This is a genomic window from Ruegeria atlantica, assembly GCF_013033965.1.
GTDB lineage: Bacteria > Pseudomonadota > Alphaproteobacteria > Rhodobacterales > Rhodobacteraceae > Ruegeria > Ruegeria atlantica_D.
The window spans coordinates 55,971-160,901 of sequence record NZ_WQFE01000012.1; the positions used below are offsets into that span (position 1 = coordinate 55,971).

At 57.0% G+C, this 104,931-nt stretch carries 98 protein-coding genes (1 of these 98 cut by a window edge); 39 read left to right on the plus strand and 59 right to left on the minus strand.

Annotation, left to right across the window (positions count from 1 at the left end):
• The 5 genes in view from lptB to GOW16_RS18855 are tightly spaced (at most 15 nt apart) and all read right to left on the minus strand, a layout consistent with a single transcriptional unit that may run on beyond the window.
• Positions 1-744 carry the 5' portion of an LPS export ABC transporter ATP-binding protein gene (gene lptB / locus GOW16_RS18835; protein WP_170418255.1) on the minus strand. It extends 15 nt beyond the left edge of the window, so only the first 744 of its 759 coding nucleotides appear in the window; the start codon lies at positions 742-744; the stop codon falls past the left edge of the window.
• Positions 744-1,235 (minus strand): LptA/OstA family protein, encoded by a 492-nt coding sequence (locus tag GOW16_RS18840; protein WP_170418258.1) that lies wholly within the window; start codon positions 1,233-1,235, stop codon positions 744-746. The genes lptB and GOW16_RS18840 overlap by 1 nt, the downstream gene beginning before the upstream one ends.
• Before the next feature lie 3 nt (positions 1,236-1,238).
• Complete coding sequence (gene lptC, locus GOW16_RS18845; protein ID WP_170418262.1) at positions 1,239-1,838, minus strand: LPS export ABC transporter periplasmic protein LptC; 600 nt, start codon at positions 1,836-1,838, stop codon at positions 1,239-1,241.
• A gap of 15 nt (positions 1,839-1,853) precedes the next feature.
• Complete coding sequence (locus GOW16_RS18850) at positions 1,854-2,816, minus strand: KpsF/GutQ family sugar-phosphate isomerase (RefSeq protein ID WP_170418265.1); 963 nt, start codon at positions 2,814-2,816, stop codon at positions 1,854-1,856.
• A complete protein-coding gene (locus GOW16_RS18855; RefSeq protein WP_170418268.1) occupies positions 2,813-3,427 on the minus strand; it encodes a ribonuclease D in 615 nt (204 codons plus the stop codon). The genes GOW16_RS18850 and GOW16_RS18855 overlap by 4 nt, the downstream gene beginning before the upstream one ends.
• Positions 3,428-3,561: 134 nt before the next feature.
• On the opposite strand from GOW16_RS18855, the gene GOW16_RS18860 reads away from it, so the two are divergent.
• The 8 genes from GOW16_RS18860 to GOW16_RS18895 all read left to right on the plus strand — a co-directional run bounded on the left by GOW16_RS18860 (position 3,562) and on the right by GOW16_RS18895 (position 10,574).
• Entirely contained in the window at positions 3,562-3,819 is a 258-nt protein-coding gene (locus GOW16_RS18860) for a metal-sensing transcriptional repressor (protein ID WP_170418281.1), read from the plus strand.
• Between the two features lie 3 nt (positions 3,820-3,822).
• Positions 3,823-5,055 (plus strand): MFS transporter, encoded by a 1,233-nt coding sequence (locus GOW16_RS18865; RefSeq protein ID WP_170418284.1) that lies wholly within the window; start codon positions 3,823-3,825, stop codon positions 5,053-5,055.
• Between the two features lie 34 nt (positions 5,056-5,089).
• Positions 5,090-5,518, plus strand: a complete 429-nt coding sequence (locus tag GOW16_RS18870) for an Lrp/AsnC family transcriptional regulator (protein ID WP_170418287.1) — start codon at positions 5,090-5,092, stop codon at positions 5,516-5,518.
• A 73-nt stretch (positions 5,519-5,591) separates the two neighbouring features.
• Complete coding sequence (locus GOW16_RS18875) at positions 5,592-6,281, plus strand: transglycosylase SLT domain-containing protein (protein WP_170418290.1); 690 nt, start codon at positions 5,592-5,594, stop codon at positions 6,279-6,281.
• A 69-nt stretch (positions 6,282-6,350) separates the two neighbouring features.
• Complete coding sequence (gene flhA / locus GOW16_RS18880; RefSeq protein WP_217354683.1) at positions 6,351-8,378, plus strand: flagellar biosynthesis protein FlhA; 2,028 nt, start codon at positions 6,351-6,353, stop codon at positions 8,376-8,378.
• The gene (locus GOW16_RS18885; protein ID WP_170418296.1) at positions 8,375-9,148 is read left to right on the plus strand and encodes a flagellar biosynthetic protein FliR; all 774 of its coding nucleotides are present in this window, start codon (positions 8,375-8,377) and stop codon (positions 9,146-9,148) included. Before flhA ends, GOW16_RS18885 begins: the two co-directional genes overlap by 4 nt.
• The gene (locus tag GOW16_RS18890; RefSeq protein ID WP_170418300.1) at positions 9,145-10,230 is read left to right on the plus strand and encodes an EscU/YscU/HrcU family type III secretion system export apparatus switch protein; all 1,086 of its coding nucleotides are present in this window, start codon (positions 9,145-9,147) and stop codon (positions 10,228-10,230) included. Before GOW16_RS18885 ends, GOW16_RS18890 begins: the two co-directional genes overlap by 4 nt.
• The gene (locus tag GOW16_RS18895; protein WP_254429847.1) at positions 10,230-10,574 is read left to right on the plus strand and encodes a hypothetical protein; all 345 of its coding nucleotides are present in this window, start codon (positions 10,230-10,232) and stop codon (positions 10,572-10,574) included. Before GOW16_RS18890 ends, GOW16_RS18895 begins: the two co-directional genes overlap by 1 nt.
• Before the next feature lie 36 nt (positions 10,575-10,610).
• Here the strand turns inward: GOW16_RS18895 and GOW16_RS18900 are convergent, their stop codons facing one another.
• From GOW16_RS18900 to GOW16_RS18940, 9 genes are read right to left on the minus strand one after another with little or no spacing between them, the layout of a single operon-like run.
• Positions 10,611-11,141 carry a flagellar basal body-associated FliL family protein gene (locus tag GOW16_RS18900; protein WP_170418303.1) on the minus strand — a complete coding sequence of 177 codons (531 nt, stop codon included), beginning with the start codon at positions 11,139-11,141 and terminating at the stop codon, positions 10,611-10,613.
• A gap of 9 nt (positions 11,142-11,150) precedes the next feature.
• Complete coding sequence (gene flgH / locus GOW16_RS18905; RefSeq protein ID WP_170418306.1) at positions 11,151-11,882, minus strand: flagellar basal body L-ring protein FlgH; 732 nt, start codon at positions 11,880-11,882, stop codon at positions 11,151-11,153.
• The gene (gene flgA / locus GOW16_RS18910) at positions 11,882-12,298 is read right to left on the minus strand and encodes a flagellar basal body P-ring formation chaperone FlgA (RefSeq protein ID WP_170418309.1); all 417 of its coding nucleotides are present in this window, start codon (positions 12,296-12,298) and stop codon (positions 11,882-11,884) included. The genes flgH and flgA overlap by 1 nt, the downstream gene beginning before the upstream one ends.
• A complete protein-coding gene (gene flgG, locus GOW16_RS18915; protein ID WP_170418312.1) occupies positions 12,298-13,083 on the minus strand; it encodes a flagellar basal-body rod protein FlgG in 786 nt (261 codons plus the stop codon). The genes flgA and flgG overlap by 1 nt, the downstream gene beginning before the upstream one ends.
• A 21-nt stretch (positions 13,084-13,104) precedes the next feature.
• The gene (locus tag GOW16_RS18920; protein ID WP_170418316.1) at positions 13,105-13,815 is read right to left on the minus strand and encodes a flagellar hook-basal body complex protein; all 711 of its coding nucleotides are present in this window, start codon (positions 13,813-13,815) and stop codon (positions 13,105-13,107) included.
• The gene (locus tag GOW16_RS18925) at positions 13,815-14,087 is read right to left on the minus strand and encodes a flagellar biosynthetic protein FliQ (RefSeq protein WP_170418319.1); all 273 of its coding nucleotides are present in this window, start codon (positions 14,085-14,087) and stop codon (positions 13,815-13,817) included. Before GOW16_RS18925 ends, GOW16_RS18920 begins: the two co-directional genes overlap by 1 nt.
• A 4-nt stretch (positions 14,088-14,091) precedes the next feature.
• On the minus strand, positions 14,092-14,382 hold the full coding sequence (gene fliE, locus GOW16_RS18930) for a flagellar hook-basal body complex protein FliE (protein ID WP_170418323.1): 291 nt from the start codon (positions 14,380-14,382) through the stop codon (positions 14,092-14,094).
• Between the two features lie 11 nt (positions 14,383-14,393).
• On the minus strand, positions 14,394-14,780 hold the full coding sequence (flgC, locus tag GOW16_RS18935; protein WP_170418326.1) for a flagellar basal body rod protein FlgC: 387 nt from the start codon (positions 14,778-14,780) through the stop codon (positions 14,394-14,396).
• 12 nt (positions 14,781-14,792) lie between these two features.
• A complete protein-coding gene (locus GOW16_RS18940) occupies positions 14,793-15,179 on the minus strand; it encodes a FlgB family protein (RefSeq protein WP_170418329.1) in 387 nt (128 codons plus the stop codon).
• An 86-nt stretch (positions 15,180-15,265) separates the two neighbouring features.
• On the opposite strand from GOW16_RS18940, the gene GOW16_RS18945 reads away from it, so the two are divergent.
• The 6 genes from GOW16_RS18945 to GOW16_RS18970 all read left to right on the plus strand — a co-directional run bounded on the left by GOW16_RS18945 (position 15,266) and on the right by GOW16_RS18970 (position 22,504).
• Positions 15,266-16,603 carry a FliI/YscN family ATPase gene (locus tag GOW16_RS18945; protein WP_170418332.1) on the plus strand — a complete coding sequence of 446 codons (1,338 nt, stop codon included), beginning with the start codon at positions 15,266-15,268 and terminating at the stop codon, positions 16,601-16,603.
• An 84-nt stretch (positions 16,604-16,687) separates the two neighbouring features.
• Positions 16,688-17,524 (plus strand): flagellar motor protein MotB, encoded by an 837-nt coding sequence (locus tag GOW16_RS18950; RefSeq protein WP_170418335.1) that lies wholly within the window; start codon positions 16,688-16,690, stop codon positions 17,522-17,524.
• A gap of 98 nt (positions 17,525-17,622) precedes the next feature.
• Positions 17,623-18,918 (plus strand): flagellar hook protein FlgE, encoded by a 1,296-nt coding sequence (locus GOW16_RS18955; RefSeq protein WP_170418338.1) that lies wholly within the window; start codon positions 17,623-17,625, stop codon positions 18,916-18,918.
• A gap of 33 nt (positions 18,919-18,951) precedes the next feature.
• Positions 18,952-20,403 carry a flagellar hook-associated protein FlgK gene (gene flgK / locus GOW16_RS18960; protein WP_170418341.1) on the plus strand — a complete coding sequence of 484 codons (1,452 nt, stop codon included), beginning with the start codon at positions 18,952-18,954 and terminating at the stop codon, positions 20,401-20,403.
• 2 nt (positions 20,404-20,405) lie between these two features.
• Positions 20,406-21,413: a flagellin gene (locus GOW16_RS18965; RefSeq protein ID WP_170418344.1), complete on the plus strand. Its 1,008-nt coding sequence runs from the start codon at positions 20,406-20,408 to the stop codon at positions 21,411-21,413.
• Entirely contained in the window at positions 21,410-22,504 is a 1,095-nt protein-coding gene (locus tag GOW16_RS18970; RefSeq protein ID WP_170418347.1) for a flagellar basal body P-ring protein FlgI, read from the plus strand. The genes GOW16_RS18965 and GOW16_RS18970 overlap by 4 nt, the downstream gene beginning before the upstream one ends.
• Positions 22,505-22,566: 62 nt before the next feature.
• Here GOW16_RS18970 and GOW16_RS18975 read toward each other — a convergent pair whose 3' ends face one another.
• The 7 genes from GOW16_RS18975 to GOW16_RS19005 form a co-directional block, all read right to left on the minus strand.
• Positions 22,567-23,211, minus strand: coding sequence for a DUF1523 family protein (locus GOW16_RS18975; RefSeq protein WP_170418350.1), 645 nt, complete (start codon positions 23,209-23,211; stop codon positions 22,567-22,569).
• An 11-nt stretch (positions 23,212-23,222) separates the two neighbouring features.
• Positions 23,223-23,489, minus strand: coding sequence for a hypothetical protein (locus GOW16_RS18980; protein ID WP_170418353.1), 267 nt, complete (start codon positions 23,487-23,489; stop codon positions 23,223-23,225).
• Positions 23,490-24,827, minus strand: coding sequence for a DUF6638 family protein (locus GOW16_RS18985; protein ID WP_170418357.1), 1,338 nt, complete (start codon positions 24,825-24,827; stop codon positions 23,490-23,492). It lies immediately after the preceding gene.
• Positions 24,824-25,666, minus strand: coding sequence for a hypothetical protein (locus GOW16_RS18990; RefSeq protein ID WP_170418360.1), 843 nt, complete (start codon positions 25,664-25,666; stop codon positions 24,824-24,826). Before GOW16_RS18990 ends, GOW16_RS18985 begins: the two co-directional genes overlap by 4 nt.
• A 27-nt stretch (positions 25,667-25,693) precedes the next feature.
• Entirely contained in the window at positions 25,694-27,625 is a 1,932-nt protein-coding gene (locus tag GOW16_RS18995; protein ID WP_170418364.1) for an AAA family ATPase, read from the minus strand.
• Positions 27,626-27,647: 22 nt separating this feature from the next.
• Complete coding sequence (locus tag GOW16_RS19000) at positions 27,648-28,766, minus strand: hypothetical protein (protein WP_170418367.1); 1,119 nt, start codon at positions 28,764-28,766, stop codon at positions 27,648-27,650.
• A 251-nt stretch (positions 28,767-29,017) separates the two neighbouring features.
• The gene (locus tag GOW16_RS19005) at positions 29,018-30,097 is read right to left on the minus strand and encodes a hypothetical protein (RefSeq protein ID WP_170418370.1); all 1,080 of its coding nucleotides are present in this window, start codon (positions 30,095-30,097) and stop codon (positions 29,018-29,020) included.
• A gap of 282 nt (positions 30,098-30,379) precedes the next feature.
• On the opposite strand from GOW16_RS19005, the gene GOW16_RS19010 reads away from it, so the two are divergent.
• Both GOW16_RS19010 and GOW16_RS19015 read left to right on the plus strand, forming a co-directional pair.
• Positions 30,380-31,855 (plus strand): NAD-dependent succinate-semialdehyde dehydrogenase, encoded by a 1,476-nt coding sequence (locus GOW16_RS19010; RefSeq protein WP_170418373.1) that lies wholly within the window; start codon positions 30,380-30,382, stop codon positions 31,853-31,855.
• A 135-nt stretch (positions 31,856-31,990) separates the two neighbouring features.
• Positions 31,991-34,174: an esterase-like activity of phytase family protein gene (locus GOW16_RS19015; protein WP_170418375.1), complete on the plus strand. Its 2,184-nt coding sequence runs from the start codon at positions 31,991-31,993 to the stop codon at positions 34,172-34,174.
• An 89-nt stretch (positions 34,175-34,263) separates the two neighbouring features.
• Here the strand turns inward: GOW16_RS19015 and GOW16_RS19020 are convergent, their stop codons facing one another.
• From GOW16_RS19020 to GOW16_RS19050, 7 genes are all read right to left on the minus strand, one after another.
• Entirely contained in the window at positions 34,264-35,043 is a 780-nt protein-coding gene (locus GOW16_RS19020; RefSeq protein ID WP_170418378.1) for a hypothetical protein, read from the minus strand.
• Between the two features lie 187 nt (positions 35,044-35,230).
• A complete protein-coding gene (locus tag GOW16_RS19025; RefSeq protein WP_170418381.1) occupies positions 35,231-35,698 on the minus strand; it encodes an Hsp20 family protein in 468 nt (155 codons plus the stop codon).
• A 122-nt stretch (positions 35,699-35,820) separates the two neighbouring features.
• Positions 35,821-36,636 (minus strand): trypsin-like serine peptidase, encoded by an 816-nt coding sequence (locus GOW16_RS19030; protein ID WP_170418384.1) that lies wholly within the window; start codon positions 36,634-36,636, stop codon positions 35,821-35,823.
• Complete coding sequence (locus GOW16_RS19035; RefSeq protein WP_170418389.1) at positions 36,633-37,427, minus strand: trypsin-like serine peptidase; 795 nt, start codon at positions 37,425-37,427, stop codon at positions 36,633-36,635. The genes GOW16_RS19030 and GOW16_RS19035 overlap by 4 nt, the downstream gene beginning before the upstream one ends.
• 118 nt (positions 37,428-37,545) lie before the next feature.
• Complete coding sequence (gene glcF / locus GOW16_RS19040; protein ID WP_170418392.1) at positions 37,546-38,862, minus strand: glycolate oxidase subunit GlcF; 1,317 nt, start codon at positions 38,860-38,862, stop codon at positions 37,546-37,548.
• 3 nt (positions 38,863-38,865) lie between these two features.
• Complete coding sequence (locus GOW16_RS19045) at positions 38,866-39,966, minus strand: FAD-binding protein (protein ID WP_170418395.1); 1,101 nt, start codon at positions 39,964-39,966, stop codon at positions 38,866-38,868.
• 25 nt (positions 39,967-39,991) lie between these two features.
• A complete protein-coding gene (locus tag GOW16_RS19050) occupies positions 39,992-41,440 on the minus strand; it encodes an FAD-linked oxidase C-terminal domain-containing protein (RefSeq protein ID WP_170418399.1) in 1,449 nt (482 codons plus the stop codon).
• Between the two features lie 81 nt (positions 41,441-41,521).
• Between GOW16_RS19050 and GOW16_RS19055 the strand changes: the two genes are divergently transcribed.
• Both GOW16_RS19055 and GOW16_RS19060 read left to right on the plus strand, forming a co-directional pair.
• A complete protein-coding gene (locus GOW16_RS19055; RefSeq protein ID WP_170418403.1) occupies positions 41,522-42,232 on the plus strand; it encodes a DUF599 domain-containing protein in 711 nt (236 codons plus the stop codon).
• 35 nt (positions 42,233-42,267) lie between these two features.
• Complete coding sequence (locus GOW16_RS19060; RefSeq protein ID WP_170418406.1) at positions 42,268-42,615, plus strand: hypothetical protein; 348 nt, start codon at positions 42,268-42,270, stop codon at positions 42,613-42,615.
• Here the strand turns inward: GOW16_RS19060 and GOW16_RS19065 are convergent, their stop codons facing one another.
• The 4 genes from GOW16_RS19065 to GOW16_RS19080 all read right to left on the minus strand — a co-directional run bounded on the left by GOW16_RS19065 (position 42,616) and on the right by GOW16_RS19080 (position 45,494).
• Positions 42,616-43,101 carry a flavodoxin family protein gene (locus GOW16_RS19065; protein WP_170418409.1) on the minus strand — a complete coding sequence of 162 codons (486 nt, stop codon included), beginning with the start codon at positions 43,099-43,101 and terminating at the stop codon, positions 42,616-42,618.
• A 1-nt stretch (position 43,102) separates the two neighbouring features.
• Positions 43,103-43,573 (minus strand): 23S rRNA (pseudouridine(1915)-N(3))-methyltransferase RlmH, encoded by a 471-nt coding sequence (rlmH, locus tag GOW16_RS19070; protein ID WP_170418412.1) that lies wholly within the window; start codon positions 43,571-43,573, stop codon positions 43,103-43,105.
• 44 nt (positions 43,574-43,617) lie between these two features.
• A complete protein-coding gene (gene rsfS, locus GOW16_RS19075) occupies positions 43,618-43,977 on the minus strand; it encodes a ribosome silencing factor (protein ID WP_058276550.1) in 360 nt (119 codons plus the stop codon).
• A 164-nt stretch (positions 43,978-44,141) separates the two neighbouring features.
• Positions 44,142-45,494, minus strand: coding sequence for a mechanosensitive ion channel domain-containing protein (locus GOW16_RS19080; RefSeq protein ID WP_170418415.1), 1,353 nt, complete (start codon positions 45,492-45,494; stop codon positions 44,142-44,144).
• A gap of 111 nt (positions 45,495-45,605) precedes the next feature.
• Between GOW16_RS19080 and GOW16_RS19085 the strand changes: the two genes are divergently transcribed.
• The 9 genes from GOW16_RS19085 to GOW16_RS19125 all read left to right on the plus strand — a co-directional run bounded on the left by GOW16_RS19085 (position 45,606) and on the right by GOW16_RS19125 (position 53,361).
• A complete protein-coding gene (locus GOW16_RS19085) occupies positions 45,606-45,704 on the plus strand; it encodes an isopropylmalate isomerase (protein WP_108861670.1) in 99 nt (32 codons plus the stop codon).
• A 53-nt stretch (positions 45,705-45,757) separates the two neighbouring features.
• Complete coding sequence (leuC, locus tag GOW16_RS19090; RefSeq protein ID WP_170418418.1) at positions 45,758-47,161, plus strand: 3-isopropylmalate dehydratase large subunit; 1,404 nt, start codon at positions 45,758-45,760, stop codon at positions 47,159-47,161.
• 37 nt (positions 47,162-47,198) lie between these two features.
• Complete coding sequence (locus GOW16_RS19095; RefSeq protein ID WP_170418421.1) at positions 47,199-47,753, plus strand: HdeD family acid-resistance protein; 555 nt, start codon at positions 47,199-47,201, stop codon at positions 47,751-47,753.
• Positions 47,754-47,795: 42 nt separating this feature from the next.
• Positions 47,796-48,401 (plus strand): 3-isopropylmalate dehydratase small subunit, encoded by a 606-nt coding sequence (gene leuD / locus GOW16_RS19100; RefSeq protein WP_170418424.1) that lies wholly within the window; start codon positions 47,796-47,798, stop codon positions 48,399-48,401.
• Positions 48,402-48,730: 329 nt separating this feature from the next.
• Entirely contained in the window at positions 48,731-49,561 is an 831-nt protein-coding gene (locus tag GOW16_RS19105; RefSeq protein ID WP_170418427.1) for a hypothetical protein, read from the plus strand.
• Complete coding sequence (locus GOW16_RS19110) at positions 49,558-50,589, plus strand: endonuclease/exonuclease/phosphatase family protein (protein ID WP_170418430.1); 1,032 nt, start codon at positions 49,558-49,560, stop codon at positions 50,587-50,589. The genes GOW16_RS19105 and GOW16_RS19110 overlap by 4 nt, the downstream gene beginning before the upstream one ends.
• A gap of 176 nt (positions 50,590-50,765) precedes the next feature.
• Positions 50,766-51,869, plus strand: coding sequence for a 3-isopropylmalate dehydrogenase (leuB, locus tag GOW16_RS19115; RefSeq protein ID WP_170418434.1), 1,104 nt, complete (start codon positions 50,766-50,768; stop codon positions 51,867-51,869).
• 415 nt (positions 51,870-52,284) lie between these two features.
• Complete coding sequence (locus GOW16_RS23105; protein ID WP_217354679.1) at positions 52,285-52,521, plus strand: adenylate/guanylate cyclase domain-containing protein; 237 nt, start codon at positions 52,285-52,287, stop codon at positions 52,519-52,521.
• A 381-nt stretch (positions 52,522-52,902) separates the two neighbouring features.
• The gene (locus tag GOW16_RS19125) at positions 52,903-53,361 is read left to right on the plus strand and encodes a hypothetical protein (RefSeq protein ID WP_170418438.1); all 459 of its coding nucleotides are present in this window, start codon (positions 52,903-52,905) and stop codon (positions 53,359-53,361) included.
• An 84-nt stretch (positions 53,362-53,445) separates the two neighbouring features.
• On the opposite strand, the gene GOW16_RS19130 is transcribed toward GOW16_RS19125, so the two are convergent.
• The gene (locus GOW16_RS19130) at positions 53,446-54,093 is read right to left on the minus strand and encodes a shikimate kinase (RefSeq protein WP_368039939.1); all 648 of its coding nucleotides are present in this window, start codon (positions 54,091-54,093) and stop codon (positions 53,446-53,448) included.
• A 160-nt stretch (positions 54,094-54,253) separates the two neighbouring features.
• The gene (locus GOW16_RS19135; RefSeq protein WP_170418444.1) at positions 54,254-56,443 is read right to left on the minus strand and encodes a transglycosylase domain-containing protein; all 2,190 of its coding nucleotides are present in this window, start codon (positions 56,441-56,443) and stop codon (positions 54,254-54,256) included.
• Positions 56,444-56,702: 259 nt separating this feature from the next.
• Here GOW16_RS19135 and GOW16_RS19140 point away from each other — a divergent pair, with 259 nt between their 5' ends.
• The 3 genes from GOW16_RS19140 to GOW16_RS19150 all read left to right on the plus strand — a co-directional run bounded on the left by GOW16_RS19140 (position 56,703) and on the right by GOW16_RS19150 (position 58,857).
• On the plus strand, positions 56,703-57,041 hold the full coding sequence (locus GOW16_RS19140; protein ID WP_058273036.1) for a P-II family nitrogen regulator: 339 nt from the start codon (positions 56,703-56,705) through the stop codon (positions 57,039-57,041).
• Between the two features lie 32 nt (positions 57,042-57,073).
• Positions 57,074-58,396, plus strand: a complete 1,323-nt coding sequence (locus tag GOW16_RS19145; protein WP_170418447.1) for an ammonium transporter — start codon at positions 57,074-57,076, stop codon at positions 58,394-58,396.
• A gap of 137 nt (positions 58,397-58,533) precedes the next feature.
• Positions 58,534-58,857, plus strand: coding sequence for a hypothetical protein (locus tag GOW16_RS19150; RefSeq protein ID WP_170418450.1), 324 nt, complete (start codon positions 58,534-58,536; stop codon positions 58,855-58,857).
• 87 nt (positions 58,858-58,944) lie between these two features.
• On the opposite strand, the gene GOW16_RS19155 is transcribed toward GOW16_RS19150, so the two are convergent.
• From GOW16_RS19155 to GOW16_RS19170, 4 genes are all read right to left on the minus strand, one after another.
• Positions 58,945-60,129, minus strand: coding sequence for an aromatic amino acid transaminase (locus tag GOW16_RS19155; protein ID WP_170418454.1), 1,185 nt, complete (start codon positions 60,127-60,129; stop codon positions 58,945-58,947).
• Positions 60,129-60,983, minus strand: a complete 855-nt coding sequence (gene sseA / locus GOW16_RS19160) for a 3-mercaptopyruvate sulfurtransferase (protein WP_170418457.1) — start codon at positions 60,981-60,983, stop codon at positions 60,129-60,131. Before sseA ends, GOW16_RS19155 begins: the two co-directional genes overlap by 1 nt.
• A 93-nt stretch (positions 60,984-61,076) precedes the next feature.
• Entirely contained in the window at positions 61,077-61,346 is a 270-nt protein-coding gene (locus tag GOW16_RS19165; RefSeq protein ID WP_170418460.1) for a CBU_0592 family membrane protein, read from the minus strand.
• Between the two features lie 26 nt (positions 61,347-61,372).
• Positions 61,373-61,936 (minus strand): helix-turn-helix domain-containing protein, encoded by a 564-nt coding sequence (locus GOW16_RS19170; protein WP_170418465.1) that lies wholly within the window; start codon positions 61,934-61,936, stop codon positions 61,373-61,375.
• Positions 61,937-62,043: 107 nt separating this feature from the next.
• On the opposite strand from GOW16_RS19170, the gene ilvD reads away from it, so the two are divergent.
• Complete coding sequence (ilvD, locus tag GOW16_RS19175) at positions 62,044-63,876, plus strand: dihydroxy-acid dehydratase (RefSeq protein ID WP_170418468.1); 1,833 nt, start codon at positions 62,044-62,046, stop codon at positions 63,874-63,876.
• A 414-nt stretch (positions 63,877-64,290) separates the two neighbouring features.
• Here the strand turns inward: ilvD and GOW16_RS19180 are convergent, their stop codons facing one another.
• Positions 64,291-65,109, minus strand: coding sequence for a sulfotransferase family protein (locus tag GOW16_RS19180; protein WP_170418470.1), 819 nt, complete (start codon positions 65,107-65,109; stop codon positions 64,291-64,293).
• Positions 65,110-65,253: 144 nt separating this feature from the next.
• On the opposite strand from GOW16_RS19180, the gene GOW16_RS19185 reads away from it, so the two are divergent.
• Entirely contained in the window at positions 65,254-66,831 is a 1,578-nt protein-coding gene (locus GOW16_RS19185; protein ID WP_170418473.1) for a DUF5928 domain-containing protein, read from the plus strand.
• Between the two features lie 45 nt (positions 66,832-66,876).
• Here the strand turns inward: GOW16_RS19185 and amaB are convergent, their stop codons facing one another.
• Positions 66,877-68,388, minus strand: a complete 1,512-nt coding sequence (gene amaB / locus GOW16_RS19190; protein ID WP_170418477.1) for an L-piperidine-6-carboxylate dehydrogenase — start codon at positions 68,386-68,388, stop codon at positions 66,877-66,879.
• A 3-nt stretch (positions 68,389-68,391) separates the two neighbouring features.
• Positions 68,392-69,498 (minus strand): saccharopine dehydrogenase family protein, encoded by a 1,107-nt coding sequence (locus tag GOW16_RS19195; protein ID WP_170418480.1) that lies wholly within the window; start codon positions 69,496-69,498, stop codon positions 68,392-68,394.
• A gap of 414 nt (positions 69,499-69,912) precedes the next feature.
• On the opposite strand from GOW16_RS19195, the gene GOW16_RS19200 reads away from it, so the two are divergent.
• Complete coding sequence (locus GOW16_RS19200; RefSeq protein ID WP_170418483.1) at positions 69,913-73,551, plus strand: flavoprotein; 3,639 nt, start codon at positions 69,913-69,915, stop codon at positions 73,549-73,551.
• Here GOW16_RS19200 and GOW16_RS19205 read toward each other — a convergent pair.
• From GOW16_RS19205 to GOW16_RS19240, 8 genes are all read right to left on the minus strand, one after another.
• Entirely contained in the window at positions 73,548-74,711 is a 1,164-nt protein-coding gene (locus tag GOW16_RS19205) for a hypothetical protein (protein WP_170418486.1), read from the minus strand. The two genes, GOW16_RS19200 and GOW16_RS19205, sit on opposite strands and share 4 nt — an antisense overlap.
• A 16-nt stretch (positions 74,712-74,727) precedes the next feature.
• Positions 74,728-77,991, minus strand: a complete 3,264-nt coding sequence (locus GOW16_RS19210; protein ID WP_170418490.1) for an adenylate/guanylate cyclase domain-containing protein — start codon at positions 77,989-77,991, stop codon at positions 74,728-74,730.
• Between the two features lie 132 nt (positions 77,992-78,123).
• The gene (locus GOW16_RS19215) at positions 78,124-79,833 is read right to left on the minus strand and encodes an ABC transporter ATP-binding protein (protein ID WP_170418493.1); all 1,710 of its coding nucleotides are present in this window, start codon (positions 79,831-79,833) and stop codon (positions 78,124-78,126) included.
• A 4-nt stretch (positions 79,834-79,837) separates the two neighbouring features.
• On the minus strand, positions 79,838-80,788 hold the full coding sequence (locus tag GOW16_RS19220; protein ID WP_170418496.1) for an ABC transporter permease: 951 nt from the start codon (positions 80,786-80,788) through the stop codon (positions 79,838-79,840).
• Complete coding sequence (locus GOW16_RS19225) at positions 80,785-81,762, minus strand: ABC transporter permease (protein WP_170418499.1); 978 nt, start codon at positions 81,760-81,762, stop codon at positions 80,785-80,787. The genes GOW16_RS19220 and GOW16_RS19225 overlap by 4 nt, the downstream gene beginning before the upstream one ends.
• A 174-nt stretch (positions 81,763-81,936) precedes the next feature.
• On the minus strand, positions 81,937-83,502 hold the full coding sequence (locus tag GOW16_RS19230) for an ABC transporter substrate-binding protein (RefSeq protein ID WP_170418502.1): 1,566 nt from the start codon (positions 83,500-83,502) through the stop codon (positions 81,937-81,939).
• Between the two features lie 126 nt (positions 83,503-83,628).
• Positions 83,629-85,209 (minus strand): ABC transporter substrate-binding protein, encoded by a 1,581-nt coding sequence (locus GOW16_RS19235; RefSeq protein ID WP_170418506.1) that lies wholly within the window; start codon positions 85,207-85,209, stop codon positions 83,629-83,631.
• 159 nt (positions 85,210-85,368) lie between these two features.
• A complete protein-coding gene (locus tag GOW16_RS19240) occupies positions 85,369-86,340 on the minus strand; it encodes an alpha/beta hydrolase (protein ID WP_170418509.1) in 972 nt (323 codons plus the stop codon).
• Between the two features lie 150 nt (positions 86,341-86,490).
• Between GOW16_RS19240 and GOW16_RS19245 the strand changes: the two genes are divergently transcribed.
• From GOW16_RS19245 to GOW16_RS19270, 6 genes are all read left to right on the plus strand, one after another.
• Positions 86,491-87,483, plus strand: a complete 993-nt coding sequence (locus GOW16_RS19245; protein ID WP_170418513.1) for an alpha/beta fold hydrolase — start codon at positions 86,491-86,493, stop codon at positions 87,481-87,483.
• Complete coding sequence (locus tag GOW16_RS19250; RefSeq protein WP_170418516.1) at positions 87,480-88,967, plus strand: FAD-binding oxidoreductase; 1,488 nt, start codon at positions 87,480-87,482, stop codon at positions 88,965-88,967. Before GOW16_RS19245 ends, GOW16_RS19250 begins: the two co-directional genes overlap by 4 nt.
• Positions 88,964-89,374 (plus strand): hypothetical protein, encoded by a 411-nt coding sequence (locus GOW16_RS19255; protein WP_170418519.1) that lies wholly within the window; start codon positions 88,964-88,966, stop codon positions 89,372-89,374. Before GOW16_RS19250 ends, GOW16_RS19255 begins: the two co-directional genes overlap by 4 nt.
• Complete coding sequence (locus GOW16_RS19260) at positions 89,371-90,423, plus strand: hypothetical protein (RefSeq protein ID WP_170418522.1); 1,053 nt, start codon at positions 89,371-89,373, stop codon at positions 90,421-90,423. Before GOW16_RS19255 ends, GOW16_RS19260 begins: the two co-directional genes overlap by 4 nt.
• A complete protein-coding gene (locus tag GOW16_RS19265) occupies positions 90,413-90,697 on the plus strand; it encodes a hypothetical protein (protein ID WP_170418525.1) in 285 nt (94 codons plus the stop codon). The genes GOW16_RS19260 and GOW16_RS19265 overlap by 11 nt, the downstream gene beginning before the upstream one ends.
• A 437-nt stretch (positions 90,698-91,134) precedes the next feature.
• Entirely contained in the window at positions 91,135-92,295 is a 1,161-nt protein-coding gene (locus tag GOW16_RS19270; protein WP_170418528.1) for a nucleotide sugar dehydrogenase, read from the plus strand.
• A 183-nt stretch (positions 92,296-92,478) separates the two neighbouring features.
• Here the strand turns inward: GOW16_RS19270 and tviB are convergent, their stop codons facing one another.
• From tviB to GOW16_RS19320, 10 genes are all read right to left on the minus strand, one after another.
• Entirely contained in the window at positions 92,479-93,777 is a 1,299-nt protein-coding gene (gene tviB / locus GOW16_RS19275) for a Vi polysaccharide biosynthesis UDP-N-acetylglucosamine C-6 dehydrogenase TviB (protein ID WP_170418531.1), read from the minus strand.
• Positions 93,770-94,786: an NAD-dependent epimerase/dehydratase family protein gene (locus tag GOW16_RS19280; protein WP_368039940.1), complete on the minus strand. Its 1,017-nt coding sequence runs from the start codon at positions 94,784-94,786 to the stop codon at positions 93,770-93,772. Before GOW16_RS19280 ends, tviB begins: the two co-directional genes overlap by 8 nt.
• A gap of 680 nt (positions 94,787-95,466) precedes the next feature.
• On the minus strand, positions 95,467-96,882 hold the full coding sequence (locus tag GOW16_RS19285; RefSeq protein WP_170418538.1) for a polysaccharide biosynthesis/export family protein: 1,416 nt from the start codon (positions 96,880-96,882) through the stop codon (positions 95,467-95,469).
• Positions 96,872-97,513, minus strand: coding sequence for a YjbF family lipoprotein (locus tag GOW16_RS19290; RefSeq protein ID WP_170418541.1), 642 nt, complete (start codon positions 97,511-97,513; stop codon positions 96,872-96,874). The genes GOW16_RS19285 and GOW16_RS19290 overlap by 11 nt, the downstream gene beginning before the upstream one ends.
• Complete coding sequence (locus tag GOW16_RS19295) at positions 97,510-99,561, minus strand: YjbH domain-containing protein (RefSeq protein WP_368039941.1); 2,052 nt, start codon at positions 99,559-99,561, stop codon at positions 97,510-97,512. The genes GOW16_RS19290 and GOW16_RS19295 overlap by 4 nt, the downstream gene beginning before the upstream one ends.
• A 310-nt stretch (positions 99,562-99,871) precedes the next feature.
• Positions 99,872-100,537, minus strand: coding sequence for a sugar transferase (locus tag GOW16_RS19300; RefSeq protein ID WP_170418545.1), 666 nt, complete (start codon positions 100,535-100,537; stop codon positions 99,872-99,874).
• Positions 100,538-101,054: 517 nt separating this feature from the next.
• Positions 101,055-101,324, minus strand: coding sequence for a spike base protein, RCAP_Rcc01079 family (locus GOW16_RS19305; protein WP_170418548.1), 270 nt, complete (start codon positions 101,322-101,324; stop codon positions 101,055-101,057).
• A gap of 95 nt (positions 101,325-101,419) precedes the next feature.
• Positions 101,420-102,868, minus strand: coding sequence for a mannose-1-phosphate guanylyltransferase/mannose-6-phosphate isomerase (locus GOW16_RS19310; RefSeq protein WP_170418552.1), 1,449 nt, complete (start codon positions 102,866-102,868; stop codon positions 101,420-101,422).
• A 253-nt stretch (positions 102,869-103,121) separates the two neighbouring features.
• Positions 103,122-103,853: a metallophosphoesterase family protein gene (locus GOW16_RS19315; protein WP_170418555.1), complete on the minus strand. Its 732-nt coding sequence runs from the start codon at positions 103,851-103,853 to the stop codon at positions 103,122-103,124.
• 113 nt (positions 103,854-103,966) lie between these two features.
• Positions 103,967-104,371: a hypothetical protein gene (locus GOW16_RS19320; RefSeq protein WP_254429848.1), complete on the minus strand. Its 405-nt coding sequence runs from the start codon at positions 104,369-104,371 to the stop codon at positions 103,967-103,969.
• Positions 104,372-104,931: the final 560 nt, after the last annotated feature.

Below are 104,931 nucleotides of genomic sequence, written 5' to 3' on the forward strand. Positions count from 1 at the left end.
ATTTTCGCCTAGATAGACCCGGCGCACGTTTTCATTTTCGACCACTTCATCAGGCGTGCCGGACATCAGGACCTGACCGTCGTGCAGGATGTACGCACGATCCACAATTTCCAGTGTTTCGCGTACGTTGTGGTCGGTGATCAGAACGCCAATTCCGCGCTTTTTCAGATCGGCGACCAGATGGCGGATATCACCGACGCTGATCGGATCGACGCCCGCAAAGGGTTCATCCAAAAGCAGATATTTGGGATCTGCGGCCAAACAACGTGCAATCTCGACCCGGCGGCGTTCACCGCCCGACAGGGCCAACGCGGGCGCGCGGCGCAGATGTTCGATCGAGAAATCGGACAGCAGCTCTTCCAGTCGTTCTTTGCGGCGATGGGCATGCTTGACGGTGATGTCCAGAACGGCGGCGATGTTGTCTTCAACACTCATGCCACGGAAAATTGACATCTCCTGCGGCAGGTATCCGATGCCAAGACGTGCCCGGCGGTACATCGGCAGAGTGGTGACGATCTGACCATCGATCGTAACCGTACCCGCTTCGGGGAACACAAGGCCGGCGACTGAATAGAATGTGGTGGTCTTGCCTGATCCGTTCGGGCCCAACAACGCCACGACTTCGGATCGGTCCAAGGTCATGGAGACGTCGCGGATCACCGTCTTTTTGCGATAAGACTTACGGAGTTTTTCGATTTTCAGGCCGGACGCGCCTTCGGCTACCGTCAGATTTGGCTGAGCCATCAGTTGGCCCCTTGCTGCAGGATTGTCTTGACGTTGCCCGTCATCGTCGCCTTACCGGTGGTCAGGTTCGCATTCATTTGGTCGCCGCTGATCGTGCTAGGCCCCTGCAACAGCAGAACGTTGCCCTTCATAACGATCTCGCCTGAATCGATGGTGTATTCCGCCCAATCACCTTCCGCCGCGTCCGGTGGGCTGACCAGAACCACATCCTCGGTCGCTTCCATCCGTTCGATGCCCGAACGGGCTTCGTTATAGATGACAAGCACGCGCTCCGCGGTCAGGCGCATTTCACCCTGAATGACAATAACGTTGCCCAAAAACTCGGCCGAGCCGTCTTCCTGATTTACGTTCAGCTTTTCCGAAGTCACCTCGACCGGCAGGCTTGGGTCGGCATTGGCCGAACCGAAAGCAACCTGAGTTTCCTGGGCTGTCGCAGAGATTGCACCAGTTACCAGAGCACAGCTTACAAGGGCTAAACGAAAATAGAACACAGGTTATCTTTCTGCTTTTTGAGGCTCATACACCAACTTCACGCCATCTGTAAAAATAATATGGACCGGTCCATCTTTTTTTTCAGTCCCGAATGTCATTCTGCCCGCCGTGAAATCACCGATGATACCGGTTCCGTTGACCTGACCGGGCGTATCGCCCTGAATTTCGTCCAGCGCGGTGTTCAAAAGATCGGTCGTGACGACGATACCATCCGTTGTTGTTATAACCACATCGCCAACAAAGGTAGCCGTATTCTTGTCCGGACGGATCATGCCAGAGTTGGAATCCAGTGTGATCACGCCGCCGTTCAACAGGCCCAGACGGCCCCGAAACTCGGCCGCTGTAGGTGCATCGCCCTCGGTCCCCTGTGTTGCGCGGCTTGCTTCGATCTGTACATCCTCGCCTTTGCTGGTGGTGCCTTGATAGTTGGGTTGCGTTACCACCTGATCCGCCAGGCGTTCGTCAATATCCTTCTGAGTGAACGGAACGCTGACGTTGGTTTCGATGCTGCGCGACAACAGGAACACGGTGGACAGCATCGCGATCGCCACCAAAGGCAGCAACACCTTGAGGAATTGTACCCTGCGTGAGTGTCTGTCCACCGCGCAATCCTCCGCCTAGCCCAGTCCGACGCGCAGGCAGTCGTGGATATGCAACAACCCCTCGGCGGGGCCTTGCGTCTCGGGGTCGACGACGAACAGCGAGGTGATTTTGCGATCGTTCATGATCGCCACCGCCTCTTCCGCCATTGCGTTCGGGGCAATGGTCATAGGGTTGGTGGTCATGACCTCTTCGGTGGTTTTGTCCAGTAGGCCATCCATGTTCCGGCGCAAGTCGCCATCTGTGACGATGCCAACCAGATGACCCGCCTCATCCGTTACGCCGACAACGCCAAAGCTTTTCTGGCTCATGACCAGCAATGCCTCACTCATGGGGGTTCCCACGGTCACAACGGGAAGATCGGCATGCATCAGATCCCGCACGGTGGAAAGCTGCGCGCCCAGCTTGCCGCCGGGGTGGTAGGCGCGGAAATCCTCGGGCTTGAAATCGCGGTATTTCATCAGCGCGATGGCCAGTGCGTCGCCCATCGCCAGCGTCAAAGTGGTCGAGATTGAGGGCACCATGCCAAAGCCGCAAGCCTCGCCCAGTGACGGGATCAGCAGATGCACATCCGCCTGCTTCATCAGCGTGCTTTCCGGTTTGCTGGACAAGCCGATCAACGGAATGCCAAAGCGGCGGGTAAAGGCCAGCAGATTGACCAGTTCCGGCGCTTCGCCCGAATTGGAAATCGCCAGAACCACATCGCCCTTGGACACCATACCCAGATCGCCGTGACTGGCCTCGGCCGGGTGCACGAAATAGGCGGGTGTGCCGGTGCTGGCGAGTGTCGCGGCGATCTTGTGACCGATATGGCCCGACTTTCCGATACCGCTGATGATAATGCGGCCCGTGGCCTGCAGGATCATCTGCACGGCTTCTGCAAATTGATCATCCAGGCTTTCGGCCAACACGTCCAGCGCGCGGGCTTCGTCGGTGACGACCTGTCGGGCGGTTCTCAGGAATGCTTCGGTATCGGTCATGAGTGCGCAAAGATATCCGTTTCGGGCCAACCGGCGAGGTCAAGTTTCGCACGCATCGGCAGGAAGTCAAAACAGGCCTGCGCCATTTCGGTGCGGCCTTCGCGGGCCAGACGTCCGTCCAACGCCTCGCGCAACTGGTGCAGGTAAAGAACGTCCGAGGCCGCATATTCCAACTGCGCGTTCGTCAGAGTTTCGGCGCCCCAGTCGCTCATCTGCTGCTGTTTCGAGATGTCGACGCCGATCAATTCCTGGCACAGGTTCTTTAGCCCGTGGCGATCCGTATAGGTGCGCACCAGCCTGCTGGCGATCTTGGTGCAGTAGACCGGCGCAGCCAACGCGCCAAACGCGTGGTACATCGCGGCGATGTCAAAACGACCAAAGTGGAACAATTTCAGAACGTCCGGGTTTTCCAGCATCGCACACAGGTTCGGAGCCTCGGTCTGGCCTTTTTCGACCTGAACGATGTGGCTGTTTCCGTCGCCACCTGACATCTGGATCACACACAGACGATCGCGATGCGGGTTCAGACCCATGGTCTCGCAGTCGATGGCCACAACAGGGCCCATATCCAACCCGTCCGGCAGGTCGTTTTTATAAAGATGGTTCGCCACGGGGCTTGTCCTTTGTCCGGTATCGCCCCCGAGATAGGAGGTTTGGCCCCTAAACTCAACGCCATCCAAACGTTTGCGGCAGGGACCCGCAAGTTACGTTGCTCATATCCTTATGCGGAGGATAGGGTTAGTGTATGGTACGGCACAAACACACATCGCTCGCGCAGTTCCACACAAGTCTGAAACGGGCGCACCGGCACCAGCCCCGGATGATATCCATGCCTGATCAGCACGCACCCTGCGCCGGCTTCGCGCAACAGCTTATTGCGGTGGAAAAGGCAGTTGTCGACGCCAAACAAACCTTGATCTGCGACCATGTCGATCACTGCCTGTCATCCCCGGCCAAAGACCCGGACACGGATGACTTAATCGCCATCAAAAAGTACCTGTGAACGATGCTGAGCGTCCTGAAGAACCGCGTCTACCGTCATTTGCTGGCAGCACAGGTGGTCGCGCTGGTGGGAACGGGATTGGCAACCGTTGCCCTGGGATTGCTTGCCTTTGATCTGGCCGGTGACGCGGCAGGTATGGTTCTGGGAACCGCCCTGACCATCAAGATGGTGGCCTATGTGGTGATCGCCCCACTGGCTGCCGCGATTGCGGAACGGTTGGACCGACGCAAAATGCTGGTGACGCTGGATCTTGTGCGGGCCGCTGTTGCGGTGTGCCTGCCGTTCGTGACCGAGATCTGGCAGATCTACGTGTTGATCTTCCTGCTGCAATCGGCCTCTGCCGGGTTCACTCCCGCCTTTCAGGCCACGATCCCGGATGTCCTGACGGATGAGCAGGACTATACCAAGGCCCTGTCGCTGTCCCGGCTGGCTTATGACCTCGAAAGCCTGCTCAGCCCCGTTCTGGCCGCTGCGCTGTTGTTGCTCATTAGCTTTGACAACCTGTTCTGGGGCACAAGCCTTGGGTTCGTTGCCTCTGCCATTCTTGTTGTGTCAGTCGCCCTGCCCTCACCAAAACCGACGATACGAAGCGGAATTTACGACCGGACAACACGCGGCATTCGCATATACCTTGGCACGAGACGTTTACGCGGTTTGCTGGCACTGACCTGGACGGCCGCGTCAATCAGCGCGATGGTCATCGTCAATACTGTCGTCGTCGTACGCGCCGAACTTGGGCTGTCGGAAAGTGCCGTGGCCGTCGCTCTGGCCGGGTACGGGGGTGGCTCGATGCTGGCGGCCTTCGCCCTGCCCTCACTTCTGAACAGGTTCAAGGACCGCAGCGTCATGCTGGTGGGCGCATCATTTGGGACATTTTCGATGGCAGTTGCGGCGGGGCTTTTTGCCTCGACTCAGATGACCCTGTGGGGACTTGTGGCATTGTGGGCCGGTGCCGGCTTTGGCTATTCGGCTACATTGACCCCCTCTGGCCGCCTGCTAACTCGCACGGCCCGCCCAGAAGACCGCCCGGCCATTTTTGCGGCGCAGTTCACGTTATCGCACGCCTGCTGGCTGATGCTGTATCCGCTGGCGGGGTGGCTCATGACATCGAAAGGCACCGAGCAGGCCTTGATCTGGATGACCGTCGCAGCCCTTATGGGGATTATCGTTGCGCCTTTGATCTGGCCGCGCTCCACACAAAAAACCGCGCCGGGCGAACACGCTAACAAGCCTTGAGCATCGCAAGGCCTTTGCACTACACCTTAGCCCTATGGATCAACTTGACCGCCGCATCATCTCGGCCCTGCAGCACAACGCCCGCGAATCCACGACCAAGATCGCCGCGAAACTGGGCGTTGCACGGACCACCGTACACGAACGCATCCAAAGGATGGAAGAACGTGGCGTGATTGCCGGGTATTCGGTTATTCTAAGCGCCCCGGAAGACGCCCCCCGCGTTCAGGTCGTTGTCTTGTTGGAGGTCCAGCAAAAAGAGACCAGACGCATCATCAAGCGGCTGGAAACCTACCCCGAGGTCAAACTTTGCCTGTCCATCAACGGTGAGTTTGACCTGCTGCTGTCCGCCGAAGCCCCCAGAATCGAGGATCTGGACATTCTGGTCGACGATCTGGCCAAAATACCCGGAGTTTTGCGCACCAACACCAGCGTGGTGTTCGGCCGCCGGATCGACCGAAACTGAGCGGCCGATAACCCTCTGTAAACCCTGACACGGCTAGTTTGGCCCGGACTGATCAGAATCCCGGACCGGCAGAATGCCCTATCGAACGATCTTAGGACTGACCTTGGCGGCGCTGTTGGGTGCCCAGCCGGGTTTTGCTATGTCCGACACCGGAATTGCCCGTGTTTGCGACCACGCAGCCCAGCGCGCCGCGCTGTCCGAAGGCGTACCACTGGATGTCATGCGCGCCATTGCCCGTGTTGAAACAGGTCGCGCGTTGGACGGGGCGCTGCATCCCTGGCCCTGGACCATCAATGTCGAAGGGAAAGGCATTTGGTTCACCTCGGAATTCGAGGCCAAATCCTACGTGTTCAACATCTTCAAAGCAGGCAAGCGCAGCTTTGATGTTGGGTGCTTCCAGATCAATTACCGCTGGCATGGCAAAGCGTTCCGCTCGATCGACGCCATGTTCGACCCCGATGAAAACGCCACATATGCAGCTCAATTTCTGAAAGAGCTGTATGCCGAGCTGGGTTCGTGGAATGCCGCCGCTGGCGCCTATCACTCGCGCACGCCTGCTTTGGCAAACGCCTATATGGCGCGTTTTCAGACGGTTCTGGCTCAGTTGGATCACCAAACTCCAAACGCCTTTGCGACGCGTGACCCCTTTACCGGGGCAGCGCATCCATTGATTCCACCTCGGGCAAAGCCTGTCGGCAATGGCGCTATGGGATCTCTGGTGCCGGTTGCCGGCGGTGCGGCCGCCTTTATCCAGTTCAATTAGGAGTTCTGCGTGACCAAGATCGACGCCCGTTCCCTGTTCTCTCCGACCATACTGCTGGCGCTGGCGTTGATGACGGTCATCGTAATGATGATCCTGCCCATGCCCGCCTGGGTTCTGGACGTCGGCCTGTCCGCCTCATTCGCGCTAGCTATCCTGATCTTTACCCTGACGCTGTTCATCGAACGCCCGCTGGATTTCTCGTCTTTTCCAACGATCCTGCTAGCGTCGCTAATGCTGCGGCTGTCGCTGAACGTATCCTCGACCAAACTAATCATCGGTCAGGGGCATACCGGTCCGAATGCTGCCGGAGACGTGATCGAAGGCTTTGCAAACTTTGTTATGGGCGGCAGCATTTTTTTGGGGCTGGTGGTGTTTGGCGTGCTGCTGATCGTGAACTTCATGGTCATCACCAAGGGTGCCGCGCGAATGGCCGAGGTTGGCGCACGTTTTGCACTGGACGGGATGCCCGGCAAACAGCTGGCCATCGACAGCGATATGTCCGCCGGGGCCATTGACCATCAGCAAGCCAAAGAGCGCCGTGAGCATGAACAACAGGAAACCACGTTCTTCGGTTCGCTCGACGGCGCCTCGAAATTCGTCAAGGGGGATGCGGTTGCAGGCCTGTTGATCACGTTGCTGAACCTTGTGATGGGATTGATCATGGGCGTGATCGTGCATGGTATGCCGGTATCATCGGCGTTTGAGACCTACGCCATCCTGACCGTCGGTGACGGGCTGGTTTCGCAAATCCCCGCCGTTATCATCTCGATCGCTTCGGCGCTATTGCTGGCACGGGGCGGTACTCAGGGCGCAACGGACAATGCGATCTTCTCGCAGTTGGGTCGGCATCCGGCGGCTTTGGGCACAGTGGCCATGCTAATGGTCCTGTTCGCTCTGGTGCCCGGCCTGCCCTTTTTACCCTTCATCCTTGGCGCGGGTGTTCTGGGGTACGCGGCTTATTCGGTCCACCGCAAACAGAAGGTCGAAGCTGACGCGGAACAGACGCCCTCGCCCGTGGACGAAACCCCTGTTTCGCAAGCAATCGGGGACATTTTGGATCTGGATGATGTCCATCTGGAGTTCGCCCCTGATCTTGTCAGTATGGTCCTCAACCCCGGCACCGGACTGGACGCCCGGATTGCCAATATGCGCACTTATGTCGCCTCAAGCTTTGGGCTGATCCTGCCCGATATCCGCCTGACCGACCGCGCCGAACTGCCTCAGGGAACTTACGTGATCAAGGTACAGGGGGTCGAACAGGCCCGTGGCGTTCTCAACCCTGATCTGGTTCTGGCATTGGTGCAGGACGGCCATGACATGCTGCCTGACGGAAATGATGTCACCGAACCCGTCTATGGCGCCCCCGCCCGCTGGATTTTGCCCAAGGATCAAGAGGCCGCCGCGCTGAGCGGCGCAACCATCGTCTCACCGCCCGAAATACTGGCGACCCATCTGCTTGAGATCATCAAACAGAACTTCGCGCGGCTGCTTACGCTGAAATCCCTGCGCCGCCTGCTGTCCGAGATGACACGGCTCAGCGATCCGGTTCGAGCCGAGGCGAACCGCAAGCTGCTGGACGAGCTGATCCCCGACAAGGTGCCCATCGACACGCTGCATGCGGTTTTACGTCTGCTGCTGGAAGAGAAGGTTTCCATCCGCAATATGGCCCTCATTCTGGAAAGCGTGGCCGAGGCACGCCTGACCACAACCCAGCCTGAGGGGATTTGCGAGCTGGTCCGGCAGCGGTTGGGATTCCAATTGGTTGCCGACATGAAACGGGGCGACGGGTCCATTCCGCTGATCCAGCTTGCGCCGGAATGGGAGGATACGTTTGCCTCATACCAGATCGACGCGCCAAACGCCGGGTTGGATGTGGCGCTGCCGCCGAACCTCTTCAACAAGCTGGCAGACGGCGTCGTCGAAACCGTCACCCAATCCACCGATCACGGGCTGTTCCCGGCGGTTGTGACCTCGACCCGCCGGCGTCGTTTGCTGCGAACGATCATGCAAGCGCGGGGCGTGTCGAATCCAGTCTTGTCCTTCGAGGAAATCGGGCTTGAGGCCAGACCTGCGTTGGTCGGAACAGTTCCCGCATGATCGCCTTGCCACCAGCCTTGCTGCCGGAATTGGCCGATGGCTTGTGGCACCTATCTGCCGTTTTTCTGCGCGTGTCGGCCTTGGTATCGCTGCTGCCTGCGTTCGGAGAACGTAGCATTCCAACCCGCGTCAAACTGGGGGTTGCAGCAGCCTTCACTCTGATTGTCACACCCGCCGTTCCCCAACCCAATCAAGCGCATGAGTTTGTGCCCCTGGTGACAATGGTTTTCACCGAAATACTTGTCGGAGTGGCGCTGGGCATTGGACTGCGTCTGTTCGTGCTGGCCCTGCAAACGGCCGGATCCATCGCGGCCCAGTCGACATCGCTGTCACAAATTCTCGGCGGTGCCGCTGTCGATCCTGTTCCGGCGATGGGGTATCTTTTGACGCTGGCAGGGCTGGTGTTGGCTGTCTTGCTGGGCCTTCACATCCGTGTCGCGCAGTTTCTGATCCACAGCTACACCCTGTTTCCAATGGGCATTGCCCCGCTTGCACCGGACCTGTCGCAATGGAGCGTGCAGCAGATCGCGCGCAGTTTTAACCTGGCCTTCAGCCTGGCCATGCCGTTCGTCATCGCATCGCTGATCTATAACCTTGCCCTTGGGGTCATCAACCGGGCGATGCCTCAATTGATGGTGGCCTTTGTCGGCGCCCCCGCGATCACCTTTGCAGGGTTGTTTCTTCTGTTTGCTGGCACCCCTTTGATCTTGTCGGTCTGGTCCGATGCCCTGATCGCATTCATGACGAACCCGCTTGAGGTCATAAGATGAGCAATCAGGACGATGACAGCGACAAGTCATTTGAGGCAACGCCGCAAAAGCTGCAGAAGGCGCGAGAAAAAGGGGAAATCGCCAAGTCAAATGATCTGTCTGTCGTAGCGGCCTATGTCGGTTTGTTGATTGCCATCCTCGCCGCAGGGCAATTCGCGGTGCACCGCATGGGCACTTTGTTTGTTGTTCTGATCGATCAGGCCGATGAGTTTGGCCAGCTATTGACCGCCGGTCCCGCCGCCAGCCCCGTTGGGGGGATGCTCCGGACGGCGGCTTTGTCTGCTTCGATCCTGTTTGGTCTGCCTGCGGCCGCTGTTTTGCTTAGCCTGATATCGCAGCGGGCGCTGGTTTTCGCACCCAGCAAGCTGAAACCCAAGCTGTCGCGTATTTCAATACCCTCCAATGCCAAGAACAAGTTCGGGCGCAGCGGGTTGTTTGAATTTGCAAAAAGCTTTGCAAAGCTGGTGATCTATTGCACATGCCTGGCGCTTTTCCTGCGCGCCAACCTCAGTGAGATTCTGTCCGCAAGCGCATCCCAAGCCCGGTCTTCGGTGATGCTTATGATGAACCTGCTGACCCGGTTCATGTTCATCGTCATTGCTGTGGCTCTGGCCATCGGTGTGGTCGACTACATCTGGCAATACGCCGAACACATGCGCAAGAACCGGATGTCGCGAAAGGAAATCCAGGACGAGACCAAAGATGCCGAAGGCGACCCGCATGTAAAACAACAACGCCGCCAGCGCGCCCAGGAAATCGCAACCAACCAGATGATGGCCGATGTTCCCAAAGCCGATGTCGTGATCGTCAACCCGACCCATTTTGCGGTCGCGTTAAAATGGTCCCGAACCGCCGGGTCGGCACCTGTCTGCGTAGCTAAGGGCGTGGATTCCGTGGCCGCCGCCATCCGCGAGGCTGCAGGGCAAGCAGGCGTCCCGATTCACCCCGATCCGCCAACGGCACGTGCGCTGCACGCCACCGTCGAGATCGGGCAGGAAATCTCGGAAGAACATTACCGCCCTGTCGCTGCCGCGATCCGGTTCGCCGAGGCCATGCGCAAGCGGATAAAGGGGCAAATCTGATGAAACGTACACAGCTGCAGGATCTGACAACGGTGACCGAGGCTGCGTTTCAGCGGGAATATCAATCATTGCGCCCGGTGCTGGAGGCCGAAGCAAAGGTGCAGCAACAATTGGCCAGGCTAAATGCGCAAGTCCAACAATCCCGGCAAGAGATTGCATCTGCAGAAGGCTATCGTGTGACCGGCACCGATGTGCTTTGGAACGGATGGGAATCTGCGACGCGCAGGGAGCTCAACTTGCAGCTTGCGCGCATACGTTCGCAGAAGCTAGCAGCCCTAGCCGACCTGCGCATCGCGTTCGGCCGCAAGCAGGCGGTTTCCAATCTGTGCAAAAACCACCGATAGACGCCTGCCCTTATCCGACCATTTTCGGGCGGTCCGTCAGGTGTCCTGACGATTTACACTCATGATCAACACCTTGGAGACATCGTCCCCCAAATCCTTGCGCGCCTCATCCAGCAGTGCCTCGCGCAAGACGGCCAGATTGTCAGAGTGGGTAAAGTTCCCGTCAAAACCACCGGTGTTGGCGTGATCGAATAGCACCTGCAAAAAGCGATCCCGCAACTTGGGTTCCACGGCATAGAACGGCTCGGCCATGCCTGGTGTGACCTCAAGGCTCAGCGACATGGTGACCAACGCCGCAATCCGATCCGATTCTACCACTGGAACGACGAATTGCTTGGTCAGCTTCAGATACTCATAAGTACTCATGCCTTCTTTTTTGGCGCCTTTGACGGCTTTTTCTACCTTGGCCTTCGTGTCTTTTTCCTTGGATTTTTCTTTCTTGGAAATGGCGCTCGTCTCGCTGGCCGCGTCCGCCACTTTGCCCGAGGGGCCCACAAAGACGCCGGCTGCGATGCCACCGCCTAAACCCACGAAAAGAAATACGACCGGAATCAGTTTCTTAATCACTGCAACACCTCAGAACGGCAGAATTGAGTCCAGAATTTGCTGCCCGTAGCGAGGCTGCTGAACGTCCGTTATCTGACCGCGGCCACCATAGGAGACACGGGCTGACGCAATCTTGTCATAGGTAATCTCATTTTGGCGCGAGATATCCTGCGGGCGCACATACCCGGCGACCAAAAGCTCCCGCAGTTCAAAATTGACGCGCAATTCCTGCGAGCCCGAGATCGAAAGCACCCCATTTGGCAATACATCGATCACGGTTGCTGCCACCCGAAGTGTCAGCTTTTCCTTGCGCTTCACCGAACCCTTACCCTTGCTGGTCGACGCGGAATCGATCGACACAGCTTCGTCCAAGGATGCGCCGTTTGGCAGTTGTTCGGCCGCACGTTGAGGCAAACCAAACAACCCCGGCACCTCGAGGCTTTCCGAACCACTGCGGGATCGGTTCGTGTCGTTCGATATCTCGGCCTTTTCATCCAGCTCAATCACGACCGTCAGGATATCCCCCTTCTTGATCGCGCGCTGATCCCCCAGCAAAGATTGCTGCCCCCCACTCCAAAGCGACGATTTATCAACGTTGCGCTGCGGCTGCGTATGCAAGGGTAATCCCGGCCAAAGCATCGCCACATGTTCCGGCGACTCATCGTTGGGTGTAAAACTTGGTGGTTTGCCAAGGTGATCCACGCGGCCACAAGCGGTCACAGCCAGTGCAGCAACCAACAGAGTTTTCGAAACTGAAGACATTATTTTACCTCGATCTGGCCGTCAGACCGGATGTGTCCGGTGACGGTTGAGCGTGACGACAGATTCATGACACGAATGCGGTCCCCGACCGCACCGCGACCCAATGCGCGACCCTCGGCTGTTATGGACAGCGGGCGGCGATCAAAAACAAGAACGACAAGATCATTGCGATCCACAATGGCTGGCGGACCAAAATCCCCCTCGCGGATCGGGCGGCCGGGATACAGAGTGACGCGCGCTTCTTGCCCGATCACGAACTCCGGGCGGGTCACCGCGTTGGGGACAAACTGGTCCTTGGTTTCCAGATCGGCGGCTGAGATGATCTCTTTGGCGCGAATGGTGCGTTTCGACACCACGATTTCTGCCAGTGCCGGGATCGGAGCCGTCAGGGCCAGAAAGAAGCTCAAAACCCGCATCACCGCACCTGCGTCGTTGCGCCCATCATCTGATCGACGGCTGATATGACCTTGGCGTTCATTTCATAGCCCCGCTGCGCCTCAATCAGTTCCGTGACCTCACGCACCGCGTCAACCGAGCTGTCCTCGAGATGGCCCTGCCGCAGCGTGCCCATCCCATCCTCTCCGGGTGCGCCAACCACAGGTGCGCCCGAGGCTTCGGTTTCCTTGAAAAGGTTGCTGCCGATCGCCTCGAGCCCTTTGGCGTTGGAGAAACTGGCCAGAGTGAACTCTCCCAGTAGCTGCCCCTCTGGTGCGTCGTCGAAATAGGCAAAAACTTCGCCCGCAGGGTTGATCGAAATCGACCGCGCGTCGTCGGGAATGGTGATTTCGGGTGCCACAGCAAATCCGTCAGAGGTTACGATCAGCCCCTCCGCGGATCGTTTCAGACTCCCGTCGCGGGTATAGCCAGGTTGGCCATTGGGCAGGGTTACTTCCAGGTATCCGCGTCCTTCGATTGCGACATCCAGATCGCTTCCGGTGGCCGATAGGGCACCCTGAGACAGCTGCACGGTCACAGCGGCCGGGCGAACCCCAAGGCCTAGTTGGATACCGGTTGGCAATACCGTACCATCGTTGGCGTTAACCGTACCGGCCCGCGCCACTTGCTGATAGTGCAGGTCGGCGAACTCGGCCCGCCGAGCGTTGTAACCCGTGGTGTTCATGTTCGCGAGGTTGTTCGAGATCGTCTCGACCCGCATTTGCTGCGCCGTCATGCCCGTCGCTGCGATTTTCAATGCCCGCATGTCAAATCCTCCTTGTTCAGGTCAGCGCATCAGCGTCTTGAGCGCTCCGCGCACACGTTCGTCTTCAGAATCCAGAAAGCTCTGACCCAGTTCATAGGCGCGCTGGATTTCGACCATGCGCGAGACTTGCGCGATGGCATTCACATTCGATCCTTCGAGAAAACGGTGGACAACCACAGGGTCTTCCACCGGCTCAATGTCGCCCTCAGCCCGGAACTGCGTACTGCCTTCGCGCACAAGCGTTTTGGGATCGGCAACGCGGTAAACCCCGATCTGACCCAGCAACTGCCCATCCACACTCAGGGTGCCATCGCCGCCGATATCGATCGACGCCGCGTCCGGCGGGATAAAGACGGGTGCACCATTGGTGTCCAGCACACGGTGTCCATCCATGGATACCAGATCCCCATCCGCGCTGGATGAGAAAGCGCCAGCTCGGGTCAGTCGATTACCCGCCGGAGTTTCAACCATGAAGAACCCGTCTCCTTCGATGGCAAAGTCGAACTGCCCTCCGGTTTCCGTCAGTACACCTTGCTGCAGCGACGTGTTGCGCACCTCGGCGCGGCTCATGGACAGTGATGGGTTGCCTGGCATGTCGCGGACGAATTCCGAGAACACCAACCCTTGTGCGCGATAACCGGTGGTATTGGCATTGGCGATGTTGTTCGCAACCAGCCGCATTTCATTCATCAGACCCGACTGTCGGGACAAAGTGACATAGGCGGTATCCATCAGCGACCTCCTGCGATCAATGGGATGAGTGTTCCTGTAAAAAACGTGACCAGCGTTTGGGTCATGAAGCCCATCGAGATCCAGAACACGATGACGATGGCGATCAATTTGGGCACGAAGGTAAGGGTCATCTCCTGCACCGAGGTCAGCGCCTGGAACAGGCCCACGATCAGGCCCGAAACCAGCGCCACGGCGAGGATCGGGACCGAGGTGATAACCGCGACCCACAACGCCTGACGCACGATGTCATAGAAGAGACCCTCGCTGAGCATCAGATCAGACCGGCATCCGCAGGATTTCCTGATAGGCCTCGACCACCTTGTTGCGTACGATCACCGCCGTTTCCACGGCCAGCTCGGTCTGTGCCAGCGCCTGAACAAGCGCGTGCGGATCGGCTTGTCCGGTCATCGCGGCCTGCGACATCTGCTCGGACTGTTTCAGCGTCGCGGCAAAGTCCTGAAACCCTGACCGCAATCCTTGCGTCATTCCGGCATGGTCTGGATTAGCTTGCGTTGCGGGGCGTGCACCCGCGTAACTCTGGGCGGCATTGAGTGCTCGGATATCCATTCTGGTGTCCTCTATTTTCTGAGAAGGTCCATCAGGCTCGACGACATCTGACGTGTCTGGTCGAACATCTTGAGATTGGCTTCGTAACTGCGCTGCGCCTCGCGGGCGTCAGCGATCTCGATCATCAGATCGACGTTCGAGCCGCGATAGTGACCTGTGTCATCGGCCATCGGATGACTTGGGTCGTAGATGCGCGACAAAGCACGACGGTCCAGCTTAACCCTCCCCGCCTGCACCAATTCATTTCCATCCTTGTTTACGGCCTCAAACGGCACCGTCTTGCGCCGATAACCCGGTGTGTCGGCGTTCGAGATGTTTTCGGACACATGGCGCAACCGTGTTGCCTGTGCGCGCAAGGCGCTGGCCGAGGCTGTCAGGGAATGGGAAAAATCGCTCATCCTGAAGCCCCCTTATGCCCGGCCCAGACTGCTGCGCAGAATAGTGATGGAGGATTTGTAGATCGCCAGGGCGCGGTCATGCTGACGTTTGACCTCGACGCCCTTTAGCATCTCCTCTTCCACGGAAACGCCGTTGCCGTTTGGGTCACCCGAAGGCGCAGCCTCAATCTCCGCCCAGGGCTTTGGACCTCCAACGCCGTGCAGATGACCGGCCCGCGTGGCGGTCATTGCGACGTCACGACCTGAGATTTCGAATGCTTTCTTAAAGGGCTCGATATCGCGTGGCTGGTAGCCGGGCGTATCCGCGTTGGCCATGTTTCGCGCAATGACGGATTGCCGTTGTCCGGCATGGGTTGCCATTGCGTACGCGGTCTTAAAGACGTTCAGGTCATAGAACATCGGGGCTTCTCCCTCGATCAATTTCAATCAAGGCTTAACCCCGATTCCTTTAGAAACCGTTTTCAGAAACCATTGGAGAACCCACGATGTCCGATCTCGACCCGATGCTTTTGAAATGTGAATTCGACCGACTGTCTGCCGCACGCTATATGGGACGCGTAGCCAGCGTCGCGCGCGGGGTTATAGAGGTTGAAGGCCTCGCAGTGCATGCGCGGATCGGGGATCATGTGACCTTACACCGACGCAATGGGCCGGATCTGGCAGGTGAGATATTGCATGTCGATTCGGACCTGATTCACATGCTGCCCGCTACGGCATCGGACGGAGTCTGTCTTGGCGACAGGGTGATTCTGAATCAAACACCAGCCTTTGCGCCGGGAATGCACTGGTTGGGAAGGGTGGTCGACCCGTTTGGCAATCCGTTGGACGGAAAACCGCTGCTGTCGGGAGTTCAGGAGCAGGACATAATGCAAGCCCCTCCACCAGCCGTCGATCGCAAACCTTTGGGTCAAAGAATGGAAACGGGCCTTGCCATGCTGAACACTATGCTGCCCATCGTTCAGGGTCAGCGCATTGGATTGTTCGCCGGTTCTGGCGTGGGAAAGTCCACGCTGCTTGCAACCCTGGCGCGGTCGATGCAGGCAGATGTGGTCGTCGTTGCGCTGGTGGGCGAGCGTGGACGCGAAGTGAACGAGTTTGTCACGCGTGCGCTGGGTGCTGAAGGAATGAAGCGGTCAGTTGTGGTGGCCGCGACCTCGGATCAGTCCGCGCTTGCACGACGGCGCTGTGTCTGGTCGGCGATGTCGGTGGCGGAATACCTGCGTGATCAGGGGCTGAACGTTCTGTTTCTGGCCGATTCGGTGACGCGCTTTGCCGAGGCGCATCGCGAAATCGCTGTCGCAATGGGTGAGCAACCCTCGCTGAGGGGGTTTCCACCCTCGGTCACGCCCTTGATCGCCGGCCTGTGCGAGCGAGCCGGGCCGGGAACAGAGGAACAAGGCGATATCACGGCCGTGTTCAGCGTGCTGGTCGCCGGTTCGGACATGGACGAACCCATCGCCGACATTCTACGCGGTGTATTGGACGGCCACATCATACTGAGCCGCGAGATCGCCGAACGCGGCCGGTTTCCCGCCATCGACCTCAGCCGGTCCGTGTCACGAAGTCTTCCCGGTGCCGCATCGCCTGAGGAAAACCAGATGATCCTGGAAACCCGGCGGCTGGTTGGCAGTTATGAGCAATCCGAAGTCATGATAAAGGCCGGGCTGTATTCAGAAGGCGCTGACCCTCTGCTGGATCAGGCCGTGCGTGTGCATGATGAATTGGACGCGTTCTTCGCCAAACCCGAAACCGAGGGCCTCAGGAACAGCTTTGACCGCCTTCAGCTAATCCTGCGCCGTGCGGGCACCGCATTGACGCACTAGCGAAGTCCCGACAGTTTTAAGTGTTAAGTCCGCCTTAAGACCTGCCCTGCTACCCCAGTAACGGGTGATAAAAAGGTGGTGGAGATGGGTGCGCAAACCAATGCGGCGCCAATCATCATCAAGAAGAAACGTGTGTCAGGTGGCGATGGTCACCACGGTGGAGCGTGGAAAGTCGCGTATGCCGACTTTGTCACGGCCATGATGGCGTTCTTCATGTTGATGTGGCTGTTGAATGCAACGACGGAAAAACAACGCAAAGGGCTGGCGGATTACTTCTCGCCGACAATTCCCGTGAATCCGGTGTCAGGCGGCGGTGACGGCGCCTTTGGCGGCAACAATATGTTCTCGGAAAAAACCATGGTGATGGATGGTTCGGGTGCCAGCCAGAAAAGTCCGACGGTTGCCCGGCAGGCACGCGGTTCGGTCGGCGTGAACGCAGAAGGCGGTAAAGAGACTGTCGAGGATTTCTCGTCACTAGAAGCCGAGCTTCTGGGGCGCACCGGCGAAAGCCTTGTTTCGGACAAGGTGCGGAAACATATCGTCACGCGCGTCACCGACGAAGGATTGGTTGTCGAACTGTTCGATACAGACGATCAGCCGCTGTTCGAATCGGGAACCGACAAACCCACCGCGATGATGCGCGCGCTGGCGCTTCTGGTGGCGCGGTCTTCGGACCTGGTGCAGAACGCCGTCGCCGTTGAAGGACACGTACACGCTTCACCGGTTGTCCTGGCAAAAAACCCGGCCTGGGACCTGTCGACGGCCCGCGCTCAATCCGTGCGCCAAATGTTGCAGGGCAAGGGTTTGGCGGCCGAAAGGCTGGATCGGGTCACGGGCCATGCGGACCGCGAACTGACGGTCAAAAACCCGATGGCAGTTCGCAACAACAGGATCGAAATCATATTTCTACGCACACCCTAAACCCAAAAGGATAGGACGCATTTTACCTGTTAGCGTGCTGTTAAGGGCCAGCACGTTAGCTGTTGCATCACGTTTTGACGCAACAGAAGGGCGTGCCAATGACAATTTCCTCTTCGCTGAACGCCGGTGTGGCCGCTTTGAAGGCCAACGCGAACCGGCTGGCGACCATCTCTGACAATATCGCCAACTCGTCCACCTTTGGCTACAAGCGGGTTGAGACCGACTTTCACTCGATGGTCACGTCCGGTCAGGGTGGCAGCTATTCGGCAGGCGGTGTCAGAACCACAAGTCAGCGGATGATCGACCAGCGCGGGTCGCTGGTGACCACAAACAATTCAACCGATTTGGCAGTGCGCGGTCGCGGCCTTCTGCCGGTGCGGCCCAGCTCTCAGGTTGGATCAAATTCGAATGAGATGTTGCTAACCACGACCGGTTCGTTCCGCACAAACGAACAAGGTCATCTTGTCACCCAATCTGGGCTCGTCCTATTGGGTTGGCCCGCCGATCCGGATGGATCGATCCCCAATGTGCCAAGGGATACACCGGCTGCGCTTGAACCGGTCAAACTCAGTGTCAATCAACTGTCCGGCTCTCCGACCACAAGCATGAACCTGCGCATGAACCTTCCGGCCACTGCAACGGATGCAGGTGCGCCCGGCGACGCACAGCCTTTGTCGGTCGAGTACTTTGACAATCTCGGAAAATCTGAATCCGTGAACATAGAACTGGTCCCGACTGTGCCTGGAACCGGGTCCAGCAACGAATGGACCATGACACTGCGCGATACCGCATCGGGCGGCGCAGTGATCGGAGAATACCGCATGACCTTCACCGACAGCCGGACAGCAGGCGGTACGCTGGCCAGCGTGACCGCAATTTCAGGCGGTGCTTACGATCCGGCAAATGGCAGTTTTGTGGTGAATGTTGATGGCGGGCCGATGGAGATCAATATCGGTCAGATCGGTGACAAGAACGGGATTACGCAACTTTCGGACACCTTTGCCCCCGTGTCGATTAACCGCGACGGTGCCCCTGTTGCAACGATGACCGGCGTGAAGGTGGATGAAAACGGATATGTCTACGCACAATACGACAGCGGCCTCAGCCGGCGCGTGTATCAGATACCGCTTGTCGACGTTCCCAACCCAAACGGGCTAAAGGCGCTGGATAATCAGACCTATGCCCCATCCCGCGATAGTGGAACGTTCTTCCTTTGGAACGCAGGCGATGGACCGACCGGAGATCTGGTGTCCTTTGCACGCGAAGAATCCACGACCGATGTAGCAACCGAACTGACCTCGATGATCCAGACGCAGCGGGCGTTTTCCTCAAGCGCCAAGGTGATCCAGACCGTCGACGAGATGCTGCAGGAAACGACAAACATCAAACGTTGATTTAGGGCGCTGAGCTAAGAAAGGACCCGTCCGATGAACATGACGACAGCATTGAACAATGCCTTGGGCGGCCTGACCGCCGCCAGTCGCGGGGCCGCAGTTGTCTCGGGCAATATCGCAAACGCCCTGACACCGGGTTACGCGCGTCGTTCGCTGGAACTGGCGACAAGTCCGATCTCAGGCAATGGCGTGCGCACCGTCGGTGTGACGCGCCATCAGGACCCGGTCCTGATCGCCAACCGGCGCGATACCGATGCAAATCTTGCTGGCGCAAGCGCAATCTCGGATTTCTACACGCGTTTTGAAAAGGCCGTCGGCTCGGTCGATGAGCCGAAATCCTTCGCCTCTCGGCTGAACGAGTTTGAAAACAGCCTGACAACGGCCGCCAGCCTGCCGGATTCCAAAGTGCGGCTGGATCAGGCGGCCCGCGCGGCACGAGGTCTGGCAGACAGTCTGAATGCGGCGTCCGAAGGGCTGCGTCAGGCACGGTCGGATGCGGACAGGACCATCGGTAAACAGGTCAACCGCTTGAATCAGTCTTTGCAGGGCATCGAAGACCTGAACAACAAAATCCCCAGCGTTAGAAACGCTGGCGGTGACATCAACGCCCTTCTGGACCAGCGCCAGGTGTTGATTGATCAGGTGAACGAGCTGATCCCGATCAACGTTGTGGCCCGGGATAACGACCGGGTGTCGCTGTATTCAGATGGCGGTTTGATCCTATTGGAAGGACAAGCCGCTGAATTCAGCTTTACGACAACGGGCGAAACCAAACCGCATATGACAATCGCCAATGGCCTGCTATCAGGGCTTGAGATGAACGGGCAACCCGTGCGTACCAGCGGCGTCAATGCGCAGCTTCGCGGCGGTGCCCTGGCTGCTCAGTTCGAGATTCGCGATGATCTTTCTATCGAAGCGCAAGTTCATTTGGACACCTCAGCCCAAGACTTGATCGAACGGTTCGAGACCGCTGGCCTGGATCCGACCGTCACGGCAACCGATCCCGGCTTGTTCACTGATGAGGGAAATCGCTTCAACGCGGCTGCGGTCACCGGTTTGGCTTCGCGCATAAGCCTGAACGCGGCCGTGGACCCTGATACTGGCGGCGACAGCTGGAAATTGCGCGCGGGCCTCGGCGCTACCACTTCTGGGGATCCGGGAGACGCAACTCAATTGCGAGCCTTTGGGTCGGTCCTGAATGATGCCCGCCCTGTTGCCGGAGGACTATATGGAACCGGAAACATGCGGGCAGCGGAAATTGCCGAGGCTCTTTTGTCCAAGGCCGGGGCAGACGCGCATGCCGCCGAAGGGCGCATGACATTCGCCAAGAACGCTCAACTGGAAATGGCCAAGATCGAAGCTGAACACGGCGTTGACACCGACACCGAGCTGCAAAACCTGATGCAAATCGAAAAGACTTACGCCGCGAATGCACGGCTCATCTCGACCGTGGATGAGATGATGGACACTCTGCTGAGGTTGTGACGATGAATGTGACTTCCATTGGTGATCTGGCGCGCGGGCTGACGTTGAGATCGCGGTCGACCGAAATCAAAAACCAGATCGAAACACTGTCCTACGAATTATCTTCGGGAAGGGTACAGGACCTGTCTGGCCATTTGGACGGGGATTACTCTCACCTACTGGACCTGGATCGCAGCTTGTCCAGACTGGACGCGTTCAAAGTATCGACGGCCGAAGCAGGTTTGTTCACGGATGCGATGCAGCTGAGCTTGAATACAGTTGCCGGCGCTGTTGAAGGGATTACCGCCTCGCTTCTGTCCTTTGGCACCTCAAATCAGGCAGTGACCCATGAAAACGCATCGACTCAGGCCAAAAACGAACTGAACGCGATCGTGTCGGCATTGAACACCCGGGCCGGAGGGCGCAGCCTGTATTCGGGCACCGCAACGGATGTCTCTCCGCTGCCATCCGCAGACACGCTGATCACCGCACTTACGGCGGAACTGATAGGCGCAGCCACTGTTGCGGACATCAGGCAGCGAGCAGAGGACTGGTTTGATGATCCTGCCGGGTTCGATGCGGTGATTTATCAGGGATCCGACACAAAACTGGCCCCCATGCAGATATCTGAGAACGAAAGCGTATCAGTTCCCGTGACAGCGACGGATCCGGCCATCAAAGCCGCGCTTCGCGATATTGCAGTCGCGGCTGTAATCGCGGACAGCGGTCTCAATGTTCCAACACAACAGAGAACGGCTTTGTTCAAACAGCTCGGGGTCGATCTGGTCAACGCCAAGGATCAGTTGGTGAGGCTGCGCGCCGATGTCGGTGCGACCGAAGCCCGCATCGAACAGGCGCAAACGCGAAACAACGCTGCGCGGACCAGTTTGCAAAGCAGCCGAAATACATTGATAGCAGCGGACCCTTACGAAACCGCGACTCAGTTGCAAACCGTCCAGTTCCAACTGGAAAGCCTGTATTCCGTCACCGTTCGCAATGCGAACCTGTCGCTGGTGAATTTCCTGAGATGAGAATCCTTGTTTTTCTTCTGATGCTGCTTCCTGGCCTTGCCTCCGCCGGCGCGATCCGCCTGAAAGATCTGGTGGATTTCGACGGGGTTCGTGGAAACGATCTGGTTGGTTACGGCCTGGTTGTGGGGCTGAATGGAACCGGGGACGGACTCAGGAATTCGCCTTTTACCGAAGAGATCATGTCCAACATCCTTGAAAGGTTGGGCGTCAACGTCAACGGCGAGGATTTCCGCCCCAAAAACGTGGCTGCGGTATTGGTGACAGCAAGTCTGCCGCCCTTCTCGCGTGTCGGCGGGCAAATCGACGTTACGGTATCCGCGATCGGGGATTCCAAAAGCCTGCTGGGCGGTACACTGATCATGACCCCGCTGAACGCGGCAGACGGTCAGATTTACGCAGTTGCGCAGGGAACCGTTCTGGCCGGCGGTGCCGTTGCCGAGGGAGAGGCCGCTTCGGTGGTTCAGGGCGTTCCCACATCCGGTGTGATCCCGTCCGGAGCCAGGGTGGAACGTGAGATCGACTTTGAACTTTCAACGCTCACCCAGATGCGCCTGGCCCTGCGGGAACCGGATTTTACAACAGCAGGCAGGATCGAAGCCGCCATCAATACCGAATTCAATCGTGCGGTGGCCATCATGCGCGATTCCGGCACGGTCGACCTGAACATCGAAGCAACGCAGGCAATCTCGACGGCCCATGCACTTGGGCGGATCGAGAACATTTTAGTTGAACCCGAAACCAAAGCCCGTGTCGTGGTGGATCAACGTTCGGGCACAATTGTCATGGGGCAGGAAGTACGAATATCCCGGGTGGCGGTTTCGCAGGGTAACCTCACACTCACGGTCGAAGAAGCGCCGATTGCGGTGCAGCCCAACCCGTTTGCGCGCGGCGAGACTGTTGTGGTACCCAGAACAATCGCAGGGATAGAAGAAGAGGAAGGCACCGGGTTGGCCGAAATTCCCGAAGCAACAACCCTATCCGAAGTCGTGGCCGGATTGAATGCGCTTGGGGTGTCGCCGCGTGACATGATCGACATTCTGAAAACGATCAAAGCCGCTGGAGCCCTGCACGCCGAGTTTATCGTTCGATGAAAAACACAGCCGCAAAGATCACTGCCGAGATTGATGGCGGTGGCAGTTGGTTCCGCCTAAACTTATTTCGATTTCCAAGTGTTTAACCACTTCCGAAATCTGCTTCCTTGCTCTTCAATTGCGTCGCCCGCGGCATAGAGGCCATCTTCCATATTCTCGATCACGGGATCGACCCGCGCCTCGCGAAATCGGCGCCAACGGACCCAAAGCGCCCAGACAATCGCGAAGAAGACGGTCAGGAATATGATGTTGAACCAGGGAATGATCCGAACGTCTTGGCTGTCTACCGACCAGATCTTTACGGCATTCGGGAAAATCGACAGGAACTCGCTTCGCCAACCGTAGTGGCGGACAACGACCCAGCGAGGTGCTTCGGTTGTTGATTTCAAATCCGCGGCTTCGGCCTGCAGGTTCGACGAGTTTAGTTTGAAATAAGGTGGCCAGCCCCAGCCGGTGTCTTCGTTCCGATAAACCATGACCTTGCTGTTGGTCTTCCGGGTCTGAATGAAGAACACATCGCGGTTGGGCGTAGTCGCATCGCTGCCGACGTCATGAACCGACCAGAAGATGCTGTTCTCACCGGGGTCGATCCGTTTCTCGTACGTATCCGAAATCCGGACAACGTCGTGCTGCGGCAGGGTGTAATTCAACACCGCCGCAATTGTGCCCCAGAACAGAATGATGATGGCCCATTTGACGTAACGCATCAGCGAAACCCTCACATGAAATTCGTAACATAAATCAGGATCGCGATCAGGCCCAGCGGCACGACGTAAATCCCCAGGATCAGTTTGCGGCGAAACGATCCGTCATATTTTTTCAGACCGCGCTGGACAAAGGCATCCTTGTCGCCGGTCATTCCCTTTTTCTCCCAGTGTGCGATCAGTTTTCCGCGCCGAACCCAACGGGAATAGATCGATACGCCCACATAGAGGATCGTCAGAAATATCAGCAGCGGAATCAAAAACCGTAATGCGACGAACATTCAACCTCTCCCAACTGCGCCCCAGGGACCAACGCGCGCGATAATGTCATCGCTGACCCGGTCATTGCCACTCATGTCCGGCTCATGGCCGAACAGCGCGGCGCGGGCACCCGCCTTGTCCACCTGATACTCGCGCGCAAGGAACTCGGCAACATAGGCTTTTTTGGATTCCGGCCATGTCGCATAGGTGCGGTAGAACAGCTCCTTATGGCAGATGAACATCTGGCGTGGATCCAGCGGGGCCAGTTCGGCCAGCAGCATGTTCACCAGATCGCGGTTCGGCGTGTTGGTAGCACGCAGCGTATAGAAATAGGCCGGGTGATCCGAGGTGATGCGCGGCCAGGGACCGCCATCCTTCGCCCAACGCAACAGTTCCGCCAGACCGTGATAGGCCTCGGGCAACCGATCCGCGTGGTTGCGGGCCAGCCGCCGCATGTCGCCACGGTCCAGCCCCTTCAGATCGACGCCCGCATCCGATGCGGCGTCGATGGTCAGAAAATCCATCTTTTGCTGCAGGATCGCGGCGGAATTGACACCCCGCGCTTCGATGATCGTTTCGACAAGATTATTGAGCCCGAGGAATTTTGCGATCTTGTTCCGCTGCGATGGACCAAAAACGTATTCGATTGGCACATCATCGGGCTTGTCGCCCATAAAGATCGCGGCCGGATGGTCCAGATCCGGAAACAGGTAGAGCCCACCGAAATGCGCCGTCCAGAAGTTGCGCTGCTCGAACGCCGTATGACGCAGGCGGACCGGATTGCGGGTGACATCGCCGGTTTCCTTGGCCGTCTCGATCATCTTGGCGATCAGCACATCGTCGAACCAGGCGTCCTCTTTGGTTTTGAACCGCTCGACCATACCCGCAAGTTGCGCGGCCTTGCGCAGGGTGCCGCCTGCGGTGTCGGCCTCGATCTCGATCTTGCTCAGGTTCAACAGATCGCGCGGCGTGGTGAGTTTGATGACCGAGTTCACCAGCTCTCCGGCCACCGCATCGATGGCAGTCAGGGCAAATAGCTGCGCCTCGTTCATCTCGATGAATTCTCGCAGGATGTCGCGCGAGGTCGAGAATTTGACGTTCAGCAGCGGCGCGCGTTTCTGCTCGGTCGTCAGCAGGATGAACTGCCGGTTGACCCCGTTGGGATTGAGGTAGAGCTCGTCCTCCAGCTCAATCCCCACCTCCGGCGAATAGCCCGAGATATCGACATGGAAATCCGTCAGCGCCGTAGTCTTCCCCGCCAGATGTTGCAGCGCGCGGTTATACCGCTCGACCAGAGCCGGGCTGGAGATGTGGACGAGGTTGCCGAACATCAGGCCTTTTTTGATGAGGCGGATCATGAGGCTAGCTTCCTGCTCCAATTATGAGTTCGCAAGAAAATTGGAGCTTTGTGATCATCGACTTCCCCCACCAATTTGGGATTTATCCAATGGGGAACCTTGACTGCTCTTTTTGAAGGAAATTTTTTCAAAACAATTTCCTTCATCAGCTCGCGAAACACACCATTGACCCATCTTACCGCATCAATATTCCATTCGAACCATTCGCTGTGCAGTTTTAGCTTATCTTCTTTAGTCTCAGCTTTCTGACCAGCGCGATTTAAGCGCGCAATAAACATAAACTCCTCGCCCAAAGGGTGGTATGAGTTACCTGACATTCGGTGCATGCAGAATGAAAGTCTGGCCTGCTCCGCTAACCCTTTCATGTTGCTTCGAGCTGGCTTTAATCGGTAGTGATTGGATGCTTCATTGCGTATTGCTTGGGCAAGTTGGAATCCCTCTCTGTTCTTCAGCTCCTGGAAGGCGACCTCGGCATCTGAGAAGATCTTTTTTACAATCGGATCATTAGTTTTGTTGTGCTTGTCTTTGAGGTTAATCAACTGAGTAAACTCAAAGACCTTCGAGGAGACTGCTCTAAGAAGTACATTGGCTTGAATGAACACAGCCCCATCAATAACTGGGTTACCTGTCATCTCTTGAACCGCAAACAGATACAAACGTGAAAGCGCATTTATTTCGCTTACAGCGTAGCTTGCAACGGCGACCGCGGCTCGTTGATCTTCCGGAATTGACGTGAACTCGTCCCAAGTCAAACGATACTCGGTGATGTGTTCAATTGCCTTGAAATCCATTTCTTCTCCCTGAGCCTTGACGCAGTAAATTGCATTCAGGCGCATCATAGTTGATCAACCGCAGTACTTGGCTTTCTATCGCTTACCCTCCAGATACCGCCGCTTGGCCTCTTCCATCCGGCCCATCTCGCGGACGGCGTTTTCGATGGCGACCTCGTCGCTCTTGTCGGCATAGCGGAACTCGCTGTCGGCGTAGCGGTTGATCTCTTGCATCACCATTTCCACCGTGATCGGTTGGCGCAGGTCCTCGATCATCGCCTTCTTAGTGTCGTAGTCGCGGAACAAAAACAGGTCGGGGTTTTCCATCCACTCGTCGGGCAGTACGAAATCCATCGCGCGGACCTTGACCGCATCGGTGATGTTCTTGATTGCGCGACCGGTAAAGCGCTCATCGGCCTGTTGGATCGCCTTGAGGTAGGTGCCCAGCTTGGCGATCGTGTCCATCTGGCCGATATTGCCTGAAACGCGGTCAAAGACCTGCAACAAAGCATCCTCATGTGGGCGGGAGTGGCTTTCGAAGCTGGCGGCGACGGCCTTTTTAATCTCCTGCGCGGCATAGGCTTCGTGTTCGCCCAGCGGGATGTCATGGTTGCGGCCCATCAGCAGGTGCAGGATGTCGATGTAATCCTCGCGCGTTTGCGGCCCGTCCACCAGGAACCGCGCGCCTGCCCGTTGCCGCAGGGCGTCGTCCACATTCTCGGGGTAGTTCGAGAACATGCCAAAGGTGCAGTTACCGCGCACGACGGTGTTGGCACCCGCAAAGCTCTCCATCAGCACGGCGGTGATTTCCAGTTGCCCGGCTGACGACTGCCGGTCACCGCGTTTGCCCGCCAGTTGGTCGATGTCGTCGATGGTGCCGAAACCGATGACCGAGGGGTCGATGATCGTGTTGATGAAGGCCTTGGCATTCTGACCGGATTTGCCCTGATAGCTGTCGATATTGTCCGTGCTCAGGTTCTGATAGCGGAACGGGTAGCCCGCGTTCTGGCAATAGTCGTTGATCAGTCCCGCCATCATCTGGATCAGAGTTGTCTTGCCGGTGCCCGGTTTGCCGTCACCCATGAAGGTAAAGATGAACCCGCCAAGCTCGGCGAACGGGTTCAGGCGGCGGTCAAAGTCATAGGCCATGACCATCTTGGCCAGTTTCATCGCCTGATACTTGGCGATATGGTTGCCAACCACCTCGTTGGGTTTTTTGAACGTCATGGTCAGGGTGGTGGATTTGGCTTTGGAGGCGGGTTCGAAGCCACGGATCGTCAGATCATCGGCCTCGATATGCCAGGCGGCGTTCTGAAACGGGGCCAGATGACCAGCAGATTGGGCGCGCAGGGCTGCTTTTTCCATCAGTTGTTCGGCATAGGCACTGGTGGCCGCGATCAGGTGGGCATCGTCGGGGGCGTGTTTGACTAGCATTTGGTCCAACTCCCACAGCGCGCCGTGCAGGGCGAGTTGGCCATTATCGGTCAGGATCTCTTCGATCTCACCAATATCGGCGGTCGTTTCGCCCAGATGCGAGGACATCAGGTAGGCCAAGGCATTGCCGAACGTATGCAAGGTGATCAGCGCCTCAGCCGTCAGCAGTTCTGAAAACTCTGTTTTGCGGGCAGCGGGCAGATCGCCCGCAAGGTTCGCGCGTTTGAGGTCTGCCAGCGGGGTCTGTTCTGCGTAGGCCTCACTCACCGCCAGAGCGATGGCAACCGCACGGCGGATTGCCTGCTGCGTTGTGGCCTGCGGTGGCGAGACCAGCGCATCGCCATCATCCGAGGCCTCGATCCGTTCGACCAAATGCACCCCGTTTGCGCGCACCGTGCGCCGTGTCACCAAACCCGGCGTGGTGGACCGGAACCTCCGTCCGGTCGACACACCCGGAGACCGCTCGACTGCCACCTCAACCGCCTTTGCGATCCGAGGCGCGTGTTCGAACCCGTTCAGCAAGGCGGTCGCTGCGGGATAATGCTTGCGAATGTCGTCTTCGCGCAATTCCATCTGATCTGACGTCAAACTCATTTCAAAATCGCCTTTGCTGTCTTCAATATCTCAACACCTGTCCAGTCTTGCTGACGACGAACTTGCGTACATCAGCAAAACCCGGTGGGTTGCGTTCAGCCAGCACCTGAAACGGGCGCTGGGGCAGGATGATGGACCGTTGGGTGCGGGTGGCGCCGGTTTCGGCCCCCTGCCCGCCGAACGGGTCCAGCGCAAAGACCTCGCGCTCAACGGTCGAGAACCACCCGGCGCGTTCTTCGATCACCTCTTCGCTTTCCAGTTCCTCGGTGGTCCATGCCAAAGCCCAGTCCTGACCTTCGGGCGCTTGCGCGTCCTCCAGCACCTGGCGCAACGGGCCGGACTGTTCGGTATAGGCCGAGGAATACATCGGCCCCACATGGATGCGCCGCATGTGTTTGGGATGCAGGTCGTCAAAGTCCTGATCGAAGCCCTTGGCGATGGTCACCAGTTTCAGCCCGCCCAGAGACTGCGCCATCAGATGCGCCTGCACCTCGGGCCAGCGACGCTGGTCCTTGGGTAGGGCCGTCTTGCCGCTGTCCTCTAGCTGCATCAGGTAGATGACCGGCAGGTTGATCTGGCTGTCGTAGACCGCCCAGTGGATCATGAACTTGCGCCGGTCCCCTTCATTTCCGATCCAGTGGCATTCTGGATCGTTGCGGGCCCAGAACAGCTGCCCCTTCAGCAATTCCTCGTAATAGAGCCTTTGAGACAGCGCGAATTGCAGTTTGGTGGGGATTTCCTGATCAGCGATGATCGTCCTCACCATGTCGGTTTTCAGGTCGTCTTCCGAGGGCATATTCTCCAGATGCACTTGCGCCTGTTGCGCGTCATTGGCCATGGTCAGCAGCTCAGCCGCCACCGGAAAGCCGCTGTCGCGCTTGTCCATGGCGAGGCTGCCAAAGAACCGGCCCGTATCGCGCCCGACCAACAGGTATTTCATGGAGAGCGCCCGGAAAGTGTAGAGCAGCCCCGAAAGGTAACGCGAAACGATCCGCACCTCTTGTTTGCTGATCGCGCCCTCGGCCTCCATCGTCGCGGCCACACGCAGGAGGTGGACGGTGATCACCTCGAATTTGCGGAAATAGCGGCGCGAGGCGAAGGTGTCGGTCAGGCCGACGTGGTCTTGGGATGGATCAGTCATTTAGCTTATCGACCAATAGAAGGAATACCTCGAATACTAGCCAAACAATGCCCCAGACTGCGAACACGGCTGAAACTCCAAAAGATCCGAGCGCGAAGACCAATGGCACAAAAAACATCATCAATCTCAGATCGGGACCAAGGTATGCTGGAATCAATTGTGTCATGTACCCGAATAGGATGAGAAGCGCCCCAAAGAGCGCAACGCCCACTGCTGAACTTAGCATCTTTAGCGGCGAACGAATTGAACCCTCACCCCCCATACAGGTTCTTATCATGCTTCTCGACAATCGAGGCGAAACGGCGGGCAAAGCGTTCATCCGCCTTGGCCTTTTTCTCCAGCACGTCGCGGGCAAAGACCATGTGGTCCTCATGCGCCTCAAGCATGTCGGCCATTTTCTGGTTGGTCGCGGTGCCGATGGCGGCCATGGCGGTTTGCGCCTCTTGGTCCGTCTGCACGCCGATCTCGTTGATGCGGTGGGCCACGTCCTGCTGCTGCGCGGTTTTCAGCGATTTGGTCAGGGCGTCATACAGCACCACGCGTTGCTGCGTGTCTGTCTGCAGCTTGTTGATCAGCACCATTTGCGTCGCCGCCTGGTTTTGAAGTGAGTCGACCCAGGTCTTGCCCTTTTCGATATAGCGCTCCAGCGTCTGGGACTTTGCCAGCTTGACCTGTTCTTCCTGAACCTTGGCGTTGTATTGCTTGTTCAGTTCGGCCAGTTCGGTTTCCAGCTGGGTGCGCGCGGCAGCGTCTTGTTCGACGCTGATCTTGTTCTCCAGCGTGATGATCGTCGGGTCCATGCCTTGAATCTCGGCGCGCAGCGCCTCAAGCTCGGCCACAGTCGCCTCACGGTCATCCAGCGTACCAGTCAGGTTTTCTTCGACCTTCACACGCTGTTCTTCTAGCACAGACAGCTGCCCTTCCAGCAGTTTCACAATCACGTCGGATTTGGCGATCAGGTCCTGCAGCTTGTCGTCGATATTGGCGGTGCGCATCCGCTCCTGCCGCATCGACTCGGATTTCGCCTTTGCGAAGATGCCGACGAACGATTCCCACCCGGTTTTCGAGCGCATTTCGTCAAAATCCTTGGAAAACGCGTTGGTGACATCATCGAGCCCCATGATCAGCTCGGCGATATTCGCATTCATCACCTCAGTATGGGCGTGCACATCCTCAAGCGTGGCATTTTCGATGTCGATATCCGCCTCGGCGGTTCCAATCTTGGCGCGCGCGGCTTCGATCCGCGATGTCAGCCCTTCGATCTGAGCCTGGCTTTCGCGCACTTTTTGCTGCGTTTCCTGAATCAACGCATCAAACTGCTGGTTCGACATCTGTCCTATCCCTTTTTTACTTATGCACCCAACAAGATAGGAAATGTTACGATCATTTACATCCCCCTGGGCATACAATCCTCGGGAACTTTGGCAAACTCCGCAGAAAAAAGATAGGCGGGTTGACACTGACAGCTCAGATCGCATGAATGCGCGCGGTAGGCAAAAAACGTCACGTTTACCATCCAAAAACTGGATTGATTTGACCCGACGTGTGGCCATAGACAATCCGGGTGGCACCTGTTTGAGTGCTAACAAATTTTTATTGCCGGAGGCTGACCCATGCTGGACGCGACAACCGACCTGAAATCAATCCTGAAAAACCCCGATCTGCTTGTAACCAAAGCCTATATCGGCGGTCAGTGGGTCGATGGGGATAATGGCACCTTTGCCGTGACCAACCCGGCACGCGGCGATGTCGTGGCCGAAGTTGCAGATCTGAGCCGCGCACAAGTCGCAGGCGCAATCGCGCAGGCCGAAGCCGCACAGAAAGAATGGGCCAAGCTGACCGGCAAGGAACGCGCCGTGATCTTGCGCCGCTGGTATGACCTGATGATGGAAAACGCCGAAGATCTGGGCAAAATCCTGACTGCCGAGCAGGGCAAGCCGCTGGCTGAAGCTGTTGGTGAAATCGGCTATGGTGCATCATTCATCGAGTTTTTTGGCGAAGAGGCCAAGCGCGTTTATGGCGAGACAATCCCGGGCCACCAGCGCGACAAGCGGATCATGGTACTGAAACAGCCGATTGGTGTTGCGGCTTCGATCACGCCCTGGAACTTCCCCAACGCGATGATCACCCGCAAGGCGGCTCCGGCGCTGGCTGCCGGGTGTGCTTTCGTTGCCCGTCCGGCCAAAGAGACCCCGCTGTCGGCGCTGGTCATGGGCGTTTTGGCCGAGCAGGCTGGTATTCCGGCTGGCGTGTTCAACGTGCTGCCGTCCTCCAGCGCCAGTGAGATCGGCAAGGAATTCTGCGAGAACCCCGGCGTGCGCAAACTGACCTTCACCGGCTCGACCGAAGTGGGGCGCATCCTGCTGAAACAGGCGGCCGATCAGGTCATGAAGTGCTCGATGGAGTTGGGCGGCAACGCGCCGTTCATCGTGTTTGACGACGCCGATCTTGATGCGGCCGTCGAAGGCGCGATGATGTGCAAGTTCCGCAACAATGGCCAGACCTGCGTCTGCGCCAACCGCATCTACGTGCAGGCCGGTGTCTATGACGAATTCGCAGCCAAGCTGAAAGCTGCTGTCGAAGCGCTGAAAATCGGCGACGGTCTGGCCGAGGGCACAACCACCGGCCCGCTGATCAACGAAGAAGCCGTCGCCAAGGTCGAGGAACACATCAAGGACGTTACTGACAAGGGCGGCGCGGTTCTGACCGGCGGTCTGCCCCACGATTTGGGTGGCACCTTCTTCCAGCCAACCATCGTCACCGGTGTGACGCAGGACATGATGGTCGCGCAGGATGAGACCTTTGGTCCGCTGGCCCCGCTGTTTAAGTTCGAGGACGAAGACGACGTGATCGCCATGGCCAATGACACGATCTTTGGTCTGGCCTCTTATTTCTACGCCAAGGACCTGAGTCGCGTCTACAAAGTGGCCGAGGCGCTGGAATACGGCATCGTTGGTGTGAACACCGGCATCATCTCGACCGAGCTTGGCCCGTTTGGCGGCGTCAAGCAGTCCGGTCTGGGCCGCGAAGGCAGCCATCACGGCATGGAAGACTATCTTGAGATGAAATACGTCTGCATGTCGGTCTGATCCAAAACGGCCATCGCCAAAAGGCGATGGCCTTTCTGACCCTGTATTTGTCATAAAACTGCAGTCAAACTGTCACAACAACGCAATGACCCCGGTTCATCCCCCTCGCATCCAAGTGAGAGAGGACACCAACCGATGTCATTGCGCCTTGTCTGCCTGACATCTGCCTTTGCCCTGACCGCCGGTCAGGCTGTGGCAGAGAAGAATTTCAACCGAATTGCGTCATTCCCCGTCGTCAAGAACATGGCCGAGGGGGCCGATACCAACCGCGAAACCTCACCCGAGATTATCGCGGCGACAGCGGACGGCATGACACTGGTCTATACCGACAGCCCGCTGGGCGTGATCGGGATGGTCGATATCACCGACCCCGCAAACCCCACGCCTTTGGGCGCAATGGGTGTAGGCGGTGAGCCGACCTCCGTCGGTATCGTTGGCGCGACGGCGTTTGTGGGTGTGAACACCTCTGAAAGCTACACAGTCCCTTCGGGCAAACTGATCTCGGTCGATATCGCGGGTAAGGCCGAAACTGGTGGCTGTGATCTGGGCGGCCAGCCAGACAGCGTCGCCATCGCCCCCGATGGCAGCTTTGTTGCTGTTGCGATCGAGAACGAGCGTGACGAAGACCTGAACGATGGCATCATCCCGCAATTGCCAGCCGGTTCGTTGGCGCTGGTACCACTGAAAGATGGCGCGTTGGACTGCGCGGGCATGAAGATAGCCTCGCTGACTGGGCTGGCGGAGGTTGCGCCTACTGATCCAGAAGCGGAATTCGTGGACATCAATGATCTGGGTGAAACAGTAGTAACCCTGCAGGAGAACAACCACATCGCAGTCGTCGACAAAGATGGCAACGTGGTCAGCCATTTCTCCGCAGGCGCGGTTGATCTGGAAGGCATCGATGCCACCGACGAACGCGGCGCACTGATCTTCACTGAAAGCCAAAAGGGCCGCCTGCGCGAGCCTGATGCGGTGAAATGGATCGACGACAACCATTTCGCCACTGCCAACGAAGGTGACTACAAAGGCGGTTCGCGCGGCTGGACGATCTTCCACAAGGACGGCACCGTTGTGTATGAGAACGGCACCGATTTCGAGAAGGCCATCATCCAGATCGGTCACTACCCCGACAAACGCTCGGACGCCAAAGGCGTAGAGCCTGAAAGCGTAACCGCAGCGACCTTTGACGGTACGCCAATGATCTTTGTGGGCGCCGAGCGCGCCTCGGTCGTCGGTGTCTATGATGCCACCGACCCTGCAAACCCGGTCCTGAAACAGCTGCTGCCTTCGGGCGTTGGGCCGGAAGGCTACGTTGCCATCCCCGAGCGCAATCTGCTGGTCTCGGCCAACGAAAAAGACCTGATCGAAGATGGCGGCCCGCGTGCGCATGTTTCGATTTTTGAGTATCAGGACGCCCCCGCCAACTATCCGCATTTGACCTCGGAAGGCACGGATGAGCTGATCGGTTGGGGTGCCCTCTCCGGCCTGGTCGCGGGTGAAGATGGTATGATCTATGCGGTCAACGACAGCTTTTATGGCTTCCAGCCCTCGATCTTCAAGATCGACCCCAGTCAGCAACCGGCCCGCATCGTGGATGTGATCCGCATCCATCGCCAAGACGGAAACCCGGCACAAAAGCTGGACCTTGAAGGCATCACGCTGGACGGCAAGGGTGGCTTCTACGTCGCTTCCGAAGGCCGCACCGACCGGGTTATCCCGCACGCAATCTACCATGTGTCCGCAGATGGCCTGATCAAGGACCGCGAGGACGAGATCGGCCTGCCGCCAGAATTGATGGCTGTTGAGAAGCGCTTCGGCTTCGAGGGTATCACCAAGGTCGGCAACACCCTGTGGATGGCGGTTCAGCGAGAATGGAAGGACGACCCCGAGGACCACGTGAAACTGGTGGCCTACAACCTTGAGACCAAGGAATGGGGGGCGGTGCACTACCCAAAAGCTGAACCCGAAAAAGGCTGGGTCGGCCTGTCGGAAATCGTGGCCTTCGGGGACCATGTCTATGTCATTGAGCGCGACAACCAGCATGACCACCGTGCCGTGACCAAAAAGGTCTATCGCATCCCGCTGTCGGAAATGAACCCGGCCCCGCTGAGTGGTGAACTGCCAGTTGTCAGTAAGGAAGAGGTCCGCGACCTACTGCCCGATCTGGCCTCGACCGGCGGTTACGTTCTGGACAAGATCGAAGGTCTGGCCATCCTGCCCTCGGGTGAGGCGTTTGTGATGACCGACAATGACGGTGTCGACGATTCCTCAGGCGAAACGATGTTCTGGTCAATCGGTTCGGTAACCGCCGGGCACTGAGCGGCCCACAATATGCACAAAGGCCCCGCGCAAAACGTGCGGGGTTTCTTTTTGCGAAAGCTTCCCAACCCGAAGTACGTTCGCCACTCTTATTGGTCGACAGTTGATGGTGCAGCGCCCTTCGACAAAGCATCCTCAAATATCTGTGCGATTTGCGCGTCGCTCGGCAGGGCTTGGTCATTGGTTGTTTCCGAAAACCAAAGGAACCTACCCAGTTTCTGTTCAGACTGATAAATGCGCAAAACAAGCTCGGCCTGCGAGATATCGAAGGCTTGTGGATCAGTCACCCGAAACAGGAAAACGCCGCTATAGGCCCGCTCAGGAAATTGCAGAAACGACTGTGCGTCATGATAAGCCAACCAATGCGTTTCATTGAAAAGAACGAACTCAACGTCATCAGTGACCTGTTTCGTGACCAGCGGCCGCCCTTTTGCATCCTGAACATAGCCCGCCAAACTGGTCAGGTCGAACGGACCAGCTCGGTAAACTTCTTCGGCTGGGCCCTGCCCCACACGAACTTCGGCGATCTTCGACGCATATCCACCGTCAATCATCCTGTCGCAGATCAATGCGCAGTCCGGGGATTGTGATCCGACGACCAGAACACTGGCATCATGCATGTCGATGGCCTCAGGCAACACCGCATCTGACAGAAACTCACCCGCTTCGCCGTCTTGCACGAAGCTGTTCAGGGCAGGAATCCCAAAGACGCCGAAAACCGCAAGAACAAGCATTCCGCCCCCTACGATCTTTGAACCGCGTCCGTTCCGAAAAAGCAGAAATGTCCCGATCAAACAAAACAGACCGACAGCGATGTACGGCGACAAAACGAGTAGCGCATACAGGATGCCAAGATCACCTTCGCCCATATGTCGCTCCCCGCTTCGGCTTGTTTACTTGCAGGTGACCTTCTCACTCAAAGTCAGGTGCGGCAAGCAGGTTCGGCAACTCGCAAATCCACATGGCAAACAAACAACGCCCCGCGCCTGGAGGAACGCGGGGCGTATGGTGCGATAATCCAGAGAGGAACGATTATCGCGGCGTATTAGTGTCGCCTTAGTTCACGGCTTTGGCGTCCACTACATCCTTTTCGATGGCCTTGGCCGAAGAAATCTCGATCCGGCGTGGCTTCAGTGCTTCGGGCACTTCACGCTTCAGGTCGATGTTCAGCATGCCGTCTTCGTGGTTGGCGCCGGTGACGCGCACGTGATCGGCCAGCGCAAAGCGACGTTCGAACGCGCGGTTGGCGATGCCACGGTGCAGATAGCTGCGCTCTTTGTCTTCGGCGGCTTTTTTGCCGGCCACGATAAGGGCATTTTCTTTCACTTCGACCGACAGGTCATTTTCCGAAAAGCCGGCGACAGCAACCGAGATGCGATAGGTGTCGGCATCGGTCTTTTCGATGTTATACGGCGGGTAGCTCGGCTGAGCCACGTCATTGGTCAGCACGCGATCCATCATGTCGGCGATCTGGTCGAAACCAACGGTGGCACGGTGCAGCGGTGCAAAATCAAAACTACGCATGTGTCATATCCTCATATCAGAGCGATCTGTGTTTTGCCCTCCGTTCGGACGGGCATCGGGTTGATACGGGCCCCGCTTGTGGCGACCCGACACAATTCACATGGGTAGCGATTTGAGCGAGTTCAACCCCCGCCCGAACTGATGAACTTCGCACCAGAATTCGACTTGCCCGACCCGACCTTCAAACGGCGTATCGTTGCCTGTGGGCGCGGGGCATCCCGTCGCAAATCCGCTTTGAGTTCGGCAACGATTCCAGATAGTTCCATACCAAACCCGACTTTCTGATACCCGTTGGACGCGACCGCAGATACCACGGACAGAATCTGCCAGCGCGGGCCGTTTCTGGCCAACAAGGCAGAACCGGAGGACCCAAAGGTGATATCGCAGTTGAACGTGATCAATCCCTGGTCTCGATCCAGTATTCGGCAGGACCTTTCGCGTGTAATCGCCTCTGATCGACCGCGTCCGTATGATGCCAGGCTGACCTCATTTCCCGTGACCCGGCCCTGATGCAGGGCAAATGGGTCGGCAATGGAATAAGGGATCGGTTCGTCCAGACGCATTAGAGCCACATCAACCTTCACGCGCGGCGCGGACACCGGACCATTTACCACGAAATCCGGGTGCGCCGCGATTTGAACAACCTTGCGGTCGGCCAGCGCGTCCTTGCCGCTTAGCCCGGCCCGAAAGGTCACCATTCCCGGCGGGTACGGTTCGCCGGTAGCCTTGTCCAGCGCACAATGCGCGGCGGTCAAAACCAAATCCTGCGCAATCAGGGTGCCCGTGCAAAACCCGTCATCGCCTATGTCCAGACGTCCAACCGCCTCCCACCCGTAAAGGTCGTCGCGATCCGTCAGTTTGCGTTTGGCGGCTTGGGCGTAAGTTGCAGTGGCGGAAACGGAAAACAGCAACAAAAGATTCAGAAATAGACGACTCATGGTTTAATAAACCTTGCTCCAATATTGCGGCGTGTCCCACCATTGGATGAGGACGCGCCAAATCCGCGACCGGCCGACAACTCGGCCTGCAACAATTCCAGTGAATCCTCGACGGCGGTCCCGACCGCCACGCGCTGTCCGTTGAATTCGGCCTTTGCCGCAACAACCGAAACGATGCGTGGCCGATCCCCTTCAAATGAAAAAACCGGCGCGCCTGACGACCCGAACTCAACGTCGCAAGACAACACCAAAACGTTGGATCTGCGCGTCATGACCGAGCACACTTCTTGTAGCGAGGGGGCCTCGGCCCGGTCCTGCGCATAAGACACGACCCCCACTTCTGCGCCATGTGCCGGACGATCTCCGGTCTCAAAGGGGATCACAGTGGTATTTCGGATCGGCTGCCACAGCTCAATCAGCGCGATGTCATTATATAGCCGCGAGGCGGTCGCCTCGGTGCTGAATTCATACTCTGGGTGGACAACAGCCCGACGCGCAGACCGATAGGCAGACGCGCGACCAAGACGCCAGGCGGCCAGAAATTCAACCTCGGCCAGATCAACACGCTGACCGGTCACCTTGTCGAACAGACAATGAGCGGCCGTCAAAACAAGGGTCGGAGAAATCAGCGTCCCGGTGCAAAACCCGGCGCCGTCCTTGATATCCAGCCGCCCGACAGCCATCCACGCACGCCCGGCATCAGTAGTGTCCAGGCTTTTCAACCCGGTGTCCTGAGCTGTGGCGGACAATGGCGTCAAAGCCAGCGCCAATGCTGTGATCCAGTTTCGCAATCGGCACTCCGGCTTTGCTATCGGCTTATTTTCCTACGCCTCTGGTGCGGCAAAAATAGGGCGATGGAACCCGTGTCGTTTTATCGTGTCGAGTGGTGCGCAACTGCATCAGGCTGGTCTATATGAGGATCGGAACCTCTGATCTGGCTTGTTTATGCAACGCCCGCGGCTTCGGCCCGCCTGTTGCCCAATCCAGTAACTCGACCGTATGCAGCACGGGTATGTCCGTGCCAGACCCGATCTGCATCATACATCCGATGTTTCCGGCCGCGATCACATCCGGTTTTTTGGCCTCAAGTGTTTTGATCTTGCGTTGCTTCAGTTGTCCCGAAATCTCGGGCTGCATCAGGTTGTAGGTCCCCGCACTGCCGCAGCACAAATGACTATCAGAAGGCTCTAACACTGTGAAACCGGCCTGTTTCAACAGCGTTTTTGGGTGCGTTTTGATCTTTTGACCATGCTGTAGAGAACATGCCGCATGATAAGCCACGGTCAGGTTCATGTCTTCGCGCTGTGGTAACTCCAACTGCATCAGCAGTTCACTGACGTCCATTGCAACAGACGACACCCGTGCTGCGTCTTCGGCCAGGGGATCATTTCGAAACATATGGCCATAATCCTTGACCGTGGTTCCACAGCCCGAGGTATTGATGACGATCGCATCCAATCCGTCGCCGTTCATCTCTTCTGTCCAGGATCTGATATTAGCTTTTGCGGCCTCATGGCTTTGGTGAGTTTTACCCATATGGTGGGTCAACGCACCGCAGCACCCGGCCCCCTTGGCCACAACGACCTCGCACCCCAGTCGGGTCAAAAGACGAATAGTTGCGTCGTTGATGTCGGTGTTCAAAGCCTTTTGCGCACAGCCTGTCATCAGAGCAACGCGCTTGTGCCGGGGACCTTTTGCCGCAAAGCTTTGCGGGTCGTCATTTCGACTGACCGGGGGAATGTATTTGGGGGCTATATCCAGCATGGCGCGCAACCGGGCGTCCGGAATCAGGAAGCGGAACGGACGACCCAGTTTGGCGCCGATCAAGGCCCAGCGGAACCGCATCGGATAAGGCAGGATCTGCGCCAGCACCCAGCGCAACGCACGATCCGAGAAGGGGCGTTTATAGTTTTCTTCGATGTATTCCCGCGCGTGATCGACCAGGTGCATGTAATGCACGCCCGAGGGACATGTGGTCATGCACGCAAGGCAGGACAGGCAACGGTCGATGTGTTTGACCGTTTTCTCATCCGGCACCCGGTCGTTCTCAAGCATGTCCTTGATGAGGTAGATGCGACCGCGCGGGCTGTCTAACTCGTCCCCCAAGACCTGATAGGTCGGACAAGTGGCGGTGCAAAACCCGCAATGGACGCAGTTCCGCAGGATGGCATTCGATCGTTGAATCGCCGGGTCTTGTAACTGCTTTTCGGTGAATGTCGTCTGCATTGACTACCCCATAAGCCCCGGATTGAACACACCGCGCGGATCACACTGCTGCCGTATGCCCCTTGTTAGAGCCGAAATTCCTGCGCTTTCAGGCTGGAACCTTCCCAGCTTATCTATGGTTTCAGGTTCTGCCCGCGCGATGGACGCGTGACCTTCGAACGCCCCCAACTGCGCCCGCAAATCAGTTCCAACGGGCACCAAGGCCCAGATCAACCCACCACCCCAATCCAGCAGCGTCTGGTCTGCCTGGATGCGCTCGACGATTTCCGGCGCATCTGTAGGTTTGACCGAAATGCGCCAGACGTCGCCGTTCTGGCTGTGAAATCCGGCGACGTCGCGCAAGTCGGCCCACAAGGCGCCGGACTGCTCCTGCTCGGTAACCTCGCCGAAACCGGACAGCACGAATTTCATTTGGTTCAACCGATAGGTCACAGACTGTGCGAAGCCCTCGAGGCGCAATAAGGCGCATCCCCTGTCCGGGTCATAAGCCGCGCCGCTGACTTCAAACGGGGATTTCAAAGCAGCGGACAGCGCCGCTATTCCAGTCGTCACATCGGGCACCTGAACGGAGAGGGTGGCAGAGACTTCGGGCTTGGGCAGTACCTTCAGCGAAACTTCGGTCAGCACACCCAAAGTGCCCCAGGACCCCGCCATCAGCTTGACCAGATCATAGCCGGTCACGTTTTTCATGACCCGCCCGCCATTTTTGACGATCTGACCCATGCCATCGACATAACGCACGCCCAACAGAAAATCGCGGCACGCTCCAGCCTGTACCCGCCGGGGCCCTGATACGTTGGCCGCCACAACACCGCCTATGGTCGGTGTGCCACTGGTTCCCAGCAGTCCCCGGTGATCCATAGGCTCGAACGCCAGTTGCTGGCCTTCTGCGTCCAATACCGCCTCGATCTCGGCCACCGGCGTGCCGGCCTTCGCCACCAGCGTCAGCGCGCCGGGTTCATATAGGGCGATGCCGGTCAGTCCGCTGGTTTCAATCGCTATGTCCGGAGCCATGACTCCCCGCGTACCGCCTCCCGCAATGCGCATTGGTTCATTCAACCCGGCCACCATCTCGGCCAGTTCGGCTTCTGTCTTTGGCTTCATGACAATTCTTCTTTGTTAGAGCCTACTATTCCGCGGCAATCCGTGCGATACGCCGCGACTCAGACGCCTGCAATGGGAACACCTTGGCCGGGTTCAGCAGCCAATTCGGATCGAATACATCCTTGATGGCCATCTGAGCCTCAAGATCCGTTGGGGCGTATTGGTGGGACATCAGATCGCGCTTTTCGATCCCAACCCCATGTTCGCCGGTCAGACATCCACCCACGTCAACGCAAAGCTTCAGAATGTCGGCTCCGAACGCCTCACATTTTTCCAGATCACCGGGTTTGTTGGCATCAAACAGGATCAAAGGGTGCATGTTGCCGTCACCTGCATGGAACACATTGCCGACCGGCAGACCGTAGTCTTGGCTCATCTCGCCGATCCGGCGCAGCACTTCGGGAAGGGAAGAAACCGGGATCGTGCCATCCAGACACATGTAATCGTTCAGCTGACCCATCGCGCCGAAAGCCGACTTGCGCCCCAACCATATTTTCGCGCTTTCCTCGGCCGACCGGCTTTCCCGCAGTTCGACAGGATTGTGACGCTTGGCGATCTCGATAATCTTGGCCAGTTGATCGTTCATCTCAGCCTCGGATCCTTCGACCTCGACAATCAGCAACGCGGTGCAGTCGGGGTAACCGGCATGGGCGAAATTTTCGCACGCCCGAATGCAAAGCGTATCCATGAACTCGATCGCGACTGGCAGGATGCCCGACTTGATAATGTCCGACACGCATTGCCCGGCAACCTCGTTGTCATCAAATCCCATCAGCACGGGTCGCGCACCTTCTGGTTTGCGCAGAATGCGCAGTGTGGCTTCGGTCACGACGCCCAATTGTCCCTCAGAACCGCAGACGACGCCCAACAGGTCTAGGCCGCCAGAGTCCAAATATGCACCGCCGATCTCGATCACGCTGCCATCCATCAGCACCATCTTTACGCCCAACAGGTTGTTGGTGGTCACGCCGTATTTCAGACAATGCGCCCCGCCCGAGTTCATCGCGATGTTCCCGGCAATAGCACAGGCGAGTTGTGACGATGGATCCGGCGCATAGAAGAAGTCGTCTTCCTCGACCGCTCCGGTAACGCTTAGGTTCGTGCGGCCTGCTTGAACGCGAATGAAGCGGTTGTCATAGTCGACCTCAAGAACGTCATTCATCCGGGCGACCCCGAGGATAACGCAATCCGCCGTGGGCAAGGCGCCACCGGCCAATGACGTACCCGATCCGCGCGGAACCACCGGTACGCCTTCTTCATTGCAGATGCGCAAAACGTCCGAGACCTCTTGCGTGGTCGCCGGCAGAACCGCCAGCATCGGAGGGCACTTATACGCCGTCAGCGCGTCGCATTCATACGCGCGCGTTTCTGACGGTTCGTGAATCACCGCGTCTTCGGGCATGACCTGCAACAAACGCTGAAGAACAACGGCCTTGCGGCGCAAAACGTCAGGATTTGGCGTTGGCATTTCCATGGCTGATCCTCCATTTGGTAAAATAATATTACCAATTTCTTCAACTGGCAAGTTTCCATGTCTGGCTCTAATGTCGCCGGCATGACGTGGATTGATCGCGCACAACTATTTTCACCGCTGGACTATGCGGCCATTGCCTTGCTTCTGATCGCCTGGCTGTGGATCGGGTGGCGGATCGAAAACCCCTCGCCCACCAAGCGTTCCGTGGCGATGATGATGGATGACTATCGTCGGGAATGGATGCGGGAAATGGTCACGCGGCAGCCCCGAATGTTCGATGCACAGGTGGTCGCGGCGATGCGGCAGGGCAGCACGTTCTTTGCCTCGACCACGATGATTGCCATCGGGGGCGGGTTAGCTTTACTGGGCAACACCGAACGCCTTGCCGGCGTCGCCAATGATCTGGCCATTGGCAGCGCACCGGCCATGGTTTGGGAGATCAAGATCCTGATCATCATCCTACTTTTGGCCAATGCATTCCTGAAATACGTCTGGGCGCATCGGTTGTTTGGGTATTGCGCGGTTCTGATGGCAGCAGTGCCCAATGATCCCTCGGACCCTCAGGCTTATCCGCGCGCGGCACAGGCCGCCGAAATCTGCGTCACCGCGGCACGCAGCTTTAACCGCGGCTTGCGGGTGACCTATTTTGCCCTGGCATCCGTTGCCTGGATTCTGGGCCCGGCACCCCTGATACTGGTCACGACAATCACCTTCGGTGTTCTTTACCGGCGCGAGTTTGCGTCGCATTCCCGGCTGGTTTTGATGTCCCAACCGGGCGACACGAATTCGTGATCGCGAAGCCGACGGACACAGCCTAGGATCGCCTCATGCGGTATTTGATTCTCAGCCTTTTTCTCGCTAGCCCAGCGCTTGCCGACCCTTCTATGATTGAAAACGTGGCGGCCAGCCAAAGCGGCGACACGTGGCGATTCGACGTGACGATCCGACATCCCGATACCGGGTGGGATCACTATGCCGATGGCTGGCGTGTTCTGGACATGGACGGCAATGAACTGGGTATGCGCGTATTGCATCACCCGCATGAGAATGAGCAGCCCTTTACACGCTCACTATCCGGAGTGGCGATTCCAGATGGCGTGACACAGGTTCAGATTCAGGCGCGGTGCAGCGTCGACGGTTGGGATGACGAGACCACGCTGGTCACACTGAACTGATCAGAAAACGCCCAGCGACAGACCGGCGCCCAATGCCGCACCGACATCGCGGCATCGGTCCAGTTCGTTTTGTGGGATGGTCTTTGCGGCAAGAATAGCCTCGGGCGTCTGTGCATGGGTGCAGACAATCAGCGGCGGCTGAACTTCTTTCAAACGCCAACCGGTTGCAATGCGCGCGGTTTGACGGGCCGCATTCTCACCGTCGGACCCGGCGCAGATCATCTGCGCATAAGGCCGCCCTTCGATCTTGCCCAGTACAGGGTAATAACAGCGATCAAAGAACTCTTTCATCAAGCCTGAAATCGCAGCCAGGTTCTCGGGCGCACAGAAGATGTACCCATCCGCACCCAGCAAATCCTCAGGCATTGTCTGATCCGCAGTTTTGAGGATGGTTTCCGCCTCGTCGTGCGCTCCTGCTGCGGCTGCAAGGGCCATCTGGCGGGCACCGCCCGTACGCGAATGGTAGACGATCAACAGCTGCGCCATTTCAGACCCGGTGATAAGGACCGCCGGACAGAATGGTCGCGGCCCGATAAAGTTGCTCGGCCAGCATCACACGGACGAGCATATGGGGCCAGACCATCGATCCGAATGAGATGGAAAAATCAGCCTCAGTCCGCAAATTAGGGTCTATTCCGTCGGCTCCGCCAATGATCAGCGCCAGATCCTGGCGCCCGGCGTCACGCCAATCGCGGAGTTTTTTGGCAAAATCCGGCGAAGACATGACCCGCCCGCGTTCGTCCAGCGTGCAGATCACTGCGCCTTTGGGCAGCGCCTTGCGCAACAGCGTGGCCTCGGCCCCCATGCCTGCGTTTTTCTTGTCCTCAACCTCGATTACACGTGCAGGACCTAGGCCCAGCGCGCGGCCGGTCCGGTCAAATCGGGTCAGGTAATCGTCAAGCAGGGTCTTCTCCGGTCCGGCACGCAATCGCCCGACCGCACAAATGCTTATACGCATATTTCTCTCGCCTCCGGCCTGTTAATGCAGGCCGGGATGGCGCCTCAGTTCGCCGAGGCGCTGCCGCCCTGAGGCAGCCACATCTTTTCCAGCTGATAGAATTCACGCACTTCGGGGCGGAAGATATGGACGATCACGTCGCCCGTATCGATCAGCACCCAGTCGCCGGCATCCTTGCCTTCGACCTTCGAGGTGAAACCGAATTCCTGCTTGATGCGATCCGTCAGCTTTTCCGCCATCGCCGAAACCTGGCGTGTTGACCGACCCGACGCGATCACCATGTGATCCGCCACGGAAGACTTGCCCTGCAGGTTGATCTGCACGACGTCTTCGGCCTTGTCATCGGAAAGTGAGGAAAGGATACGCTCAAGCAGCTTGTCGCTGATTGACTGAGAGTGGGCCATTACACCGGCCCCGTCATCGGCGGGCAAACCCGCCTGGGTATGTAGAGACAGGACATAGTCCTCCTTTGTTGCGCGCCGCCAAACCCCGGCGCAGGGGTACTAATAAGGTAACAAGGGGATTGCAACATTTCAATGAACGGGCGCTTTTGGGGCCGCACAGGCGCTCACTCTTTGGCGATCTGTTGCTGCTCTGCGCCGTCCGACAGCAACCGAACCTCGCGCTGAGGGAAGGGAATCGATATCCCCTCGACTTTGAAGGCGTCCCAGAGGGCGAGGTACACATTGCCCCGAATGTTGGTCAGCCCCTTGGTCGGATCACTGATCCAGAACCGCAGCACGTAATCCACGCTGCTATCCCCGAATCCGGTGATATGGCAGACCGGTTCGTGCGAGCCGCCGCTGAGAACACGCTTCACCGTTTTGACCGAACGGATCGCCGTTGCGCGGACTTGGTGCGGGTCGTCGTCATAGCTGGTGCCAAAATCCAAATCCAGCCGCACATACCGGTCAGAATGCGACCAGTTCACCACCTGATTGGTGATCAGGTCCTCGTTCGGGATCAGATATTCCCGCCCGTCACGCGTGACCACCGAGACATACCGCGCGCCCAGCGCGTTGATCCATCCGAAGGTGTCGCCCAGTGAGATCACGTCGCCCGGTTTGATCGAACGATCCATCAGGATGATGATCCCCGAGATCAGGTTTGACACCACCTTTTGCAGGCCAAACCCGATGCCCACACCGATCGCACCGGACAACAGCGCGATGCCGGTCAGATCGAATCCAAGCGTGCGGATAGCAGCCATGAAGACGGCGCCGTAAAGCAGGACCTGTATGCCCTTAGCTAACAGAACCTGCATCGAGGGCGTGATATCATCGTTACGCTTAAGACCCCGCTCGGCTGCGCCCGTCCCGATCCGGGCCAAAGTAAGCAGGACGCCAATCAGAAGGACGGCCTTGAGGATCCCAAGAAACGACAAGTGAAGGTCACCGATCGTAATCGCGACGCCGTCGAGAAATTCGGCTACATCATCCGTCAGCCCCAAGGCTATCAAAGTTGCGTAGATCCACATCGACCACTTGAATATCTGTCGTAATGTTCGATTACGCACCAATCGCGACACAAGTGCGATGGCCAGCCATGCCGCTGCCAGGGTCGCCACGACCCCGATGATGTAGCTATGAGAGGGCCAGGTCGAGTTCTGCATCACCCAATAAAGCGACCAGGACATCAGCACAAAGTACACGAGCGTCAGTCGGCGCATGATCTGGACTAGGAGGCGCAGGCGCCATTTCGGCCATCCGGAGCGTGATCGTGCCCATGTATCCCAACGGTGCTGGGTCATCAGCTTCATCAAAAACGCCAGTGCCCAAAGGCCCAGGATGATGATCAGCTGATATTGTCGCCAACCGGGCGTAAAGATCAGCTCAATCAGATTCAGAAATTGCGATGAGAATGCCGCCGTCATATTGGCATAAAGCTCTGAGAGCGATTCCGGTAGCAGGTCTTGGTTCATGCACGTCTCCTGCCGGTCAGCTTGGACAGAGGGGCAGCGTGATGCAAGTGCAACCTAGTTGTCCCCGGATTGAACCTTGATTGACGCGCACACGCGATATATCTGAGGCGCATGAGAGTCTATTTGGCCCCAGCTCCGACACTGCAAGACCGCACGCGCCTGCGTGAACGGTTCTTTGGGGCCGCCCGCACGGTTCTGGCCCGCCTATAAGGCGCGTCCAGCCACTCGCCAGCTATTTCTCATTTACATACGGGAGAGGACCGATGTCCCCCAAAACACTCTATGACAAGATCTGGGATGCCCATGTCGCGCACGAAGCCGATGATGGTACCTGCCTGCTTTATATCGACCGCCACCTGGTGCACGAAGTCACCAGCCCGCAAGCCTTTGAAGGGCTTCGCATGGCGGGCCGTCCGGTGCGCGCACCGGAAAAGACCATCGCCGTGCCGGATCACAACGTTCCAACCACAGCAGACCGCGTAAACGGCATCGAAAACCCTGAATCACGCATTCAAGTCGAAGCGCTGGACAAGAACGCCAAGGATTTTGGCATTCACTATTACCCGGTTAACGATGTGCGTCAGGGCATCGTGCACATCGTCGGCCCCGAACAGGGCTGGACCCTGCCCGGCATGACCGTGGTTTGCGGCGACAGTCACACGGCGACGCATGGCGCGTTTGGCGCGCTGGCTCACGGCATTGGTACTTCTGAGGTCGAGCACGTTCTGGCCACGCAGACCCTGATCCAGAAGAAATCCAAAAACATGAAGGTGGAAATCACCGGCAAATTGCAGCCGGGCGTGACCGCCAAGGACATCACTCTGGCTGTGATCGGTGAGACCGGCACTGCCGGCGGCACCGGCTATGTGATCGAATATTGCGGCGAAGCGATCCGCGACCTGTCGATGGAAGGCCGCATGACTGTCTGCAACATGGCCATCGAAGGCGGTGCCCGCGCGGGTCTGATCGCGCCGGATGAGACCACCTATGAATATGTAAAAGGTCGCCCTCACGCCCCGAAAGGCGCACAGTGGGAAGCCGCTCTGACATGGTGGAAAACGCTCTATACCGACGATGACGCGCATTTCGACAAGGTCATCACCCTGCGCGGCGAAGACATCGCGCCGGTCGTCACCTGGGGCACCAGCCCCGAGGATGTTCTGCCGATCACCGCAACTGTGCCGAACCCCGAAGATTTCGAAGGCGGCAAGGTCGACGCGGCCCGCCGTTCGATCGAATATATGGGACTGGAAGCCGGTCAGAAACTCAGCGATGTGGAAATCGACACTGTCTTCATCGGTTCCTGCACCAACGGCCGGATCGAAGACCTGCGCGCCGCAGCTGAGATTCTGAAAGGCAAAAAGGTCAAGGACGGCATGCGTGCCATGGTCGTGCCCGGTTCGGGCCTGGTCCGCGCTCAGGCCGAAGAAGAAGGTCTGGCCGAGATTTTCAAAGAGGCCGGGTTCGAATGGCGTCTGGCAGGATGTTCAATGTGTCTGGCGATGAACCCGGATCAGTTGCAGCCGGGCGAGCGCTGTGCCGCGACCTCGAACCGCAACTTCGAAGGCCGTCAGGGCCGGGGCGGTCGCACCCATTTGCTGAGCCCGGCGATGGCTGCCGCAGCGGCAATCACAGGACGGCTGACAGACGTCCGTGAATTGATGTAAGGTCCCCTCATATCTAGATATTTGAGGGATTGAAAACATGAGTGACTGGGTCAAATGGCTCCTGCTGGGGCTTCTGTCCATAGCGTTCGGTATCTTCGTACTGGGCGCGCCAGTTGTGGCGTCTGTCGCCGTGACAGTGGTAACCGGTGTGTTGCTGCTGATCTCGGGCGCGCTGCAAGTTGTTGGCGGCTTTACGGTTGAAGGCACCGGCAACAAAATTCTGTCACTCATCATGGGTGCGGTGATGCTGTTTCTGGGCTGGTCCTTTCTGGATCACCCGCTGCAGGGAACCCTGACCTTGGCAACCGTGATACTGATCCTGTTCATGGCAGGCGGCATCGCGCGGGTCATTCTGTCGTTCCAGATGAAAGGAACACAGTTTTTCTGGCCCACGATGATCTCGGGCATCTTGTCGATCGTCCTTGCCGGTATCATCTGGACATATGTAGGAAGCGATCCTCAGGTGCTGTTGAGCATTCTGGGTATCTTCCTTGGCATTGAGATGCTGTTCAACGGGTTCGGATTGGTCTTCATGGCGTTCTTCATCAAGAACGCACCCAACGACGCAACAACAGAAGCGAAAGAAGCTTAAACGCGGGATACGGGCGCGGCCCTCTCTCGCAGGAGTGTAGACATGGAAAAGTTTGACAAAGTCCACGGGGTGGCCGCCCCAATGCCGCTGATCAATATCGACACCGATATGATCATCCCGAAAGTGCACCTGAAAACCATCAAACGGTCCGGCCTTGGCGTCGTGCTGTTTGATGAAATGCGCTATCATGATGACGGGCAGGAAAACGAAGAGTTCGTGCTGAACAAGCCCGCCTATCGTCAGACTGAGATTCTGGTAGCTGGCGACAATTTCGGCTGCGGCTCATCGCGCGAACACGCGCCATGGGCAATCAAGGATTTTGGCATCAAGGTCGTAATCTCGACCAGCTTTGCCGACATCTTCTTCAACAACTGCTTTAAGAACGGCATTCTGCCTATCGTGGTGGAAGAGGAACATCACACCATTCTGATGGAAGATGCCCACAAGGGCGAAAACGCCCGCATGACCGTTCATCTGGAAGATCAGCAGATCACCACCTCGGATGGCGTTGTGATCGAGTTCGACATCGACCCCCACCGTAAGCATTGCCTGCTGAACGGCCTGGACGATATCGGCCTGACGATGGAGAAAGACCATCACATCGACAAATTCGAGGATCACGCAAGCCAGGCCCGTCCCTGGGTGTGATTCCAAGAACGAATCTGTGGACACTCAACCTATCGGGGTCGCTTTGGCGGCCCCGTTCGCATTCTTGGGGTTAATGAACTCGCAACCACAACATGTAGTATAGCTCTTAGGATACACGCCGAATTTGAGACAGGAATGATGCAAAGGCGCACCAGTTTCGCCATCATTTTGCCTGAAATCCCGTGTTTTCTGCAGCGTGGCTTGAGCGGATTGCCGCTTATCGTCCAAGTTGGCGATTACAGAGGCACCCGTAGAAAAACAATTGTCGGGCACAAGTTGGGACGAAACCGTCAAAGAAGCGGTCAATCCGGTTTGAAAGGGTTTGGATAGTGATTGCGCGCACAACAGGGGCGGCGATTCGGGGATTATTGGTCGCACTTATGGTGCTGACACCCGCGTTGTATCTGCCTGTAACATCGACGAATGGGACCGAGATTGTCGTCTTTCTCGCCATTCTCGCGTTTTTTCTGACGTTCGCCGAATACAACTCTGCTTTCCCCAGCTTTATCGAATTCCGCGATGCGCCGCCTGTGAACCGTTTGCGTTTTGTCGGGTTGATGTCGATGGTCACCTTCCTGACGCTGATCTGCAAAAATGCCTATACGCCCACAGGCTTGACGACGACGTTCTATTCCTTTGGCGTGGGCGTCGCGAATGTGGTCGACTTTCCCTATTCACCGGTTCGGCTGATCATTCTGATGCTGCCCGCCGACGCAAGTGCGCCGTTGATCGAACTTGTTCGTATTGCCGCCAGTGTTGCGTATGTCGCTGCTTTGGTGACGATCGCCAGCTTTGCCTATGCGGTGAAAGTCCGCGGCTGGCCGACAGGAAATGGTGCTTTCAACGTCTGGACCAATCTTCCGTTGTTTGACCCGACCAAAGGTGGCGACGTGGTGACACGACTGCAGCGTGATGGGCGCCTGAACATTTGCATCGGCATTCTGCTGCCGTTCCTGATCCCGGCCCTGATCAAACTGCTGACCGACTATGCCGAACCGATCTCGCTGAGCAACCCTCAGACGCTGATCTGGACGCTGAGCGCTTGGGCCTTCCTGCCAGCCAGCATGATCATGCGCGGCATGGCGACCTTGCGTATTGCCAATCTGATCGTCGAAAAACGGCGCGCCTATTCCACGGCCGAGTCTACCCAGACCGCATGATCCGCATCCTGATCCTGCTGCTGTTGCCCGTTGTGGCACAGGCAGAGACGATCCGTATTGCCACCTACAACACAGAACTCAGCCGCGACGGGCCCGGCTTGTTGCTGCGGGATATTGACCGCGGCGATGAACAGGTGATGGCGGTTGTCGGCGTTTTGGCTGAAACGCGTCCCGACATCATCGCGTTGCAGGGTCTCGACTGGGATTTCGAGGGGCAGATACTTGCTGCGATGGCAAATCGGTTGCGCGACGCAGGAATGGACTATCCGTTTACCTTTGCAGCCCGGCCAAACTCGGGCCTGGAAACAGACCTTGACCTGGACGGAGACGGCCGCACCAACGGCCCCGGTGATGCACAAGGCTGGGGACGGTTCACCGGGCAGGGCGGTCTGGCCGTGATGTCGCGTTTCCCCATTGCGTTGGACGAGGTTCAGGACCTGTCTGACATTTTGTGGCAGGACCTGCCGGGGGCTGAACTGCCCCGACGCGACGCAGCCCCATATCCGTCGCAACAGGCACAGAACGTTCAACGACTGTCTTCCGTGGCGCATTGGATCGTACCCATCGAAACCCCGGCGGGACGGATGGATCTGATGACGTTTCACGCCTCACCCCCTGTGTTTGACGGTCCCGAGGATCGCAACGGCCTTCGAAACCGGGATGAGATACGCCTTTGGTCTGCTGTGTTAGATGGACAGATCGGGCACAACTCTCACGGCCCGTTTGTCATCGCCGGTGACGCCAATCTGGACCCATCGCGCGGCGAAGGACGCAAAGAGGCAATCCGTGACCTTTTGAACGACCCGCGCGTTCAGGACCCTGCGCCTACGGATCCCTCGGGCGATTTGACCACAGTGGTTTGGAAAACGGTTGGTCCAATGCGGGTCGATTACGTCCTGCCGTCGACTGATTGGCAGGTGGCGGGATCAGGCGTGCACTGGCCCGCCCCAGGCACCAGGGAACGAAACACAGCCGAGGCCGCCAGCCGTCACCGGCTGATCTGGGTTGACCTGACACTGCCGCGTTAATGCGGCCCATTGCGCCAAATTCTGGCCTGATAAACCGGGCTGACGCAATTTTCGGACGCCATGCGCATCGCCCGGGAAACAATCCTGTATTTCCTTGCACTCAGGCCGGATCGTCTCATTGACCCGGTGGCACACAGGCGCTAGGGCCTGTGCTGTAAAACGCAAGGAGATCCTTCATGTCCAACCCCTCGCTCCTCATCCTGCCCGGAGACGGAATTGGCCCCGAAGTCATGGCCGAAGTGCGCAGAGTCATCGACTGGTTCGGTGCAAAACGCGGCCTGGAATTCGACGTGAGCGAGGATCTGGTCGGCGGTGCCGCATATGACGCGCACGGCAAGCCCTTGTCGGACGAGACCATGGCCAAAGCGCAGGAAGTCGACGCGGTTTTGCTGGGTGCCGTTGGCGGTCCGAAATATGACGATCTGGATTTCAGCCTCAAGCCCGAGCGCGGGTTGCTGCGCCTGCGCAAAGAGATGGACCTGTATTCGAACCTGCGCCCCGCTCAGTGTTTTGACGCACTGGCCGACTTCTCGTCGCTGAAAAAAGACATCGTTGCTGGCCTCGACATCATGATCGTGCGCGAACTGACCTCGGGCGTCTATTTCGGTGAACCACGCGGCATCTTCGAAGAAGGCAATGAGCGTGTGGGCATCAACACCCAGCGCTATACCGAATCCGAGATCGAACGCGCCGCACGCTCGGCCTTTGAGCTGGCGATGCGCCGGAACAAAAAAGTCTGCTCGATGGAGAAGGCCAATGTGATGGAATCGGGCATCCTGTGGCGCGAGGTTGTTGACCGTGTGGCCAAAGACTACCCCGAGGTCGAGCTGAGCCATATGTACGCGGACAACGGTGCCATGCAACTGGTGCGCGCGCCCAAACAGTTTGACGTCATCCTGACTGATAACCTGTTTGGCGACATCCTGTCGGACTGTGCCGCGATGCTGACTGGCTCGCTGGGAATGCTTCCGTCGGCCTCTCTTGGTGCCCCAATGGCCAATGGTCGCCCCAAGGCGATGTACGAGCCCGTACACGGCTCTGCCCCCGACATCACAGGTCAGGGCAAAGCAAACCCGATTGCCTGTATCCTCAGCTTCGCGATGGCCCTGCGCTACAGCTTTGATCAGGGCGCCGAGGCAGACCGTCTGGAAGCCGCGATCGAGAAGGTGCTGGCCGACGGTGTTCGCACAGGCGACCTGCTGGCTGACGAAGGGGTCACGCCGGTTTCCACCACGGAAATGGGCGACGCCATTCTGGCCGCGTTGGACGACAGCCTCTGATCAGGCCGTCTTTCAATTGTTAAGGCGGTGCCTGGGGTCCAGCCCATGCTGGAAATGTTGAAACGCGGACTCGACAGAATCCGAGCCAACAACGCCCGTGTTTCGAAGAGTGGACATCTGACGATTTACTCAGATGTCCACTCAAAGCCCAAACTCACAGATGCTGCGCGTATCACCAACGGCCGATTTGAAGTGGCACCGAGTAGATCGTGATCCCACGCCGGACATGCAAAGTAATGCTCTGTGGCCGATCAGGCCCAGGACGCTCGCAGGCACGGTTATGCCGGTGGACCGGCGCCATTGAACCACGCATCGTTTTTGTGTTGCTCGATCAGCCAGACCTCGATCTGTTGCGCCAAATTGTCTGACAGCCCATCCAGCTGTTCCTGCTTTGAGAGCAGTTGCTCAGATCGGATTGGATATCCGAATTGGCGTTCATACAGGCGAAGTTGAATTTGCTGGCGATGATGTTCGTGGCATCGCGGTCAACATTGCGTCACGGATCTCCGAGCTCGGAATTGAAGCCGACGTGCTTGTTTCACGCACGGTCAAGGACCTGGTTGCCGGGTCTGGGATACAGCTTTCGAGTTTTGGCACACATATATTGAAGGGTGTGCCAGATGAGTGGGACGTGTATAAATCTGAGGTTTGATTTCATCTTTACGAACCAAGTTTACGAACCAAGTTGGTGCACGACCATTCGGTCATATCTTGTACGGCTTGTGTATACCCGAGAGGTTCACGGTAGTGCGACCTCCAATAGAAAACGCCAACAAAAGAACTGTTGAGAATTAAAAAATACCGGATGACCTGTCGGCTATTTTTCTCGTTTTTCCATGAGCTGCACTTGCTAGCCCACTGGGTGTGTGGGTATTTTCATCCGACAATCTTGAGTTGACTTAATTCTCCCGATGCACCCTAACCTTATGAAGCAAGTTTCAGGTTCTTAGTAAGGTGTCTTATGCGGTTTTTTCCAAGAAGGTTCTGTTCTGTTATTGCGTTTCTGTCAGCGTCTCTGACGAATGGCCCACTGTTGGCACTAGAGATACAAGAACAGCAGGCTATTTCCGGCTGGGATGTGATAAAGGCGCGAACCGATAGAGATGGGTTATCCTGCCAAGCCGTTCGATGTGACCAACCAAACTGCAACCGGCGCTCAAATGCATCTTTGTTGCTATGGGGTTCAGAGAACCGGAACGCTATCACCCCCCAAGTCGGATTAGGTGCCGGTTTGCCGAAAGGGTTTACTGCCGAGCTTGAGGTGGCAGGGCAGTCATTTGACTTCATTCAGAACAAGCCTCCTGGACCAAATCGACTCGTCCCCAAAAATGAAAGCGATGACGCAAAGATCGTTCAGGCAATCAGTAATGCCGCTGCGCAAAATGCGAAGTCGACAGTCTCTGTAAAATCGGAATTGGGAAGTTTCCAAATCCCAATCAAAGCCGCGCCCAAGGTTCTTCGCTTCTTTAAGTCGCGCTGCGGTATCCAATGATGCGCACTGGTGCATTAGGTTGCACATCCGCTCCTGAAGTTTGAGCCCTGAGTAACAAATGCTGCACGATCAACAGATGCCCGCTTACAGGTTCTTTGCCTTGTTTAGTTGGGCAAATATCGAATGAGCAGCACCTTCGGGTCGTCCCTGAAAGACGGTAACTTGGTCCGCAAGTGACCGATAAACGGGCAAACGTTCCAAAAACTTGGGACGCTCGATCTCAGGTCTCAGGTTGAGGCCGCGCCGAACCTGACGGGTTACAACAATCGTTGCACATTGATCCGGGTCGGCATGGGGCAAGAGTAAGACTGAATATCCCACTTTCTTAACCGAAACCCTGTTCAACTCGACAGTCTTGGCTTCAACCTCAGCGATAAGGAAACCAGAAGAAAGAGCACAAACGCAGGGCGGTGAACGTCGGAAAACATGGTCAAAAAACACTTTGGAGTTTTCGCGCACATACCGAGCGTAACCATTGTCTTTGATGTAGCGGCCAATGTGCCCTGGTCCGGACATGAATAGCTCATCCAAATCGACGAACTTGCGGCCAAGGTGTCTTGCAAGATGGGGTCCGGATGAAGTTTTTCCGACACCACCCGGTCCAATGAGAAAAATATGCCGATCCATCTGGACACAATAGTAAAACCTACAGAACCCGCATGCTTGTTTTTCTGCCGAAAAATCTGGAGCGGACAATCGATGCCACTTGGCAAATGGCAGATCTGTCCGCATTGCGGTTGTTGGTTGGGTTCATGTAACTTTTTTCGGGAATATGGGAAGGCTCTCAAAGAAATCTTCGAGAGAAAACGTTCTGTTAAAACCCGCCAACAAAGCGGCGGGTTCCTGTCATTTCGACAATTCCGCCATAGAATTGTGGCGGGGCATCGCCTGTTTAATTTCCACCGAAGATGTTGTTCAGCAGGTTGTTGATGGCCCGGTCCAACCCGGTTTGTTTCTTACGGCGCTGTTGCTGCGGTTGGGCTGTTCTGACTGGTGGGTCCGGGGCCAGCATCGGAAGCGGCGTCGGCGTCATGCCTTCGGTTACGCGTAGCATGGTTTCCTTCCAGATTTCAGCTGGCAATCCTCCTCCGGTTACACCGGACAAGGGCGTGTTGTCGTCATAGCCCATCCAGATGCCCGTCACGTAATCAGCCGTGAACCCGATAAACCACGCATCCCGTGCGGCTTGCGTCGTGCCGGTTTTGCCCGCCACCTGCCAACCGGGCAGTTGGGCACGCGCACCGGTTCCCTCGGACACCACACGCTCCATCATCCAGGTCAGCTGTTTGGCTGCCTTGTCATTGATGACCCGCTCACCAATACCCGTTGTCGTCACCATGACCGGGGTTTCGTCACCCAGCAGCTTCAGTTCGGTCAGTCCATAAGGTTCCACTGCCGAGCCGCCATTCAGGATACCCGCATAGGCCCCCGTCATCTCGATCAACGTGCTTTCCGACGCGCCCAGCGCCAGAGCGGGGCCTTGCGCCAGGTCACTATCGATGCCGAATTCGCTGGCCACCGTGCGGACATTGTCCAGCCCTGCGATCTCAGCCACTTTCACCGCCGGGATGTTCAGCGAGTTTTTCAACGCATCTGCCAGGGTGACACGCCCGTAAAACTTGTTGGTGTAGTTCTTGGGACACCATTGCCCAGAGCCCGGAATATTCACGCAGTAGGGTTCATCTACGATCGTATCCAATGGCGAATAGCCAAGCTCAAGCGCGGTGGCATAGACAAAGGGCTTGAACGAAGACCCCGTTTGCCGCAGCGCCTGCGTGGCGCGATTGAAGGCACCGGACACGCGTGTTTTGCGCCCACCAACCATTCCGCGCACGGCCCCATCCGCCGACATCACCACGATCGCGGCCTGTGCCTTGGATCCTTCGCGGACTTTCTCCTGAAAAATGAACTGCAACGCCTCTTCGGCTGATTTCTGGATACGCTGATCCAGCGTGGTGCGGATCACCACGTCTTCGGTTGTGTTGCGTGTAAAGAACTCTGGCCCGCTGGCCATTACCCAGTCAGCGAAGTAACCGCCGGCGCGCGCGGCAGCCGCTTCGGACAATTGCGCGGGATTGTTGCGCGCGCCGCTGGCTTGCGCCGCGGTCAAATACCCCTGCGCCTCCATTAGGCCAACCACCAGCCGCGCCCGGTCCTGCGAACGTTGCAGGTTGTTCGTAGGCGCATAGCGCGTTGGTGCCACCAGCAATCCGGCCAGCATCGCGGCTTGAGACGGGCTGACTTCAGCCGCCGAAATACCGAAATACCGCTGGCTTGCGGCCTCGAACCCACGCGCACCCGCGCCAAGGAAAGCGCGGTTCAGGTAGATGGTCAGAATCTCGTCCTTAGTGTACTTGACCTCCATCGCCATCGCATAAACCGCTTCTTTGGCCTTGCGCCAAAGTGACCCCTGACGGCAGTCGGACTCATACGCCGCCTCGGATTCCCATTCGCTGGGCTCATATGGTACGCCCAGGCACAAAAGTTTGGCGGTTTGCTGCGTGATGGTAGAACCACCATGCCCCGAAAGTGGCCCGCGCCCTTCGCTGAGGTTGATGCGGACGGCGCTCGCGACGCCGCGCGGACTGACGCCGAAATGGCGGTAGAATCGTTTGTCCTCGGTCGCGACGACCGCGTTCTTCAGATGGGGCGATACGGTATCGGCCGTGATAACACCACCGAACTGATCGCCGCGCCAGGCGAAGACCTTGCCGTCTCGATCCAGCAACGTCACTGATCCGCGTGCACGACCATCGAGCAGCGCGTCAACATCAGGCAGGCTGGAATAGACAACGCCAACCGCAAGCGCCAGCAACAATGCGGCCACCGCGCCAACACGCCAAGTCACGCCCCAAAATAGCCGCCACAGCCAGCGGAAAAAACGACGAATGAAACCGCCGCCACCGCCACCGGAAGACTTGCGGGTTTTCCGACGGGTCGTTTTGCGGGTCGACGTCTTGCGCGCCGCCGCCTTTTTGCCAGCGGGCTTTGTCGTCCGCTTTGTGGTCGCGGGTTTGCGCCCCTTGGAAGGGTATCTTTTGTCCGCAACAAGCGATGTCTTGCGGCGCTTGGACTCAGTCATGCTCAAACTCTGCCCGGTTATCGTTTTGAGGCACCATACCCTGCCATAGACACGAAGTAGAGGTATGAATTTCCCCTATGCTGCCTCCATAAGCCGCCCAGATTTTGGGCAAGAGTGCGTTTTTGTGCAAAAATTGTGCACCTAAGCCCTGATTTCCCGCGCGTTCAACCGCCCTTACCGTTTCTTACAGCGGTCAGCCGCGCTCTTTTTCTGCAGGTGCAAACAAACCGGTCCCGCCGGACAGGAAGAGGGGAAAGACGTGAAACTGATCATTGCAACAATCAAGCCATTCAAGCTGGAGGAGGTGCGCGAGGCACTGACCGAGGCTGGCGTGCGCGGCATGATGGTGACCGAAATCAAGGGCTTCGGTTCGCAATCTGGCCACACCGAGATTTATCGCGGGGCCGAATATGCGGTGAACTTCGTGCCCAAGATCAAGCTGGAAATCGTGGTGCCCGCCACGATGGCCGACCAGATCGTCGAGACCATCACCAAAACCGCCAAGACCGGCAAGATCGGTGACGGCAAGATTTTCGTCCTCGATGTCGAACAAGCGCTGCGCGTGCGGACCGGGGAAACGAACGAAGAGGCGCTTTGAGCGCCCCAATTCACAACATTCGAGGACTGACAATGAACTTGATGAAATCTCTCATCCCTGCTGCTGCGATTGTCGCGCTGCCACAGATGGGTCTGGCGCAAGAGGCCGCCGAGGGCGAAGCTGCGCTGCACACCCAGTATATCTTTACCACACTGCTGTTCCTGATGGCCGGTTTTCTGGTGTTCTTCATGGCCGCAGGCTTTGCCATGCTCGAAGGCGGGCTGGTGCGTTCAAAAAACGTTGCCATGCAGATGATCAAGAACGTGGCGCTGTTTTCCTTTGCTGCGATCATGTACTGGCTGATCGGCTTTAACCTGATGTACCCCGGCAACGGGTGGAGCATCTCGGGCTGGCTTGGCCCGTTCTTTTCGACCACCGTGCTTGATCCTGTCGGTGTCGGCGCGGATGCAGCTGCATTAGACTATGCCTCGATCGGGTCGGACTTTTTCTTCCAGTTGGTCTTCGTGGCCGCGACTGCTTCGATCGTCTCCGGTGCCGTCGCCGAGCGCATCAAACTGTGGCCGTTCCTGATCTTTGTCATCGTCTTGACGGGCATCATGTATCCAATTTCCGGTTCGTGGAAATGGGGCGGCGGCTGGCTGGATGCGCAGGGCTTCTCTGACTTTGCAGGATCGACAATCGTGCACTCGGTCGGCGGCTGGGCTGCTCTGGCGGGCGCCCTTATCCTTGGCCCCCGTATCGGCAAGTACAAGGACGGCAAAGTTCACCCGATGCCCGGTTCCAACCTCGCATTGGCAACCCTGGGTACGTTCATCCTTTGGCTGGGCTGGTTCGGCTTCAACGGCGGCTCGCAGCTTGCAATGGGCACCGTAGGTGACGTGTCCGACGTGTCGCGCATCTTTGCCAACACCAATATGGCGGCAGCCTCGGGTGCGGTTGCCGCACTGATCATGACGCAGCTTCTGTACAAAAAGCCCGATCTGACAATGGTTCTGAACGGCGCACTGGCCGGTCTGGTGTCGATCACCGCCGAACCCCTCGCACCAACTCTATTCGGTGCACTGTGGATCGGTGCGGTGGGCGGTATCATCGTGGTATTCGCGGTTCCGATGCTGGACAAGTTCAAGATCGACGACGTGGTCGGGGCGATCCCGGTTCATCTGTTCTGTGGTATCTGGGGCACCATCGCCGTGATCTTCTATGGTGAGGCCAGCCTTGGTACGCAGCTGCTGGGTATCGTGGCCTATGGTGTGTTCACCTTTGTTGGCGCGGTGATCCTGTGGACCGTCCTGAAGGCCACCGTCGGCATCCGCGTCAGCGAAGAAGATGAGATAAACGGTCTGGATATGGCGGAACTGGGCATGGAAGCCTACCCGGAATTTTCCAAGGGTTAACCTGAGAATTTCGCTTCAAAGCCGGGCGTTCGCGCCCGGTTTTTTTTGTTTTTCTTGTTTTAAAACCTGTGGAGAAAGCGGACTTTTTGTGGTCTGATCCTCACAATCAAAAAAGTTCCCGCACTCCTCGCATTTAAATGACCAAATCATCAGGCACACCACAGTTACGGCTGCCCCGCCTTCGCGACATCGGCTGGAAGTTATGGGACCCCATTGGCCTTCTGGGGCCTGAGGACAATTGGCAGGACGAAGAATGCGCACCGTTCGCTGACGAATACGACGCATATCTACAAACAGCTGCGGTAATGCTGCGCAGGGGAGAAGAGCGCAGGAGAGTTGTCGACTATCTTGTTCAGGTCGAAGCCGTGCACATGGGTTTAGGTGAGAGAACGAGTTCCCGCAAGCGAGCCGAAGACGTGGCGGACGCAATCATCGGCGACAAAGGGCTTTGGACCCACTGACTGCGGTAAACCTGAATGAACCTAACCTCACCCAGAAAAAAAGCCGCGCGAAAATCGCGCGGCTGACATCAATTGATGAATCTGGGCTCAGACCCCGACGTCGACAATCGCTTTGGCCAGGATTGGCACGGTCGTCGCGTTCAGACCAGCAATGTTCAGGCGGCTGTCGCCGACCATGTAGATGCCGTGATCGGCGCGCAGTTTTTCGACCAATTCGGGTGCCGCGCCGAGGCGCGAGAACATTCCGCGGTGCTGGGCGACAAAGCCGAACCGGTCTGATCCGCTCAGGCGCTGCAGCTCGTCGGCCAGTTGCTGGCGCAGGCCCAGCATGGACAAGCGAATCTCTTCCAGCTCTGCTTCCCAATCGGCGCGTAGGGCATCATCGTTCAGGATCGTCGTTACAACGCGTGCGCCATGATCCGGTGGGAAGGAATAGTTCTGGCGATTCAGGAAGGCCAGCGTGGACTGGTTCAGAGACGTTTGCGTCGGATCATCGCTGATTGCCATCAGTAGCCCGGTACGTTCGCGGTAGACGCCGAAATTTTTTGAACACGAGGCTGCGATTAGACATTCCTTAACCGACGAGGCCACCAGACGCGTTGCTTGCGCGTCTTCTTCCAGACCGTCGCCAAAGCCCTGATAGGCGATGTCGATCATCGCAACCAGACCACGCTCGTTGATCAGGTTCACGACCTCTTGCCACTGCACCATGTTCAGGTTGGCTCCGGTCGGGTTGTGGCAGCAGCCGTGCAACAAAACAACGTCGCCCGCCTTCGAAGTTTTCAGGTCCTCGATCATGCCGTCGAAATCGACACCGCGAGTTTCACCGTCAAAGTAACGGTACTGGACTGTCTCCATGCCCAAATAGTTGAGAATCGACAGGTGGTTGGGCCAAGTGGGGTTCGATACGAACACGCGGGCCGAAGGGTTGGCCATGCGGATCATCTCAAATGCCTGACGGCAGGCGCCAGTGCCACCGGGCGTCGCCACGGCTGCGATGTTGCCGCGTGGAACCGAATTGCCCAGAATCAGACCGATCATCGCATCGGCATAGGCCGGATCACCTGCCAGACCGGTGTAGGCCTTGGATTCCTGCTCTTCGAGAATACGCTTTTCGGCCGCTTTCACCGCACGCATCACCGGGGTCACGCCGTCGGCATTCTTGTAGACGCCAACACCCAGGTCGATCTTCTGATCGCGCGGGTCTTCGCGGTACGCCTGCATCAGCGCCAGGATCTTGTCGGCGGGCTGCGGTTTGAGGTTTTCGAACATTAGTTCTCTCCGGTTGCGACGGGCAGGGTCGGGAAAGCACCCCATTCAGCCCAGGAGCCGTCATAAAGCGAGTGGTCTTTCTTGCCCATGCGTTCAAGCGCAAGGCTGAGGATCGCGGCGGTGACCCCCGACCCGCAGGATGTGATGGCCGGTTTCGACAGATTCACCCCCGCAGCTTCGAAGATGGCGCGGCATTCCTCGGGGGATTTCATCGTACCATTCTTGTTCAGCAAAGTGCCAAAAGGCACGTTGCGCGACCCCGGAATGCGGCCCGAACGCAGGCCTTCGCGCGGTTCAGTCCCGGTTCCGGCAAAACGGTCGGCCGAGCGCGCATCGATTATCTCGTGATCAGCCAGCTTGGCGGCGGCGGACACCTGTGTCACATCGCGGACAAGGTGGTTCTGGACCCGAACGGTCATGTGACGATCGCGGATCACCGGCGGCAGATCTTCGATCTCGCGCCCTTCGGCCTGCCACTTGGGCAGACCACCATCCAGAACGGCGATGTTTTCCTGCCCCATCAACCGGAACAGCCACCAAACCCTGGCCGCCGACATCAGTCCGGCACCGTCATAGACAACGACCTGATGGCCATCCCCCACACCCATGGCCCTCAGACGTGACATGAACTTCTCGACCGGAGGCGCCATATGCGGCAGGTCCGAGCGGTGGTCCGAAATCTCGTCGATGTCAAAGAACCGCGCACCGGGGATGTGGGCCGCGTCATATTCGGCCTTGGCGTCACGTCCCTGCTGCGGCAGATACCACGACCCGTCCAGAACCCGCAGATCAGGGTCCTTGAGATGGGCGGCAAGCCATTCGGTAGAAACGAGGGTTTTCGGATCGTCCTGCATCAAAGCCTCTCCTAAACGCGTTTGTTTTTCCCTATACGCGCGCGCATGCGGGTTCAAGACTGGATGGCGCTACCAATCCGGATCAGGCCGCATTCAATTCGCGCGCCGCAACCTGATGAACTGGACGATCCCGATGATGCTGATCACGATCCAGAAGCATTCGATCAGCATCGAAGCAAGATTGAAGTTCTGCAGCAGCGAGTAAACGATCAGAACGGACCCGGCCAGATTGAGGATCGGAAAGGCCAGATCATCGGAATTCATCATCCGCATCTGTGTCGCAAAATAAGCGGCCACTACGATCATGGCCCCGAATGAGCCGATAGCGTCGGCCAAAGTCAGACTGTCAAGAAAAGCGGCCATTGCCTGCCTCCAAATATTTGTTGAGATCAGGCGAGCGGAGCCGCGTTCGTTGGTTGCCCGTAATGGTGCATATTCAGGAACGCCGCACCGGCGTTCCCTGCCCTATAGCCATGTGGAATGTCGGCGGCAAAGCGAAGGCCCTGCCCGGCATGCAGCGGTACCCACTCTTCTTCGCGCAGAATTTCAAGCGAACCGTTCAGCACAAATACCTCTTCGGTCACACCTGTGGCATGGGCTGCGGAGTCATGGCTTTGGTTCGGAGCGAGGCTGACGTGAAATGTCTCGGCTCCCAACGCGGGATCGAAGGGAAAGACGATCTTGACCTCAATGCTGCCGGGAAAGGTCACCGTGTGAAACACGTCGGGCATGGCGGTGTCCCGAAGGGCCGCCGTTCCGATCAACGCGCTGAGCGGCAGCTGGAACCCTTTGGCGATCTTCCACAGGGTAGCGATGGTCGGGCTGGATTCGCCCCGCTCAATCTGACCCAGCATGGCTTTGCTGACCCCGGTCATCTCAGCCACTTTGGACAGGCTCAGCCCCGAGGCCGCCCGTACATCCCGTAATTTCAGTGTAATATCGTCCGGTGCCATCTTGGTCGTCTTTCGAATCCTCTTGTGCGTTATAGCGCACATGTGATACGTGCGCTATAACGCACGCAACCCGAATATCGCAACCGGGGCAAAAGGGAAACAGCATCATGCCAATGTACCGATCCAGAACCTCAACCCACGGCCGCAACATGGCCGGTGCCCGCGGCCTGTGGCGCGCCACCGGTATGGGCGACGACGATTTCGGCAAACCGATCATCGCCATCGTCAACTCGTTCACCCAGTTTGTGCCGGGTCACGTACACCTCAAGGATCTGGGCCAGATGGTCGCGCGTGAGGTTGAGGCAGCGGGCGGCGTCGCCAAGGAATTCAACACCATCGCCGTGGATGACGGCATCGCCATGGGCCATGACGGCATGCTGTATTCGCTGCCCTCGCGCGAGGTGATCGCGGATTCGGTGGAATACATGGTCAACGCGCATTGCGCCGATGCGATGGTCTGCATCTCGAACTGTGACAAGATCACTCCTGGCATGTTGATGGCTGCGATGCGCCTGAACATCCCGGCGATTTTTGTATCGGGTGGACCGATGGAGGCAGGCAAGATCGACATTGCCGATCTAGATGCCAAGAAAATCGATCTGGTAGATGCAATGGTCGCCGCTGCCGACGACAAGTTCACCGACGAACAGGTCCAGCATATCGAAGAAAACGCCTGCCCGACGTGTGGGTCATGCTCAGGCATGTTCACCGCAAACTCGATGAATTGTCTGGCCGAAGCGCTGGGTCTGGCGCTGCCGGGCAACGGCTCGACTCTGGCCACCCATGCCGACCGCAAAGAGCTGTTCCTTGAGGCTGGCCGCCGGATCGTGGAAATCACCAAACGTCACTATGATCTGGATGAAAAAGGCTTTCTGCCCCGCGAAATCGCCACATTCGACGCGTTCGAGAACGCGATGTCGCTGGATATCGCCATGGGTGGCTCAACCAACACGGTTTTGCACCTGCTGGCCATCGCGCATGAGGGTGAGGTGCATTTCACCATGTCCGACATGGACCGCCTGAGCCGTCAGGTGCCGTGCCTCTGTAAAGTCGCGCCCAACACCGAAAACGTCCATATGGAGGATGTGCACCGCGCCGGTGGAATCTTCTCGATCCTGGGCGAGCTTAGCCGGGCCGGGCTGCTGCACGAAGACTGCAGCACTGTGCATTCGGGAACGATGGGTGAGGCGATTGCTAACTGGGACATCAAGGTTGCCAACAACCCTGCGGCGCAGGACCTGTTCAAGGCAGCCCCCGGCGGCGTGCGCACCACGCAGGCGTTCAGCCAGTCCAACCGGTACAAGGAACTGGACACCGACCGCGAAGGCGGCGTGATCCGGTCCAAGGAACACGCCTTCAGTCAGGATGGCGGTCTGGCAGTTCTGTTCGGCAACATTGCCCGCGATGGCTGTATCGTGAAAACCGCTGGTGTGGATGCGAATATCCTGACGTTCACCGGTTCGGCTTATGTCTGCGAAAGCCAGGATCAGGCGGTCAACGACATCCTGACCGGCAAGGTCAAAGAGGGCGACGTGGTGGTGATCCGCTACGAAGGCCCACGCGGCGGTCCGGGGATGCAGGAAATGTTGTACCCGACGTCTTATCTTAAATCCAAAGGTCTGGGCAAAGCCTGCGCGCTGCTGACCGACGGTCGTTTCTCAGGCGGTACATCAGGCCTGTCGATTGGCCACGTCTCGCCCGAAGCGGCAGAAGGTGGTGAGATCGGGCTGGTCAAGAACGGCGACAAAATCGAGATCGACATCCCCAACCGGACGATCCATTTGGCCGTGTCAGACGAAGAACTGGCCGCACGACGCGAAGAGCAGGACGAAAAAGGCTGGGAACCCGCCGCACCGCGCAAACGCAAGGTATCAACCGCGCTGAAAGCCTATGCTAAACTAGCCACCAGCGCCGCCAAAGGGGCGGTGCGTCAGGTTTAAGTTAGAAACAACTCGACAAAAACGGTCCACCCTTAAAGTGGGCCGTTTTTTGTTCTGCTGTGTGGGAGTAAGCTGCAGTTCAGTTCAGGTAACTGAGATATCAAGTTCACTGTCTGCGTCAACGAAAAGTCGATCACCGCTCTCTAGGACTATTACAAGTTCTTGCCTACCCAGAATTGCGACTTCTTGAATAGTCTGGCCATTTAACAATGTGTTGAGGCGTTCTTTTAAAACGGACTCTTTGGTCGACTGGATTGCATTCTTATCGGGCGTTTTTCTCATCACAGCACTTTTTTCAGTTTGTACGGATATTGTAGCTCGCCTTTCCAAGGTTGAAATGGGCTCGAAGCAGACACTCATCTGAAAATCGTGTTCTAAGCAGATACATCTCTGCACCTTGGCACCAGTCGTCCCTCAATCACCTAACTTGGCGTGAACCTCGTCCAGATCAATCTCTCCGATCGGCATCTTGTTGGCCGGGTTTTCAAAATCGTATTTGAACAGTTCGAAATCCTGTTTGTAGATTTCATAGACCAAATGCATAGACAGGTCGTCAAAGTAGTCCTCGACCGGATGCGCGCGTTTGGGTCCGTGTCCTTCGGATTCATTGAATCGCGGGATCTCGGACAGGTTCACGGCGTGCGGCGTCTCCAGCCGGTCAAGGACACTTTGCATCCCTTCATTGAACTGTTCAGTCCAGAAAATCTGATCGTACTGCCCGCCGTTCACAATGAACGTCGAGACATGACCTGACATGGCCGACCAGTGAATGTCGGGATCCATCGGGCGCCGCCAACGGATCGTATCACGCGCAAACAGCAGGAACCGGCGGAAGCTGGCGATCTGATCGAACTCACCCTTGCCATCGTCGCCGCCAACTTCGATCCCGTAATTGTAGATGAGCGTGGGCACCAGATTGCCCCGATACCGCTTGCCGTTGCGCTGAATGCCGCAGATCTTGTCAAAGAACGAGCTAAGAATTCGAGTGTAAGGATTGCGTACGCAGGTAAAGGCCAAGGACTTGTGGTTGCGGACATTTCCCGAGATCTGTTCCTGACTGGGACCAAATGCCCATTTGTGCATCCCGTCTTTTGCGTCATGAATATCACCGTCAAAGAACTGCCCGTGATCCGAATAGAACATGATCTGACCAATGGTCGAGCAGGCGCATTTCGGCACCACACGGTAAACCATGCTTTCGCTTTCGGTCATCCATGTACCGGGAAAACCCATCTGCTGTGCCTCCTTTGCCGATCTGGTCATTAAAATGACGCGCCAGCATTTGAAACCAAAGAACCAAAAATATTCTGTTTATTCAATCGCTCATCATCAGTATCACGGTTGGAAATGGCCAGAAACGGAAAACAATAGGCTAATATGGCAAGAATTGCCTACATATTGCTGTGTCACAAAGAGCCAGACGCAATCATCGCTCAGGCTGAGCAGCTGACTGCGGCCGGGGATTGCATGGCGATCCATTTCGACGCGCGCGCCAGTGCGACTGCTTACGCGCGGATTCGCGAGGCTTTGAAAGACAACCCAAATGTTACTTTCGCCACCAAGCGTATAAAATGCGGTTGGGGGGAGTGGTCACTGGTACAGGCCACGCTGAATGCCGTGCAGGCCGCGGTTGATGCGTTTCCCCGCGCCACACATTTCTACATGGTGTCGGGTGACTGCATGCCGATCAAATCGGCGGAATACATCCACGATTTTTTGAACCATCGCGACATGGATTTCGTCGAAAGCCACGATTTTCTGGAAAGCAACTGGATCAAGACCGGCATGGTCGAGGACCGGCTGATCTATCGGCACTATTTCAACGAGCGCACGCAGGCCAAGCTGTTTTACGGGTCTTACAACCTGCAGAAACGGCTGGGTCTGACGCGCGAGATTCCATCAGACGTTCAGATTATGATCGGCAGCCAGTGGTGGTGCCTGCGTCGCCGGACCATCGAAATGATCCTGGATTTTCTGCAAAAGCGTCCGGATGTGAAACGGTTTTTCTCGACCACCTGGATTCCGGACGAGACCTTTTTTCAGACTTTGGTGCGCCATCTGATCCCCAAGACTGAGATCGACAACCGCACGCCAACATTTCTGATGTTCTCGGATTATGGCATGCCAGTGACGTTCTACAACGATCACTATGACTTGCTGCTGTCCCAAGATTACCTGTTCGCCCGCAAGATCAGCCCCGAAGCCCATGAGCTGAAGGACAGGTTGGGTCAGATGTATGCAACCGAAGGAATGACCTTTCACATCTCGGACGAAGGCCGCAACCTTTACAGCTTTCTGACCGGGCGCGGCCGGGTTGGGCGACGTTATGCGCAGCGGTTCTGGGAGGCGGGCAATTCACTGGGCCCTGAGCGCGAAGTGTTTCTGATCGTGAGCAAGAAATGGCATGTTGCCAAACGGTTGGTGGACCAGATCGTCTCGGAAACCGACATTCCCTGCGTCGAATACCTGTTCAACGAAGAAGACACTTCTCTGCCTGATCTGGGTGGCATTGAATCGTCTCTGGCCAAGCGCACGCGGCACCGGCGCGCGGTGGCTCGCATGCTGTTTGAAAGCTTTGGTTCCAACAAGCTGGTCTTGTGCGTGGATCCCGCAGATCTGGATATCATTCAGGATTTCTGCTCGGTTCAGGCCCGCAGCCATGTTCTTGAAATCGAATGCGAGTATTCCGACGACTATCTGATCGGTCACGCTCGCCGGGTTGGGTTGGCCGGGGACAGCAGTCCTCGGGAAACCGTGGCCCGTCTGATCCCGGCGCTGCGCAGTTCACTGGTGCACGAATCCGAATTGATCCGCGAGGCAGAGTTCGACGGGTACCTGCGTATCCGCGAGACCAACTCAAATATTGAGAATGAGACCGCGATTGCCGAGTTTCTGGGCGTGTCGCGGGACAAGGCGCAAGCCATCATGAGCCTTGATTATCTTTTTGCCGATTAATCTGGAACGTCCAGCGGCGCTTTAAGGCGCCGCTGGATAATTGGTTCAGATGTCGAACTTGACGCCCTGCGCCAAAGGCAGCTCAGCCGAGTAATTCACAGTATTCGTCTGACGACGCATATAGGCTTTCCACGCGTCCGAGCCGCTTTCGCGCCCGCCACCGGTTTCCTTCTCACCGCCGAAGGCTCCGCCGATCTCGGCACCCGACGGGCCGATATTGACGTTGGCGATACCGCAATCCGACCCGGCTGCCGTCAGGAACTGCTCGGCCTCGCGCATGTTCAGGGTAAAGACGCAAGAAGACAGGCCTTGCGGGACGTCATTCTGCAGCTCAATCGCGTCATCAAAATCGTCATAACCCATGACATACAGGATCGGCGCAAAGGTTTCGGTTTTAACAACCGCCGTCTGGCCTGGCATTTCGACAATGGCCGGTTCCATATAGACACCGGCAGGTACACCATCGGTCACGCGACGACCGCCGTGCACGGTTCCGCCTTCCGCTTTGGCGGCCTCCAGCGCTGCAGTCATGGCCGCGCCCGAGGCTTCGTCGACCAACGGGCCGACCAACGTTCCGTCGGTCAGCGGGTTGCCGATGGGCAAGCCCGCATAGGCCTTTTTCAAACGGCCCACTAACTCATCGCGGATCGAGTTATGTACGATCAGGCGGCGCAGCGTGGTGCAGCGCTGACCGGCCGTACCGACGGCCGAGAACACAACCGCACGGACAGCCATTTCCAGATCGGCCGAGGGGCCAACGATCATCGCGTTGTTGCCACCCAGCTCTAGAATGCACTTGCCAAAGCGTTGCGCCACGATGGGCGCGACGGCGCGACCCATACGGGTGGACCCTGTGGCCGAGATAATCGGAACGTCTTCGCTTGCGACCAAGGCTTCGCCCAGCGCCGCACCACCGATCAGCGTTTGCAATAGGTTGTCCGGCGCATCGCCAAACCGGACCAGCGCGCGTTCAAAGATTTTCTGACACGCCATCGCGGTCAGCGGAGATTTCTCGGACGGTTTCCAGATCACCGGGTCACCACAAACCAGCGCCAGAGCCGCATTCCACGACCACACCGCAACCGGGAAGTTGAAAGCCGAGATCACGCCGACCGGACCTGCCGGATGCCACGTCTCCATCATCCGGTGACCCGGGCGTTCGGACGCAATGGTCAGACCATACAATTGGCGTGAAAGTCCCACGGCGAAGTCACAGATGTCGATCATCTCTTGCACTTCGCCTAGACCCTCGGATGTGATCTTTCCGGCCTCCCAACTGACCAGAGCGCCCAGATCGTCTTTTGCGGCGCGCAATTCCTCGCCCAGCAAGCGGATCAACTCACCCCGACGCGGGGCAGGCACCACACGCCAAGCTTTGAACGCCGCCTTGGATCGCGCAAAGATGGCATCCATCTCGCCCGGCGGTGTTTCATGCACCTCGGCCAGCAAACTTCCGTCAATCGGAGACGTCACTTTGAGCGTGCCGCCGGTCAATTCGGCCTCGGTCAGGTCCAGATTTGCAAGGGTGGTTTGCGCAGTCATCACGATGTCTTTCATATCTCAAGCCGCCTTGTTCTGTTCGGTTACGTCACCGGCGCGGTAGAGCCGGCCAAATTCGGTGTTGAGGAAATCGGCAAGCTTCACCTGTTCTTGCCGGACAAAGCCTTTCGCGGGCAGTGTTCCGGTCCGCATCAGATCAACCACACCCAGAACACCTGCGGCTGTGGTGACCTGAATGGCGCTCCAGACCTGCCCGTTGATGGTGCGGGCAAAGCTCTTGTTGATCAGCGATTTCTCACGCAGCGCGCCGTCGATCATGCCCTTTGCGGTGCAATAGACCAGCACCACATCCTGATCGGTGCGCGGGAGTGCAGTTTCAAAAATGTCCTTCAACAGATCGCGGCGGTGCTCCAGCCCAAGGTCCTTGAGAAGCAGTTTGAGGATATCGCAATGGCCCGGATACCGGATCGACCGGTAAGACACCGCCCGCGCTTTGCCGTCCAGCGTTTCGGGCAAGGTGCCCAAGCCACCGGACGTGTTGAAGCATTCGTATTCCACCCCGTCATGACCAAGCAGTTCGTAGTCTTCCAGCGGAGCGGTCTTGACCCTTTCACCGTTTACGATGGCATCGCAGGGGTTGCAGTATTCGTTGATCAAACCATCCGTCGACCAGGTCAGATTGTATTTCAACGCATTGGTCGGATAGAGCGGCAGCGCCCCCACCCGCATATGCAGGCTGTCGATTTCATCGAACTCTGCCGCCAGCGATGCCCCTGCGATGCCAACAAAACCCGGCGCCAGGCCACATTGCGGCATGAATGCCGTTTCACTGTCCTGCGCCAGTTCGCGCACGGCATTGGTAGCCGCGACATCTTCGGTCAGGTCAAAGTAATGCGCGCCAGCGGTCTTGGCCGCCTTGGCAATCTTCGGCGTCAGAAAGAACGGAGCGGCCGAGATCACAGCATCGAACCCGGTCAGCCCTTGGGCAAGCTGAGCATCATCATCCACATCGATCTGACGGGTCGAAACGCCCTGCTTATTCAGCGCCGACAATGCGGCCAAGTCCCGATCCGCGACCGTGACAGAGTAGTTGGCCGATGACTTCAGCAGGGTCGCGATCATCTGACCGATCTTGCCTGCTCCGATGACACAAATGTTCCAGCTCAAAACGCGCCTCCTCTTTCGTTTTAAAAAGTATGAGGCCGCGTCTGTCCGAAAAGCAGGGGCAATCTTGACGAAATCGATGTTAGACTCGTCGTAATGACAACTTTTCTGTCATTTTGTCATTCAACCCGTAGGCCGTCCTATTTTGGCAGGTCGATGACCTACGCGACCACCTTTGGCGGCAACGCCATTGACCAAGTTAACAACGCCAGTGATTTTTATATTCAAATATTATACAGTGCGCTCAATTGGACCTTTTTGTTCGCGCATATCAATGTGTTCAATCGGTCCGCCCAGCGCATGAAATTACAACAGGCCGGTCTCATTATTCTGTTTGGCCGATGGGAGCCTGAGCAAAAAAGTTTCTGTGTTGGGTCTTTGAGAATTTTCACGGCGAAGTTCAGGGGGGGACAAGGCGTGCCTAAAGATCCAGTTGAAAGCGTTAATTCATTCGACCCATCTCAGGAAGATCTGAAACTGATCGACGAGGTCCTGCCAGCGCAGGATCCATCGGTTATTCATTCGAAATTCGAGTTTTACGAAGTATCCGAAGAAACAATTCTGCCTTCTCAGGGTATGTTCGTGGTTCTTAGCGGTCTGGTCCAGCTAAGGCAGGACAAAGCGGTTCTGGCGACAGCGGACACTGGAGATTACTTTTATGAAGAACATCTTGAAATAGAAGACATTCCCGTCAGCCTGCAGGCTCTGGCCACTCCGGGCACCAGGTTGGCCTATCTGTCCGTACATCAATGGAAAGCAATCCCGGAAAAGATCAAGGATGCCTGCAAAGATACGCTGTTCGGCGATTTGGTCAGTGTGCATCTGAAGAACTATCAACAACCGATCAATTGCTGCAGCGTGACTGCTGCAGCCCTTAGCATGTCAGCGCTTGGATTCAGCTACGAAGTCAACGACATCTTTCGCGAATGCGGCTTGCCAACGTCGTTTGTCGTAAACGACGGAATATCGCTGGGCGAGCTTTTTGATGTCGCCTGCACATTCATCCATACGCAGGACCTGCGCGATGTCATTCAGGTTCAGGCCTATTTCATGGATGAGGCCACGACATCCGTGGATCTGTTGCTTGAGGCAATAGACGAATCCAATCGGCTGGGTGGAAAGAACGATATCCTTGTGGCGAACTTTCAAGTCGGTGTCGCACATGGCAAGGAAAACATGCCGGGTGGCCATTTTGCCATTATCGCAAAGTGCAACCCAAGCACCGGCCTTGTGCATATGATGGACGTTCACCCGGAAAAGTACGGCAAGCTATGGGTGACAACCATCGATCGGTTGTGGGCCGGGATGACGGACCGGGACGGAACCTCGATGCGATCACGGGGGATGTTGCGGTTCTCAGCACGGGATGCTGTCAAAACATACCTGCAAACTCTGAAGCAGGACTGCAATTACGTCGACAGTACGGAATACCTGGCCAAGGACCCCAAAAGGCGGCGCAACCTGTTCAGGCGGGCCAGCCCGAACATGAATTCGATGGGCGTTCTTGCTGAAAGCCTAGCCATCCTTGGGGATGAACAGGTTGACGAAGACAAACTGCTGAGGGCGACGCAAACCGATTTGGCCGAAGCGCTTAGCCGTGTGTCGACGGCCCACGAAATGCACGCGATGGCGCAGCGCTACCTCAGTCAGGAACCGGACGTGCATCTGGGCAGCACTTTCCGCAGCTACGCCAATCGTTCGGACAAAAGCGTCAGTTCACCCGAAGACTGGTTCCACCACCAATTGCAAAGTCTGAACGAACACAAAGATCTTCGTCATCTGATGATCAATATTGATTTCAATAAGGTCCTGGGATCTGAGGTCATTCGCCCCCCTAAGAATGCGTACCGTGAAACTGCTCTGTTAGAAGAATTCTGGTGCCTGTGTATCGCATACAAAGAAGCAACGGATATGGTGACGGTTGTGGACATGAGCCCCGCGACCTCACAGGTTTGGCAAGCGCCGCGGGGGCATCTATTCCGCGGCCTTCGGGACCTCAGGGATCCGGCCTTGCTGGTGATCGAAAAACAAGATCCGCCAGAAGACCCCAGCGACGTAGACCAAATCGTCAAAAACAACCCACTTGTTCTGTTTTACGCGGATGAAGACCCCTGGTCCTACATGTTGAGCAGTATCCTCGCCAATATCGGCATCACTGATATAAAACTGGTTGATGTCGAAGGGCACGGTGCCAACGTGATGAAAATGCGGCGGCAACTGGTTGCACGAACCGGCAAAGAAACCGTTCCATATCTGTTTTTCAACGGTGAATGTCTGGGACGACGAAACGACATCGTGGATAGTATCCTGAAAGGCGAGTTCCAGAGGGAGGTGCAAAAATCCGGGCTGCCGGTTCTGCTGCGTCATGAATCCCCTAGTCTGGACAAGAACATCTTTGGCTATCCCAAAGGCGGCCTGACCGATGCCCCCAGCGAAAAGCGCAACGTATTGCTGTGTGCCTGTGGTTCATCGGCGGCAGACAAGGTGCCACAACTGGTGAAGAAAATTACCGATGCCGGCCACAATGTGAAACTGATCCCTTCGGTGTCCGCCGAAAAGTTCTTTCGCGATATTGAGATCGAAGCGGATGTCGAGATTGAAAGAGGATACGAGCCCGAAAAGGTCGAGGACTATATCTCGCACAACGACTACTACCGCGACGATGACGAATGGAACTTCCGCTATACCAAGTTCGGAATGCCGTTGCGCGCCTCGCATCTTGCACTGTGTGACTGGGCCGATTGCGTGATCGTGGCGCCAGTGACCTGTAACACAATGGGCAAGATCGCCAACGGGATTGCCGACAATCTGCTGACCTCGGTCTTTGTGGCCTGGCAGTACCGAAACAAGCCAGCAATCCTTTGCCCGGCTTGTAACACCAACATGTGGAACAATGTCACCACCCAAAGGAATGTCGAAAAGTTGCGCGATCTGGGTGTTGATCTGGTCGGTCCCCGCAAAGGGCGGCTGTCAAACGGCATGATGGGGATAGGCATGATGGCGACCCCGGACCAGATCATGGAAGTTCTGGACGAAGCTTTTGAGGAACTGGCCGATCAGGAACACAACATCTGCAAATGGGCGCAAGAAGCCGCCGCATCGGACGAGTTCGCGCAGTGGCAACGTGTTTTCGACGCGATCGAAAATGGCATGGCCGGGATCGACATCGTGGATGATCACAACGGCGATACGTTGTTACATTACGCAGCTGGCGGCGAGGGTGAGTTGAATGAAAATGGAAAGGACCTTGGCAAACCTGACATTGAGGCCGCACAAGAACTGATCAGACGCGGCATCAATGTGAACGCGACCAACGACCACGGGTTTACCAGCTTGCACGTGGCGGTGATGAACAACTCGGTCGACATGGTCAAAACTCTGTTGGCCGCAGATGGCATTGACGCAAGTTCCTGCATCCACTTCCTGCAAAGCCCCAAAAACGCAGAGGATGTCAAAGAAGCTAAAATCTCGAATGAAGTTCTGGCCCTGCTGAATGACTGGGCCAACAGCCACACGCTGACGGAGATCAACGAAGAGAGCGAAGACGATGTCGTGGATGACCGAGAACGAACCTATCTCTATTTCACCTATGGTTCGTTGAAGAAGGGTTTCCCGAACCACGAGGCCCACTCAGACGTGCTGGACGATTTCGTTGGCGAGGCCGTAACCCGACAGCGAATGCCCCTGATCGTGCCGCATGAGCCGCATTGCGACAATCCGAACTGTGGCTACCTGCATCGGATGGCCACGCTGGTCGACCAGAAAGGCCGCGGTAAACCGATACGCGGAGAGGTATATCGGGTGACTTCGTCCGGTATGAAAACACTCGACAAGCTCGAAGGTTTCCAAGGGCCTGGATCACCCGAGAATGTCTACGTCCGTAAGCGGATCAACGTGCTGATCGGCGGTGTGAAGAAACCCGCTTATGCCTACATGATCGCGCAGCCCGCCAAGTATCTGGATCAGTTGGAGCAGGGCACCGCCGGGGTTGTCGGGGAATACACGCTGGATATGGCCACAGGCACACCAAAACCCGGATGGCAGCCGCCCGCCTAGTTTTGAGCCTGTATCACGACCTCCTGCTCAGGGCTTTCCTTGAGGCTGAGGTTGTATGCCGTGATAATCACCATGCACAAAAGGACAAAAGGCCAGAATGCGGCCTTGGGAATCAGGTTGTCCTTATAATGGATGAACCACAGGGACGGCACAGCCTCAGCTGCAAAGAAATAGGTGTTCACCGACACGGCCAGAAGCATGAGGTACATCAGGAAAAAGAATGACTCCATGTAGATCACAGGCGATCCGGCAAAGCCTTCGCGCAGTTGAACATGCGCAAGCAGGATCACGAAAAACAGGACCGAGCAGGTACCGATGACGGTGGACGTACTAAAATCGTGCCGATCCACCAGATTGGGGCGCCGCGTGACCGTCATAACAGCCCCGAACAGCAGCATAGTCACAACGATCAGCGGGATCATGTGGACGATAAAGGCATTTGCAAAGTTCCGTTTGATGACAAAGTTGTAATGCAACTCAGGCAGGTTCGTTTGATATTCGTTCCTACCGATGCCCAGCGTCGTATCCAGATCAGACAGGCGATAGTCGAAATAGGTGTTTTCGCGCTCCCACGTCCCCATGACGATCCGGTTGTCGATGCCAAAGATGTCGTCCGGCCCGGTCGCCGGATAGGCCGAAAAATCAGGTATTAGAGCCACATTGACGTCAAACTCGCCCGGCCAGAAACGAACCCAGACGGTTTTGTGGTCGAACGGATAGCTGGTGTAGTCAAACGTCTGGCGCAGAGTCTGTTCAAAGTACCAACCGATTAACTCGGAACCATCCTGATCTATCCTGTAAACCTCTTCAATCAAACCGCTGGCTGCATCCGCAGCTTCCGGCAGAGTGAACCCCACTTCACCTGCGGCTGGTTTGATCGCATCATGCACACCATCCTCATAATGCTGCCAGATATAGCCGCTGACATGCACATCACTGGCGCCGGTAAAACTGAAAGATTTGATGAATATTCCGGTCCTGACCTGATACTCTGGCAAATCGGGAAGGTCCTGCAGGTAAGCATCGACCGACGCCTGATCTGGCAGCTGCGTCGGGTCCTCGTCGAAATGGTTCAGATCAATCCAGAGTTTGAAGAGAACAAGCGCCAGGCCCAGCGTGATAAACCCCGAAACCAGCCAGACTTTCTTTTCTATGCTCATTCAGCCCCTCGCCTGATTAGTCCAGTGGCCCGACCAGCGATTGCTTTATGCCCAGATCATGAAACCGTGCCTTCAATTCATCAAGCCCTTCATGAGCCGCCAAAGGAATGCCCCAGGCCCCACATTCGGCCAGTGTTCGAGCCTGCAGAATCGACAAATCAACCATCGGCAGCGGCTCATCCGCCGTGAACACGGCCAGTGCATCCGCGTAACGCGTGGCTTCATCCCATGCCTGCCGTTTCAACATGACGGCAGTGGCATCCGTGTAAAAATGCAGGTGACTATGCCCTACACAGCCTTCGGCAATAATCTTCTCACCGAGCTTGAGGTTTTCGTCCTGCGCGTTGGGGTCTTCTTCGGCCATGGCCAATGCGGACAACGCTTTTGGTCCGACGAAATTGCGACCGTGTTCTAACGCAATATCGACTGCGCGGCGGCCCGTTTCCCGAGCCTGCACAATCTGGCCGGCATAAACCTGCGTGCGGGCCAGATGTTCTAATGCCTGTGCCTCAAGCCGCTTCGCGCCGACACGGTTTGCGATCTCGGCAGACAGCGTGAAAACATCCAACGCTTGATCCAGTTCCCCCAAAAAGGTGTGTGCAACGCCCAAACAGGTCTGTGCCACGCATTCGGGGACAAAGGCGAAATACGTCTGGGATACCTCAATTGCTTCCTGTGCATCCCGCTTTCCCTGCGCCACATCGCCGGTGTAGCTGCGCGCGACGCTCAGATTGTGCAGGTTTGCGGCCAAATCGCGGACCAAACCCTTTTCCCGCGCCCGTTCGACCGCCTGAGTGTAAAACCCCGTCGCCGTCTGCATCGTGGCATTCATGAAATTGGCGTCACCGAATCCACTGAGTGCACCAACCTCCAGTCGCGCAGATCCAAGCTTTCTGGCCAGTGTTAGAGCCTTTTCGTTGCTCTCCAGCGCTTTTTGCACCTGCCCGAGCGGGAAGTACACATTGCCGCGCACGTAGTTGATCTGGGACATGTCTCGGTCAGATCCGCAGCGTTCCGCAGCCACCTCGGCCGTATCAAGGCTTTCCAGCGCTTCCTGGTACAGGCTGGCCTGCCGCGCGGCCTGCGCCAGGCCAATATGCGCCCGGCAGACTTGCTCATCCGTTTCGGCCAGTTCTGCGGCTTCCTTGAATTCGCGCAGCGCATCATTGGACAGGCCCTGCAATCGGTGCGTCTCACCCCGGGCACAGAGCAGGTCAAAGCGTACCTCTGCGGGTGCCGGCAGTTCTAACGCCCGTTCGATCAAAGGGCTGGCATCATCGAACTGAAAAGCCTGTATCAGCTTATCCGCAGCCTCTAAATATGCCTGGGCCGCATGGGTTGCGCCCGCGCGATCCAGATGCTTTGCGCGCAATGTGGCGTCCCGGTCTTCGAACCATTTTGCGGCCTGGCGATGCAGGCGCGCGCGTTCAGATTTCACAAGCGTGGCATAGGACCCGTCGCGGATCAGCGCGTGGGCGAACATCAGATCAGCCTCCGCCTCGCGGATCAGGGCCGAGCGGATCAGGGTCGAAGTGTCCAGATGCCCTTCGCCCAACAGGAAATTCAGCACCTCGGGCGAAAACCTTTGCCCTAATACCGACGCGGCCTGAATCGACGTCCGGCTGCTTCGATCCAGCGCATCCAAGCGGGACTGAACAATGCCCTGAATGCTACCCGGAACGGATTCCTGTTTCAGCACGTCGATATTGCGCAGCAACTGTTCCAGAAACAGCGGATTACCCCCGGCGCGCTTCACGCAGGCGTCCAAAAGTTCGGGGTCGATACCCGTGAACTCTTCAACCAGCTTTCGCGCCTGTTCATCGCCCATCGGAGCAAGCTCCAGCTTGGAAATCAAAGCACCATCCGTGGCAAGTTGCCATTCGCGATCAATCGGGTCGCCTTCCACACGGCTGGTCATCAGCAGCACGCACGGCAAATCACGCGTCATCGCCGCAATATGGGCGCAAGCCGTCAGAATTTCTGGCGCAGCCCAGTGGACATCCTCGATATGGATCAACATCGGCGCTTCCTGGCTGCATGCCGCAATCAGGTCGTCAATGACCTGACGCCGCCCGCGCAAACGGGTGGCATTGTCCATCACTGCATAAACCTCGGCCAGCCCGGGGTCTTGCTCAAGCTCCAGCAGCGCATTCAGATGCCCGGCATTTGCCGCCGTCACCCATCCTTTGGCAATTGCATCCTTAGCGACTGCCGCACAGGTTGCCGCGTCATCCGTCGGCTCCAAACCAAGAATACTGCGCGTCACGGACTGGATGGCCGAATGCCCCTCGCGCGCGCCGAAATCCATAACCACGCCGTTGTGGATTGAATAAGACAGGCTATCGGCCAGCTCGGCCACCTGTTCGGACAGGTGAGTTTTGCCGATGCCCGGCTCGCCCAGAATGATGTGGACCTCTCCTTTACCGTGCCGCTGACATCTGTCGAACGTGGCAGAGAACAAGGAGAGTTCTCGCTCGCGGCCGACAAAGCGATGCCGCCGCGACCGGATGTTGCGGGCCATTCGATCCAGCCGCCAAAGCTCGACCGGCTCAGTCAAACCCTTGATCGCCTTTTCGCCCATGGAGTCACCGACAAAAAGGGGCCCTAACGCGCGCTGAATGTCGTGCGAAACCAAAGTTTCCCCCGGCGTTGCCATATCGGTGATACGCGAGGCCAAGTTCACACCATCACCGGTCACTGTATATTCTGTGTGCGCCTGGCTGCCTGTCGTACTGGCAATCACCTGACCCGAGGCGATGCCAATGTGGCACGTGAGCGGCGGGTTCAAGCTGGGCAGAACCGCGTGGATTTCCAATGCGGCCCGCGCGGCCCTTTCGGTGTCGTTCGTGTGCGAGATCGGCGCGCCGAACACGGCCATGACCGCATCGCCAATATGCTTGTCGATCCGGCCACCGTATTTTTCGACGACCTTATCCACCTTGGTGAAAAACGCGTTGAGCAGCGCGTGCATGTCTTCTGCGTCCAGTTCGCTGGTCAGCCGGGTAAATCCGGTCAGGTCTGCGAACATGACGGTCACCTGCCGCTTGGCAGGTTCCAGCGGGTCGTCAGGTTGGTAAGGCTGAACGATTTCGACTGTTTCAAGTTCGGCAATCGCGCGCAGAAGCCGTCGGCGGTCGCCGACCGCAGTGACACCGATTTCGATCAGGTCTTCACCCGTCAGATCGGGCAAAATTCCAAAATCAATTTTGTTATCCAAAAAGGCTTGCGCGTAGTCAGATAGTCCAAGTGCGCTTAGCCAGTCCCTAAGGTCCTGAGACATCTCGCCCCTCTGAAGCCCCCAACTCCAAAGTCAGACCTAGCACAACAGACCCAGATGAGTCTGCAAAGTTTGAATATTTTAATGTTTATGCACACCCAATTGCCCGCGTGACGGGCAATTGGGACTTTAGATTTAGGCCTCAGCCTCCAACCCGTCAGTCGACAGGTCGTCCAGTTTCGGCATCAGTCGCAGCAGCTCGCTGGCATATTCTGTCTGCGGATTGGCAAAAAGTTCGTTGGTTTCCTGCAACTCGACCACCTTGCCCTGCTTCATTACGGCCACCCGGTCGCACATCTGGCGCACCACCGGCAGATCGTGGCTGATGAACAGCAAAGTCAGGCCCAGATGTTCCTGCAGATCCTTCAGGATGTTCAGGATCTGCGCCTGAATCGAGACGTCGAGCGCGCTGGTGGGTTCGTCACAGATCAGGAACCGGGGTTGTGTCGCCAAAGCACGAGCAATTGAAATCCGTTGCCGCTGACCACCCGAAAACTCGTGCGGATACTTCAGCCCGGCCTCATGTCCCAGACCCACCTGATCCAGAAGTTCGTCCACTCGGCGCTTTACATCGGCCCCTTCCATCAGCTTGTGATGGCGGATCGGCTCGGCCACGATGTCGTCCACCCGCATCCGGGGGTTCAGCGACGAATAAGGGTCCTGGAAGATCATCTGGATATTCTTGCGATACGCATCCAGAGCAGCCTTGTTGGTCAGATCGCTGACAACCTGACCATTGAACGTGATCGTTCCACCATCGACCGGGTACAGACCCGCAATCATCCGCGCCACGGTGGACTTGCCCGAGCCGGACTCGCCCACAACACCGAACACTTCACCTGCGCGGATGTCGAAACTCACATCGTCAACGGCGGTGAAATAGGTGCGGTCCCACGGCAGCAGACCTTTGCGCTGCAGGAACTTCTTGGTCAGGTTGCGGATTTCGAACACAGGTTTGGAGGCGTCATTGTCCACTTTGGGCCAATGACGGGCCATATCCTCGATAGCAAACCGGGTCTCACGTCCGCCATAACTGATCTGCGGGAAGCGGTGAAGTTTCAGGGTCGGACGCGGAACTGCGGCAATCAGCGACTTGGTGTATTCGTGGCTCGGCTGGCCCATGACCTGAGAGGTCGGGCCGGTTTCGACCACCTTGCCCGCATACATAACCGTCACCTTGTCGGTCGTATCCGCGATCACGCCCATGTCGTGCGTGATCAGGATGACGCCAACCTGACGTTCCTGCGCCAGCTCTTTGATCAGATCCAAAATCTGCGCCTGAACCGACACATCCAGCGCCGTTGTTGGTTCATCCGCGATGATCACATCCGGTTCGGTGCAAAGCGCCAGCGCGATCACAACGCGCTGCCGCATCCCGCCTGAGAATTGGTGCGGGTACTGGTCCAGCCGCGTATCCGGGTCAGGGATGCCAACCCGGTCGATCAGATCACGGGCGCGTTGGTTCGCCTCGGCATCGGTTCCGCCCAGATGGGCCTGTATCGTCTCGGTCAGCTGTTCGCGCACGGTGAAAAGCGGGTTTAACGAGGTCAGCGGGTCCTGAAAGATCATCGAGATCTTCTTGCCGCGCAGGCCACGCATCGCGTCGGCATCCAGTCCGCTGATCTGGTCACCGCTCAGCCTGATGGTTCCGCTGGCTATCCGACCGGGCCGGTCCAGCAGACCCATGATGGCTGCGCCAATGGTGGATTTACCGGCACCGGATTCGCCCACCAAACCGTGGATTTCACCCGGCTCAACGGACAGGTCCACATGGTCCACGGCGGTGAACAGTTGGCGGCGCGTCGGGAATTCGACCGTCAGGTCATTGATCGTAAGAAGGCTCATGAAATCACCGCAGCTTGGGGTTCAGCGCGTCGCGCAGCCAGTCGCCCAGCAGGTTGACCGAAAGGGCCAGCGCCAGAAGGGTGCAGGCCGGGAAGAACAGGATCCACCACTCACCCGAGAACAGGAAGCCCTGCCCGATGCGGATCAGTGTACCCAGCGACGGTTGCGTCGGAGGAGCACCCACACCGAGGAAGCTGAGCGTCGCCTCGGCGATAATCGCAAGCGCCAGCGAGATCGTGGCGATCACCAGAACCGGGCTGAGTACGTTGGGCAGGATATGACGGAACATGATCGGGAACGAACCCCGGCCGATCAGGCGGGCCGCCTGGACGTATTCCTTGTTCTTTTCCACCAGCGCCGCACCGCGCACGACGCGGGCAAACTGAACCCAGTCGGACAACGCGATCGCGATGATCAAAACATAGATCGCCATCTCGTTACGGTATTCCGGGGGCGTGACGCCCTTCGCGATACCAAAGATCAGCATGGCCACCAGAATGGCCGGGAAGGTCAGCTGCACATCGGCGACGCGCATAATCAGTGTTTCGATCCAGCCGCCAAAATACGCCGCTGCCAGCCCCAGCACGATGCCGATGATCATCGCCAACAGCACCGCCGACACGCCTACAAACAGCGATATGCGCATGCCATACAGGATGGTCGAGAAAACGTCCCGTCCCTGATCGTCGGTGCCCAGCAGGAACGTGTCCTGCGTAAAGGCGTTTGGTGTGCCCGGAGGTGTAAAGCCGTTCATCAGGTTCAGCGACGCCGGGTCGAACGGGTTATATGGCGCGATGAGAGGCGCAAAAATTGCGGACAGTACGAGTATCAGCACAACCAGAGACGCGATCATAGCGACCGGCGAATGCCGGAATGACCAGGCAAAATCGCTGTCCCAGAACTTGGAGAAACGCGACTTGGTAGGGGCGGAAGGGGTTTCGATGGTATCGGTCATGTGGCCCTCGCGTCGACACGCAGGCGCGGGTCAATGGCGTAGTAAAGAAGATCGACGATCAGGTTGATCGTCACGAACATGACCGAAATCAGCATCAGATAAGCGGCCATGACGGGGATATCGACAAACTGGATCGCGTTGATGAACAGCAGGCCAACACCCGGCCACTGGAACACCGTCTCGGTGATGATGGCGAAGGCGATGATCGAGCCCAACTGCAAACCCGTAATCGTGATCACCGGAACCATGGTGTTTTTCAACGCGTGGCGGAAGTTGATCACCCGATCCGACAACCCGCGGGCGCGGGCAAACCGGACGTAATCGGCACGCAGAACCTCAAGCATTTCCGACCGCACCAGCCGCATGATCAGCGTCATCTGATACAGACCCAGCGTAATCGCAGGCAGGATCAGCGCCTTGAGACCAGAAGTCGTCAAGAAGCCGGTGGACCAGTTGCCAATCATAACGGTCTCGCCCCTCCCGAAGCTGGGTAAGAGGTCTAATTCAACCGAGAAAATGTAGATCAATAAGATCCCGATCAGGAAGGTAGGCAGGGACACCCCGATCAGCGAAACGGTCATGATTATATTCGCAGCGACTCCTTGTCGTCGGATGGCTGTGAATACGCCCAAAGCGATACCCATCGTGATTGCCAGAAATCCCGAGACAAACGCCAGTTCCAACGTGGCTGGCGCGCGTTCGGCGATAATCGTCGAAACCGGACGTCCCTGACGATACGACACGCCAAAATTGCCTTGAACGGCCTCTTTCAGGAATTTGTAGTACTGAACCGGAATCGGCTGATCCAACCCCAGCTCGGTGCGCAGCCGGTCGATATCGGCTTGCGTACGTTCCTGACCCAGCATGTTGTCGATCGGATCGCCGACAAACCGGAACATAGAAAATGCAACCAGACCCACGACCAGCAGTACGATCACGGATTGGAGCATCCTTCGGACGATATATGCGAACATTCACTTTCCCCATTGATCCGCTTCTCTATGCACGGGCTGACCAGATGGTCAAGGTATCGCTAACGGGAAGGTATCAAAGCGATCCTAATTTCTGCGCTATAGGATTTGTATGCAGTGTAAGATGTGGATTGGCGCAGCCGTTCCGGTCCGCGCCAATCCCAAAATCAAGCGCCTTCAGTTCACCGTCACCCAGCGCAGCAAAAAGAAGTTGTCGGGGCGTTGTGTCAGCTCGATATTGCTGCGTGTTCCCCAGACCAAAGGCTGCACGTACATCGGCACATAGACCTGTTCGTCCTGAATGATCTGGGTCACCTCATCTAGCATGGCCTGACGCTTGGTCTGATCCAGTTCGGATTGGATGGCTGGCAGCAACTCGTCTACACGCGCGTTCGAGAACCCACCGAAGTTCCAGCTGCCCAGTTTTTTCTCTTCGTTTGGCGTCGCGACCAAAAAGCGAACAGGGTGTTCGGCGTCAAAGGTACCCGGGCTCCAGCCCAGCAGGTACATGTCATAGTTGTCTTCGCGCAGCTCGGGCCAGTAGTTGCGCACCGGCATCGCATCCAGTTCCGCCGTGATCCCGATCTGTGCCAGCATGCTCACGACAGCCTGACAGACAGCCTCGTCATTCAGATAACGGTCATTGGGGCATTTCAGCCCGAACGAGAACCCGTCCGCATATCCGGCTTCGGCCAGCAGAGCCTTTGCGGCTTCGACATCAAATGCCGGGCGTTCGGCATGGGCCGATGAATAGCCGCTCATGGCTGGGCTCACCAATTGCGATGCCGCCTCGGCGTTACCGCGCATGATGGTGGCCAGAATGGCATCTACATTCACGGCCTGTGCCACCGCCTTACGCACACGTGGATCGCGGAACGGGTTCGGCTTGCCCGCATCGTCTGTGTATTTCAGCGTCTCGGCCTCATGATCAAAGCCCAGCATGATTACGCGGGCCTCGATCCCCTGAATGACCTCGACATCGCCGTCTTCCTGCAACCGCGCGACGTCCTGGATTGGCACCGGATTGATCATATCAACGTCGCCCGACAACAGTGCCGCTACAGCGGTGGCCGGGTTCTGGATCGGGTTAAACTCGGCGCGCGTGATATTGTGTTCGACGTCTCCCCACCAACCCTCGTGGGGCTCCAATACGGTTTTCAGACCCGGCTCGCGCTCGGTGACCTTGAATGCCCCAGTGCCATTGGCATTGATGGTCGCAAAATTTCCGGCCTCTTTGTCCGGAACGGCGGCATCATTGGCTTCGGTCCAGCCCTGATCCATTATCATCCAGTTGGCAATCGAGGATGGGAACAACGGGTTCGGCGCTGTCGTCATGATGTCGACGGTGTAGTCATCGACCACGATGACCTCACTGACCGGCGCAAACCAGCTACGCGTATCCGCGGCCTCGCCCGAGGCACGCTGATAGCTGAACAGAACATCCTGCGCGTCAAATGTGCTGCCATCATGAAAGGTTACACCCTCGCGCAGCTTAAATCGCCAGCCGTCGCCCTCTCCAATCGGTTCCCAGCTGACGGCCAGGGCAGGCTGAACGCTCATATCCTTGTCGCGCCGAACCAGTCCTTCGTAGACGTTGTTAAGAAATCCCAGAACCGGGGCCGAATTGACCGCGTGCGGGTCCATGGTTTGCGGGTCCGTGGTGGAAGCCCATTTGAAATCTGCAGCCTGAACACTGGTGGTAGCCAGCATTGCAATGCCAATGGCGCTGTTCCTGAGGATCATTGTCATGTCTCCCTGTTTCTGGGGCCGAGTTTTCTTGGTTTTTGCCGCATGCGCAAGGAAATCTCAGATCGCAACAAAAAACAGGGCGCGAAAATCGCGCCCTGTCTGATCGTCAAAAGTTCTGACTTATTTAATGGTGAAGTATTTGACCTTGGGCTGGTCTTCGGCATCCACTTCGATGCCAACACCGTCGGCCATGCCCCAGTTCAGAACCTGGTGGTGAATGGGGATGTACAGCGCTTCGTCCTGCACCACACGCCAAATGTCGGCGATGTCAGCATTCCGGGCGTCCAGGTCGGTATTCGACGCGAGCGACTTGATCTTCGAGTCCAGCGCGTCGTCCTGATAGCCGGTTCCGTTCCATGTGCCGATGTCGTCTTCGCGACCGTGGACAAGGAAGTTGAAGATGTATTCCGAGTCATATGTCGGAACACCCCAACCCAGCATGTAGAAGTCAGTCTTGCCGTCGGTGATCAGCGGGAAGTGCTGTGCCTTGGGCTTGGCGTCCAGATTTACGGTCACGCCGATCTGGCCCAGCATGCCAACGGCCGCCTGACAGATCGCTTCGTCGTTAATGTAGCGATCGTTCGGGCAGTCCAGACGCAGCGAGAAGCCATCGGGATAACCAGCCTCGGCCATCAGCTCTTTAGCCTTTTCCAGGTTCGTGGCTGACTCGCCGTCCATCGCTTCGGTCCAGCCGTTCACGAAGGGCGGTGCAATCATACCTGCGGGCTGCGACTGGCCGCGCATCACGACCTGCTTGATCGCATCACGGTTGATCGCCATCGACATCGCCTGACGCACACGCACATCGGCCAGAGGATTCTTGCCGTCTACGTTGTCCGCTTCGATGTCATCCGAACCCTGGTTCATACCAAAGAAGATCACACGGTTCTGCGGGGCTTGCTTGACCATCAGGCCATCGGCGCCATTGACCCGGTCAATGTCTTGCACCGGCATATCCTGCAGGAAGTTCACCTCACCCGACAGCATCGCAGCAACGCGGGTCGCAGCGTTCTGGATGGGGGTATAGACAATCTCGGTCACTTCCATCGGGAACTGGTCGATGCCCCAATAGTTGTCGTTGCGCACCATCACGGTTTTGACGTCAGGCTCGCGGCTCTGAAGGACGTAAGGGCCCGTACCGTTGGCATTGGTCGTGGCATAGGTGATCTCGCCGCCTTCGAAATCCTGCACATTGACTGTGTCATTCGCCTCGGCCCAGCCCTTGTCCAGAATGAACAGGTTGGTCAGGTTCGATGGCAGGATCGGGTTCGGACCGTCGGTAACGATCTCGACGGTGTAATCGTCAACCGCACGCACTTCGGTGATCGAACCGATCAGCTCTTTCATGTCCGAATTGGGTTGCTTGGCCCGTTCAAAGCTGAACACCACGTCTTCGGCGTTGAAGTCTGCGCCGTCATGGAATTTCACGCCCTCGCGCAGCTTGAAAACCCAGACATTCGGGTCATCAGCCTTGGGACCCCACTCGGTCGCCAGCGCAGGTTCAAACGCGCCTGTTACGTCGCGGATGATCAGCGGCTCGTACATCTGGTGCCGTATTGTGTGTGACGGACCTTCGTTTTGCGAGTGCGGATCCAGTGTCAGCGCATCACCAGCACGTGCCCATCGCAGCGTTTCCGCCGATGCGGCGCCCGCCATCAATGCGGTCGCACTGGCAGCGATCATCAGGTTCTTCAGGTTCATTATGGTCTCCCCGTTTTTCGTTAGCACCGTTCCACGGAACGGCAGACCGATTTTGACGGTCATGGTGATGCTGATAATCCAGATCATTCTGGCGGTTGCAACACCAGATTGTGAACTATCTGGATTTCCGATCAAAATTGAAAAGCCCGAATACCGGGTTCAGCGCAGAATGACCGACCGCTGATGGGGATCATCTGGGAAAACGCGCCCGGATTGGACGCATTGAAAAATATGCTGGAATACCAGACCAGCCTCGCCGCCCGGCGAAACCGGACCAAAATACTTGTGACCGGTAGGCGTGTCATAGGCCGTATTGATATCGTCGCAATCAACCTGAAATATGTTGTGCGGGGTTCGGTCGATGTTCTCTGGCCCAGTATGACCCAACCGGCGAGACGCAACTTTGTTCCTGAGGTTTGCCGCCTTGCTGGCCCGCAACGCCAGATCGTCAGAGGCGAAATAGACAACCACATTCCGCGAAGCGTGGCTGACCAGCACACCGGGCTCATTTTCATGTACGGATTCATTGACGACATCTGCGGCGACCATGAAGGTATTGCGAAACAACAGGGGCACGCCCGACGCCAGATCGTACCGATCCCATTCTATCAGCGTTTGGCGCAAAACCCGATTGCCCATCGAATGCGCCAGAAGGTTGATCCGTTTCAAACACGGATCTGTTTCGGGCTCGTTGTCGGGACTGTCACGCCATTCCATGAACCGCTCCAGCACCCGTGCAAAGGAAAACCCGCTCTGGTCTGCGGATTTCTGGTCATCCCAGTATTTCTGAACGATCCCTTGCTTGGCATCGCTGGGCCAGATCAGCGGCAACACCATCACTTCCCCCGGTTGGGCCTGATCGCACAGGCGCTGAAGCTCGGCTGTTGTTTCGAACACATCCTCGGGCAGGTTGTTGAACCCGTGAAGATACAACAGGATCTGGCGGCGATCGCTGTCACGAACGCGCCGCAAGAGCTCTTTGCTGGTGATTTCGGTGTGATGTTCGTCTTCGCCCTTTTCACAATAAAACACTGAGTTTGAAGGCGCGTTATTGTCCAGATCAAATGTAAATCGGCGTCCTTTGCGGGTGCGGATACTTTGGGTCGGGAATCTGTTTGTTATAAAAAGCATGAAAAAGCCCTCTTGATCAGGATGAACAGATCCTAACAAGCCAACCTGACGCTGTCAGCTTAGGCGATGGTCGGAAACGCCGTTCAAACCCCAAACAAGTCAGGATTTCCGTGGCTTGCAAAATTTCTTCAGTCAATAATCTAATACAGCATGAAATTGTTTCTTAAGGTTGTACTCTCGGGCATCTTGCTCGTCAGCTTAGTGCTGATCGGTTTTCGACTGGCTGCAGGTGCACGCGAAGTCGGCAACCTGCGTGCTGAATTGCCAAAAGAGGGTCGACTGGTTGCAACGACCGAAGGCGCCGTGTTTCTGTTGGAACAGGGGCCCAGCGATACCCCCACAGTTCTTTTTGCCCACGGAACGGCGGCGTGGTCGGGTTTGTGGCGACCGACATTGGATGCAGTGGCAGAGGCCGGATTTCACGCAATCGCATTTGACATGCCCCCATTTGGTTGGTCCGAACACGCTGAAAAAGGGGATTACAGCCGGGTCAGGCAATCCGACCGTGTCATTGGTTTGCTCGAAGCTCTCGACCGCAAACCGATTGTTGTGGCCCATTCCATCGGTGCCGGTCCCATCAGCGAAGCCGTCATGCGCCGCCCGGATCTGGTTTCCGGCCTTGTGGTCGTCAGCGGTGCCATTGCGCTGGGCGGGCACGAAACCGCCAAGTCCACACCCATTTTCCTGCGCAATCAGGCTGTTCGCGAGCATTTAGTATCGGCCACGGTTTCAAACCCGCTATTGACCCGGCAGTTCCTACGAAGCTTTCTTTTCAACAAAGATGCAGCTTCGCCGGAAATCGTGGCGGTGTTGCAAGAACCTATGCAACGTGAGGGATACACGAGGGCCGTGGCACATTGGCTGCCGCAGCTTTTCTTGGCACCGCAAGACGCGATGAGTACGCGGCCTAAAAACTGGCGGGATCTTAAATTGCCGGTGGGCTTGATCTGGGGACAGGAAGATACTGTAACACCCGTTGAACAAGCTGGGCACCTGGCTGCTTTGGTACCTGATGCGCAACTTGTGATCTTGCAGGGCGTCGGACATATTCCGCAGATTGAAGACCCTTCGGCCTTTCAGGACGCACTGACGGAAATGCTCCAAAATATTTCAGACAGGAATTTTCAAGAGGCGGACTCATGAAGACATTCACCAGAAGGGCCGCGCTGTTTGCGGCCGGTGGCGTGGCAGGTTGGGGGCTTTCAAATTGGCTGGGACCGAATTTGCCTGTCTACGAGGGAACAAAGCGCACTGCGCCCACGGCGGACCCCAACATCATGAACGATGCCAGCGGGTTGTCACCGACACCCGTTCACCAGCACATTGTGATGAGTGAGGATGCCGGAGACGCGCTGATTACATCCATCCGCAATGAACTTGCGCAGGCAAAGACACAAGGACGGCCCGTCAATGTGGGCGCAGCCAGACATTCGATGGGCGGGCAGGCTATTCCGAGAAACGGTATCGCGATCACCTTCGACAACGGCGCAGTCCAGATCGACAGCACGGCGCAATCCTATCTGGCCCATGCCGGTGCGCGCTGGTCACAAGTAATATCGACGCTAGACCCGTCGGGATGGTCGCCAAAGGTGATGCAGTCCAACCACGACTTTGGAGTCGCTGCTACCTATTCGGTCAACGCTCATGGTTGGCCAGTTCCATTTGGCCCAATGGGGTCAACTGTTCGATCCCTCCGCATGATCCTGCCCTCGGGCGATCTTGTCACTTGCTCACCCAGCGAAAACGCCGATCTCTTCAATCTCGCTATGGGCGGGTATGGGCTGATCGGAGTAGTTGTCGATCTTGAGGTCGAGATGGTTCCGAACACGCGGTTAGCACCGGCCTTTGAGGTCATGGATGCAGGATCGTTTGCCAGTGCTTTTCAAGCCGCGATCAATGATCCTGCGGTGACAATGGCCTATGGCAGACTCAACGTCGAGAGGGACACGTTCTTTCAAAAGGCTCTGCTGGTGACTTACCGGGAAAGCGTGAACCAGACTGAGCTGCCACCCGCAACGGGCTCGGGCTGGATGTCCCACGCAGCCAGTCGTCTCTATCGGGCGCAACTGGGCAACGAGGCCTTCAAAACCTTCCGCTGGTGGAACGAAACCAAACTGGGGCCGATGCTGGGCGGAGGGGAAGCGACCCGAAACTCGTTAATCAACGAACCCGTGATCACGTTGGATGACCGCAATCCGGACCGCACCGACATTCTGCACGAGTACTTCGTCGGGTTCGACGCGTTTGGCGATTTTCTCTCCGCCTGCCGTGAAGTGATCCCGGCCTCGTATCAGGAATTCCTGAACGTCACGCTGCGATATGTGGGGCAAGACGATCAGGCGGTGCTGTCCTTCGCTTCCGAACCTCGGATCGCAGCAGTGATGTCCTTCAGCCAGGAAATGACCCAGCGGGGCGAGGCTGATATGACCCGCATGACGCAGACTCTGATCGACCGGATCGTCGAGATTGGCGGCGCATACTACCTGCCCTACCGCCCGCATGCGACGCTGGATCAATTGACCAATGCCTATCCGCGGGTTGCCGAGTTTGTACAGGCCAAACGCGAATTGGATCCGCAACTTGTACTGACGAACAACCTTTGGGACAGCTATCTGGGGCGCCTATGACCAATCTGCAAAAACTCTGTCTGGTATATTTCGTCGCGCTGATGATCGCTGCGTCGCTCAACTACATCCCCGGCCTGACGGATGAAAACGGCCTCGCCTTTGGCATTTTTGCGCTGGATATCTATGATGACGCGCTTCACGTGGCATCGGCTTTGTGGGCCTTAGCTGCAGGGCTAATTTCGCATCGGGCCGCGCGGATATTCCTGATCCTGTTCGGTTTGGCCTATCTCGGTGATGGCATCTTTGGATTTTTCACCGGCTATGGCTATCTGGATTTGGGTATCTTTACCAATCAATCCGCAGGAATTGACCTGTCGCTTGGTCGGTTCTTAGCCAACCTGCCCCATCTGGCACTGGGCGGGATTGCCGCATGGGCCGGGCTGCGGGATGCGAGCCGCGCCGCATGAGGTTTTTGTGGAGATGGGCACGGCGACTGGTGCTTTTGCTGGTCGTCATCGGGATCGGTCTGGCCGCTCCGGTACTTTATGTCGAAACGATGTGCCGGGGCGATGGTACGCCCGAACCTTACGAGGCCCTGATCGACGCCGATTACCACCGGCCGGAATCCCGCACGCTGATGACCTATCCAGAATGGCACATCGTTCATGCCTACGAAGACTATGCAAAGACTCTAAAACAGGGCGATCCACACGATTATGGCTTTCTGAGCGGTATTGCCGGATTCTGGACGTCGCTTTGCGCCTTGTCCGAAACAGCCTCGGCTCATGGCGGTATTGATGGCGGCACCAAACAGATGGTCTATGTGATCGGAACCAGCTTTACCGCCGAGTTGGCGCTCAAAGCGGCTTACGAAGAAACGATTGGGCGCGTGTTTGTTGCATTGCGCGGGCCGCAGCGCGCGCAGCTGGACGATCTGTCGGCACAGCAGGCAACAAAATACGCGGCGTTTCTGCAGCAAGTTCCGTGGTACAAATGGCCGTTCTCGGAAGATGCCCAAAGCCTGCGCGATCACCCGGGCGACACGTTGCGAGACAACGAAAGGCGTGCGGCGCTTGGCCTGGAATACGCCGTCAAGGACGCTTATGCCGGAGTGATCGAGCAAGCCGTAGCGCAGGTTGGTGCAGATGAATTGACATTGCGCATGATCGTGACCGCTACAACAGCACCAGATCTCGTTGCCTATACAGACGTCCGAACCATAGGCTCTAACAATGGGCAGTTTGAGATCGAAACGCCCCGTTATCGCGCGCTTACGAAGCTGCTGAAGCGGATGGCCTTGGACGGTGTGGACGTGTTGGAAATGGCCGGAAACGACGAAATTCTCTTTACGGCGATCTCGGATCGGCCCTCGGTCGACGGCGCAATATTCAGCGCACAAAGGCAAGGGTTCGGCGACTACCGCCACCTGATCGTAGTGAAAGTTCCACATCTAATGCAGCGGTTGCGGGAAATGGAAGGTACCGATCTACGGCTGGAGCATATTCATGACTATTAGATCCGTCCTGGTCGCCTTGCCGCTTTTGTTTGTGGGTTGGCTGGCCACGCTGGCAATTGTCGCCCTCCTGACTGACGAAGCCCCGGCCTATGTCGTGGTTTTCCCTCAGGGCACCTTGATGCAAAACATGCCCAAGGACGTATCGGTGCTTGCAGCCTCACAATTCAGCGTCACCGTGGCATCCGATACCACAGAGTTTGCAAAATCGCTTTACGGGTTGGGTGCCCGGCTTGTACTCCCGGCGGGTCTGCCTGGTTGCCTTCCACTGCCCTAGTGCGTGGTATTTTTCCTTGCAGGCAATATCAACGCCGGTCGTTCCTTCGGCCAAATCGCAATTCATACGACCGGATCAGAAATCGCAGGTCCCGCCGTTGACCTTAGAACCGGCGCGGAAATCGAGAAACGTAAACCCAGTTCATCACATCCCGACCACAGGCGTGGTAATCGCCCCATAAATCTTAACACAAGGACAGGTTGCGAAACACTAAGACCTTCATCTCGATCCGCGTTCATTTATGCCGCGTGCGGGATTTTGACGTTACTGAAAACACGTACTTTGCTTCCCTGCCGGGCAAAAGTTTCCTGTCCCATACCCGCCGAAACACGGCGTTTTCCCCAAATGTTGTGTTCGAGGTGGAGATACCCCTATACACTCACCAAGCTATGAATAAGGCGGGTTTCGAACCGCTTTTTAAGAGTGAGGGCAGAGGAATGAAAATTGCTGTTGCGGGCCTGGGCTATGTTGGCCTGTCCAACGCTGTTTTGTTGGCGCAAAATCATGATGTCACAGCGATAGACATCTCGGCGGACCGTGTTCAGATGGTAAATTCCGGCCAATGCCCGATTGTCGACGCCGAACTGGAGGACTTTCTTGCAAGCCGAAAGCTCTCGCTCAGGGCGACTACGGAGCCAACCTACGAAGACGCCGAATTCGTCATCGTGGCGACACCCACGAACTATGATCCCAGGTCCAACTATTTCAACACATCCAGCGTCGAGGACGTGATCCGGCAAGTGAATTCAGTCAACCCCGATGCTACGATTGTTATCAAATCAACTATCCCGGTGGGCTACGTCCAGTCCCTGCGCACCGAACTGAATAGTGAACAGTTTCTATTTTCTCCGGAATTCCTGCGTGAGGGGCACGCGCTTTATGACAATTTGCATCCGTCCCGCATAATCGTTGGCGAACGTTCGGAGCGGGCACGGGTCTTTGCGGACCTGTTGCTTGAAGGAGCGGAATCAAAGGATGTACAGGTCTTGTTCACCGACCCTGATGAGGCCGAAGCGATCAAACTGTTCGCCAATACATTCCTGGCAATGCGGGTAGCCTTCTTTAACGAATTGGACAGCTACGCGATGGCCGGCGGTATGAACACACGCCAGATTATCGAAGGCGTCTCGTTGGATCCTCGCATCGGCGAACATTACAACAATCCGTCGTTCGGGTATGGAGGCTATTGCCTGCCCAAAGATACCAAACAACTTTTGGCCAACTACAATCACGTTCCGCAAAACCTTATCCGCGCGATTGTAGACGCCAACCGGACCCGGAAAGATTTTCTGGCGGACCAAATTTTGATGAAGGGTCCGAGCGTGGTGGGCATTCACCGGTTGGTCATGAAAGCAGGCAGCGACAATTTCCGCCAATCCTCGATTCAGGGCATCATGAAGCGCCTGAAAGCCAAAGGCGTCGAGGTCATCGTTTATGAACCGACGCTAGAGGACGAAGAGTTTTACCGTTCGCGAGTTGTGCAGGATCTGGACGCCTTCAAGGCCGAAGCTGACCTGATCGTCACCAACCGATTCAACCCGGAACTTGAGGACGTCGCGGCCAAAGTGTTCACACGCGATTTGTTCGGCGCGGACTAAAAGTTCCGCCGAAAAAGCTACCTGGGCGGTGATAGATTCCACCGGACACAACAGATCGTTGATCACGAGCAAAACGGCTTCCAACCGTTCACTTCGTTTTTCTGGCCGGATCTTGTACTGGCCATTAACTGAACAGCCAATCCCGCGACACGAAAGCTCAACTGGGCCATGACTTCGACCTATTTACAGTCGAAGGTCTGACTCGGAGGCTTCAAAGACGGACTTGAGATCGAATAAGACCGCCCCTTCTTTTCCAAGTTTGCGTAAGGCTGTCGGACCCATTTCGCAGAATTCGTTATGCGCGACAGCCAGGATGAGCCCATCATATACCCCCACAGCAGGGTCTCGCGTCAGGGAAAGGTTGTATTCTACCTTAGCTTCGTCAGCATCTGCCCAAGGATCGTGGACATCAACTTCAACACCGTATTCCTGCAATTCAGCAATCACATCCACAACGCGCGTGTTGCGCAGGTCGGGGCAATTCTCCTTGAACGTCAGGCCCAGTAAAAGAACCCGAGCGCCCTGAACGTGGATGCGCTGACGCAACAGAGCTTTGATCAGTTGTTTGGCTACGTATGCGCCCATTCCGTCATTAACGCGGCGCCCTGCCAGGATGATCTGCGGGTGGTACCCGATCGATTCTGCCTTATGAGTCAGGTAGTAGGGGTCAACACCGACACAATGCCCACCGACAAGGCCCGGACGGAATGGCAGGAAGTTCCATTTGGTACCTGCGGCCTCAAGCACAGCGTCGGTGTCGATCCCCATCTGGTTAAAAATCACGGAAAGCTCGTTGATCAGGGCAATATTGAGATCACGCTGGGTGTTCTCGATTACCTTGGAAGCCTCGGCCACGCGGATTGAGGCCGCTTTGTGTGTCCCGGCTTCAATGATCGAGGCATATAGCCTATCAACGAAATCAGCGACCTCGGGGGTCGAGCCCGAGGTGACCTTGGTGATCTTGGTCAAGCGATGCGTTTTGTCGCCAGGGTTAATGCGCTCGGGGCTGTAGCCTGCAAAAAAGTCCTTGTTGAACCGCAAGCCTGACACAGCTTCGAGCACCGGCACACAATCTTCTTCGGTTGCGCCGGGATAGACTGTTGATTCATAGACCACGATATCGCCGGACTTGAGTACCTTGCCGATACCTTCCGAAGCTTTGATCAACGGCGTCAGATCAGGGCGTTTGTGCACATCAATCGGGGTCGGAACGGTAACGAGATAGACATTGCAGTCAGCAATATCCTCAAGCGCACTTGTGAAACTCAGATGTTTTGCGCTCGTAAGCTCGTCGTCTTCGACCTCGAGGGTCGAATCATGTCCGGCCCGCAGTGCATCAATGCGGCGGGCGTTGATGTCGAAGCCGATGACCGGTCGGTGCTTACCGAATTCGACAGCAAGCGGCAGGCCAACATAGCCCAAGCCGATAACGGCAATTTTGGTCGAGCCTAGAGAGAATGACAGCAGTGTAGCTTCAGACATTGTAATACTCGCGGTACCAATCAACAAATCGAGCTATTCCATCACGGAAATCCGTTTGCGGGCGATATCCTGTCAGACTTTGCAACAGCGATGCATCGGCCCAGGTCGCTGGGACATCGCCCTTCTGCATCGGCATGTAATTTCTGATTGCTTTCTTTCCCAGCACGTCCTCGATCGCATCGACGAAATCCAACAGCCGGACCTTGTCAGAGTTCCCGATGTTGACGACGCGATACGGTGCAACCGGCGACAGGCTGTCCCCTTCAGGAACGACCCCGTCTTCTGGTCTTTCCGGCACAGCGTCGATCAGCAAACGAATTCCGCGCACCAAGTCGTCAACGTAGGTAAAATCACGATACATGTCGCCATGATTGTAGATATCAATTGGACGATCTTCGATCATGGCAGAAACGAATTTATAAAGCGCAAGATCAGGTCGTCCCCAAGTCCCATACACGGTGAAGAAACGGAACATCGTGGTCGGAAGGTTCCAAAGATGCGCATAGGAATGCGCCATGCTTTCATTGGCCTTCTTCGTTGCCGCATAAATGGTAAGCTGCGTGTCGGCCTTTTCCATTTCCGTGAACGGCATTTCGGTATTCGCGCCATAGACCGAGGACGTCGATGCCATCAGCAGGTGCTTTACTTCAAGCCGACGCGCCGCTTCCATCACGTTGAAGGTGCCGATCACGTTCGAATCCAAGTAGCTGCGAGGGTTCTCGAGGCTGTAGCGAACGCCGGCCTGCCCAGCGAGATGCACAATAACATCAGGCTGGAATTCGTCGGCAAGCTGATCGAATTTGGCTTGATCCTCAAGCATTCCCTCGGTCGCAGAGAACCCGGAATTCTGCAGCAGTATCGCGTGCCGTCTCTGCTTTAAAGTGACGTCGTAGTAGTCCGTCATCCCGTCGTAGCCATGCACCCGGAAGCCTTCTACCAGAAGCAGTTTGGCCAAATGGAAGCCAATGAATCCGGCGGTGCCGGTAATGAGTACTTTGCGTTGAGTCACTTTGGGACCAATCTCCATTCAAGATCCAAACGAGTCGGCATATGGATCATCGACTTTCAGTTCCATACAATGCGCCCCGATCTCTTCCAACTTCCGCACCTGCAACGCGCGGATCAGCGTAGCCATTCGACAGGTTTTATCAAAAGTCCAAACACAATCGTGCCAGTATTTGCCAAGGCTCGTAGAAACATGTCCGGGACCGCTGGAAAAAGCCGAAGCACGCGAATACTTGCAATTTCCGGAAGCTCATTTCGCTTGCTGGTCATTTGGTATTATCTCAGGCTACCGCGCAAGGCCGACCCAAAGGGCGCCGATTGAATATCAGTCGATTTTTCAAGTCGCTCGGACTTGAGCGCTACCAAACGCCACGCCTGCACACAAGTCGCAATGTTCGGTGGTCATGACTTTTCAAAGGACCCATGTGGCCAGCCAAGCTCATTGTTTAGACGAAATGAACACAGCTCCGTTTGACCACATTCCGTGGCATTGCGCAGTGTGATTTCGACAATACTTCAGTTGCTGCCAACCCATCCAAGTCTGTGCTTTTGAGGTTTTGTTTTTGACGTTCATCTACCGATTGCAGGGTTTCAGAATACCGCAGGAGCGTTTCGGAGGTGGTGGCGGCAAAGTCGCCTCTGGATGTTTGCGCACCGCCTCAGGTATCCGGCGGTGCTCTTTTGTTAGTTAACGGCCGCGTTGATTGGTGTTGTGATGAGGGATGGAACGATCTGGCTGACGGTTCTGCCCCATTTTGTGACCGGGTTTTCTGCGATGAAGATGATGTCGTTTGATCGCAGTTCAAACTGTGCGGCGAGTGTAAGATGCGCGGCGTTTTTGGTGTCGAGGTGCCAGGCGGTGACGGCGCCGAGTTCGCGGGGGTCCTGTGCGGCGCGCAGGACGTAAACCTCGGAGGCGTCGCCGGTTTCCTTGGCCACACCGCCACCGGTGTCAAAGAGCGCGTCGGCCAGGGTAGCTTTGTGGTTGAAGGGCAAGGGATAGCGGCCCTGGGTGCGGACCTCGCCTGACAGGTAGACATAGTCGCGGTCGACGGCATCCAGTTCGATGGACTGGAGGAAATTGTCGCGGCGCTCATTGAGGTCATCGCGGCGCAGATTGACCGCCGTGTTCAGTTCCTGCAAGGCAGTCTGGCGGCCCTCGAGCACGGTGTCGCGCAGCTGGATCTGCTGGGCAAAGTAGCGCTCGGCACGGTCCAGATCATAGTCGGTATCCACAAAGACCGAGTCATTGGCGATCAGGTTGAGGTTCTGCAACTCGGTACGTGAATAAAGATCTTCCAGCGGGATCTGATAGACCTGCCCGTCGCGGTAGAGGCGCACCGAGGAGTTGTCGATATCGCTGACCGAGACGGATCCGGCGGCCGACAGCGCCTCGCCCAGGGTCAGCTGGGTCAGGGTGATCGGCTGCACGCCGGGCTGGCCAACGGCACCGCCGACCGAAACGCGGCGCGAGTTGAACTCGGCGATCTCGAGGCTAAAGGTGGGGTCGATCTGGTTTTCCACCAGACGCTGGAACAGCAGCGCCTCGGCCTCGTCCACGGTCAGGTCGACCAGCCGGACGCGGCCGACATCGGGGATGTTGATCGATCCGTCATCCTGAACGGTATAGCCGTTGCGGCTGTTCTGCGCGGCCAGAAGGCCCGACAACTCTCCGGCCGTTCCTTGCGTGGACGGGGTCGACAACACCAGCACGTCGCCGATGCCGATGGTGTAAGGCCCCGGGTTGACCTGGGGCGGCGGGTCCAACTGCAGCCCGGCGCGTGATCCGTCCTGGGTCGAGGGTGCTTCGGGCAGCGGGCCGGTGCCGCGCAGGCTGGTGCTGGAACCCGAGCCGGCGGACAGTCCGAACACCGATGGCAGGGTCTTGGGAGCATAAGGCGAGCGGTTGGCCACCAGTACCGTTTCCGGTGTCACCGGCACAACGCGGACCTTGCCGGCGTCCGAGACGCCCGCCGTCACCGAGGGGCTGCGGTAGATGGTCGAGCATCCGGTGATCAGGCCGGTCAGGGCCAGCGCACTGAGGAAAAGTGGGATATGGCGCACAATACGTCCTCCACGGGTCAGAAACTTAACTGTCATCGGGCACCACCTTTATGAACATGTTGCCCAGAAACGGCCCGGTCCATTGCGAGGACTGGACGATCCGGCCGGTGCTGTTGCGCACCCAGTAAACGTTGGTGAAACGATCCGCCACCCCATAGCAATCCTCTTGCCGTTTTGCCGTGGCGACGGGTGTGCCACGCAGCACGACGGTGTCAGAACCCGCTTGGGTGATCCGGCATTTATAAGCGCGCAGGTCGATCTCGTCATTGCCATTGAGAAAGCTGTGGAACCGTTCGACCTGACCGCTGCCACCGCCCAGAACCAGATCGGCGCTCTGGCGGACATCCGACCCGCTCAGACCGCCGCCAAAGCCCAGGGCCGAGGTCAGCATGCCCTGCTCCAGCGTGATGGTGGCACCATCCGCGGTCAGCCAGGTCTGCACCCCGGCGCGCTCGGTCTCCAACAGCATGACCCCGGCCAGATCACGGGTCGGAAAGCCAACCTCGAGCCGGGGTGGGATCGGGCGGCGCGCGGCCAGCGCTTCGGCGCGCGGATTGAACCGGGGCGCGTTGGGAAACAGCGTCCCCTTGAGCAGGTCGACATCTTCCTGCGCTTCACCGCAGGAGATCAGCGCCAGGGCCAGCAGGCAGGTGCGCAGGGCCTTCATCGCCAGAACCTCCCCCAGCCGCGGGACAGGTCCTGCGTGCGCGCCTCGCGGGTCACGCCGTAAAGCCGGTTGCGCACGTTCAGCCGTGCGCCGCCATCGCGCAGGACGGGTCGGATGGTCTGCGCGATCTTGTTGCGCGACGGGCGCCCGGTCAGCCACGAAACGGGGATCTCCAACCGGACGCCTTTGTCGAACGACCCCTCGCCGAACTCCTCGGAGCTGACATTGGTCAGGGTAAAGAACGCGCCCACCTTGAAGCCGTTGTTGAACTCGCGATCCAGCGTGAAGGTAGCCCCATAGTCCCCGGCCAGATACCGCCCGACATCGACCTGCGCGTGATACTCGCCCGGCAGATCGTAATAGGCCGAGACATGCCCGGTGAAGACGTTGTAATCCTGAAAACCGAACAGCACGTCAAAGTCACGTTGGGCCACATAGTTGGCCTCGGCCCCAAGGGCCAGACGGCTGTCGGTGGGATACCACAAAAGCTCGGACGAAAGCCCGCCGAACATGGTCTCGAGGTAACCCAGCGTGGTGCGGGCATAGAGGTTCTCGCCGGGGCGCCACATATACTCGGCGGTCATATGCTCGACCCGCAGATTGGATTCGCGCGCATAGATCGCCCAGTCCGAGCGCACATGCGGCAAGGTCGAGTCCGAGACACGGGTACTGTCATCCAGCGTACTGAAGATCTTCTGGCGCAGGCCGGTCGAGAAGGTCAGGCCCGGCGACAGGGTGTAATCCAGCTCCAGCGCGGCGCCCAGCTCGTATCGCAGCGGGTCGTCGGGATCAAAGAACGAGAAGTTCAGATAGGGGCCGAACCGATATGAGAAATGCGGATAGGCATCACTCAGGATACCCCCCTGCACCAGCGGCAGCGTGTCCGAGACCTCGGCCCGGGCAAAGCTGCGCCAGGCATTGTCGGGGTCATGTTCCAGCTCATAAAGGTCATCACGATTGACGCGCACCGCACTCAGCGGCACGCCGTTCGACATCAGCGCGATGTCGAAATGTTCGCTCTGGGGCGGCTGTTCATTGGCCAGCACGCGGGCGGTCCGGCCAAGGGCCTGCGCAGCCTGGTTATAGCGGTTGTTCTCGACCCCGATGCGGACCGTGTCGCCGGTCTCGGACAGGTAGACCAGCCGCAGCCCTTCCTGGTTCAGCGCAGCCTGCATCCGCGCCCGGATATCCTCCGAGCCCCGCCCGGCCGTTGTCGCTGCGACCTGCGCCTCGGGCTGTAACGGCGGAGGGGCAGCACCCTGCCCGCCCGGCGTCACCGCTTTGCGCGGATTGACGAAATAGCTGTAGGTCAGCCCCAGCGACTCGCCATAAAGCACAGAGGCTGTCAGCTGCGACCCGTTTTTGAACCGGTACTGCGCACCCACATTGATCGGTGATTTGACCCGGAAACTGTCTTCGACGGCTTCCTGCGTATAAAGATCGGGGGAATACTCGGCCAGAAAGGTCAGCCGGTCGTTATATTGCCAGCTGACACCGCCGAACAGGGCGGCATCGCCACGGAACCAGTTGCCAAATTCCAGCTCACCCCCCTCACCGTTCGAGTTGGGCGGGGGCCGCGTATCGAACCGGCTTCCGAATATGCCCAGCGGATTCGAGAACGCGCCGCGTCCGGCCATGCGCCCCCAGCCGATGCCCCCGGTCAGCTTGAACCGGTCACGAAACGTCTTGGTGGCCACGAAATACTCGGCCGCATACACACCGGTGCCGCCAAAGTCGCGTAACCCCATCACGATCGCCGGGCCATTCCTGCTTTCTTCACGCAGCCGGAAATGCACGTCGAAACTGCGGTCATACAAGGTGGTGCCGGGCCCTCGGAGCCTGTCGATGAAAGCATAGCGGAAACTGCCATGCACCCAAGGCAGCAACTGAAAGGTCATCGTCGCCCGACCGGTATTCCGCAGCCCCGCCGCGGTGAACACCAGCTCGCCGTCATCGAACATCTCGGCTGTCGGGATCTCAAGCAGACCGGGGGTGCCATAGGTGGACACAGACTGCGCCTGCGCCATGCCCGTCGCAACAGCGCACACCAAAGCCAACAGGCTTTTCCGCCTCAAAAATACCGCTCGAATCTTCACGTGCTTTATCGCTTTTTTAGGACGACGACCTAAACGCTTTCCCGCAGAACGTCTTGCCTCAATGTTACGGAAGGCGCATTTCTTTTGTGTTTGTGGTGAAAATGCAATTTTTTTGTGCCTTAAAAAAGGCCGCGATTGCGATCAAATCAACCAAAAGGCGACCCATCCGACCGCGTCATCCCAGACCAAATGCCGCTACGCCATCCATCCCAAAACGCAGCACATCAAACTCACCTTAAACGCGAAAAAAACAAAACAAAAATCAAGCACCACCCCGACGTAACATAACGGAAAGCGTGCGCCATACGATCCGTGCCTCCATAGAAAGGCTGGAATTGGCAATGTAGTAAAGGTCTGCCTGTACTTTGCGACGGGTTGCATCCGTGCCTTCGATATACCCCAACTCGACCTGCGCCCAGCCGCTGATCCCGAGGCGAACAACGTGGCGCTCCTGGTATCCTGGCACTTGGGACAAATACTCACGGGCATGCTCGATATAGTCCGGACGAGGGCCCACCAAGCTCATGTCACCCTTAAAAACATTTATTATCTGCGGCAATTCATCCAGCCGGGTTTTGCGAAGAAACCGACCCAGAGGCGTGATCCGGTCTTCTTCCAAAGGACAATCCGCACCCCGATCAATTTTCTGAGCAGGACGCATCGAACGAAACTTATAAGCCGTAAAGGGCGTACAATCACGGCCCATGCGCTCTTGTGCGAAGAACAATGGACCCTTGTTCCAGAATGGGTTCAGGATCAGCAATGCGGCTCCACACAGAATGGCAAGAGGCAGCAGGAAGATCGTGCTAACGAAAAGATCAAAGCCGCGTTTAGCAAGGTGAAAGAGGATCGTCGGGGCCGCACGTGAAGACTCAGCTGTAACAGCGGAGTCGCGAAGCTGCGGGTCAGTAAAGTTAAAGTCAAACATAACCGCTCAAACACATTACTAAATTTTCAGTCAAATTTCAGATGAAGAACTCATCTGGCGTTCATCGTTTAGTAACTTTTCTATGATTCCGTCAAATGAATAATTTAAATTTGAGTATATTTTCTTTTGACCGCTCATATTGGGCTCAGGACCGGTCAAAAATTTGCATTCTAAAGCGAAATCCGCACCGCAAACGCGGCATCGCAAAACAATTTTATTCGGGTTTAGCCTGCTAGCCTTAGGCGCTGCCGAACAAGATTTCGGGTCAGTTCCTGATGAGTGCAAACTTCTTGATTCCAAACCATTTTCGAAGTTCGACAATTGGCTCTTTTGGTAAATGGAAGGCGCATCGCCCTGAACGCAGCTGGCCACCGGTAAATGAACTGCGATGGAGAGACGGGCTTTGTCGGCGCCAATTTAATACCGCTGCTAAATATGCTGGTCACAACAGATCAGTAATGCCCGCCCAGGACCGCGCGGGATGGGCGAGCGATTTTCAAACATTATTGGATCTGCCTTACGCCAAAACCAAAGCGTGAACACCGCTTGCCGTAGTCCCGGTCGCGTGTACACGAATTGCGCCGACGGGCAGGATTGAGAAGTCAGCCACCTGAACGGTGCGGGTTTCGCCCTGTACAGTGGTAAAGACGACCGCACCGCCAGTTTCGACGTAAAGCCCGATTGCCACATCGGCCAGATCAGATGAGTCCGAAGCTACTACGGGGACAATGTCGCGCGCAGGTCCAGCAAGGCTGGAAACTCGGTCGTTGAATGGATTGGTCGTCATGGTGCTGTCTCGCTGTCTGTGTCAGTCAGCGGAAAACTAGACAGAGCGGCTTAACGACCCGATAGACCACCGCACGTTGCTTTCCATCTTGCAGTTCAGCCTTTCGCGCCCTGCCCGCGCGCATAAATGTCTTCGTATCGGACGATATCGTCTTCGCCCAAGTAGCTTCCGGTTTGAACCTCGATCAGGACCATCGGCACTTGGCCGGGGTTTTCCATTCGGTGGACGGCACCAAGCGGAATGTAGACAGATTGATTTTCGGTGAGCAGTTGCTCGCGATCATCAATTGTCACCCGGGCCGTACCCTCAACTACGATCCAGTGTTCCGAGCGGTGGAAATGGCTTTGCAGGCTAAGGGATGCGCCGGGGTGAACGTGAATGCGCTTAACCTGGAAGCGATCCCCGACTACCAGGCTTTCAAACCATCCCCAGGGGCGATGATCCTTCGGGAAATCCGTGGCCTGTGCAGCCCCCTTTTCCTTGAGGGCGCTAACAGCCCTTTTGACGTCTTGTGCACGCGACGTATCTGCAACCAGCACCGCGTCATTCATCGCGACGGCAATGATGTTTTCCAACCCGATGCCCACGATTTCCAACTGTTCGCTGTCCGAGCGTAACAGTGTGTTCTGGCAATCGATCGCCGTTGCGCCTTCGCTTGTTACTACGCCCTGCGTGTCAGGGCCGCTTTCGCGCCACACTGCATCCCAACCGCCCAGATCTGACCAGGCGGCGTCAAATGGCACTACAGACAGGTTGGTTGCTTTTTCCATGACTGCGTAGTCGATGGATATATCCTCGGCCTGTGCCCAGCTGTTGGGATTCAGGCGCAAGAACCCGAGGTCGGGTTCCGCTGTTTCCACGGCCGCCTTTACCGGTTCCATCAGATCCGGTGCGTGCGCTTTAAAGGCCGCAATGATATCCGCCGCGCGGAACAGGAATATCCCCGCGTTCCACTTGTAGTTTCCGGCTTCCAACATTTCGGACGCTCTGGCGAGATCGGGTTTTTCAACAAAGCGCTTCAATGGAACCGGAGCCCCATCACCGCCTGGTACCGCAGCAAGTTCTAGGTATCCATAGGCGGTTTCAGGGTGGGTAGGAGTGATCCCAAACGTCACCAGCTGGCCTTGGTCGACGGCATCCAAACCCCGCTCTACTGCGGCGTGAAAGGCCTCCGCATCCGGAACAACATGATCCGATGGCGCGACTAAAAGAACTGCAGCGTTATCTTTGGAATAGGCATGAAGTGCAGCCGCAAGAACGGCTGGGGCTGTATTGCGCCCCTCGGGCTCGATCATGATCGTACCGGGGTCAATTCCGATTGCTTGTAGTTGTTCTGTCACAATAAATCGAAAATCCGAATTGGTCAGAACCAGCGGGGCTGTAAACTCCAATCCCCCGCTTTTGCCTGACAACCGGCGGGCGGACGCCTGAAACAACGTCTCATTACCTACAAGTGGAACAAATTGCTTCGGATAGCTCTTTCGAGATAGTGGCCACAGGCGCGTGCCGGAGCCTCCGCAAAGAAGGACAGGGCTGATCAGCATAAAAAGCTCAATAATTTGACGCGGTTCCTATTGCTCCTAGTCAAGTTGGCTTGTTCTGACAAGGCCAGCGACTAGTTTGCCCAGAAAAAGAAGCCTGGTGTGCCCCGATCGTTAGACTGGGAAAACTGAGCAGGCCGTCACTAAAACTTGGGCTGAATCTATGGTTTCAGTTTCGAATAAAGCCGACAAAAGTGATTTATTGGGTGGGGTGGAACACTGGCCTGGAACAGAAACCAATTTGGCAGGCAACCTTTCAAGGACGGGCGCGGATAAACCTAGGTTCGCCTCCGTCAAGGCAAACCGCGCTTAAAACGCCGGTCGCAAAAGCTCCGGTATCAATCGCGATCCGCCCATGTTGCGCGCTGGCTTCGTCGACGATCGTATGGCCGTACACGACCCAGACACCGTCGCGACGATCAACCGTTCTGAACTCTGGGTGGCCCCACATTAATGTTTCTGCTGATTGCTGATCCGGTGCTGTTTGGGGATTTGCACCTGCATGCGTGGTCAGGACATTACCGGAATAGTCAAAGACCTTCAATTCATGCACCCAGTTGACTAGTGCTGGGCCCATAGCTGCCAACAGGTTGTCACGGCTATCGGTTAGCTCAGCCTCGCTCATCTCGGCGCGCACGCTTCGTACACCGAAGGACGCCAAGGTTTGCAGGCCGCCATAACGCAACCAGCGCGGACCGTATTTTCCGGGGTCGCGCAGGAAATCCAGCATCATGTCTTCGTGGTTTCCTTTCAGACAAGTGAAACCCGAATACCCCATGAGCAGGCGCAAGACGTCCGCGCTGTTTTCTCCGCGGTCGACATAGTCACCAACAAGCATGACACGATGGTCTTGGGGAATTTTAGGAAGCAGCTTTTCCAACTGAGAAATACAGCCATGCACATCCCCAATAATGCAGATCGGGTCTTCCGGCGCAGGCGGTAGAAAAGACGACCGGCGCCGATAGCGTTGAAACAGGGATGCCAGCACTTTTGATAGATCTCCTAGGTGGCAGTGTTATCAGGGTCACCACAGTATTTAGGTGCCACAAAGAAAGAACCAAGGCGTCATATCCCTACGCAACTGCTTGTACAAGCCCTGGCTCAGGCAGTTCGACAAGCGGGGATACCCAAACGGATAATCTCAGAGCCTTTTATTTTGTGAACTCCGTTTATTCGATTGCGACCTTTGTCCATGAACCATTTTCTGAGAGGTTCTGGATAGTAGTCAGCCATCACCTGACTGAAGTATTCAAAGTCAGCGGGGGCCAGACGACGACCGCTGCGCGAGGGTCCGTGAAAACCGAATGTCGTATTGGGATCAACGCAGGTTCCCGGCAGTCCCAGGAACATCGTACAGGTTGAATAGCAGACCCGGCCACGGATCTCGACGCGGATTCCGTTGCGCTGCAGGTTTTCCAATTCGATCAGCCGGTCGTGCAGGTACCCGCCGCGGTCACTTTTGACGACCATCGAATGTTGGGCATTTGCAGGGGATAGAATGGCCATTGCCGCCGTCAGAACTCCGGAAACTGATTTGAAAATCATGGCCCTAATAGTTTGGCCTTTGGTTTTTTGATACGCTCTCGGTTGTACTCTGTGTGGTCCAAAAGACTTATAGGTTCCCAGCATTACCTAAGCTCCGATTCCGGTTGTGAACCGGACCAGAGCTAGACAGCAGAGATGCGTTGGACGTGCGCCCAGCGTGTCCAAATTATGTTTTAAATCAATGTTTTAATGTTGTTTTTAATAAATTTACTACCTGCTATGCAGGATCAGATTCGCATCGAGCACCGTTGATCGGAAATCGGCCTATCACGTCTTGCATCGGCTCCGGACCCTTTGGGATGTTTTGAAACGCTCGACCTTTGGTGCTTCCAGTTTCATTTTTGTAGGTTGAGCGGGTTATTTGTTTTGATTGCGGGAGTAGGATTTGAACCTTAGGTCGTGCGCTTTGCGCGTTCGTTGGGTGATCGATTCACTGGATCGATCACTATTCCTCCTCACCCTTCAGGTTATTGGTCTGCGGAGGTGAGGATGTTAAGTGATTGATCCTGGGGATCAATTGT

What these genes read in the sequence shown, in the direction of transcription:
- GOW16_RS18850 (WP_170418265.1), bottom strand. Translation starts at nt 2,816, where the DNA reads ATGACCGATACCGAAGCATTCCTGAGAACCGCCCGACAGGTCGTCACC.
- GOW16_RS18860 (WP_170418281.1), top strand. Translation starts at nt 3,562, where the DNA reads ATGGTACGGCACAAACACACATCGCTCGCGCAGTTCCACACAAGTCTG.
- GOW16_RS18865 (WP_170418284.1), top strand. Translation starts at nt 3,823, where the DNA reads ATGCTGAGCGTCCTGAAGAACCGCGTCTACCGTCATTTGCTGGCAGCA.
- GOW16_RS18870 (WP_170418287.1), top strand. Translation starts at nt 5,090, where the DNA reads ATGGATCAACTTGACCGCCGCATCATCTCGGCCCTGCAGCACAACGCC.
- GOW16_RS18875 (WP_170418290.1), top strand. Translation starts at nt 5,592, where the DNA reads ATGCCCTATCGAACGATCTTAGGACTGACCTTGGCGGCGCTGTTGGGT.
- flhA (WP_217354683.1), top strand. Translation starts at nt 6,351, where the DNA reads ATGACGGTCATCGTAATGATGATCCTGCCCATGCCCGCCTGGGTTCTG.
- GOW16_RS18885 (WP_170418296.1), top strand. Translation starts at nt 8,375, where the DNA reads ATGATCGCCTTGCCACCAGCCTTGCTGCCGGAATTGGCCGATGGCTTG.
- GOW16_RS18890 (WP_170418300.1), top strand. Translation starts at nt 9,145, where the DNA reads ATGAGCAATCAGGACGATGACAGCGACAAGTCATTTGAGGCAACGCCG.
- GOW16_RS18895 (WP_254429847.1), top strand. Translation starts at nt 10,230, where the DNA reads ATGAAACGTACACAGCTGCAGGATCTGACAACGGTGACCGAGGCTGCG.
- flgH (WP_170418306.1), bottom strand. Translation starts at nt 11,882, where the DNA reads ATGTCTTCAGTTTCGAAAACTCTGTTGGTTGCTGCACTGGCTGTGACC.
- flgA (WP_170418309.1), bottom strand. Translation starts at nt 12,298, where the DNA reads ATGCGGGTTTTGAGCTTCTTTCTGGCCCTGACGGCTCCGATCCCGGCA.
- flgG (WP_170418312.1), bottom strand. Translation starts at nt 13,083, where the DNA reads ATGCGGGCATTGAAAATCGCAGCGACGGGCATGACGGCGCAGCAAATG.
- GOW16_RS18920 (WP_170418316.1), bottom strand. Translation starts at nt 13,815, where the DNA reads ATGGATACCGCCTATGTCACTTTGTCCCGACAGTCGGGTCTGATGAAT.
- GOW16_RS18925 (WP_170418319.1), bottom strand. Translation starts at nt 14,087, where the DNA reads ATGCTCAGCGAGGGTCTCTTCTATGACATCGTGCGTCAGGCGTTGTGG.
- fliE (WP_170418323.1), bottom strand. Translation starts at nt 14,382, where the DNA reads ATGGATATCCGAGCACTCAATGCCGCCCAGAGTTACGCGGGTGCACGC.
- flgC (WP_170418326.1), bottom strand. Translation starts at nt 14,780, where the DNA reads ATGAGCGATTTTTCCCATTCCCTGACAGCCTCGGCCAGCGCCTTGCGC.
- GOW16_RS18940 (WP_170418329.1), bottom strand. Translation starts at nt 15,179, where the DNA reads ATGTTCTATGACCTGAACGTCTTTAAGACCGCGTACGCAATGGCAACC.
- GOW16_RS18945 (WP_170418332.1), top strand. Translation starts at nt 15,266, where the DNA reads ATGTCCGATCTCGACCCGATGCTTTTGAAATGTGAATTCGACCGACTG.
- GOW16_RS18950 (WP_170418335.1), top strand. Translation starts at nt 16,688, where the DNA reads ATGGGTGCGCAAACCAATGCGGCGCCAATCATCATCAAGAAGAAACGT.
- GOW16_RS18955 (WP_170418338.1), top strand. Translation starts at nt 17,623, where the DNA reads ATGACAATTTCCTCTTCGCTGAACGCCGGTGTGGCCGCTTTGAAGGCC.
- flgK (WP_170418341.1), top strand. Translation starts at nt 18,952, where the DNA reads ATGAACATGACGACAGCATTGAACAATGCCTTGGGCGGCCTGACCGCC.
- GOW16_RS18965 (WP_170418344.1), top strand. Translation starts at nt 20,406, where the DNA reads ATGAATGTGACTTCCATTGGTGATCTGGCGCGCGGGCTGACGTTGAGA.
- GOW16_RS18970 (WP_170418347.1), top strand. Translation starts at nt 21,410, where the DNA reads ATGAGAATCCTTGTTTTTCTTCTGATGCTGCTTCCTGGCCTTGCCTCC.
- GOW16_RS18975 (WP_170418350.1), bottom strand. Translation starts at nt 23,211, where the DNA reads ATGCGTTACGTCAAATGGGCCATCATCATTCTGTTCTGGGGCACAATT.
- GOW16_RS18980 (WP_170418353.1), bottom strand. Translation starts at nt 23,489, where the DNA reads ATGTTCGTCGCATTACGGTTTTTGATTCCGCTGCTGATATTTCTGACG.
- GOW16_RS18985 (WP_170418357.1), bottom strand. Translation starts at nt 24,827, where the DNA reads ATGATCCGCCTCATCAAAAAAGGCCTGATGTTCGGCAACCTCGTCCAC.
- GOW16_RS18990 (WP_170418360.1), bottom strand. Translation starts at nt 25,666, where the DNA reads ATGATGCGCCTGAATGCAATTTACTGCGTCAAGGCTCAGGGAGAAGAA.
- GOW16_RS18995 (WP_170418364.1), bottom strand. Translation starts at nt 27,625, where the DNA reads ATGAGTTTGACGTCAGATCAGATGGAATTGCGCGAAGACGACATTCGC.
- GOW16_RS19000 (WP_170418367.1), bottom strand. Translation starts at nt 28,766, where the DNA reads ATGACTGATCCATCCCAAGACCACGTCGGCCTGACCGACACCTTCGCC.
- GOW16_RS19005 (WP_170418370.1), bottom strand. Translation starts at nt 30,097, where the DNA reads ATGTCGAACCAGCAGTTTGATGCGTTGATTCAGGAAACGCAGCAAAAA.
- GOW16_RS19010 (WP_170418373.1), top strand. Translation starts at nt 30,380, where the DNA reads ATGCTGGACGCGACAACCGACCTGAAATCAATCCTGAAAAACCCCGAT.
- GOW16_RS19015 (WP_170418375.1), top strand. Translation starts at nt 31,991, where the DNA reads ATGTCATTGCGCCTTGTCTGCCTGACATCTGCCTTTGCCCTGACCGCC.
- GOW16_RS19020 (WP_170418378.1), bottom strand. Translation starts at nt 35,043, where the DNA reads ATGGGCGAAGGTGATCTTGGCATCCTGTATGCGCTACTCGTTTTGTCG.
- GOW16_RS19025 (WP_170418381.1), bottom strand. Translation starts at nt 35,698, where the DNA reads ATGCGTAGTTTTGATTTTGCACCGCTGCACCGTGCCACCGTTGGTTTC.
- GOW16_RS19030 (WP_170418384.1), bottom strand. Translation starts at nt 36,636, where the DNA reads ATGAGTCGTCTATTTCTGAATCTTTTGTTGCTGTTTTCCGTTTCCGCC.
- glcF (WP_170418392.1), bottom strand. Translation starts at nt 38,862, where the DNA reads ATGCAGACGACATTCACCGAAAAGCAGTTACAAGACCCGGCGATTCAA.
- GOW16_RS19045 (WP_170418395.1), bottom strand. Translation starts at nt 39,966, where the DNA reads ATGAAGCCAAAGACAGAAGCCGAACTGGCCGAGATGGTGGCCGGGTTG.
- GOW16_RS19050 (WP_170418399.1), bottom strand. Translation starts at nt 41,440, where the DNA reads ATGGAAATGCCAACGCCAAATCCTGACGTTTTGCGCCGCAAGGCCGTT.
- GOW16_RS19055 (WP_170418403.1), top strand. Translation starts at nt 41,522, where the DNA reads ATGACGTGGATTGATCGCGCACAACTATTTTCACCGCTGGACTATGCG.
- GOW16_RS19060 (WP_170418406.1), top strand. Translation starts at nt 42,268, where the DNA reads ATGCGGTATTTGATTCTCAGCCTTTTTCTCGCTAGCCCAGCGCTTGCC.
- GOW16_RS19065 (WP_170418409.1), bottom strand. Translation starts at nt 43,101, where the DNA reads ATGGCGCAGCTGTTGATCGTCTACCATTCGCGTACGGGCGGTGCCCGC.
- rlmH (WP_170418412.1), bottom strand. Translation starts at nt 43,573, where the DNA reads ATGCGTATAAGCATTTGTGCGGTCGGGCGATTGCGTGCCGGACCGGAG.
- rsfS (WP_058276550.1), bottom strand. Translation starts at nt 43,977, where the DNA reads ATGGCCCACTCTCAGTCAATCAGCGACAAGCTGCTTGAGCGTATCCTT.
- GOW16_RS19080 (WP_170418415.1), bottom strand. Translation starts at nt 45,494, where the DNA reads ATGAACCAAGACCTGCTACCGGAATCGCTCTCAGAGCTTTATGCCAAT.
- GOW16_RS19085 (WP_108861670.1), top strand. Translation starts at nt 45,606, where the DNA reads ATGAGAGTCTATTTGGCCCCAGCTCCGACACTGCAAGACCGCACGCGC.
- leuC (WP_170418418.1), top strand. Translation starts at nt 45,758, where the DNA reads ATGTCCCCCAAAACACTCTATGACAAGATCTGGGATGCCCATGTCGCG.
- GOW16_RS19095 (WP_170418421.1), top strand. Translation starts at nt 47,199, where the DNA reads ATGAGTGACTGGGTCAAATGGCTCCTGCTGGGGCTTCTGTCCATAGCG.
- leuD (WP_170418424.1), top strand. Translation starts at nt 47,796, where the DNA reads ATGGAAAAGTTTGACAAAGTCCACGGGGTGGCCGCCCCAATGCCGCTG.
- GOW16_RS19110 (WP_170418430.1), top strand. Translation starts at nt 49,558, where the DNA reads ATGATCCGCATCCTGATCCTGCTGCTGTTGCCCGTTGTGGCACAGGCA.
- leuB (WP_170418434.1), top strand. Translation starts at nt 50,766, where the DNA reads ATGTCCAACCCCTCGCTCCTCATCCTGCCCGGAGACGGAATTGGCCCC.
- GOW16_RS19130 (WP_368039939.1), bottom strand. Translation starts at nt 54,093, where the DNA reads ATGCGGACAGATCTGCCATTTGCCAAGTGGCATCGATTGTCCGCTCCA.
- GOW16_RS19135 (WP_170418444.1), bottom strand. Translation starts at nt 56,443, where the DNA reads ATGACTGAGTCCAAGCGCCGCAAGACATCGCTTGTTGCGGACAAAAGA.
- GOW16_RS19145 (WP_170418447.1), top strand. Translation starts at nt 57,074, where the DNA reads ATGAACTTGATGAAATCTCTCATCCCTGCTGCTGCGATTGTCGCGCTG.
- GOW16_RS19150 (WP_170418450.1), top strand. Translation starts at nt 58,534, where the DNA reads ATGACCAAATCATCAGGCACACCACAGTTACGGCTGCCCCGCCTTCGC.
- GOW16_RS19155 (WP_170418454.1), bottom strand. Translation starts at nt 60,129, where the DNA reads ATGTTCGAAAACCTCAAACCGCAGCCCGCCGACAAGATCCTGGCGCTG.
- sseA (WP_170418457.1), bottom strand. Translation starts at nt 60,983, where the DNA reads ATGCAGGACGATCCGAAAACCCTCGTTTCTACCGAATGGCTTGCCGCC.
- GOW16_RS19165 (WP_170418460.1), bottom strand. Translation starts at nt 61,346, where the DNA reads ATGGCCGCTTTTCTTGACAGTCTGACTTTGGCCGACGCTATCGGCTCA.
- GOW16_RS19170 (WP_170418465.1), bottom strand. Translation starts at nt 61,936, where the DNA reads ATGGCACCGGACGATATTACACTGAAATTACGGGATGTACGGGCGGCC.
- ilvD (WP_170418468.1), top strand. Translation starts at nt 62,044, where the DNA reads ATGCCAATGTACCGATCCAGAACCTCAACCCACGGCCGCAACATGGCC.
- GOW16_RS19180 (WP_170418470.1), bottom strand. Translation starts at nt 65,109, where the DNA reads ATGGGTTTTCCCGGTACATGGATGACCGAAAGCGAAAGCATGGTTTAC.
- GOW16_RS19185 (WP_170418473.1), top strand. Translation starts at nt 65,254, where the DNA reads ATGGCAAGAATTGCCTACATATTGCTGTGTCACAAAGAGCCAGACGCA.
- amaB (WP_170418477.1), bottom strand. Translation starts at nt 68,388, where the DNA reads ATGAAAGACATCGTGATGACTGCGCAAACCACCCTTGCAAATCTGGAC.
- GOW16_RS19205 (WP_170418486.1), bottom strand. Translation starts at nt 74,711, where the DNA reads ATGAGCATAGAAAAGAAAGTCTGGCTGGTTTCGGGGTTTATCACGCTG.
- GOW16_RS19210 (WP_170418490.1), bottom strand. Translation starts at nt 77,991, where the DNA reads ATGTCTCAGGACCTTAGGGACTGGCTAAGCGCACTTGGACTATCTGAC.
- GOW16_RS19215 (WP_170418493.1), bottom strand. Translation starts at nt 79,833, where the DNA reads ATGAGCCTTCTTACGATCAATGACCTGACGGTCGAATTCCCGACGCGC.
- GOW16_RS19220 (WP_170418496.1), bottom strand. Translation starts at nt 80,788, where the DNA reads ATGACCGATACCATCGAAACCCCTTCCGCCCCTACCAAGTCGCGTTTC.
- GOW16_RS19225 (WP_170418499.1), bottom strand. Translation starts at nt 81,762, where the DNA reads ATGTTCGCATATATCGTCCGAAGGATGCTCCAATCCGTGATCGTACTG.
- GOW16_RS19230 (WP_170418502.1), bottom strand. Translation starts at nt 83,502, where the DNA reads ATGATCCTCAGGAACAGCGCCATTGGCATTGCAATGCTGGCTACCACC.
- GOW16_RS19235 (WP_170418506.1), bottom strand. Translation starts at nt 85,209, where the DNA reads ATGAACCTGAAGAACCTGATGATCGCTGCCAGTGCGACCGCATTGATG.
- GOW16_RS19240 (WP_170418509.1), bottom strand. Translation starts at nt 86,340, where the DNA reads ATGCTTTTTATAACAAACAGATTCCCGACCCAAAGTATCCGCACCCGC.
- GOW16_RS19245 (WP_170418513.1), top strand. Translation starts at nt 86,491, where the DNA reads ATGAAATTGTTTCTTAAGGTTGTACTCTCGGGCATCTTGCTCGTCAGC.
- GOW16_RS19250 (WP_170418516.1), top strand. Translation starts at nt 87,480, where the DNA reads ATGAAGACATTCACCAGAAGGGCCGCGCTGTTTGCGGCCGGTGGCGTG.
- GOW16_RS19255 (WP_170418519.1), top strand. Translation starts at nt 88,964, where the DNA reads ATGACCAATCTGCAAAAACTCTGTCTGGTATATTTCGTCGCGCTGATG.
- GOW16_RS19260 (WP_170418522.1), top strand. Translation starts at nt 89,371, where the DNA reads ATGAGGTTTTTGTGGAGATGGGCACGGCGACTGGTGCTTTTGCTGGTC.
- GOW16_RS19265 (WP_170418525.1), top strand. Translation starts at nt 90,413, where the DNA reads ATGACTATTAGATCCGTCCTGGTCGCCTTGCCGCTTTTGTTTGTGGGT.
- GOW16_RS19270 (WP_170418528.1), top strand. Translation starts at nt 91,135, where the DNA reads ATGAAAATTGCTGTTGCGGGCCTGGGCTATGTTGGCCTGTCCAACGCT.
- tviB (WP_170418531.1), bottom strand. Translation starts at nt 93,777, where the DNA reads ATGTCTGAAGCTACACTGCTGTCATTCTCTCTAGGCTCGACCAAAATT.
- GOW16_RS19285 (WP_170418538.1), bottom strand. Translation starts at nt 96,882, where the DNA reads ATGACAGTTAAGTTTCTGACCCGTGGAGGACGTATTGTGCGCCATATC.
- GOW16_RS19290 (WP_170418541.1), bottom strand. Translation starts at nt 97,513, where the DNA reads ATGAAGGCCCTGCGCACCTGCCTGCTGGCCCTGGCGCTGATCTCCTGC.
- GOW16_RS19300 (WP_170418545.1), bottom strand. Translation starts at nt 100,537, where the DNA reads ATGTTTGACTTTAACTTTACTGACCCGCAGCTTCGCGACTCCGCTGTT.
- GOW16_RS19305 (WP_170418548.1), bottom strand. Translation starts at nt 101,324, where the DNA reads ATGACGACCAATCCATTCAACGACCGAGTTTCCAGCCTTGCTGGACCT.
- GOW16_RS19310 (WP_170418552.1), bottom strand. Translation starts at nt 102,868, where the DNA reads ATGCTGATCAGCCCTGTCCTTCTTTGCGGAGGCTCCGGCACGCGCCTG.
- GOW16_RS19320 (WP_254429848.1), bottom strand. Translation starts at nt 104,371, where the DNA reads ATGGCCATTCTATCCCCTGCAAATGCCCAACATTCGATGGTCGTCAAA.